This is a genomic window from Streptomyces sp. APSN-46.1 (genome assembly GCF_022815725.1).
Classification (GTDB): Bacteria; Actinomycetota; Actinomycetes; order Streptomycetales; family Streptomycetaceae; genus Streptomyces.
Genome location: NZ_JALGRF010000001.1, coordinates 113,100 through 226,178, shown reverse-complemented (window position 1 = coordinate 226,178; position 113,079 = coordinate 113,100). Strand labels below are relative to the sequence as shown.

The window sequence follows — 113,079 nt, the reverse complement described above, 5'->3', positions numbered from 1 at the left end:
GGACCTGGCGGCCACCCGGATGCTCGCGGAGCGGGTACCGGAGATGCTCATCGCCATCAGCTGCTCGAAGAACTTCGGCCTCTACAGCGACCGCACCGGATGCGCCGTCGTCCTCGGCGCGTCCCGCCAGTCGCTGCGGCACGTCGAGACGGCGCTGCAGAACGCCGCGCGGACCCTGTACTCCATGCCTCCGGAGCACGGAGCCGCCGTCGTGACGGCCATCCTGGAGGACGACGGGCTGCGGGCCGCCTGGCGGGCCGAACTGGACGCCATGCGCGGCCGGATCGAGACCAACCGGACCGAGCTGACGGCGCGCCTGGGCGCACTGGGCTGGGACACCCAGGCGGAGTCGCTAGCGCGGCAGAAGGGGATGTTCTCGATGCTGCCGCTCGCGCCGGAGCAGATGATCCGGCTGCGCGGCGAGTTCGCCATCTACGGCACGACTGCGGGCCGGATCAACATCGCGGGAATCCCGGTGGAGCGGATCCCCTGCCTCGCCCGGGGCATCGCGGGGGTCCTGGCCGGGGGCGCGGCCTGACCGGCGGCGGCTCCGGCCGCCGCCGCTCCCGCCACCGCTCCGGCTTCAGTACACGTCGCGGACGTACCGCTTGTCGGCGGCGAGCTGTTTGACGTACACGGCGGCCTCGCCCTCGGACAGGCCGCCGTGGACGCGCACGATGTCGCGCAGGGCGCTGTCGACGTCCTTGGCCATGCGGGAGGCGTCTCCGCAGACGTAGAAGTGCGCGCCGTCCTGGAGCCAGGACCACAGCTCGGGTCCGTGCGCGCGCATCCGGTCCTGGACGTAGACCTTGGCGCGCTGGTCGCGGGAGAAGGCGGTGTCGAGACGGGTGAGGGTGCCGTCGGCGCGCAGGGCGGCCAGTTCGTCCTCGTAGTAGAAGTCGGTGGCGCGGTGCTGTTCCCCGAAGAACAGCCAGTTGGAGGCGCGGTGGCCGCGGGCGCGGCGCTCTTCGAGGAAGCCCAGGAACGGGGCCACTCCGGTGCCGGGGCCGACCATGATCATGGGGGTGGCCGGGTCGGCCGGCGGCCGGAAGTACGAGGTTCGCCGGACGTGGACGGGGATGAGCGCACCGTCCTCGGAGTCGGCGAGGAACGGTGAGCAGACGCCTTGGCGGGGGCGGCCGCGCAGGTTCTCGTACCGGACGACGGAGACGGTCAGGGACACCCGGTACGGGTCGATGAGCGGGCTGGAGGATATGGAGTACAGGCGCGGCTGGAGGCGCCCCAGCACCTGCGCCCACTCCGCCGCGCTCGCGCGCACGGGGTGTTCGGCGACCGCGTCCGCTGCCTGGCGGCCCCAGCACCACTGGGCGAGGCAGTCCTTGTTGTCCGGGCGCAGCAGTCTGCGCAGTCTCTGGTCGCCGCTGCGCTCGGCGAGGAAGCGGAGCAGGCCGGGGGTGATCTTCGTGATGTCCAGGTGGTGGCGCAGCGCCTCGGCCCAGGGGACGGGTCCGGGGCCGCCCGGGCCGCCGGGATCCACCTCGGCGGCCGGATCGGTGCCGGTGACGGCCAGCCATTCGGCGACGAGTTCCGGGGAGTTGGCGGGGTGTATGCCGAGCGCGTCGCCCGCCTCGTAGCGGAGCGGCGTCCGGCTGTCACGGGTGTCGAAGGTGAACCGGCGGACCTCCTTGCCGGAGCCGGGCAGGCTGAGCAGCCGGTTGCCGACGAGGCGGGCGGTGACCGGTGCGGGCGTGCGCGAACCTCCGCCACCACCGGCGGCGGGCGCGGGCGGAGGCGCCGGTGCGTGGGGACGGGGCCTGAGGGACGTGAGGGACGTGAGGGACGTGAGGGAGGCGAGGACCTGGTCCAGCCAGGCGGCAGCCGATGCCTCGTAGTCGGGCTCGCAGTCGGTACGGGGAGCCAGGCGGACGCCGCCCAGCTCGCCGAGGCGTTCGTCCAGGCGGCGGCCGTGCCCGCAGAAGTCGCTGTACGAGGAGTCCCCGAAGGCGAGGACGGAGTAGCGGCGGCCGTCCAGGCGCGGGGAGTCGGCGGCGGCCAGCGCGTCCCAGAAGGCGGCGCCGTTGTCGGGGGCGTCGCCGTCCCCGAAGGTGCTGGTGATGACCAGGAGGTCGGCGGCGGCGGGGAGGGCGCCCGGGTGGGTGGCGGCCATGTCGAGGAGCGCGGCGCGGTGGCCGGCGGCGTTGAGCTCCCTGGCCGCGGCGGCGGCGAATTCCTCGGCGTTGCCGGTCTGCGAGGCCCACAGGACCGCCACCTCGCGGCCGGAGGCGGCTTCGGCGCCGGGGTGTTCCTCCGATTGCGGCCGGGCGGCAGCCCGCGAGTACAGGCCGGCGAGGACGCCGTTGACCCAGCGGGCGTGCTCCTCGCTGAACGGCGCGCCCGGCGGCAGTACGGGGACCCCCGGCACGCCCGCGCGTTCCGGTTCGGCAGCCAGTCCGGTGAGGAACCCGGCGAGGTACTGGCGCTCGTGCTCGGTGAGGACCGGCGGCGGCACGGTCTCGACACCGAAGGCGGCAGCGGCACCGGGTGCGCCGGCCGTCGGAACGGCCGCGACCTTCGTCAAGGTCACCGCGCAGACCTTGAACTCGGGCTGGAAGGAGAGCGGATCCACGGCGTCGCTGGTCACCGCGTTGATGCTGAGGTACTCGCCGAACAGGTCGTTCCAATGGAACGGAGCGAAACAACACCCCGGCCGCACCCGGTCGGTGACCACCGCCGGGAGCACGGCACGGCCGCGCCGCGAGGCGACCTCCACCGCGTCGCCGTCGGCTATGCCCAGGGCCCGCGCGTCCTGCGGGTGCAGCTCCACGAAGGGGCCGGGATTGAGCCGGTTGAGCTTGCCGACCTTCCCGGTCTTCGTGAGGGTGTGCCACTGGTGCGGGACCCGGCCGGTGTTGAGGAGGTACGGGAACTCCTCGTCCGGCATCTCGGCCGGCGGGACGTGGGGGCGGGCGAAGAACACGGCGCGGCCGCTCGGCGTCGGGAACACCGGCCCGGCGTCGCCGTCCACGTAGCGGATCGGGTTGCGGTCCGGGCCGTCGGCCGTCGGCGCGGGCCACTGGACGGGGGCGGCGCGCAGCCGCTCGTAGGACACGCCTCGCAGGTCGTAGCCGGTCTTCGGGTTCGCGGCGCCCTTGAGCTCCTCGAAGACCTCCTCCGCGCCGGCGTAGCCGAAGGCGTCCGCGTACCCCATCTCGCAGGCGACGCGCGCGATGATCTGCCAGTCGGCGAGGGCCTCGCCCGGCGGGTCGGCGGCGGGCGCGGCGAGGGTCAGGTTCCGCTCGCTGTTGACCATGACACCCTCGGCCTCGGTCCACAGCGCGGCCGGCAGGACGACATCGGCGTAGGCGTTGGTCTCGGTGTCGGCGAAGGCGTCCTGCGTGATGACGAACTCGGCGGCCTCCAGGCCCTCGATGACCGTCTTGCGGTTGGCGACCGAGGCGACGGGGTTGGTGCAGATGATCCAGCAGGCCTTGATGTCGCCGTCCGCGAGCCGCCGGAACATGTCGATGGTGCCCTGCCCGGAGCCGTCCGCGCGGAGGGCGCCGGGCTCCAGTCCCCACAGTTCCTCGGTGAACGCGCGGTCCGCGTCGGCCAGTACCGAGCGTTGCCCCGGCAGGCCGGGTCCCATGTAGCCCATCTCGCGCCCGCCCATGGCATTGGGCTGTCCGGTGAGGGAGAAGGGGCCGCTGCCCGGCCGGCAGATCGCGCCGGTCGCCAGGTGCAGGTTGATCAGGGCGTTGGTGTTCCAGGTGCCGTGGGTGGACTGGTTGAGCCCCATCGTCCAGCAGCTCATCCACTCCCCCGCCCGCCCGATCCACTCGGCCGCGGTGCGCAGGTCGGCCTCGGGTATCCCGGTGATCTCGGCGACGGTGGCGGGCGGGTAGTCGGCGAGGAATTCCGGCATCGCCTCCCAGCCCTCGGTGTGGTCCGCTATGAACCCGGGGTCGGTGTGCCCGTTCTCGACGAGCAGGTGGAGCAGGCCGTTCAGCAGCGCGAGATCGGTTCCGGGGCGGACCGGCAGGAAGAGGTCGGCCTTGTCGGCGGTGGCGGTGCGGCGCGGGTCGACGACGATCAGCTTCGCGCCCGCCCTGACCCGCTCCATCATGCGCAGGAAGAGGATGGGGTGGCAGTCGGCCATGTTGGAGCCGATGACCAGGAAGACGTCCGCGCGGTCGAAGTCCTCGTAGGAGCCCGGAGGACCGTCGGCGCCCAGGGACAGCTTGTAGCCGGTGCCCGCGCCGGCCATGCACAGCCGTGAGTTGGACTCGATCTGGTTCGTCCGGACGAACCCCTTGGCCAGCTTGTTGGCGAGGTACTGCGCCTCCAGGCTCATCTGCCCGGACACGTAGAAGGCGAAGGCGTCCGGCCCGTGCTCGTCCACGATGGCCCGCAGCCGCCGCGCCGTTTCGCTGATCGCCGCGTCGACGGGGGCGGGCCGCGGCTCGGCGTCGCGTGCGGTGCGCAGGAGCGCGGTGGCCAGCCGTCCGGGTGCCGCGAGCATCTCCGCGGTCGTCGCGCCCTTGGTGCACAGCCGGCCTCGGTTGGCGGGGTGCGCCTTGTCCCCGGTCGCCTTGAGGACCGTACGCCTGCCGTCCGGGCCCACCCCGATGTCGAGGAGCATGCCGCATCCGACGCCGCAGTAGGAGCAGACCGTCCGCACCTCTCCGGTGCCGGCCCGCGGGTCCGCTGATGCCACGGGACGGGTTCCTTTCATGATCGAATCACGCCACCGAACCGTACCAAGCGTACGGTTTCACAGATATAACTTCCGGCGAACACCGGGCCTCCAGGTCATCTGTCCCGGACTATTGACTCTGCATCCAACAGTCGAGATCCTCCTCGACCATGACCCCTCACCCTCACGGCAGCCGCAGGCCCCTCGCGCTTGTGGCGTTACTCCTCAGCGTGGTGGCCATGGCACTCGGCCCCACATCCGGCGCCTCGGCCGACGACAGCTGGTGGAACCCGGTCGCACGGCCCGCGCCCGACTCCCAGATCAATGTCACGGGCGAGCCCTTCAAGGGAACGGATGCCCAGGGACAGGTACGGGGCTTCGTGGACGCCCACGACCACCTGATGTCCAACGAGGCCTTCGGCGGCCGGCTCATCTGCGGCAAGACGTTCTCCGAACTCGGGGTGGCGGACGCCCTCAAGGACTGCCCGGAGCACTACCCCGACGGATCCCTCGCGGTCTTCGACTTCATCACCAAGGGCGGGGACGGCAAGCACGACCCCGACGGCTGGCCCACCTTCAAGGACTGGCCCGCCCACGACTCGCTGACCCACCAGCAGAACTACTACGCCTGGGTCGAACGGGCCTGGCGCGGCGGCCAGCGGGTCCTCGTCAACGACCTCGTCACCAACGGGGTGATCTGCTCGGTCTACTTCTTCAAGGACCGTTCCTGCGACGAGATGACCTCCATCCGCCTCCAGGCCCGGAAGACGTACGAGATGCAGGCGTACATCGACACGATGTACGGCGGTCCCGGCAAGGGCTGGTTCAGGGTCGTCACCGACTCCGCGCAGGCCCGCGAGGTCATCGGGCAGGGCAAGATGGCCGTCATCCTCGGCGTCGAGACCTCCGAGCCGTTCGGCTGCAAGCAGATCCTGGACATCGCGCAGTGCGGCAAGGACGACATCGACCGGGGCCTCGACGAGCTGCACAAGCTCGGCGTCCGGAGCATGTTCCTGTGCCACAAGTTCGACAACGCGCTGTGCGGGGTCCGCTTCGACCAGGGCGCCCTCGGCACGGCGATCAACGTGGGCCAGTTCCTGTCGACCGGCACGTTCTGGAAGACGGAGCAGTGCGCCGGCCCGCAGCACGACAACCCCATCGGCCTCGCGGCGGCTCCCGCGGCGGAGAAGGAGCTTCCGCAGGGCGTGGCGGTGCCCTCGTACGCGGCGGGAGCCCAGTGCAACACCCGCGGTCTGACCGACCTCGGCGAGTACGCGGTGCGCGGCATGATGAAACGCAAGATGATGCTGGAAGTCGACCACATGAGCGTCAAGGCCGCGGGCCGGGCCTTCGACATCCTCGAATCCGAGTCGTACCCGGGTGTGATCTCCTCGCACAGCTGGATGGACATGGACTGGACCGAGCGCCTGTACAAGCTCGGCGGGTTCGTCGCCCAGTACATGAGCGGGTCCGAGGCGTTCAGCGCGGAGGCGAAGCGCACGGACGCCCTGCGCGACAAGTACGGCGTCGGGTACGGCTACGGCACCGACATGAACGGCGTCGGAGGCTGGCCCGGCCCGCGCGGCGCGGACACCGCCAACCCGGTGAAGTACCCCTTCCGCAGCGTCGACGGCGGTTCCGTCATCGACAAGCAGACCACCGGCCAGCGCACTTGGGACCTCAACACGGACGGCGCCTCGCACTACGGCCTGGTCCCGGACTGGATCGAGGACATCCGGCTCGTCGGCGGGCAGGACGTCGTGGACGACCTCTTCCGGGGCGCCGAGTCCTACCTGCGCACCTGGGGGGCCTCGGAGAAGCACAAGGCCGGGGTGAACCTCGCGGCGGGCGCGGCCGCCTCCGCCAGTTCGTCGGAGTGGAACCCCTTCACGAGCTACGCGCCCGGGCGGGCGGTGGACGGCAGCACCGGCACCCGCTGGGCCAGCGACTGGAGCGACGACCAGCGGCTCCAGATCGACCTCGGGTCGGCCGCCCTGGTCAAGCGCGTCACTCTGGACTGGGAGCGCGCGTACGGGAAGGCGTACCGTATCGAGGTCTCGACCGATGGCGAGAACTGGCAGACGGCGTGGTCCACGACCACCGGTGACGGCGGCCTGGACACGGCGCGGTTCGCCGGCGTGACGGCCCGCCACGTACGGATCCACGGGGTGCGGCGCGGCACCAAGTGGGGCTACTCCCTGCACGAGGTCGGCGTCTACAGCAGCTGACGGCGCCGGGGCGGGCGGCCGGGGACGGCCGCCCGCCCCGCGCGGCAGCGGACCGGAAGGAACACACACATGGCACGGATGCCGTCGGCCGAGCGGCGCCGGCAGCTGACCGAGGCGGCGATCCGGGCGATGACCCGCGACGGGGTCCCGAGGACGACGACCCGTTCGATCGCCGCCGAGGCGGGTGTGTCGCTGAGCGTCTTCCACTACTGCTTCGACTCCAAGCAGGCGCTGCTGGAGTCCGTCATCACGACGATCGCCGACCACTCGGTATCGGTGGCGAAGGAGGCGATTCGGCCGAGGGCCACCCTCCGGGAGACCATCCGGGCCGGCTTCCAGGCGTACTGGGACCATGTGGCGGCCCACCCCGGCGAGCACATGCTCAGCTACGAGCTCACCCAGTACGCGCTGCGCCAGCCCGGGTTCGGGCATCTGGCCCGGCGCCAGTACGAGCTGTACTCGACGACCTACGGCGAACTGATCGAGCAGCTCCGCCGCGGCATGGACTTCGAACTCCGCGTCCCCGTCCCGGTGCTGGCCCGCTATCTGGCCGCCATGACGGACGGGCTGACCCTGAACTTCCTCGTACTCGGCGACGAGAGCGCCGCCGCTGCCATCCTCGACATGGTCACCGACCACGTCGTGGGCCTCATCATCGATGTACCAGATCAACTGGACTCCCTCGACGCCGAATTGAGCCAGTACTAGCCTGCGCAGCGTGTCCCAGGAATGTGTACGCACCTGTCCCGCACTGCTCAAGGCCCTCCACGAATCCGCCTATGCCCTGGACGTCGGCCTGAAGACCAAGGTCGCGAACCTCTATCCTCCGATGTGGCCGGTCGGCCTGATCGGAGTGGACCGGCTCAACCGCGCGATGAACAGCACCGAGCGGGCACTCTTCCCCACCTCCCCCGGCATCGCGCCCATGAACCCCAAGGCAGCCGCCGCCCTGCTCGGCGCCTACGACAGGCTCGGCACCTGCACCGGACCGCAGCCGGGCCTGCGGACCGTGCCCCGGTGCTTCTCCCGGACCCGCCGCGCTTTCGGGGCGACGGACACCAGGGAGATCCCGGAACTGTCCTGCCCCGCGGGCGCCGCTCCGACCGCCGGGGCCGTGCCCAGCCAATGCGGTGAAGTGCAGAAGCATGCGGCGATCCTGACGGAAAGGCTGATCAAGGCGGCCGAGACCGACGGATTGATTCCGTCCGTCCGCAAGGCGATCATGAGCAAGATCGACGCGAAGGCGCTGGACTACGCCAAGGACTCCGCGGAGGCACTGCGGAAGGAACTCCCCCAGCTCGCGGGTGACACCCGCAAGCTGGGCGAGAAGGCCGTCCTGGCGGCGGACGTGATGCGCTACGCGGGCATCGCGGTCAAGACAGTCAACATCGTCGGAAACAGCGTGGGAGGCTTCCTCTACCTCAGGGCCGCCCACAGCCTGGATCTGCTGTGCCGGCACATCACGGATGCCGACTACACGTGCCCGGACGCGACCGGCACCTGCACCAGGCCGCCCGCGCCCACCGCGTAGCGCCCGTCAGTCGAGGGGGCATGCCTGATCTACTCTGACGGGCATGTCTCCAAAGCAACAGCGGGGCGAGGCCACGGTCGACCTGGTCCTGAGCACCGCCCTGCGGGTGTACGCCTCGCGGGGCCAGCAGGGCTTCACCGTCAACAGCGTCACCGCGGCCAGCGGAGTCAGCCTCGGCAGTCTGTACCACCACTTCGGCAGCTTCGACGGCCTCGCCGCCGCGCTCTACACCCGGTGCATGGGCGAGCTGTTCGACGCGATGACCACCGCCGTGACCCGGACCCGCACCGCCCGCACCGGCGTCCACGCGCTCGTACGGTCGTACCTGAGCTTCACCCGGGAACACCGGGACGCCGCGCTCTTCCTCCACGCCTCGGCCTACTCCGGCTATCTGGCCGCGCACGCCGAGCAGATCAGCGCGGCCAAGGAGGCCAAACTGGCGCCCATCGGCGCGTGGATGGGACGCCAGATACAGAAGGGGGAGATCATCCCCCTCCCCGGCCCCCTGATCGAGGTCCTGGTCATGGGCCCGGTGAGCGAGGCCGCCCGGCGCTGGCTGTCCAGTACCTACGCGTTCGATCTCGACGAGGCCGAGCGACTCCTGCCCGACACCATCTGGCGCTCCCTGCGACCCGAGTAGGCCCCGGCCTGGCGGCCGCCTCCCCCGGGACTCTCCCGGGGCGGGCCGGATCCCCCGGGCCGCGGTACGCGGCCCGGGGGATCCGGGACGAGGCTCAGGCCCGGCCCAGCAGCGTGCTCAGGACCTCGAACAGGACGCCCTCGGGATCGGACTCCCCCTTCGGGGAGCGCCAGGCGACGAACCCGTCCGGGCGGACGAGGATCGCACCCTCCGCGGTCGTGCCGTGCACCTCGGTCCAGTCCCCGCCCTCCTCCGGTACCAGACCGGCGTCCGGCCCGGTACCGATCTCGTACACCTCCAGGCGCATGGTGAGCCGTTCGGCGGCGCGCCGGGCCGCCGCGCCCCAGCGGGTCCCCTCGGAGCTGAGCAGGACGAACGTCCGCTCGTAGAGGTCCAGGGTGGAGATCCGCTCCCCGAACCGGTTGAACCACATGTGCGGTGCGCGCGAACCCGGATCGCCCGAGAGCCGCATCTGCTCGGGCACGATGGGCTGCTCCACGTCGGCACCCACCACGGCGCCCGCGTTGTAGCGGTACCCCATGGCCACGGAGAGGACCCCGCCCTGGCGGCCGCCGGCGGCGCCGGGGGCCGGGGCGTACCCGGGGTGGCTGTGCTCGGCCGAGCGGGCCGAGGCGCGCTCGCTCGTCGCCCGGGCCACCGGCAGGCGTTCGGCCTCGTAGCTCTGGAGCAGCCGCGGGTGCGCCGCGCCGTCCAGCACCGCGGCCAGCTTCCAGGCGAGGTTGTGCGCGTCCTGGATTCCGGTGTTGGAGCCGAACGCCCCGGTCGGGGACATTTCGTGGGCGGCGTCCCCGACGAGGAAGACCCGTCCGTCCGCGTAGTGCCGCGCGACGCGTTCGGCGGCGTGCCACTGCGCCTTGCCGGTGATCTCCACGTCCAGGTCGGGGGCGCCGACGGCCCGGCGGATGTGGTCCGCGCAGCGCTCGTCGGTGAACTCCTCCAGCGTCTCCCCCTGGTCGGGGTACCAGGGGGCGTGGAACACCCACCGCTCCTCGTTGTCCACCGGCAGCAGCGCCCCGTCCGCGCCGGGCTTGGTCAGGTAGCAGACGATGAAGCGCCGGTCGCCGACGACCTCCGCGAGCCCGCGCGACCGGAAGGTGATGCTCACGTTGTGGAACAGGTCTCCGTGGCCGGTCTGGCCGATGCGCAGCTGTTCCCGGACGGGGCTGCGCGGCCCGTCCGCCGCGACGAGGTAGTCCGCGCGCACCGTGCTGTGCTCGCCCGTGTCGCGGTTCTTCACCAACGCGGTCACACCGGTGTCGTCCTGGTCGAACGACAGCAGTTCGGTGGAGAACCGCAGGTCGGCGCCGAGGGTGGGGGCCACGGACATCAGTACCGGCTCGATGTCGTTCTGGCTGCACAGGCACCAGGTCGCCGGGCTGAAGCGCGCCAGCGCGCCCCCCGGGTCGATCTCCTTGAACAGCCATTCCTGGTCGTCGCCGGTGAGGGAGCCGCCCTGCAGGATCCCGTGGTTGTCCGCCAGGACCGCGGCGGCCTCCCGGATCTGCGCCTCGACGCCGGCGACCCGGAACACCTCCATCGTCCGTACGTTCATGCCGCGCCCGCGTGGATGCTTCGAGGTGCCCGCGTGCTTTTCGACCAGCATGTGCCTGATGCCGTGACGGCCCAGGAACAGCGAGGTGCACAGGCCCACCAGCGAGCCGCCCACGATGAGGACCGGTACGCGGTGGTCGACGTCTTCTTCCATCAGTTGCTCCAGCTCTGCCGCCCGAGAGGGAATGCTCTTTTCATGCCCTTATCCGGGACATTCCCCCCGCTCCTTCACCCGCATGGATCTCCCGTCTCGCGCCGGTGGCCGTACCGGACAACGATCGGTTTCGGTAGTGCCACCCGTGACCGGGTGCTGACAGACATGGCGACCGGGTCTCGAAGGAGTGTGAAAGATGACAACCGTGTCGGAACGGATATCGCAGTCCGCCTTCGACGGCTCGAGACTTCGGGTCGTGCTGCTGCTGGACCTGTACGACGGTGCTCAGAAGCAGTTCCTGGAGGTCTACGAGCATCTGCGCAACCAGGTGTCGTCCGTCCCCGGACACATCAGTGACGAGCTGTGCCAGTCGATCGAGAACCCCTCGCAGTGGCTCATCACCAGCGAATGGGAGAGCGCGGGCCCCTTCCTCGCCTGGGTGGGCAGCGAGGACCATGTGAAGACCGTCCAGCCGCTGCACGGCTGTGTACGGGACACGCGCTCGCTCCGCTTCAGCGTTCTGCAGGAGACGGCCGGCAAGAACGGCAGCCTCGCGCAGAGCCTCGCGGGCGTCCCGGACACGATCGGCGCCGGCCTGCGGGCCGTCCCCCGGCGAGGAGACGGCGTGGTCCGCCACGCCCTCACCTTCACCGTCAAGCCGGGCAGCGAGCCCGTCGTCGCGGAGCTGCTGGCCGGGTACACCTCCCCGCGGGCCCGGGTCGACGAGAACACCCTCCTGCGGCGCAGCTCGGTCTTCATGCACGGAAACCGTGTCGTGCGGGCGATGGAAGTGGAGGGCGACCTCGTGGCGGCGCTGCGCCATGTGGCGCAACAGCCCGAGGTCATGGCTCTCGAAGCGGCCATCAACCCGTATCTGGAGCAGGACCGGGATCTGGGCGACCCTGATTCGGCACGGGTGTTCTTCACCCGGGCGGCCCTGCCCGTGGTGCACCGTGTGGCGGCCGGCGGCGAGGAGCCGGCGGACGTGGAGCGGCACGCGCTGTTCTACCCCGCCAAGAAGGGGTGCGGCACCGCGCTCGCCCGGCTGCTCGCCAGTCAGGACGACGCGGCCGCCGACGACCCGACGAGTCCCATCGCGGGCAGCACGATCTTCCAGCGCGATGACGTCGTCGTCCGGCTTCTCGACATGAGAGGCGCCCTCGACGCCCGGCCCGCCCTGGCGCTCGGGTTCGAGGGAGGTCAGAAGGCGGCCGTGCTCGCCCGGCTACTGGACGAGGCCAAGGACGGGGTCCTGGCCACGGACGAGGATGTCGCCCGATGCCTCGACCGGTCCACGATGAAGATGATCACCGACCGGCGGACGCCGGAGGAATCCTGACCCACGCGGGCCGGCCGGCCGCAAGGCCCGGTCGGTCCGCGTAGGACCGCCCCGAGTCCGGCTCTGCGCCGGACTCGGGGCGATGTCGTGGGCCCGCGGGACGTCACGGGGCCCGCGGGAGGTCAGCCGGACAGGGGCACGGTGCACTCGAACGCGTGCAGGTACGGGTTGACCGGCCGGATCTCACCGAGCACCAGACCGGCGGCGGTCATCCGGTTGACCAGGCTTTCCTTGGTGTGCTTGGCGCCGCCGACGTTGAGCAGCAGCATCAGGTCCATGGCCGTGGTGAACTTCATCGACGGGGTGTCGTCGACGAGGTTCTCGATGATCACGACCCTGGCTCCCGGGCGGGCCGCCTCGATGACGTTCCGCAGGGTTCTGCGAGTGCTGTCGTCGTCCCACTCCAGGATGTTCTTGATGATGTACAGGTCGGCCTCGACCGGGATGGCCTCGCGGCAGTCCCCCGCGACGATCTCGGCGCGGGCGGCGAGCGAGCCGCCGTGGCGGAGGCGCGGGTCCGCCCGCTCCACCACACCGGGCAGGTCGAGCAGGGTTCCCCGTACGTCGGGGTACTTCTCCAGCAGGCTGGCGAGCACGTGGCCCTGGCCGCCGCCGATGTCCGCCACCACCGAGACGCCGGTGAGGTCGAGAAGTTCGGCGACGTCCAGCGCGGACTGGGCGCTGGAGGTGGTCATGGCCTTGTTGAAGACGTGGGCCGAGTCGTGCGCGTCCTGGTGCAGGTAGTCGAAGAACCCCTTGCCGAAGAGCTCCTGGAAGACGTTGCCGCCGGAGCGCACCGCGTCGTCGAGGCGGGGCCAGGCGTGCCAGGTCCAGGGCTCGGTGCACCAGAGGGAGATGTAGCGCAGGCTGTGGGGATCGTCCTCGCGCAGCAGCCGCGACATCTCGGTGTGGGCGAACTTCCCGTCCTGCGTCTCCACGAAGATGCCGTAGCAGGTCAGGGCGCGGAGCAGGCGTCTCAGGGGCTGCGGCTCGGCGTGCACGGCCTCGGCCAGTTCCGCCACGGTGGCGGGTGACTGGCCGAGCGCGTCGGCGACGCCGAGGCGGGCGGCCGCCCGTACGGCCGCGGCGCACGCCGCCCCGAAGACGAGTTCCCGCAGCCGCATGGCCGGCTGCGGGGAGGTCGCGGGCGTGATGGTGGTGGGGATGGTGGTGGAGGTGGAGATGGTGGTGGGGGTGGTGGTGGGGGTGGAACTTACCGTGGTCATACGGCCTCGTTTCTCCTGCGGGTGACGGGGGACACCGGTCAGCACATCCCGGCCGGTTCGGAGACCGCGCACCTGTTGTTCTGGAACGTGTTGCCCGTTCCGGTGCCTCGGTTGGCCAGGTCCGCGGACTTGTTGCCGGTCACCACGTTGTCCCTGATGACGTTGTTGGTGTTCGTGGCGCCCACGAAGCTCTGGAACAGCACGATTCCGCCCGACAGCGGCGAGGCGCCGACGTTGTTGGTGATGGAGTTCGAGCGCACGAGGGTCTCCTCGGCGCCCGTGAGGACGATCCCGGTGCCCTGGAGGGCCGGGAGGCGGGTGGTGGCGGGGCAGAACTTGTTGTTGTCGCTGACCCGGTTGCCCTGGACGGTCATGGCGCCGGCCCTGGGCAGGCTCTCGTCGCCGACGACGAACAGGCCGGCGCAGTTGCCGGTCAAGGTGTTGTCGCTGACGGTGAGGTTCCTGACCCTCCTGATCGTGGCTCCGATCCGGTTCCCCGTCAGCGTGTTGTTCCGGACCACGGCGCCCAGGGTGTCGGTGGCCCCGCCCTCCTGGTCGATCATGTTGGCGATGAAGACTCCGGCGTCTCCGTTGTTCCGCGCGGTGTTGTCACTGAACACCCCGCGGGTGGACCGCTGTTGGGCGATTCCCCAGATCTTGTTGTTCTCGGACGTCACCCGCTCGACACGCAGCCGGTCGGTGTCGCTGGCCCAGACGCCGCTCTTGCCGAAGCCCGACACGCGGAGCGATTTCACGGTGACCCCGTCGATTCTCTTCTCCGCGGACCCCATGACGCAGATTCCGTTGCCCGCCTTTGCGCAGGCGTTGGCGGCGCCGGTGCCCGCCGCGGGCGGCGTGATCACGGTCCGCGCCCCCATTCCCCGCAGGGTCAGCCGCTTCGTGATGAGCACGCTCTCCTGGTAGGTGCCGGGGAGCACGAGGATGGTGTCGCCCGGCCGCGCGGCGTCCACCGCCGCCTGGATCGATTCGCCCGCACGCACCGGGTGGATGGCCGCACCGGCGGAGGGCGCGGCGGCGCCGACACCGGTGGCCATGACGACCGAGATGGATGCGAGGCATGTGAGCTGCCGATTCGTCATGAACCAGAAGTTATGGGCGATCTGCGCGATTCGCCACACAGGGTAAGCGGAAGGATACATCCGGCGCGCAAATGGCTTCATTCCGTGCCGAGAGGGTGAGGAGCGCGACAGCTGACGGCGTATCCGTCGGCCGCGCGTGTCCCGGTGCGGCACTGCGCGGAACATCCGGTGCGGCACTGCGCGGGAGCACCCGGTGCGGTGTATTCAGGAGTCATGGACGACCGGCCTCCGCACCCACGATCCCGCCGGCACCCGGAACCGCGGCTCGCGCTCCTGTCGGTTCCCTTCGCTCTGATCGCGATCGTCACGGTGGTCGACATCCTGGCGCCGCCGGAGGTGCACCTGGGGCCGTTCCTGGTCGCCGCGCCGGCCGTCACCGCGTCGTTCGCCGGGCCGCGGACGACGGCGGCGGTCGGCGCGGTGGCGGTCCTGGCCCAGGCGGTGGTGGCGGTCTGGCGGACCACCCTCACCGATCTGAACCACACCTTCCAGATCATCGCGCTGATCCTGATCTCGGCGTTCGTGACCTTCTTCGCACACCTGCGCGAGGTTCACGAGGCGCAGCTCACCCAGCTCCGCTCGGTGGCCGAGGCGGCGCAAGAGGTGGTGCTACGACCGCTGCGCGACCGGATGGGCCCGCTGCGGGTGGCCTCCGTATACCTGGCGGCCGAGGCCGAGGCGCAGATCGGCGGCGATCTGTACGCCGCCGCGCGGACCGCGCACGGCACCCGGCTGCTCATCGGGGATGTGCGCGGCAAGGGGCTGGAGGCGATCGGCGAGGCGGCCATCGTCCTCGGCGCCTTCCGGGCCGCCGCCCACAAGGAGGTCGATCTGCCTGAACTGGTCGCCCACCTCGAGGCGGCTGTCGCCGCGGACCCGGACGGCGGCGACGACGAGCCGGCGGCGCCCGGCGAGGGCTTCACCACCGCGGCCGTGCTCGACATCCCCGACGGGGAGATGATCTTGCGGCTGGTCAGCTGCGGGCACCCGCCGCCGCTGCTGCTGCGCGGCGGGCGGGTCGTCCCGCTGGAGGTGGACCAGCCGGCGCCGCCGCTCGGCCTCACGGAGTTCGTCGACACCGGCTTCGCCGCCCAGACGTTCTCCTTCGAGCCGGGTGACATCGTCCTCCTCTACACGGACGGTGTCATCGAGGCCCGCGACGAGGCCGGGAGCTTCTACCCGCTGCCGGACCGCACCGCCGACTGGCCCGGCGACGGACCGGACGCGCTGCTGCGCCACCTGTGCGCGGACCTGCTCGCCCACTCACCGGGCGGGCTGCTGGGCGACGACGCGGCGATGGTGGCCATCGAACGCGTCGATGGAACCCGGTGACGGGGTCCGGGCGACGCCGGAGATTCAGCCCGCGTCGCGGACCGCGACGATGCCGTTGAAGACGCCGACGTAGGCGGTGCCGTCGGGGCCCAGCGTGATCGGGGCCCAGTTGTTGTCGTACAGCGGGCCGGTGCCGGTCAGCTGCCGCCAGCGGCGTTCACCGGTGCGGAAGTCCACCGCGGTGAGGTACCAGGCGTCGATGCCCCAGGCGTTGGGCTCCTTCTCGTAGAAGTAGAGCAGCCCGTTCGCGGTGGAGAGCTTGGGCACGGTGGAGGGTGAGCGGATGCCGCTCTGCCACACCGTGTCGCAGCCGCTGCCGTCGGCGCGGACGTCGATGCGGCTGACGCCGCCCACGACGGAGGTGCCGAGGAGAAGCGTGGTGGGGTTCTCGTAGCCGTAGTTGTTCTCGACGACGATGCTGTTGCCCCAGGTGATCAGGGAGTTGTCGGTGGTCGAGGCTCCGGAGCCGAACACCGGGACCGCGCAGACGAGCCGCCGTTCGGCGGGGATGTCCGCGCCCCGTCTGAAGACCAGGACGTTCATCCGGTCGTCCGCGTTGTCGGTGATGGCGACGTAGCCGTCGCCGAAGAGGTCCGGGGTGGTGCCCGAACCCTGGTTCACGGATCCGGGTTTGGTTCCCGTACCGCGGTCGTACGTCTGGCGCCACTGCGCCTCGGGGGTGCCGTCGGCGGCGGCGCGGAAGCTGTAGAGCGCGTGGTCGGTGACGATGGACACGCCGTCCTCGGCTACCGAGAAGGAGTTCTGGATCTCCTCGCCGTCGAGCCGGATGGAGCGGATCCGCGAGGTCTCCGGGTCCACGGTGCCCACGCGCCCCTGGCGGGTGACCCACCAGATACGGCCGTTCCAGTCGGGCATCACGGAGGTGACGGGGTCGCAGCTGCCGCTGGGCCGCAGGTTGGTCCAGCTGACGCAGTCGTGCGGGACGTGGCCGGTGAGATCCCAGTCGTCGTCCACCGTGAACGTCCAGCTGCCGTCCGGTGTCCGCGAGTGGGCCAGGCGCAGGATGTGCTGGCGGGAGTCGGCGAGCACGGCCCGGTCCTGGTTGTCCAGGTAGAAGTAGGCGCCGCCGGAGGTGTCCTTGAAGATCTTCGCGAAGTCGAGGGAGGTGATCGCCTCGATCGTCGAAGAGCGCTGCGGGAGTGGGTGTTCCGCGAGCGTGGCGAGGGTACGGGGATCGAGGAGTTTGACCTTGAACCCGGAGAAGGTGCCGCACACCGTGACCAGTCGGCCGCCCGAGTCGAAGGTGGTGGTGGCGCATTCGCCGCCGAGCGCCGCGATCTTCGCGCTGGTCACCCGCGGGTCCTTGCCGAGCGGCCCCGACCAGGGGGAGGTGGCACTGCCGGCCGCGTCCGAGTGCATGCCGCTACGGCCGTTGGGCGCGAGGTACGGGTGCTGCGGCGGGTTCTCGCCGGGCAGCGGGACGGCGGCCGCGGGGGCGCCGTCGTAGTGGCTGACCAGGCGGTGGCCAGGGGCCTTGGGTATCTCCTCGGCCTGGGCGGGGCCGATCCCGTACATCGCCGTGAAGGCGATGAGGGCCGGGACGACAGCACAGTTCAGCGCTCTTCGGAACATCCGGAACTCCTCCCATCCTCTTCGGTTATTGACATCGCGTCTGACATCGCGCCGCCGCCAGACGCTAGATCGCACCGCCCGAGGAGTCCATGGAAGGGCCGGATCATTCATGAAGAAGCAACACGCTACGGCCTGAGGCTGGAGACCACGTTCGCGGTGGCCGTGAGGCCGTCGTGGATGGTCGTGGCCATGCTGCTGCTCGCCAGGTAGAAGCCGAGCAGGACGCAGACGATGGCGTGGGAGATCTTGAGGCCGCCACCGCGCAGGAAGATCCACGCGAGGACGAGGAGCAGGACGACCACGGAGAGGGAAATCACCATCGAAACCTCCTTACGCGGCGCCATGGTGGCGCAGGAAGGGGCACTTTCGGGCGAAAGTCGTGTCCGCCGAACGGGTGTTGACCGTCCGTGACGGGCGTTCAGTCCTTGACGATCTCCCCGGCGATCTTGCCCCCGGTGGACAAGGCACCCCGGCCGCAGAGGTCTTGCCCGGCCGGCGCACCCCGTGCCATAAATGTCTAGACCTTTACCAGGAAGCCGAGGAAGGCTCCCCGTGCGACGCAACGCCCCCACGTTCGCTCTCCGCCTGGCCGTGACCGCCGCGCTGGTCACGGGCGCCCTTTCCGCCTGCACCCCGGCCGACACCGCGGCCCCGCCTCCCACGGCCGGCCTCACCGCCCAGGCCGGCAGCGCCGGTTCGGTACACGTCATGTGGCAGGCGGCCGCGGAGGCCGACGGGGTGACCGGCTACCAGGTGTTCCAGGCCGGCCGGCTCGTGCGCGAACTCCCCGCCGAGAAGACGATGGTGGACGTCACCGGCCTCGCCCCGCGGACGGCCTACGCCTTTTCCGTCCGGGCCAGGGACGCCGCCGGGAACCTCTCCGGACCCAGCGCCACGGCCGAGGTCACCACCCCGGCCGCCCATGCCGACGACCGCCGGGCGCCCTCCGCCCCGGCCACCACCACGGGCCGCGCGAACGGGCCCCGCGCCGCCCGGCTGTCCTGGGCCGCGGCCACCGACGACACGGCCGTGACCGCGTACGACGTCTACCAGGGCGGCGTCCGGATCCACACCGCCGGCCCCACCGAGACCGGCACCACCGTCACCGGTCTCCAGCCGGACACCGTCTACACCTTCACCGTCCGGGCCCGCGACGGCGCCGACAACTCCTCCCCCGACGGACCGGCGGTGGATGTGACCACCCCACCCGCCGACGGCGACGGACCGGGCACCGCGCCCGCGGAGCTGGCGGCGGTCGCCTCCCCGGGCGAGGTCACCCTGTCCTGGACCGCCCCGGACACCGGCCGTCCGACCGGCGAGTACCAGCTCTACGTCAACGGAGAGCCCACCACCGTCATCCAGTTCGGTGCCGGCGCCGCGGTCCCGTCCCCGGGCGCCCGGGTGGAACACCGGCTCACGGTGACCGAGCCGGCCGGCACCGCGTGGGCCGTGAAACTGCGCGCCCGGCTGCCCGACGGCAACTGGGGGGCCTTCTCCGCGGAGCGGCGGATCACGCTCGCGGGATGAGCACCGGATCGGGCTGGCCGAAAAACCTGAGGGGTAATGGCCTGAACGCCGGTACTCGGAAGGGAGATCACGCACAATGAAACCGTGTTCGGTGAGTACTCGGTCAACAACAATCAGTCGGATTCCGCGGCTCGCGGCCCTCGGCCGGACTCCGGCTCCGCGCTGGGGAACCTGCCTCCGGAATCGGCGAGCTTCGTGGGACGGGAGCCAGAACTCGGCCATTTGAACCACCTGTTGCGGGAGCGAAGACTGATCACCCTGACCGGGGTGGGCGGCGTCGGCAAGTCGCGGCTCGCCCTGCGCGCCGTCACCGGCGGCCGCCAGACGCGGCGCGACGGGGTCTGGTGGGTGGAGCTCTCACCCCTGCGCGATCCCGCCCTGCTCTCCGCGACCGTCGCCCACGCCGTCGGCCTCGCCGACCACTCCGCGCGCTCCCTCGACGAGGAGCTGTGCGCGTGGATGGCCGACAAGGAGCTCCTCCTCGTCCTCGACACCTGCGAGCACCTGGTCACGGAATGCCGCCACCTGGTCGGCGAACTCCTCCAGTCCGCCCCCGGGTTGACCGTGCTGGTCACCTCGCGGGAACCGCTCGGATCACCCGGCGAGCAGGTGGTCGAGGTCCGGCCGCTGCCCTGCGAGGGCCCCGACAGCGACGCCCTCGCCCTCTTCCGCGAGCGCGCCGTCGCCGCGACCCCGCAGCTCGCGGCCGTCTTCGACGAACCCGGACGGGCCGCGGTCGCCACCGAGGTCTGCCGCTGGCTGGACGGGATCCCGCTCGCCCTGGAGCTGGCGGGGGCCCGGCTGCGGCTGTGGACCCTGGAGCAGACGGCGCGGCGGCTGGGCGCCCGCTTCGACATGCTCGCCGACACCCGGACCGCGCTGGTGCCGCGGCACCAGACGATGCGGACCGCGGTCGGCTGGAGCCACGAGCTGTGCGAGCCGCTGGAGCGGCTGCTGTGGGCCCGGCTGTCGGTGTTCACCGGGGACTTCGACGTGGGCGCGGCCCGCGCGGTCTGCTCCGGCGGCCCGCTGCCCGCGTCCCGGGTGGAGCGGGTACTGGCGGGCCTGGTGGCCAAGTCGGTCGTCCGCCGCAGCGAGGCGCGGGGCGCGGGAACCCGCTACACGATGCTGGACACGATCCGCGAGTTCGGCCTCGACTGGCTGACGGAACTCGGCGAGGTACGGACCGTCGCCGACCGGCACGCCCACTGGTACGCCGCGCTCTCCCGGGCGGCCGACCGGGGCTGGCTGGGCCCGGGCCAGGTGGACTGGTACCGCAGGATGACCGCCGAGCACGCCCAGCTGCGCACGGCCCTGGAGCACCTGCTCGGCTCCGACCCGACGGCGGCGCTGGAGATGGCCGGGGCTCTCTGGTTCTTCTGGTTCTCGTGCGGGCACGTCCACGAGGGCCGGGCCTTCCTGGAGCGGGCGATGCGGGCGGCCCCGTGCACGGGCACCGCGTACACCCAGGCGCTGTGGGCCCTCGGCCTGACGGCGCTGCTCCAGGGCGACATGGAAGCGGCCCAGCGGCTCGGCGAGGAGTGCACCCGCGAGGCGGCCCGGCTGGCGGACCCGGAGCCGGAGCTGCGCGCGGCCTATCTGCACGCGGTGGCGGTGATGATGCCGGGTGACGCGGCCCGGGCCCTCGCCCTGGCGGGCCCCCGGGCGCGGGCGGGACACGGCGGCCGGACCAGCGGCCCGGGCTGGTTGCTGTGCCGGCTGGCCACCAGTTACGCCCTCTGCGACCTCGGGCGCTTCGAGGAGGCGGCCGAAGAGGCGCGGGGCCTGCACGAGGCGTGCGCGGAGCTCGGCGAGCGCTGGCTGAGGGCGTACGCGGACTACGTCCTGGCGGTGGCCGCGCTGGGGCTCGGCGAGCACGGGGAGGCGGCCCGGCACGTGCGGGCCATGCTGTCCGGCAAGCGGCTGCTCGGCGACCGCTTCGGCATCGCGCTGGGCCTGGACCTGCTCGCGGCGGCCGTGGCGGCACTGGGCGACGGGGAACTGGCGGCGCGCCTGCTCGGCACCGGGCACGCCTGGTGGCGCACGGTGGGACGGCCCCAGATGGGCGGCTCCCCCTCGCTGACGGCCCTGCGGGACCAGGGCGAGCGGCAGGCCCGCGCGGCGATCGGCGACGCGGCGTACGAGAGCGCCTTCCGGGGCGGCGCGGCGGCAACCACCGGCTGAGACGCCACGACCTGCGCAGCGGCGTCCACCGGCTGAGCGCCGGCTGGTGGACGGCGTGTGTACGTGCGCAACCGCGCCAGGGCTCCCGTCAGTACGGGAGGGGTCTGCCCGACGGTGTGCGCAGGTCCAGGTCTCGGGGTGCCGGCTTGGGGACGGGCTTGCGGATCAGCTGCTGACGCATGCTGCCTCCTCGCTCAGACCAGGGCCGGGCGGCGGGGTTGCACCGCGCGGCCGTCGGGGAGCAGCTCACCGGTGTCGTCGAAGATCACCAGGCCGTTGCAGAGCAGGCTCCAGCCCTGTTCGGGGTGGAAGGCCACGGTGCGGGCGGCGTCGTGATCGGGGTCATCGGCGGCCGGGCAGGGGGGCTGGTGGGAGCACATGGTGCACCTCCTCGCAGTGTGGTGCGGGAGGGCCGGTGGTCACCCGGTCGAATCCGCGATCCACGGTGGCGGTGAGTATTACTGATCGCCGCCCCCGGACGGAACCCATATTCGAGGTCCAGTTCAGGGTGTGTATGCCCGCTCACCATGCGCTCATGCCCACCATCCGGATCGTTCGCGCCTCCCACGGAGGCGTGGCTGGGGCGCACACACCGGGAACGCCACGGCGCGCGGGTTCCGCTCACCCGGACGATCATCGGGACGGCGCCGCCCCCGCACCTCGGAACGCGCGTCACGGCCCGCACCGGCGTGGGGAGAATCACGTTCGCCGACCCGATGGAGGTCGTGGTCCGGCGGCCCCGCTCCGGCCGTGCGGTCGCCCGGCCGCCGCGCCCGTGAGGGCCCGGGCTAGGGTTCCGTGATCACCTTCCGTGATCACCGTGCCCGTGATCCCGCGAGACCCGAGGAGACATCCGTGGCCACTCCGCCACCGCAGTACGGCGCCGGCCCCCATCCCCCGCACGCTCCCCAGCAGGGCTGGCCCCAGGGCCCGTACTCCGTGCCGCCGCAGCAGGCACCGTACGGATGGCAGGCACCGCCGCCCGTCCCGTACGGCCCCGCCTATCCGCCGCCCCAGGGCATGGCCGGCTGCCGCTTCTGCGGGGCCTATCCGGCCGCGCACGCGACCGTACGCGGCCACCAGGGCTTCATCGTGATCATGCGGTTCCTGAGCCTGCCGGGGCCGTTCTGCCGCGACTGCGGGCTCTCCACCTACCGACGCATGTCCGGGGACACCCTGTGGCAGGGCTGGTGGGGGCCGCTGTCGTTCTTCATCACGCCCGTCACGCTGCTGATGAACCTCGGCCCGCGCGCCGCCTTCCGCAGGCTCCCGGCCCCGGCGGGCGGCTTCCGGCCCGCGCTTGACCCGGGCAAGCCGCTGTGGCGGCGCGGCCCGGCGCTGCTGTTCCTCGTACCGGCGCTGCTGATCGTCCTGGGGATCCCGGCGCTGATCGTGCTCGGCCTGCTGGTGGGTGACGACAAGCCGCCGACGCTGTCCCCGGGGCAGTGCGTACAGAACGTGGGCACCCTGAAGGACCAGGAGCTGGTGGTCACCGACTGCGGCTCGCCCCGCGCCGAGTACCGTGTCGGCAAGCTGCTGGACGGCGACAGGCCCTGCGCGGCCGGCGGCTACCTCGCCGACCCCAAGTACGGCCCCGGCGGGTACGGGCTGTCCTGCCTGACGCCGCTGCGCGAGGACTGAGGCGGACGTCGGCGCCCCCCGGACACCGCGACGGTGTCCGGGGGGCGCCACCACAGACCCGCGGCTAGCGGATCGGCATGTCCGAGATCGTGCGGGCGATCACCAGCCGCTGGATCTCGCTGGTCCCCTCGAAGATCGTGTAGATCGCGCTGTCACGGTGCATCCGCTCCACCGGGTACTCGCGGGTGAAGCCGTTGCCGCCGAGGATCTGCACCGCCTGCGCGGTGACCTTCTTGGCCACCTCGCTGGCGAAGAGCTTCGACATCGAGCCCTCCGCCGAGGTGAACGGCTTGCCCGCGACCGCCATCCAGGAGGCCCGCCACACCAGCAGCCGGGCCGCGTCGATCTGGGTGCGCATATCGGCGAGTTGGAAGGCCACGCCCTGGTTGTCGATGATCGGCCGGCCGAACTGGGTCCGGGTCCTGGCGTAGTCGAGGGCCACCTCGTACGCGGCGCGCGCGGTGCCGACGGCCATGGCACCGACGGCCGGGCGAGAGGCCTCGAAGGTGGCCATGGCGGCGTTCTTCACCCTCTCGCCGCCGCCCGCCCTGGCCCGCTCGCGGGCCCGCGCGAGGCGCTCGTCCAGCTTGTCCTTGCCGCCGAGCAGGCAGGAGCCGGGGATCCGGCAGTCCTCCAGCACCACCTCGGCGGTGTGCGAGGCGCGGATGCCGTGCTTCTTGAACTTCTGCCCCTGGGACAGGCCGGGGGTGTTCGGCGGCACGATGAAGGAGGCGTGCCCCTTCGTCCCGAGCTCCGGGTCCACCACGGCGACGACGATGTGGACGTTGGCGATGCCGCCGTTGGTCGCCCAGGTCTTGGTGCCGTTGAGGACCCACTCGTCCTTCGCCTCGTCGTAGACGGCACGCGTGCGCATGGCGCCGACGTCGGAGCCCGCGTCGGGCTCGGAGGAGCAGAAGGCGGCGACCTTCACGTCGTCGGGAGTCCCGTACATCTGCGGGATCCAGGTGCCGATCTGCTCCTCGGTGCCGTTGGCCACGACTCCGATGGCGGCCAGCCCGGTGCCGACGATCGACAGGGCGATGCCGGCGTCACCCCAGAAGAGCTCCTCCATCGCCATCGGGATGCCGAGGCCCGTCGGGTCGAAGAACTGCTGCGCGTAGAAGTCGAGCGAGTAGATGCCGACCTTCGCGGCTTCCTGGATGACGGGCCATGGAGTCTCCTCACGCTCGTCCCATTCCGCGGCGGCGGGCCGGATGACGTCGGCGGCGAAGCCGTGGATCCAGTCCCGCACCTGCTTCTGGTCGTCGTTGAGCTCCATGGTGAACTCCGCCATGTCCCCTCCAGCTGTCTCACATGTGTTGTCGCGGTAGTCGGCAGGCGTTGTTACTACCGGTAACCCGAACGGTGGCCACAGTCTGTTACCGGCGAGTAAGCACTGTCAAGCGCGGTCGGTCCGCCCCGGGGGAGGACGCCGAGTCGATCGCCAGGGTGTGCGGGGTGTTACGTTGCGTGGGCGTCACGCACATCGCAAGGGCGGGGAGAGAAACACGTCATGGAGACCACGCAGCAGGCCGGCGAGCCGGGAGCGGCCGATCGCCGCCGGCGGGAACTGCTCGAGGCGGCCGACCGGGTCGTCCTCAGGGACGGCCCCAAGGCGTCCATGAACGCCATCGCGGCGGAGGCCGGCATCACGAAGCCGATCCTCTACCGGCACTTCGGCGACAAGGCGGGCCTCTACCAGGCGCTCGCCGTCCGTCACACCGACGCCCTGCTCGGCTCGCTGCGGGCCGCGCTGGACGCCCCGGCCGAGCGCCGGCGCCGGGTGGAGGCCACCCTCGACACCTACCTCGCCGCCATCGAGGCCCGCCCGCAGGTGTACCGCTTCCTGATGCACCCGGCCGAGGACTCCCAGGCGACCGAGCGCGGTTTCGACGTGGGCCTGCATTCGGCCCCGCTGCTGCGCCGGCTCGGCGAGGAGCTGGCCCAGGTGATCGGCGAGCGGGTGGACCTCGGCCCCGGCGGCGAACGCCTCGCCCGCGTCTGGGGCCACGGCATCGTCGGCATGATGCACGCCGCCGGCGACTGGTGGCTCGGCGAACGCCCCTGCGAACGCGCGGAGCTGGTCACCGGCCTCACCGACCTCCTCTGGGGCCGCCTGGCCACAGCCGGCAACCGCCTCGACGGCCCGGGCTTCTGACCCCCTCCAGCCTCGCCGGCCACATCCAGCCTCGCCTCAAACGCCGGCGAGGCTGGACTTGCCCCACGGCGTCCTGCGGATCGCCCGCCGCAGGCGACGGCCGCGCAGCCCCGTCACCCGGTCCGCGTACACGGTCCCCGCAAGGTGATCGCACTCGTGCTGAAGGCAGCGCGCGAAGAACCCGGTGCCCTCGACGCGGACGGGCGTGCCGTCGGAGGTGACCCCCTCGACGACGGCGCGGTCGAAGCGGACCGTTCCCGCCTCCAGGCCGGGCAGCGACAGGCAGCCCTCGGGGCCGCGGAACTCGTCGCCGTCAGCGGAAACCAGCCGCGGGTTGACGATGTGCCCGACATGGCGGACATCGTCGTCGTCGGGGCAGTCGTAGACGAACACCCGCTGTCCGACGCCGATCTGGTTCGCGGCGAGGCCGACGCCCTCGGCGGCGTACATCGTGGCGAACATGTCCTCGATGAGCCGGTCGAGGGCCGGGCCGAATTCGGTGACCTCCGCGCAGCCCGAGTGGAGCACCGGATCGCCCAGCAGGCTCATGGTGCGGACGAGGCCGGTGGTACCGGGAATGGGGCGCTGTCGCATGGCCGTAAGGGTACGACGGGCGAATATATGAGGAGATCCGCGACGTCCCTGGGGCGCCGCGGTCAAGGCTCCGGCCGGTACTGGATAGGCTGGGGCCGACCGACGCAAGGAGGACAAGGGACGATGGCAGGCAACACAGAGCCGCTTTCGCCGCGGGCCAAGCTGGCCGTGACGGCGGGCAAGGCCGCGGCGGCGGTGTCGCGGGCCGCGGGACGCGGAAGCGGATCGGTGATCGGTGGCAAGGTCGCACTCAAGCTCGACCCCGATCTGCTCGGAGCGCTGGCGCAGCATCTCGATGTCGTCCTCGTCTCCGCGACGAACGGCAAGACCACGACGACCCGGCTGATCGCGGAGGCCCTGCGGGCCAGCGGTCCGGTCGTGTCCAACGCGCTCGGCGCGAACATGCCGGCCGGTATCACCTCGGCGCTGGCGGGCGGCTCCGACGCCAAGTACGGCGTCATCGAGGTCGATGAGAAGTACCTGGCGGGCGTGGCCCGGGACGTCACCCCCAAGGTGATCGCCCTGCTGAACCTCTCCCGGGACCAGCTGGACCGGGCCGCCGAGACCCGCATGCTCGCCGAGAAGTGGCGCGAGGGCCTCCAGGGCTCCAAGGCGGTCATCGTCGCGAACTGCGACGACCCCCTGATCGTGTGGTCGGCCTCCTCCTCGCAGAACGTGGTGTGGGTCGCGGCCGGTCAGGAGTGGAAGGACGACGCCTGGTCGTGCCCCTCCTGCGGTGGCGTCATGCAGCGCCCCGGCGACGACTGGTTCTGCGGCGAGTGCGGCTTCCGCCGCCCCGTCCCCAGCTGGGTGCTGTCCGGAGACCACGTCCTGGACCCGCACGGCTCGGCCTGGCCGATCCACCTCCAGCTGCCCGGCCGCGCCAACAAGGCGAACGCCGCGACCTCGGCCGCCGTGGCCGCGGTCTTCGGTGTGCCGCCGCAGGTCGCGCTGGAGCGGATGTACCAGGTGCAGGCCGTCGCCGGCCGCTACGACGTCGTCAGCTTCCAGGGCCGTGAGCTGCGGCTGCTGCTCGCCAAGAACCCGGCGGGCTGGCTCGAAACGTTTTCCCTGATCGACCCGCCGCCGACCCCGGTGATCCTCTCGGTGAACGCGCGGGGCGCCGACGGCACCGACACCTCCTGGCTCTGGGACGTGGACTACCCCCGCCTGGCCGGCCACCCCATCTTCGTGATCGGTGACCGCAAGCTGGACCTCGCGGTCCGCCTTGAGGTCGCGGGCCTGGACTTCCGGGTGTGCGAGACCCTCGACGAGGCCGTGCAGCTGGCGCCGCCCGGACAGATCGAGCTGATCGCCAACTACACCGCCTTCCAGGACGTGCGCCGCCGGGTCGGCAACTAGAACTCTCACCTGAAACCGCAGAGGACAACAGCATGAGCGACAACAGCCTGCGTCTGGTGTGGGTCTACCCGGACCTGCTGAGCACGTACGGTGACCAGGGCAACGCCCTCGTCGTGGAGCGCCGGGCCCGCCAGCGGGGCCTGGACGTCCACCGCGTGGACGTCCGCAGTGACCAGCCCATCCCCACCTCGGGCGACATCTACCTGATCGGCGGCGGCGAGGACCGGCCGCAGCGGCTGGCCGCCGAGCGGCTGCTGCGTGACGGCGGTCTGGAGCGCGCCGTCTCGAACGGGGCGATCGTCTTCTCCGTCTGCGCCGGTTACCAGATCCTCGGCAAGGCGTTCGTCAACGACGTCGGCCAGCGCCAGGAGGGCCTGGGCCTGCTGGACGTCGAGACCGTGCGCGGCGAGGGCGAGCGGTGCGTCGGCGACGTCCTCGCCGACATCGACCCGCGGCTCGGCCTGCCCCAGCTGACGGGCTTCGAGAACCACCAGGGCGTCACCCACCTCGGCCCGACGGCGCGGCCGTTCGCCCGCACCCGGCTCGGCCGCGGCAACGGCACCGGCGACGGCACGGAGGGCGCGTACAACGAGACGGTCTTCGGCACGTACATGCACGGCCCCGTGATGGCCCGCAACCCGCAGATCGCGGACCTGCTGCTGAAGCTGGCCCTCGACGTGAACGCGCTGCCGCCCGCCGACGACCGGTGGTACGACGCGCTGCGCGCCGAGCGCATCGCGGCCGCCACGCAGCCGGCGTAACGCCCGTACAACGCCTGCGCCACCGCGCGTTCGGCGCTGCTTCGGCCCGGATTTCCCTTGGGGAAGTCCGGGCCGACGTGCGTTCGCACGACGGATCTGACCAGCATGTGGAGGATGGTTCAGTCCGGTGCGGATCCGCTTGTAGGGTGACGGGTAGTTCCAACCGGACGACGTGGTCCGGTCGTCGGCCCACGTTGCAAAGGTTTTCCCTGCCATGCGCATTGGTGTGCTCACTTCCGGCGGCGACTGCCCCGGCCTCAATGCCGTCATCCGTTCCGTCGTGCACCGCGCCGTCGTCGACCACGGCGACGAGGTCATCGGATTCCACGACGGCTGGCGAGGCCTCCTGGAGTGCGACTACCGCAAGCTCGACCTGGACGCCGTGAACGGCATCCTGGCCCGTGGCGGCACGATCCTGGGCTCCTCGCGGGTCCAGCCCGCGCATCTGCGCGACGGCGTGGAGCGGGCCCGCGGGCACGTCACGGACCTCGGCCTGGACGCCATCATCCCGATCGGCGGCGAGGGCACCCTGAAGGCCGCGAACCTCCTCTCGCAGGCCGGTCTGCCGATCGTGGGCGTCCCGAAGACCATCGACAACGACATCGCCTCCACCGACGTCACCTTCGGCTTCGACACGGCCGTCGGTGTCGCCACCGAGGCCCTCGACCGGCTGAAGACCACCGCCGAGTCGCACCAGCGGGTGATGGTCGTCGAGGTCATGGGCCGCCACACCGGATGGATCGCCCTGCACTCGGGCATGGCGGCCGGCGCGCACGCGATCGTCGTACCGGAGCGGCCCTTCGACATCGAGGAGCTCACGGCGATCGTCGGCGAGCGCTTCTCCGCGGGCAAGCGGTTCGCGATCGTCGTCGTCTCCGAGGGCGCCAAGCCCGCCCAGGGCAGCTCGATGGCCGTCGAGGAGCGCGGCACGGACATGTACGGGCACGAGCGGTTCGCCGGCATCGGCAACCGGCTCGCCGTCGAGCTGGAGGACCGGCTCGGCAAGGAGGCCCGCCCCGTGATCCTGGGCCACGTCCAGCGCGGCGGCACGCCCACCGCGTACGACCGGGTGCTCGCCACCCGCTTCGGCTGGCACGCGGTGGAGGCAGCGCACCGGGGCGAGTTCGGGATGCTGACCGCCCTGCGCGGCACCGACATCGTGATGGTGCCGCTGGCCGAGGCCGTCGAGACCCTCAAGACCGTCCCGTCGGAGCGCTACGACGAGGCAGAGACCGTTCTGTGATCTTTCCCCCCTTCTGTCACCGCCCCCGGACGCGATAGCGCCCGGGGGCGGCACTACTGTGGTGGGGCACCACAGGTCAAGGGAGTGAACAGATGGATCACAGCGGGCACGGCATGGACATGCACATGGACATGGACCTGCCGCCGTTCACTCTCGGGCGTGGGCTGGAGTTCTCCTTCGACGCCTTCTTCCTGATCGGCTCCCTGGTGGGCCTCGGCCTCTACGGCTGGGGCGTGCTGCGGCTGCGCCGGCGCGGGGACTCCTGGCCGCTGGGCCGGACCGTCGCCTTCGCCCTCGGCGTGCTGAGCGTGATCCTGATGATGTGCACCAAACTGAACGATTACGGCATGGTCATGTTCAGCGTGCACATGGTCCAGCACATGGTGATCAGCATGGTCACCCCGATCCTGCTGCTTCTCGGGGCCCCGATGACGCTGGCGCTGCGCGCGCTCCCGCCGGCCGCCCGCGGCCGCAAGGGTCCGCGCGAGCTGCTCCTGATGCTGCTGCACAGCCGGTACATGAAGGTGATCACCCACCCGGCCTTCACGATCCCGATGTTCATCGCGAGCCTCTACGCGCTGTACTTCACCCCGCTGTTCGACTTCCTGATGGAGAGCCGCACCGGGCACGTAGCGATGATGGTGCACTTCCTCGCCGTCGGCGTCATCTTCTTCTGGCCGATCATGGGCGTGGACCCGGGCCCGCAGCGCCCCGGCTACGTGATGCGGATGCTGGAACTCTTCGCGGGCATGCCCTTCCACGCCTTCTTCGGCATCGCGCTGATGATGGCGAGCGAGCCGATGATCAAGACGTACGCGAACCCGCCGGCCTCCCTCGGCATCGACCCCCTGCTGGACCAGCAGTGGGGCGGCGGGATCGCCTGGGCCTTCAGCGAGATCCCCTCGGTGCTGGTGCTGATCGCGCTCGTCTACCAGTGGTACCACTCCGAGCAGCGGGCGGCGAAGCGCTCCGACCGGGCCGCGGACCGCGACGGAGACCAGGAGCTTGCGGCGTACAACGCGTATCTCGCCTCGCTCCAAGCGCGTGGCCAGTAGCGGAGGACCGGCTTCGCGCGGCACCATGGGGCATGACCGGATCCGTTAAGGCGATGGCCGTCACGACCTTCGCCGCTCTGGTGGCCGTCGCCACGTACTCCGTGGCCCTCGGCAGCAACGGCTGGCTGTGGTTCGGCTGGGTGGTACTGGGGCTGCTGACCATCGGGATGGCCGCCTCGGGCAACATCTGAATCCCGCCGTGCCGGGCCCGACCCGCGCGTATGCCCCGGCCTGACCCGCCCCGCCCGCGCGCGCCCGGCCCCGACGGCGGTCGTTCCGATGCCGCCGCACCCTCCTGACGCGTGCCTGACTGTCCGTAGGATGGCGGTGACAACGGGGCATCGACGGGAGCGGCCTGGTGTTCTACCACTTGCTCAAGCACGTACTGCTCGGTCCGCTGCTGCGTCTGCTGTTCCGGCCGCGGATCGAGGGCCTGGAGAACATCCCGGCGGAGGGCGCCGCGATCGTCGCGGGCAATCACCTGTCGTTCTCGGACCACTTCCTCATGCCCGCGATCCTCACGCGCCGCATCACCTTCCTCGCGAAGGCCGAGTACTTCACCGGCCCCGGGCTGAAGGGGCGGCTCACTGCCGCCTTCTTCCGCAGCGCCGGGCAGATCCCGGTGGACCGCTCCGGGAAGGACGCCGGGCAGGCCGCGCTCCGCGAGGGGCTGGGCGTGCTGGCCAAGGGCGAACTGCTGGGCATCTACCCCGAGGGCACCCGCTCGCACGACGGCCGGCTCTACAAGGGGAAGGTGGGCGTGGCCGCGATGGCGCTGGGCGCCGGGGTGCCGGTCATCCCCTGCGCGATGCTCGGCACCTTCGAGATCCAGCCGCCCGGGCAGCGGATCCCGAAGATCCGGCGGGTGACGATCCGCTTCGGGGAGCCGCTGGACTTCTCCCGGTACGCCGGACTGGAGGGCGAGCGGGCCGTCCTGCGGGCCGTCACCGACGAGATCATGTACGCGATCCTCGGACTGTCCGGACAGGAGTACGTCGACCGGTACGCCACCGAGGTCAAGGCCGAGGAAGAGGAGGCACGGAAGAAGGCCCGGCGCAAGACGCGCTGAGCCTTCTCCCGTGTTACGTGGCGCCGGCCACCGCCCGGCCCTAACGGACGGCCGGGAGCTCCTCACGGGTGGCGAGGTCGGCGGCGGAGGCCTGCGCGAACGACTTCGCGGCGGCCGGGGCCGCGGCCGGCGGCACCGGGGTGGCGTGCGACTCGCACGTCACGTCCTCGGCGTCGACCTTGCCGGTCAGCAGGTAGGTGTCCACCCGGGTGTTGATGCAGGGGTTCACCAGGCTGGTCACACCGTGCGAGCCCGCGTTCTTCTCGGTGATCAGGCGCGAGCCGACGAGACGGTTGTGCATCGAGACGGCACCCACGTACGGCGTGGCCGCGTCCCGCTCGGACTGGACGATCAGCACCGGCGGCAGACCGCGCTTGGCGCCGACCTCGATCGGGGTGCTCTGCTTGGACTTCCAGGTCGCGCAGGGCAGGTTCAGCCACGCGTTGGACCAGGTCAGGAACGGGTACTGCTCGTGCAGCTTGGTGTTGTCCCGGTCCCACTTGGCCCAGCTGGTGGGCCACTTGGCGTCGGCGCACTCGACCGCGGTGTAGACGGCGTTGCCGTTCTCCGTCGCCGCGTTGCCCTTGAGGTCGGACATGTCCGGGGCGATCGCGTCGACCAGCGCCTGGGTGTCACCGGCGAGGTACTTGCTCCAGGTCTGGGCGACGGGCACCCAGGAGGAGTCGTAGTACGGGGCGCCCTGGAAGAAGCCGATGAGCTCGGCCGGGCCGACGACCCCGCCGATCGGGTCGGCCTTCGCCGTGGCGCGCAGTTCCTGGTACTTGGCCTCGACCTTGGCGCGGGTGTCGCCGATGTGGAAGACCGCGTCGTTCTTGGCGACCCAGTCCTGCCAGTCGTTCCAGCGCATCTGGAAGGCGGCGTCCTGGCCGAGGTTGGCCTCGTACCAGATGTTGTCGCGGTCCGGGTCGACCACGCTGTCGACGATCATGCGGCGCACGTGGGTCGGGAAGAGGGTCGCGTAGACCCCGCCGAGGTAGGTGCCGTACGAGACGCCGAGGAAGTTCAGCTTCCGCTCGCCGAGGGCGGCCCGGATGACGTCGAGGTCGCGCGCGGTGTTCGGCGTGGTCATGTGCGGCAGCATCTCGCCGCTGCGCTCCTTGCAGCCGTCCGCGTACTCGGCGGCGAGCTTGCGCTGGGCGAGCTTGTCGGCCTCGTTGGACGGGACCGGGTCGGCCTTGGGGGCCTTGACGAACTCCTGCGGGTCGATGCAGGAGATCGGGGCGGAGTGTCCGACACCGCGGGGGTCGAAGCCCACGAAGTCGTACGCCTTGGAGGTGTTGACCCACAGCGGGGCCTTGGTGGTGATCCGGCGCGGGAAGCGCATGCCGGAGCCGCCGGGGCCGCCCGGGTTGTAGATGAGCGCGCCCTGGCGCTCCTCCTCGGTACCGGTGCTGACGGCGCGGTCGACCGCGAGGTCGATCGTCTTGCCGAAGGGCTTGCGGTAGTCCAGCGGGACCTTCACCCAGCCGCACTGGATCGGCTTCGCGAAGCCCCAGTCGGCAGGACAGTCCTTCCAGTCGATCCCCGTGCGGGCGGCGCGGGCGGCGGCGATCTGGACGCCGATCGCCTCCGCCGCTCCGTTGTCACGGCCGGCCGGCGCCGCCGAGGCGGACGGGGCCAGCAGCAGACTCGCCGCCAGCGTGCCGGTGATCAGTGTGGCGGCGCTCCCCAGCGCCGCGTTGCGTATCACGTGGTTGTTCCCCCTGCTCATGTGCCGCCGTGGGCGGCGGTGTTCAGTCGGTTGGTCCGTTGGTCGATTCGGTCGTCGGGCGTGCAGGGGGATCCTTGCGCCTGACCGATCCCGGGCGACAGAGCGGCGCCCTCTTCTTTGCCCAACCGATAACCGGAAAGGCGTGTACCGCTGAGCGGTGTCCGATTCATCCGGAGTGTGAGGGCGCGTCACCAGCCATATGTGCGACGGGCCGCGTCCAGCAGCTCCCGCAACCGGAGCGCGTCCGGGGCCAGGGCCGTGACCAGGACGGCTGGGCCGGCCAGCGGGGTGACCGCGGCGAACTCCCCCAGCACCCCGGCGGCGGGCGGGGTCTGCTCGAAAGCCGGGTCCACGACGAGGAGTTGGCCGACCGAGCGGTGGCCGGCGAGCCCCGCCGGGCCGTCCCAGCCGCCGGGCGCGCCCGGGCCGCAGGCGAGTTCCTGGTCCAGCAGCGGGCGGCCGCCGCGGGTGACGGTGAGCCGGCTGCGCAGCAGGCCCCCCGGCTCCCCGGCGCGGCCGAGCACCTGCTCCTCGCGCAGCAGCAGCCGGGCGCCGGGGGCGAGGTCGGCCCGGGTGCGGACCCGCAGGTCGCTGCCCCGTACGGAGACCAGCGGCTCCGGCAGCCACCGTACGGCCGCGTCCTCCGCCAGCGTCAGCCGTACGTCGTACCGCGCGGGCTCACCGCCCCGGCCGGGCAGCGCCAGGGTGGCCGCCGCCGAAGCGAGGGCCAGCCGGGCCCCCGGGCCGACGACGGCCTCGACGGTGAGGTGGTCCCCGCCGAGCGGGGCGCTCATCGCGCCGACCAGCATGACCGCGGCCTCGGCGCCCTCGCCCCGGGTGCGGCGCAGCGCGAGCGGCCCCTCCCCGGCGAGGAGCGGCAGAGCCGTGCCGCCCCGGCCGTCGGCGGTGGCGCGGATCCGGGCGGTGGCCCGCAGGCCCGCCGGGGCGGGGGCGGCGGGGGGTCCGGTGGTGACGGCGGGCGCGCTGGTGACGGGGGCGGTGGTGACGGGGGGCGTGCTGGTCACCGTACGGCCCAGGCGGCGAACCGCTCGCGCACCCACGCGGCCACCGGGGCCACGCCTTCCGGGCCGCGCAGCGACTGGAAGGCGACGGGCAGCTCGCCGCGCTGCTCGGCGGCGTCGCGGGCCATCCGCCCGAGGTCGGAGCCGACGTAGGGGGCCAGGTCGGTCTTGTTGACGACGAGCAGGTCGGCGGTGGTGACGCCGGGGCCGCCCTTGCGCGGGATGTCGTCGCCGCCCGCCACGTCGATGACGAAGATCTGGGCGTCGACCAGGCCGCGGGAGAAGGTGGCGGTGAGGTTGTCCCCGCCGGACTCTACGAGGATCAGGTCGAGCGGGGCGTGCTCCCGGAAGGTCTCCTCCAGCTCCTCGACGGCCTCCAGATTTGCGGAGATGTCATCGCGGATGGCGGTGTGCGGGCAGGCCCCGGTCTCGACGGCGGTGATCCGCTCGGGCGGCAGGACGGCCTCGCGGAGCAGGAACTCGGCGTCCTCGCGGGTGTAGATGTCGTTGGTGACGACGGCCAGGGACAGTTCGGCGCGCAGGGCCCGGCAGAGGGCGGCGACGGTCGCGGTCTTGCCGGAACCGACCGGTCCGCCGAGTCCGATGCGCAGGGCGCGGCGGGTGCCGTCGGCCCGGACGGGGTCCGCGCCGTGGGTGTGGCGCTGCGGGTAGGTCACGCCGTGGTCGAGGTGCATGGGGGGTCTCCTTCGGGGGGTGGTTCAGGAGGCGAACAGGCGTACCGGCCAGTCGGCATGGATCTCCGCCGCGATCTCCAGCAGGGGTGAGGAGGCGGCGGGCAGGGCGCCCGGTCCCTCCGTCCGGGCGCGCAGCGCGGCCGCCTCCGCCTGGGCGGCGACGGCGTCGAGTTCGGGGGCGAGCCGGGCCAGTACCCCGCTCGCCTCGAAGGGGTCGAGGCCCAGCAGCCGCACGGTCGCGGTCGCGGGCCCGCTGACGCTCTCGTACGCGGCCACGTGCGCGGCGTCGAGCGGCCCGAGCCCGGCGGCGCGGGCCGTGAGGCCGAGTACCACGGGCTGGTGCGCCCCGCGCGGGAAGGCGGCGGCCAGCGCGTCGAGTTCGGCGGCGGGCCAGGTGGCCCGGGCGGCCCGCAGCAGCTGCCGGCCCAGCCTGCGCCCCGCCGTGCGCAGGGCGGGCGACGGGGTGCGGGCGTCGGCGGCGGCGTCGAGCTCCGCCGGGTCGAGCCCGAGTGCGGCGGCCGCCGCGAGTCCGGCGGCGGTGAGCCCGGCGGTGTGCAGGCGGCCTCGGCAGAACTCCGCCAGGGTGGCGGCGTCGTGGATGCGGCCCGCCTTGCAGGCGGCCTCGGCCCCGCCGGAGTGGGCGTGCCCTCCGGCGGGGAAGCGGCCGTCGGCGAGGACGAGCAGAGCGGCGAGGCTCATCGCGAGAGACCCCTTCTCAAAACAGGAAGTATCTCTGTGCCATGGGCAGTTCCGCGGCGGGCGCGGGCTCCACGGCCTCGCCGTCGATGGAGACGGTGAAGGTGTCGGCGTCGACCTCGACCCTCGGCATGGCATCGTTGTTGCGCATGTCCGCCTTGCCCACCTTGCGGGTGCTCTCGATGGCCACGAACTCCTTGCCGAGTCCGAGCCGCTCGGGGAGCCCGTCGTCGAGCGCGGCCTGCGCCGTGAAGTTGACCGAGTTCAGCCCGGGTGCCCGCCCGTGCCCGCCGAACATCGGCCGGGGCAGCACGGGCTGCGGGGTCGGGATGGAGGCGTTGGCGTCGCCCATCTGCGCGTAGGCGATCTGGCCGCCCTTGATGATCAGCTCGGGCTTGACCCCGAAGAAGGCGGGGTTCCACAGCACCAGGTCGGCGAGCTTGCCGGTCTCGACCGAGCCGATCTCGCGGGCGAGCCCCTGAGCCACGGCGGGGTTGATCGTGTACTTGGCGACGTACCTCCGGGCCCGCTGGTTGTCGGCGGGGCCGTCGCCGGGCAGGAAGCCGCGCCGCTTCTTCATCACGTGGGCGGTCTGCCAGGTGCGCAGGATCACCTCGCCGACGCGGCCCATGGCCTGGGAGTCGGAGGAGATGATGGAGATGGCGCCGAGGTCGTGCAGGACGTCCTCGGCGGCGATGGTCGAAGGCCGGATCCGGGACTCGGCGAAGGCGAGGTCCTCGGGGACTGCCGGGTTGAGGTGGTGGCAGACCATCAGCATGTCGAGGTGTTCCTCGACGGTGTTGACGGTGTGCGGCCGCGTCGGGTTGGTGGAGCTGGGCAGGATGTTGGGCTCGGACACCACGGTGATGATGTCGGGCGCGTGCCCGCCCCCCGCTCCCTCGGTGTGGTACGAGTGGATGGTCCGCCCGGCGATGGCCGCGAGGGTGTCGGCGACGAAGCCGGCCTCGTTGAGCGTGTCGGTGTGGATGGCGACCTGGGCGCCGGTCTCCTCGCAGACGCTCAGGCAGGCGTCGATGACGGCGGGGGTGGAGCCCCAGTCCTCGTGGATCTTGAATCCGAGGGCGCCGCCGCGCAGTTGGGAGTGCATGCCCTCGCGGGACATGGTGTTGCCCTTGCCGAGCAGGCCGATGTTGACGGGGTAGGCCTCCAGCGCGGCGAACATCCTGGCCAGGTGCCAGGGCCCGGGCGTGACGGTGGTGGCCTTGGTGCCCTCGGCGGGACCGGTGCCGCCGCCGACGAGGGTGGTGATGCCGGAGGCGAGGGCCTCCTCGATGACGGTCGGGGAGATGAAGTGCACGTGGGCGTCGATGGCGCCGGCGGTGACGATCTTCCCGTTGCCCGCGATGATCTCGGTCTCGGGGCCGATGACCAGGGCCGGGTCCACCCCGTCCATGGTGTCGGGGTTGCCGGCCTTGCCGATGCCGCAGATCCGGCCGTCGCGGATGCCGAGGTCGGCCTTGACGATGCCCCAGTGGTCGAGGATCACGACCCCGGTGATCACGGTGTCGGGGGCGCCCTCGGCGCGGGTGGTACGGGCCTGGCCCATGGACTCGCGGATGACCTTGCCGCCGCCGAAGACGGCCTCGTCGCCGGCCCGTCCGGGTCCGCCGCTGAGGTCCCGCTCGATCTCGACGAAGAGGTCGGTGTCGGCCAGCCGGATCCGGTCGCCGGCCGTCGGCCCGAAGAGGTCGGCGTACACCTGGCGGGAGATCTCAGTCATCGAGCGGCCCTCCGGTCTCGCCGCGCAGCCCGGGCACGGAGCGCAGCCCGCCCAGGGGTACGAGCTCCACCGCGACCGGAATGCCCGGCTCGAAGCGGACCGCGGTTCCGGCGGCGATGTTGAGCCGGAGCCCGCGGGCGGCCCGGCGGTCGAAGTCGAGGCCGGGGTTGGCCTCGGCGAAGTGGTAGTGGGATCCGACCTGGACGGGCCGGTCGGCGGCGTTGAGCACGGTGATCCGGGTGACGGGACGGCCCTCGTTGAGGCGCACCGGGCCGTCCCCGTAGCGGATTTCGCCGGGGATCATGAGGGTGCTCCTCTTCAGACGATCGGGTCGTGGACGGTGACGAGCTTCGTGCCGTCCGGGAAGGTCGCCTCGACCTGGACGTCGTGGATCATCTCGGGGATTCCCTCCATGACCTCCTCGCGGCCGAGCACGGTACGGCCGGAGGCCATCAGCTCGGCCACGGTCCGGCCGTCGCGGGCGCCTTCGAGGATGTGCGAGGTGATCAGGGCGATCGACTCGGGGTGGTTGAGGCGGACCCCGCGCGCCCTTCGCCTCTCGGCCACGTCGGCGGCCACGTGGATGAGCAGTCTCTCCTGCTCGTGCGGTGTCAGTTGCACTCGAATCACCAAGTTTCCCGGGACCACCGCCGCTTTGCGGCTCGTGGGTGATCATTTGCGAAGAACCGTGGCCGTCACATTAAGGGCCGCGCTTTTCCACTGAGTTAACCCACGTTTCCGGGAGGTTCCCGGTTCAGCTCCGGTGACCCCGGGACCCGGTTCCGTATACGGACTCCGGGGCAGACGGGGCGGCCGGGACAGACGGGGCGCCGACGGGCCAGGGGAGGGCGATCCACACCGTCTTGCCGCCGTCCTCCGTGGGACAGACGGAGAGCCGCCCGCCCGCCTCGGCCGCGAGCCAGCGGATGATGACCATCCCGCGGCCGTTGTCCTGCTGGACGGCGGCCGGCAGCCGCCGGGGCCAGCGGGGGTGACTGTCGGTCACCCCGACGCGGAGCCATTCCTCGCGCTCCAGCCGCACTTCGACGGTAAAGGTGGGTGACTGGCCGAACGTGTGCTGCACGGAATTGGTCGCGAGTTCCGAGACGATCAGCCGAACGGTGTCGGCGGTCTCGGCGTCCTCGGGCAGTCCCCATTCGCTCAGCACCCCCGCGACGTGGCGGCGGGCAACAGCGACCGAGGCGGGATCGCTCGGCAGAGTGAGGGTGGCTTCCAGCTGATCTGCCATGGCGACGTCCCTTTCCCACCGGGGCGCAGTCGCCCCGGATCTGTGCTGAGCGCCAGAGTGCCACCCATCGTCCCGCTGTTGTTGCCGTTACTCCAAGATATGCATATATCTGTCGCCCAATGCGGTGAACTCTGCTACGGAAGAGCGTATTTGGACGGCAAACTGGTGCGAGCTGTGCCGGTGGAAGGAGAGCGGGTATGCAGCACGGTCCCGCGGTACGTCGGCGCAAGCTCGGCGAGGAATTGCGCGCGCTGCGCGACCGGTCCGGACTCACCAGCGGTGAGGCGGCCCGGATCGTCGGATGGCACCAGTCGAAAATCAGCCGTATCGAGACCGGGCGCAGCGGGGTCAAACCGGAGGACATCCGGTCGCTCCTCGACGCCTACGGGGATGTGGTGAGCGCCCAGCAGCGTGCCCTGCTGGAGGCCCTGTCAGCCTCCGCGGCCGGCCCCGGGCCGGGCGACGACACCGGTCGGGGCCGCGAGTGGTGGCACGACTACCGGGGGCTGCTGCCGCAGGAGTACCGGGACTTCATCAGCCTGGAGGCGGGCGCCCGGTCGGCCCGCACGGTGGAACTGTCGGTGGTGCCCGGCCTGTTGCAGACTCCCGACTACGCGCGGGCCGTGACCCGGGCCGCGCTGGGCGGGCTACCGGAGCCGAAGGTGGACGCGCTGGTCGAGGTACGGCTGGCCCGCCAGTCCGTCCTGCGGGCGGATCCGCCGCTGAACCTGAGCGCCGTACTGGACGAGGCGGTGCTGCGCCGGCAGATCGGCGGCCCCGGGGTGATGGCCGAGCAGTTGCGGCACCTGGCGGCGGTGGCGCAGCTGCCCCAAGTGTGCTTGCAGGTACTGCCGTTCAGCGTGGGAGGCCATCTCGGCCTGACAGGACCGTTCGTTATTTTTTCATTTCCGGACATCGCCGATCTGGATGTGGTGGTACTCGACCATTTGACGAGTAGCCTCTATCTGGAGCGGAAGGAAGATCTCGAGGCATACGGTGCCGCGTTCCGCGCCATCCAGGCCCACGCCCTCCCGCCCCGTGACTCGTCGGATCTCATCAGCTCACTCGCTGACGACACGTAAGGAGGCACCCCCGTGTCCGCAACCCCCTTATCCACCGGCGGACTTCTGATCAGCGCGCGGTGGCGGCGCAGCAGCCGCAGCACCGGAATGAACAACTGCGTGGAAGCGGCCGCCCTCCGCGGCGGCCTGCTGGCCGTCCGCGACTCCAAGCGGACGGACGGCCCGGCCGTGCTCTTCACGGGGCCGGCCTGGGACGGCTTCCTCGCCTGTGTCCGGGCGGACCGCCGGCTCCCGTAACTCCGCCGGTCCCCCGCTAGTCCGTGGCTCCGGCCGGAGCGGTCCGCAGGATCGTCTCCACGGCCCGGTTGATCTCGTCCCCCGTGAGATCGGCCCGAGCGGTCAGTCGCAGCCGGGAAATACCGTCCGGCACCGACGGCGGCCGGAAGCACCCCACGGACAGACCTGCCTCGCGGCAGTCGGCGGCCCAGCGCAGTGCCGCCGAAGCCGACGGGGCCCGTACCGACACCACGGCCGCGTCCGGCCGGGCCGCGGTCAGGCCGGACGCGGTGAGCCGTCCGTACAGCTGGGCGGCCACCTCGCGGGCCAGTCCGGCCCGTTCCGGTTCCCGCCGGAGCAGGCGCAGGCTCGCCAGCGCCGCGCCGGCGGCGGCCGGGGCGAGCCCGGTGTCGAAGATGAAGGTCCGGGCCGTGTTGACCAGGTGCCGGATCACCTTGGCCGGCCCAAGCACGGCGCCGCCCTGGCTGCCCAGTGACTTCGAGAGCGTCAGCGTGGCGACCACGCCGGGTCCGCCCGCGAGCCCGGCCGCGTGCAGCGCGCCGCGTCCGCCCTCGCCCAGTACGCCCAGCCCGTGCGCGTCGTCCACGAGCAGGGCCGCGCCCTCGTCCCGGGCGGCGGCGGCATAGCCGGCGAGCGGCGCGGCGTCCCCGTCCACGGAAAACACCGAGTCGCTGACGAGCAGGGCCCGGCCGTCGTGCGCCGCGAGCGTCTTGCGCGCTCCGTCCGGGTCGGCGTGCGGGATGACGGCGGTCTCGGCGCGCGAGAGCCGGCAGCCGTCGACGATCGAGGCGTGGTTCCCGGCGTCGGAGACGACCAGGGTGCCCCGGTCGCTGAGCGCGGTGACGGCGGCGAGGTTGGCGGCGTAACCCGAGGACAGCACCAACGCGGCCTCGAAACCGCAGAAGTCGGCGAGCTCCCGCTCCAGCTCGGCGTGGAGCTCGGTCGTACCGGTGACGAGGCGCGATCCGGTGGCGCCCGCGCCCCAGAGCTCGGCGGCCTCCCGTGCCCCCGTGACGGTCTCGGGATGGCGGGACAGGCCGAGGTAGTCGTTGCTCGCGAGGTCCAGCAGCGGTGAGGAAGCCGCCCGGGGGCGCAGTGTCCGGACGAGTCCCGCCCGCTCGCGGGCCCGCTCGGCCTCGTCGATCCAGGCGAAGACGTCCACGGCGTCGGGAGTGTGCTGGGGCATCGGCGGGGTCCTCGCGTTTTGTCGGCTGTCCACAGACCTGCGAACGACCCTAATGGTCGTGACCTCTGTGTCAGGTGTGGTGATACACACACTCCATTCCGGCCATGTTGTCCGATCCCTCCTTGGCCGGGAGTGGTCGTGTGGTCCAGGATCGGCACCATGGACCTGCTGAACACCCTGGTGGACAAGGGGCTGCGGCGTGAGCTGCCGACCCGCGAAGAGGCGCTCGCCGTACTGGCGACCTCTGACGACGAACTGCTCGATGTTGTGGCCGCTGCCGGCAAGGTGCGCCGCCAGTGGTTCGGACGTCGGGTCAAGCTGAACTACCTGGTCAACCTGAAGTCGGGGCTCTGCCCGGAGGACTGCTCCTACTGTTCCCAGCGTCTGGGGTCGAAGGCGGAGATCCTCAAGTACACGTGGCTGAAACCGGAGGATGCCTCGAAGGCCGCCGCGGCCGGGGTCGCGGGCGGCGCCAAGCGGGTCTGCCTGGTGGCGAGCGGGCGCGGACCGACGGACCGGGACGTGGACCGGGTCGGCAAGACCATCGAGGCCATCAAGGAGGGGAACGAGGGCATCGAGGTCTGCGCGTGCCTCGGCCTGCTCTCGGACGGCCAGGCGGAGCGGCTGCGCGACGCGGGCGCGGACGCGTACAACCACAACCTCAACACCTCCGAGGCGACGTACGGGGAGATCACCAAGACCCACACGTACGCCGACCGTGTCGACACCGTGCAGAAGGCGCACGCCGCGGGCCTGTCGGCCTGCTCGGGCCTGATCGCGGGCATGGGCGAGAGCGACGAGGACCTGGTCGACGTCGTCTACGCGCTGCGCGAGCTCGACGCCGACTCGGTGCCGGTCAACTTCCTGATCCCCTTCGAGGGCACCCCGCTCGCGAAGGAGTGGAACCTCACCCCGCAGCGCGCGCTGCGGATCCTGGCGATGGTCCGCTTCGTCTGCCCCGACGTGGAGGTCCGGATCGCGGGCGGCCGCGAGGTGCACCTGCGCACGATGCAGCCGCTGGCGCTGCACCTGGCCAACTCGATCTTCCTGGGCGACTACCTCACCAGTGAGGGCCAGGCCGGGCAGGCCGACCTCGACATGATCGCGGACGCCGGTTTCGAGGTGGAGGGTGCCGGTACGTCCACCCTTCCCGCGCACCGGTCCGAGGCGACGGCCGCGGCGCACGCGGGCGGGGTCTGCGGTTCCGCCTCGGCCTCGGCCTGTGCCTCCGACAGCGCCTCGGCCTCCGCCGGGGCGGGCTGCGGCTCGGCCTGCGGCGGCTGCTCCGGGCACGAGCCCGTACCCGCCCAGGCGGACGCGGGCGAGGTCCGCTCGGACCTGGTGGCGGTGCGCCGACGGGGCGCGGGGACGGACATCGCCCCCAATGCGTGATCCGTTCCCCCTGCACGACCCGCTCGACCGGATGTCGGACACCGCCGAACTCCTCGACCTGGACCGGCAGCACGTCTGGCACCCGTACGGCCCGATGCCCGGGCGGCAGGAAACCCTCGTCGTCTCCTCCGCCTCGGGGGTCCGGCTGCGGCTCGCCGCCCCCGCCCAGGGGCAGGACGAGCTGGTGGACGGCATGTCCTCCTGGTGGTCGGCGATCCACGGCTACAACCACCCGGTGCTCAACGAGGCCGCCACCTCACAGCTCGGCCGTATGTCGCACGTGATGTTCGGCGGTCTCACGCACGAGCCCGCCGTCCGGCTCGCCGCGAAACTCGTCGAGATCACCCCGCCGGGGCTGGAGCACGTCTTCCTCTCCGACTCGGGCTCGGTGTCCGTCGAGGTCGCGGTCAAGATGTGCCTGCAGTACTGGCGTTCGCTGGGGCGATCGGGCAAGACCCGGCTGCTGACCTGGCGCGGCGGCTACCACGGGGACACCTGGCAGCCGATGGCCGTCTGCGATCCCGAAGGCGGCATGCACGAGCTGTGGCAGGGTCATCTGCCGCGGCAGGTCTTCGCGGACGCCCCGCCCGGCGGCTTCGACACGCCCGTGGACCCGGCGTACGCCGACCACCTGCGCTCCCTGATCGCCGCGCACGCGGACGAGCTGGCCGCGGTCATCGTGGAGCCGGTGGTGCAGGGCGCGGGCGGCATGCGCTTCCACAACCCCGGCTACCTGCGGGTGCTGCGCGAGCTGTGCGACGAGTACGGGGTCCTGCTGATCCTGGACGAGATCGCGACCGGCTTCGGCCGCACCGGTGCGCTCTTCGCGGCGGACCACGCGGGGATCACCCCGGATGTCATGTGCCTGGGCAAGTCGCTGACCGGCGGCTACCTCACCCTCGCGGCGACGTTGTGCACCGAGCGGGTCGCCGACGGGATCTCGCGGGGCGAGGTCCCCGTACTCGCGCACGGGCCGACCTTCATGGGCAACCCGCTGGCCACGGCGGTGGCGCTGGCCTCCATCGACCTGCTGCTCGGCCAGGATTGGGCGGGCGAGGTCAAGCGGATCGAGGCCGGCCTGCGCGAGGGCCTCGCGGCGGCCTCCGCGGTCCCCGGGGTCCGGGACGTACGCGTGCTGGGCGCGATCGGCGTCGTCCAGCTGGACCACCCGGTCGACGTGTGGGCCGCGACCCGGGCCGCGGTCCGGGAGGGCGTCTGGCTGCGCCCGTTCCGCGACCTGATCTACACGATGCCGCCCTTCGTCAGCGGCGACGCCGATGTGGCCCGGATCTGCCGCGCGGTGGTCGCCGCGGCCCGGGAGGGCTGAGATGCCGGTGCTCTTCGTGTCCGGTACGGGCACGGAAATCGGCAAGACGGTGGCCACGTCGGCGATCGCGGCCTCCGCCGTGGCCGCCGGCCGCTCGGTCGCGGTCCTCAAGCCCGCCCAGACGGGCGTGGGGCCGACGGAACCCGGGGACGCGGCGGAAGCGGTGCGGCTGGCCGGGGCCGGGGTGACGGCGCTGGAACTGGCCCGCTACCCGGAGCCCTTGGCCCCGGACACGGCGGCCCGTCGCTCGGGTCTGCCCGCCCTCTCCCCCGCGCGGATCGCGGAGGCGGCGCGGCGGCTCTCGCTGGACCACGATCTGGTCCTGGTGGAGGGAGCCGGCGGTCTCCTCGTCCGCTTCGACGAGGCGGGCCACACGCTGGCCGACGCCGCCAGGCTCCTCGCGGCCCCGGTCCTGGTCGTCGCCCCGGCGGCGCTCGGCACCCTGAACTCCACGACCCTCACGGCCGAGGCCCTGCGGGCGCGGCGGCTGGAGGCGCTGGGCGTGGTGATCGGCAGCTGGCCGGCCGCTCCGGACCTGGCCTGCCGGTGCAACCTGGCCGACCTCCCCGGGGCTTCGGGACTGCCCCTCCTCGGCGCGGTTCCGGCGGGCTCGGGCGCGCTGGAGCCCTCCGCGTTCCGCGCGTCGGCTCCGACCTGGCTGGCCCCGGCCCTGCACGGCACCTGGGCGCCGGAGGCGTTCCTGGCCGCCTGGCCCCCTGGCCGGCCTGAGCGGGTCCGCGCCGGCTGACGCGGGTTCACCTGGCGGCGGTAGCGCTCCCCGGGGCGGGAGTTGACTGAGTGACACCGCGGCCGGACGCGGGCCGGCGGACACGGAGCCGACGGACGCGGGCCTGCGGACACGGAGATGACGGACACGGGCGGTGGACACGGGGCCTCGCCCCGGGATGACCGCCCGTTCCCGGGGGACAATGAGGGTATGCGTCCACCCGCATGAGGAGGCCCCCCATGCCCCGCCGCACCAGCGCGCCCAAGGACCTGGTCCACCACCCCCTCTTCGCCCGCTTCTACGCCCGCGTGAGCGTGCAGGCCGATACACGCGCCGGGATCGCGAGAATCCGCGACGAGCTCCTGACCGGCCTCACCGGCCGCGTCATCGAGATCGGCGCGGGCAACGGCCTCAACTTCTCCCACTACCCGGGCGCGGTGTCCGAGGTCGTCGCGGTCGAACCGGAGCGCATCCTGCGCCGTCACGCCGTGGAGGCGGGGTCCCGCGTCGAGGTGCCCGTCGATGTGGTGCCGGGCGTCGCCGAGGCCCTGCCGGTCAAGAGCGAGTCCTTCGACGGGGCAGTGGCCTCCCTCGTGCTGTGTTCGGTACGCGACCTGCCGCGCTCCCTGGCCGAGGTGCACCGCGTCCTGCGCCCGGGCGGGGAGCTGCGCTTCTTCGAGCACGGCCTCGCCCCCGGCCGCGGCATGGCCGCCTTCCAGCGCCTCCTAGACCGCACCGTGTGGCCGCGCGCGTGCGGTGGCTGTCACACCGCGCGCGAGCCGCTGGCCGCGATCGAGGCGGCCGGGTTCGAGATCACGGCCGTGCGCGGCATCCGGCTCCCGGAGAGCGGACCCGCCCTGCCCTCCTCCTACTGCGTACTCGGCACGGCCCGGCGCCCGCCCGCCGAGGGGGCTCCGCAGGGACGCTCCGGGTAATCGCCGGGCCATCACCGGTGAGCGGCTTGAAGGTCGAGCACCATCGCGTCCGCGCGCCGTCCGCCCAGCGCCACGAAGCGCTCCTCGCCGGCCTCCAGCAGGGCCGACCCGATGCCCCGCCGGCGATGGCCCGGGGGCACGGCGAGCCGGTACAGGTGGCAGCGCCAGCCGTCGAACCCGGCACGCCACCTTTGCCCCTCCTTTACCATGTGAGACACCTGTACGAACCGTTTCCATGAAGGAAAGGTGTGAGCGTCCGTCCATGGGCGAGCCTCCCAGTAGCCGACACCGCCGTACCGGACATCGCGCGAGACCCCTCCGCCTGACTGATCATGGGACGGAGGTGAACAACCGATGACCGAAGTGCTCCTGCTCGTCGTGGCGCTCCTGCTCTGCATTGCCTGCGGAGTCTTCGTCGCGGCCGAGTTCTCGCTGACCACCGTCGAGCGCAGCGGGCTCGAACGGGCCGTGGAGCGGGGCGAGCGCGGCGCGGACAGCGCCCTCGAAGCCGTCCGCGGCCTGACCTTCCAGCTCTCCGGCGCCCAGCTCGGCATCACGGTGACGGGCCTGGTCATCGGCATGATCTCCAAGCCCTCGATCGCCGCCCTGCTCCAGGGGCCGTTCAAGGCCATGGGGCTGTCGTCGGCTGCCGCCTCCTCCACCGCCCTGGTCCTGAGCACCGTGCTCTCGACCGTGGTCCTGATGGTCGTGGGCGAGCTGGTGCCGAAGAACTGGGCGATCTCCTCCCCGCTGGCCGTCGCCAAGCGCGTGGCGACCATGCAGCGGGTCTTCAGCCGGGCCTTCAGGCCGTTCATCGGGCATCTGAACAGCACGGCGAACCGCACGGTGCGCCGGTTCGGGCTGGAGCCGGCCGAGGAGCTGGCCTCCGCGCGCAGCCCCAAGGAGCTGGTGGCGCTGGCGCGGCACTCCGCCAAGGCCGGCGCGCTGGAGAAGGACACGGCCGAGTTGTTCGTGCGGACCCTGAACCTGGCCGACCTGACCGCGGAGAACGTGATGACCCCGCGCGTCCAGGTCACCGCCCTCGATGTGCAGGCCACCGCCGAGGACGTGGCGAACGCGACCCTGGCCACCGGCCTGTCGCGCTTCCCCGTCTACCGGGGCAGTCTCGACATCGTCGTGGGCACGGTCCACATCAAGGACGTACTGGCGCTGCCCGCCGAGGAACGCCACCGGATCCCGGTCTCCCAGCTGCTGCGCGAGCCGCTCCTCGTACCCGAGTCGCTGACCGTGGACCGGCTGCTGGACCGGCTGTCGGGCAAGCGGACGATGGCCGTGGTGATCGACGAGTACGGCGGTACGGCCGGTGTGGCCACGCTGGAGGACATCGTCGAGGAGGTCGTGGGCGAGGTCCGCGACGAACACGACCCGCACGAGACACCGGACCTGGCCCCCGCCGGTACGGACGCCTCCGGCCGCGCCCTCTACTCCGCGGACGGGGCGGCGCGCACCGATCAGCTCCGGCGGATCGGACTGCGGGTGCCGGACGGTCCGTACGAGACCCTGGCCGGTCTGATGGCGACGGCGCTGGGCCGGATCCCGGCGGTCGGCGACAGCCTGGAGCTGGACGGCTGGCGGCTGGACGTGGTGGACGCGAGCGGCCGCAGGGCCGCGCGGGTGCTGTTGCACGTTCCCGTCGGGCGCGGTGCCGGCGATGGCAACGGCAACGGCAACGGCGACCGCACGGAGGGGACCCGATGACCGCGATCCAGTTGCTCATCGGCCTGGCGACCCTGGTCGTCAACGCCTTCTTCGTCGGGGCGGAGTTCGCCCTGATCTCGGTACGGCGCAGTCAGATCGAGCCGTACGCGGAGCAGGGCGACCGTCGGGCCCACTCCGTGCTGTGGGGCCTGGAACACGTGTCGGCGCTGATGGCGGCGGCGCAGCTGGGCATCACGTTGTGCACCCTGGTGCTGGGTGTGGTGGCCGAGCCGGCCATCGCGCACCTCCTGACCCCGCTTCTCGACGCCGTCGGGGTGCCGTCCGGGGTGACGCACGCGATCTCCTTCGTGGTGGCACTGACGCTGGCCACCTACCTGCACATGCTCTTCGGCGAGATGGTGCCGAAGAACGTGGCGCTGGCGGAGCCGGTGCGCACCGCGCTGCTGCTGGGGCCGCCGCTGGTGACCGCGACCCGTGCGCTGAAGCCGGTGATCTTCGCGGTCAACGCGTTCGCCAACGCCCTGTTGCGGCTGCTGCGGGTGGAGGTGAAGAGCGAGGTCACGGCGACCTTCTCGGACGACGAGCTGGCCCGGATCGTCAGGGACTCCTCCGAGGCGGGGCTCATCGACGACCGGGCGAGCGAGCGGCTCTACGACGCGCTGGAGCTGGGGCGGCGGCCGGTCGCCGATGTGGTGCTGCCCGCCGACCAGGTGGTCTCGGCCCGGGTGGGCATCACCCCGGCCGAACTGGAGCGGCTGTCCGCCGAGTCGGGGTACTCCCGGTTCCCGGTGATCGACGCGGAGCACAGGATCCTCGGCTATCTGCACGTCAAGGACGCCCTGGACGCGGACGCGACGGAGCGGGACCAGCCGTTCCCGGTGTCGGCGCTGCGGCAGATCGCCCAGGTACGGGCGGAGACCCCGCTGGACGACGTGCTGACCGCCATGCGGCGCAGCCGTACGCACCTGGCGGCGGTGCTCGGGCCGGATGGCGCCTTGGCGGGTCTGGTGACGATGGAGGACGTACTGCGCGAGCTGTTCGGCAGGCCCGCCTCCGCGTGATCGCGAGGACCTGGAGGACCTGGAGGACCTGATGGCCATGTCGGTCCCCGCCGGTACCCCGCCCTTTTGCGCAGGGCGGGGTACCGCGCGGTAACATCACCCCGCCATGGAGATGAATGCGCCTTACACCAGTTTCGTCGCGGTCGGCGACTCCTTCACCGAGGGCATGTCCGACGCCCTTCCCGACGGCTCCTACCGGGGCTGGGCGGATCTCCTCGCGGCCCGGCTGGCGACGCGAGAGCCGGGCTTCCGCTACGCGAACCTCGCGGTCCGGGGGAAGCTGATCGGGCAGATCGCCGAGGACCAGGCTCCGGTGGCGGCGGCGATGGGCGCCGACGTGGTGACCCTGGTGGGCGGCCTGAACGACGCGCTGCGGCCCAAGGTGGACATGGGCCGGGTGCGCGCTCACCTGGAGGAGTCCGTTGCGCTCCTCGCTCCCTCCTGCCGGCGACTGGTCCTGATGCGCTCCCCCGGGCGCAACGGTCCGGTGATGGAGCGGTTCCGGCCGCGCATGGAGGAGCTCTTCGGCATCATCGAGGAGCTCGCCGGGCGCCACGGCGCCCTGGTCGTGGACCTGTACGGGGCGCCCGCGCTCGCCGATCCCCGCATGTGGGACGTGGACCGGCTGCACCTGACCGCCGAGGGCCACCGCCGCGTGGCGGAGGCCGTCTGGCAGACCCTGGGCCTGCCCCCCGAGGAGGACTGGCGCGCCGAACTGCCGCCCGCCGTACCGCCGGGCTGGGCCGTACGCCGCACCCAGGACCTGAGCTTCGCGCGCCGGCACCTGCTGCCCTGGATCGGCCGGCGGCTGACCGGCCGCTCCAGCGGGGACGGCCGACCGCCCAAGCGGCCGGGGCTGCTGCCGTACGAGGCTTCCGCCGCCGATCGGCTCTCGTAGCAAGGCACAATCGGAGGCGGGGTCCCTACCTGCGTAAATACACAGCGGCGGCCCAAGTAGAATCCCTCCACGTGACAGCCAAGCCCCGCATCCCCAATGTCCTGGCCGGCCGCTACGCCTCCGCGGAGCTCGCCGTCCTGTGGTCCCCCGAGTACAAGGTGACGCTGGAGCGGCGGCTGTGGCTCGCCGTCCTGCGCGCCCAGAAGGACCTCGGTATCGAGGTTCCGGACGCCGCCCTCGCCGATTACGAGCGCGTCCTCGATACGGTCGACCTCGCCTCCATCGCCGAGCGGGAGAAGGTCACCCGGCACGACGTGAAGGCCCGGATCGAGGAGTTCAACGCCCTCGCCGGACACGAGCACGTCCACAAGGGCATGACCTCCCGCGACCTCACCGAGAACGTCGAGCAGCTCCAGATCCGGCTTTCGCTGGAACTGGCCCGGGACCGCACGGTCGCCGTCCTCGCCCGCCTGGGCAAGCTGGCCGGCGAGCACGCCGAGCTGGTCATGGCCGGCCGCTCCCACAACGTCGCCGCGCAGGCGACCACCCTGGGCAAGCGCTTCGCCACCGCCGCGGACGAGCTGCTGGTCGCCTACCACCGCCTGGAGGACCTGCTCGGCCGCTACCCGCTGCGCGGGATCAAGGGTCCGGTCGGCACCGCCCAGGACATGCTCGACCTGCTGGGCGGCGACACCGCCAAGCTGGCCGACCTGGAGCAGCGGATCGCCACCCACCTCGGCTTCGCCCAGGCCTTCACCTCCGTCGGCCAGGTCTACCCGCGCTCGCTGGACTACGACGTCGTCACCGCCCTGGTGCAGCTGGCCGCCGCCCCGTCCTCGATCGCCAAGACGATCCGCCTGATGGCCGGCCACGAGCTGGTCACCGAGGGCTTCAAGCCCGGCCAGGTCGGCTCCTCGGCAATGCCGCACAAGATGAACACCCGCTCCTGCGAGCGTGTGAACGGCCTGATGGTCATCCTGCGCGGCTACGCCTCGATGACCGGCGAGCTCGCCGGCGACCAGTGGAACGAGGGCGACGTCTCCTGCTCCGTGGTCCGCCGCGTGGCCCTGCCCGACGCCTTCTTCGCCTTCGACGGCCTGCTGGAGACCTTCCTGACGGTCCTCGACGAGTTCGGCGCCTTCCCGGCCGTCGTGGCCCGCGAGCTGGACCGCTACCTGCCGTTCCTCGCCACCACCAAGGTGCTGATGGGCGCGGTGCGGGCCGGCGTGGGCCGCGAGGCCGCCCACGAGGTCATCAAGGAGCACGCGGTGGCCTCCGCGCTCGCCATGCGCGAGCAGGGCGCCGAGCGCAACGAGCTGCTGGACAAGCTGGCCGCCGACGAGCGGATGCCGCTGGACCGGGCGCAGCTCGACGCGCTGATGGCCGACAAGCTGTCCTTCACGGGCGCCGCGGGCGACCAGGTCGCGGCGGTGGTCTCCCGTATCGAGGCAATCGCCAAGCAGCACCCGGAGGCCGCCGGCTACGCGCCGGGCTCGATCCTCTAACCCCCGACGAGCCGCATGCCGCCCGTGCCCGCGTCCTCCCGGACGCGGTCACGGGCGGTCTCTGCGTGTGCTCTCCGGCGGCATCAATCCGCCTCTCCTCTCCGCCGCGACGACCCACCACATCGCCCGCCCCGGCAGCTAGGGCGGGTCAACCACCGTCACCGCCGCCATCAGCTGCGGCGAGTGGTCGGCGCCCCATCGGGCTTCGTAGAGCGCGATCCAGCGGTCGCCGGCCCGCCAGAGGTTCAGGTGGGCGGAGGTGTCGCCGATCTCCCGCCAGGGCTGCGGCACCTCCCCCTGCTCCGGTCGCAGCCTCAGGCTGCCCAGGCTGAACGTGTCGGGCTCTCCCCAGCGCTCCCCCAGCCGGTGGGTCAGCGCCTCGAATTCGGCCGCGACCTGCTCCTCCCCCGCTATCCGGTCGGCCGCGTCCTCGTCGCCGTACCAGCGGCTGCCGCCCAACTCCGCGAGGTGGTATCCCGGGCCGCTGGTGCCCACGTCGGACCGGCCCGGAACCTCGGGGAAATCGCGCGTCCTGAGCCGGTCGATCGTGTCGAGATGCTCTGCCGTGGTCATACCGTCAGTATCCCGAGGGCCACTGACAACTGGCCCGGCGTCACGCGCTGCGCCGACGCACCGCCAGCCACCCGCCGACGACCGCGGCCGCCGCCCACAGCGCCATCACACCGAGCCCCGCCCAGTGTCCGACGGTCTCGCCGGGCTCAAGCCGCATCATCATCTGGCCGGCCCGGTCCGGCAGGAACTCGGCGACGCCCCCGGCCTTCGCGCCGACGATGAAGGACACCATCAGAACGAAGGGTATGAGCAGGCTCAGCACGGCCGTTCCGCTGCGCAGCACGGCCGTCAGGCCCGCCGCGAACAGTGCCATGAGCGCCAGGTACATCCCGCAGCCGAAGACGGCCCGCAGGCTGCCCGGGTCTCCCAGCTCCAGGGTGTACGGGCCCATGAACGACTGGCCGGCCACGAACGTGACGAATCCGGTGATCTGGCCCATCACGAAAGCGAGTCCGCCGATCATGGTCATCTTCGACAGGTAGAAGCGGGTGCGGTTCGGCACCGCGGCCAGCGAGGTGCGCAGGGCGCCGTTGTGAAACTCGGCGGACAGCGCGGTCGCACCGAAGGCCATGGCCGCGATCTGGCCGAAGTTGAGCCCGTAGAAGGCCGCGAGGAGCGGATCGTCCCCCATGCTTCCCTCCTCGGCCTGGCCGAGCGCCGCAGCCGTCAGCGCCTGGATCCCGGCGGTGGCGACCAGGATGGCTATCAATGCCCCGAGAGTGCCGCGCAGGGACCGTATCTTGATCCATTCCGAGTGCAGGACGGGCATGGTGGGCAGAGCGGCGCGCATGGCGAAGCCTCCTGGGTGAGGAAGGAAAGGGAAGAGGGAAAAGTCAGCGGGTGGCGGCGAACTGGGCGTGGTCGGCGGTGAGGTCCAGGTAGGCCTGCTCCAGCGAGGTGCGCTCATCGGAGAGTTCCAGCATGGGGATGCCTTCACGGGCGGCCAGGGTGCCGATGTCATGGGCCTGTATGCCCTCGACGGTCCAGCGCCCGTCCTCGGCGGTGGCCATCTCGAAGCCGTCCCGCGCCAGGGCGGCCCTCAGCCGGATCGGATCCGAGGTCCGCAGCCGTACCCTCGGGGTGCTGCGGGCGTCGATGAACTCCTCCATCGAGGTGTCGGCCAGCAGTCTCCCTTCGCCGAGCACCACCAGGTGGCCGGCGAACGCGGCGGTCTCGGACATCAGGTGGCTGGAGACCAGGACGGTGCGTCCCTCGGCGGCGAGGCCGCGCAACAGCTCGCGGATCCAGATGATGCCCTCGGGGTCGAGGCCGTTCGTCGGCTCGTCCAACAGCAGCACCCCGGGGTCGCCCAGCAGCGCGGCGGCTATGCCGAGGCGCTGGCGCATGCCGAGTGAGAAGGTCTTGATCCGCCGCTTGGCCGCCGAGGCGATCCCGGACTGCTCCAGGACCTCGTCCACCCGCCGCATGGGGACGCGGTTCGCGGCGGCGAGGAAGCGGAGGTGGTCCCGAGCGGTGCGTCCGCCGTGGGCGGCCTGCGCGTCCAGCAGCGCGCCGACCCGGTGCAGCGGGTACGGGAAGTCGGAGAACCGCTGTCCGCCGATCGTGGCCGTACCCGAAGTGGGCCGGTCCAGGCCCAGCAGCAGGCGCATCGTGGTGGACTTGCCGGCGCCGTTGGGGCCCAGGAAGCCGGTGACCCGCCCGGGCAGAACGTCGAAGGTGAGGTCGTCCACGGCCCGGGTACGGCCGTAGTCCCTGGTGAGTTCTCGGATCTCGATGCTGTTCATGGCTCAAGACTCGCCGTCGGCCCCACCCCTCTTCCTCCCCCATGCGAGGGTGCCGTCTCCCCCACGTGGGGGAGACGGCCGTGACCTGCCGGCTGTCACGATGAGTACATGTACCGACTGCTCCGCGCCCCGCTTCAACCCGTGACCTACTCACGCTGGTTGCACCTCTGCGTGCCCATCCTCATGTTGGCCGTCTGGATGTTCATAGGGCCCGAGGCCCCGTGGGTGCCGCTGCTCGTCGTCATCCCGCTGGGGCTGGTCCCGTGGGTGCGGCTGGCCGAGGGGCTGCAGGCGCGGTTCCTGCTCACCCCGCACGACGGGGATGGCGCCGAGAGCACCATCAGTACGGTCGCCTCGGCTCGGTGGAGCGACCGGTGGCGGACCCTGCTGTGGCTCGAACTGCGGCTCGTCGTCTCGCTCGGCGCCATGGCTCCGACGGTGTGGCTCCCCTTCATGACGGTCGAACTGGTGGCGACCGCGTTCGGGCACCCACTGGAAGCGGATCCCCTGCTGCCCTTCGTCCCGCCGCGCTGGGCCGCCGCGCTGCTCGCGCCGGTGCCGCTGGTCCTGCTCATCGCCATAGTGGTCCTTCTCGGGGAGCTGATCACCGCGATCGCCCAGCGGTTGCTGGGTCCTTCGGCGGCGGAGCGGCTCACCGCACTGGAGGCTCGTACCGAGCAGCTCCTGGAGCGGACCCGGATCGCGCGCGAACTGCACGACTCCATCGGGCACGCGCTGACAGTGGCGGTGGTGCAGGCGGGGGCCGCCCGGGCCACCGGCGATCCGGAGTTCACCGACCGGGCGCTGAGCGCGATCGAGGAGACCGGCCGGGCCGCACTGGAGGACCTGGAGCGGGTGCTGCTGGTGCTCCGGGAGTCCTCGCAGCCGCCGTCCCAGCGGCCGACGCTGGCGGAGGCGGACCGGCTGCTGGAGTCGGCCCGGGCCGCCGGGGCGGCGGTGGACGCCCAACTGAAGGGTCCGCTCGAGAAGTTGCCCGGCCCGGTCACCCGCGAGGGGTACCGGATCCTTCAGGAGGCGCTCACGAACGTGCTGCGGCACTGCGGTCCCGTACCCGTCAGGGTGAGGATCGAGATGGCCAAGGACCGGCTGGACCTGGAGGTGTCGAACCCGCTGCCCGAGGGCCCGGCCTTCAGCTCGGGCGGCGGGAGCGGGCTGCGCGGGATGCGGGAGCGCGCCGCGCTGCTCGGCGGGAAGGCCGAGACCGGTCCGTACGAGGGCAGTTGGAGGGTGTGCGCCCGGCTTCCGCTGGACCGAATACGCTGACCGGATGCCGGTTACCGTACTGCTCGTCGATGACGAACCCCTCGTGCGCGCGGGTCTGCGCGCCATCCTGGACGCCCAGCCCGACATCGAGGTGGTGGGCGAGGCGGCGGACGGCGCCTCGGTGGTCCCGCTCGTCCGCCGGCTCAGGCCGGACGTGGTGGCGATGGACGTGCGGATGCCGCTGCTCGACGGGATCGAGGCGACCCGGGCGGTCCTGAAGGCCGTGGATTCCCCACCGAAGATCCTCGTGGTGACGACCTTCGAGAACGACGAGTACGTCTACCAGGCGCTGCGGGCAGGCGCGGACGGCTTCCTGCTGAAGCGGTCCCGGCCCTCGGAGATCGTGCACGCGGTACGGCTGGTGGCCGAGGGCGAGACACTGCTGTTCCCCGCCGCGGTACGGGCCCTGGCCGCGGAATACGGGAACCGGGCGGCGCGGGCGGTACTGGAGCGGGCCGCGCTGACCGAGCGGGAGGAGGCCGTGCTGCGGCTGATGGCGCGGGGGCTGACCAATGTGGAGATCGCCGCCGAGCTGATCGTCGGTACGGAGACGGTGAAGTCCCACGTCAGCGCCATTTTGGCGAAGCTGGGGGCGCGGGACCGGACCCAGGCGGTCATCACGGCGTACGAGTCCGGATTCGTCTCCCCCGCGTGAGGGGAGGGTTGCTTCCGGCCGATGGGGGGCCGCTTCTCGCCGCGGCACCGGGGGCGCAGTACGATCCGGCTGACAAGCTCGCTAGCTGGGAGGACACACGTTGGGGCAGCTGACCGGCGGGGACCCCTCTCTGCTCCGGCGGATCAATTCCGCCGTGGTGCTGCGGGCGCTGCGCGCGGCCGAATCGCCGACACTCACGGACCTGACGCGGGCGACCGGGCTCTCCCGGCCGACGGTCGAGGGGGTCGTCGAGGGGCTGATCGGTGCCGGGCTCGTCGTCGAGGCCGACGCGGAGGAAGGCGCCCGGCGCCAGGGGCGACCGGCCAGGAGGTTCCGGTTCCGGACCGAGGCGGGTCATCTGCTCGGCATCGAGATCGGTTCGCACCGGATCGCGGTGCTGCTGTCCGGGCTGGACGGACGGGTGATCGGGGCCGGCACCAAGGAGGTCGCCGAGAGCGCGTCGGCCGATGAAAGGCTGGAGCGGGTGCGGGCGGCGGTGGCCGATCTGCTGCGCCGGGCCGGGATTCCCCGGGACTCGCTGCGGGCGGTCGGGGTCGGCAGCCCCGGGATCGTGGAGGCGGACGGCACCGTCCGGCTCGGCACCGCGCTGCCCGGCTGGACCGGACTGCCGCTCGGGGAGCGGCTGCGGCGTTCGTTCCGCTGCCCGGTGCAGGTGGAGAACGACGCCAACGCGGCGGCGGTCGCCGAACACTGGAAGGGCGCCGCACGGGACACCGGCGACATGGTCTTCGTCATGGCGGGCCTCAGCCCGGGGGCCGGCTCGCTGATCGGCGGGCGGCTGCACCGGGGCTTCGGCGGGGCCGCCGGTGAGATCGGCGCGCTGCATCTGCTGGGCCGCGAGGTCACGCCCGAGCGGCTGTTGTCGACGACCGGCGAACCGCTGCACCCGCTGGACGAACAGGCCGTCGCCGACGTCTTCGCCATGGCCAAGCGGGGCGACGAAGGCGCGGTGGCCGCCGTGGAACGGTTCATTCAGCGGCTGGTGCACGACGTGGCGGCGCTGGTGCTGGCGATGGACCCGGAGCTGGTAGTCGTCGGAGGCTGGGCGGCCGGGCTGGACGGAGTCCTGGACCCACTGCGCCGCGAGCTGGAGCGGTACTGCCTGCGCCCGCCCCGCGTGACCCAGTCGCTGCTCGGCGAGGCCGCGGTGGCCACGGGCGCGCTGCGGCTGGCGCTGGACCACGTGGAGGAAGAACTGTTCGCGGTGGAGAAGACGGTCACCGCCCGGCGGTGACCGTCCCCGCGAGCCCATCGGCCGGCGCTCGCACCACGCGCAGAAGCCCCCTCGAATTCGCCGAGGCGCGAGGGCTTCACGTGCGAGGGCTTCAGGTGACGCATGCGAGCCGGTAGGAGCCGGACGGCGCATTGCGCGGCGCTGACGGCGTGACAGGGAACCCGGAGCCGGCCCGCACCGGCCCCCGCGATGCGGCGCGGAGTCACCGGTACGGCGGGCCGGCCGGGTCCCCGGCCATGCCCCGGAGTTGTCGCCGACCTCGGCATGGCCGAGCGCAGGAGTTCCCGCCGTGATCGGATTCCGTCACGTCAGACGGGGCGACCGAGGCCCACGCGGACGACGCGCCGGGGAGCGTCAGGAGGCGACGCGGGTTTCCGTTATCTCCACATCACCGGAGTCGCCGAAGGTGAGCCGGCACGTGTCGGCGCGGTACGTGGCCACCGAGACGGCCGCCGTACCCGACAGGGTGAAGTAACGGGTGGTGACGAGCAGCACCGGGGCACCCGGCAGCCGGTCGAGCTCCTTGGCGTCGTCCGCGCGGGCCGAGCCGAGTTCCACCGAGCGGTCCTGCCCGTCGAGGGTGAGCCGCTGGAGCTCCCGTAGAACGGCGCGGGCGCGCGGCGGGCCTGCCGGGGCGTCGATGGCGGAGAGACCGGGCACCGAGGCGGCCGGTACGTACAGCAGCTCGGCGGCGACGACCTGACCCTGCGTGACCCGGGTCCTGCGCACGATGTGCACGGGCTGGTCGGCGGCGAAGGCGGCAGCGCCGGTTCCGGTGGCGAGGAGCTTCAGCACGGCGGCCGTGGGCAGGGACTCGGTGGCGTCCACGGCCTCCCAGCCGTCCGCGTTGTCGCCGGGCCAGTCCTGCTGGGCGCTGCCGACCACGACACCCACGCGCGGCGGGGCGACCGTGGTGCCGACACCGCGCCTGCGCTGCAGGCGGCCTTCGAGTTCCAACTGCTCCAGGGCCTGCCTCAGGGTCGCGCGGGCCACTCCGAAGCGCGCCGCGAGCTCACGCTCGTTCGGCAGGATCTCCCCCACGGCGAAATCCTGGTCCAGCGCCTCGCTAAGCACGGTCTTGAGGTGCCAGTACTTCGGCTCCGGTACCGATTCGAGCTGCGTGGTCCCCACCCTGACTCCTCCTGCCATCGCTGCAATCGCCGTGTTCCAGCGGCAGTTCCGCGCCCTTGTTTATTAAAGGTTCCTGCACTATCCCTGCGACGATAGGACGGCGCAATCCCTTGGTCAAGACCAATCCTCGTCCCTTTGCCGGGCAGATCGGGCATACGTATCAAGCCGTTCACGGGATGTTCTCGCTGGCCTTGAAGGCTTGTAGTCAAGGGCTACCGGGCGGTAATCATGGCTGTAGTCGTTACTGACGGCCTGTCTCACACACGTCCACCCGACGAGGAGCAGCATGACCGCCACGGTCTCGTTCACGATCGATTCGCCGCTGGGCCCCCGCACCGCCACCGTCGCCTACGAGCGCAAGGGCGCGGGCGAACCGCTCCTCCTGCTGCACGGCATCGGCCACCATCTGCAGGCCTGGCAGCCGGTGACCGACATCCTGGCCGCCGAGCACGATGTCATCGCCGTCGACCTGCCCGGCTTCGGCGTCTCGGAGCCGCTGCCGGAGGGGGTTCCGTACGACCTCGCGACCGTCGCCCCGGCCCTCGGCGCGCTCTGCGCGGCGCTCGGCGTCGAGCGCCCGCACGTCGCGGGGAACTCCCTCGGCGGCCTGCTCGCGCTGGAGATGGGCCGCGGCCACCTGGTCCGCTCGGTCACCGCCCTGTCCCCCGCCGGGTTCTGGACGGAGGGCGAGCGCCGGTACGCCTTCGCCGCCCTGCGCGCCATGCGGGTCGGCGCCAAGGCACTGCCCCGGCCCGCCCTGGAGCGGCTCTCGCGCAGTGCCGCCGGGCGGGCCGCGCTCACCAGCACCATCTACGCCACCCCGACCCGCCGCGCGCCCGAGGCCGTGGTCGCCGAGACCCTCGCCCTGCGCGAGGCCACCGGGTTCGAACAGACGCTTGCGGCGGGCGGCTCCGTACGGTTCACCGAGGACGTTCCAGGCCTGCCGGTCACCATCGCCTGGGGCACGCGCGACCGGCTGCTGCTGCGCCGCCAGGGCGTGCGCGCCAAGCACACCGTCCCCGGCGCCCGGCTGATCCGGCTGCCGGGCTGTGGCCATGTCCCCATGCACGACGACCCGGCACTGGTCGCCCGAGTGATCCTGGACACGGCGAGCGCGGCGAAGGCCGCGGGCACGGCAGGCACGACGAAGGCGGCGGTCACGGCGGGCGCGGCGATCACAACAAACAACGCGAACAGCGGCCCGCGGCACAACACGCCGGGTGATCTGAGCAGCTGACGGCTGTTCATCCACGGTTCGCGTGGGCGACGCGGCCGGGGCGGTGTGCGGCGGCACACTGGTCCGACCCGTCCCCGCCGGCCCCTGGAGGCGCACCGATGGCACCGATGCGGCACACCCGACGCTCCCTGCTCGGCGGTTCCCTCGCCGTTCCGGTGGGCCTGACCCTGTCCGGCGCGCTCGCCGCACCCGTGTTCGCGGCGACACGACCGACCCGAGCGACCCCAGCGACCCGAGCAGTCCCCGCGTTCACCCGCTCCGGCCGCCCGAGCGCGCTCTGGGGCACCCAGTCCGGCGAGATCACCGCGCACTCCGCCACCGTCTGGACCCGCTCCGACCGGCCCGCGCGGATGTACGTGGACACCTCCCCGAGCGAGTCGTTCCGCTACGGCGTGCGCCGCCACGGCGGCCCGTTCCTCGGCCCCGCCACCGACTACACCGGCACCGCCACCCTGCGCGATCTGCCGCCCGGCCGGCAGATCCACTACCGGGTGGTCCTCGCCGACCCCGACGACCCGCGCCGTACCGGCGAGCCGGTCCGGGGCACCTTCCGCACCACCCCCGTCTCGCGCCGTCACGACGTGCGCTTCCTGTGGTCCGGGGACCTGGCCGGGCAGGGCTGGGGCATCAACCCGGAGCTCGGCGGATATCGCGTCTTCGAGGAAATGCGGCTGCGGGACCCCGACTTCTTCCTCTTCAGCGGGGACACGATCTACGCCGACGGGCCGATCCAAGCCGCCGTGCCGCTCCGCGACGGCACCGTCTGGCACAACGTCACCACCGAGGAGAAGGCGAAGGTCGCCGAGACCCTCACCGAGTTCCGGGGGAACTTCCGCTACAACCTGCTCGATCGCAACCTGCGGGACTTCAACGCCCAGGTCCCGGTCCTCGCCCAGTGGGACGACCACGAGGTGCGCAACAACTGGTACCCGGGCCAGCTGATCGAGGACCCCCGCTACACCGTGAAGGACGCCGACACCCTCGCCGCCCGCGCCCGGCAGGCCTTCGGCGAGTACTTCCCGGTCACCGACCTCCGGGGCGGCCGCGCCGAGGGCCGGATGTACCGCGTGATGCGGTACGGGCCGCTGCTCGACGTGTTCGTCCTCGACATGCGCACACACCGCGACGCCAACTCCCCCGGCCGCCGGACCGAGGACCCGATCGGCATCCTCGGTCCGGAGCAACTGGCGTGGCTCAAGCGCGAGCTCTCCCGTTCCCGCGCCACGTGGAAGGTCATCGCCTCCGACATGCCGCTCGGGATCGTGGTCCCCGACGGGGCCGCGAACTTCGAGGCCGTCGCCCAGGGCGACCCGGGCGCCCCGCTCGGCCGGGAGCTCCAGATCGCCGAACTCCTGCGCCACATCAAGCACCAGCGCATCACCGGCACCGTCTGGCTCACCGCGGACGTCCACTACACGGCCGCCAACCACTACGCGCCCGAGCGCGCCGCGTTCACCGACTTCGCGCCGTTCTGGGAGTTCGTCTCCGGCCCGATCGGCGCGGGCGGATTCCCCGCCGGGCGGCTCGATGCCACCTTCGGCCCGGAGGCGGCGTACGTCCAGTCGGCGCCGCTCGCCAACATGTCGCCGTCGGAGAACCCTCCGTACTACGGTGAGGTGGAGATCGACGGGGCCGGCGGGGACCTCACCGTGCGGTTGCGCCGCCAAGGAGGCGGCGTACTCTTCGCCAAGACGCTCCGGCCCGGGCGTGTGGGCCAGTAGATCGCGTAGGCCAGTCGATTCTGGATCCGGAAACCCGACATCAGCCGGAAAGCCGGGCGAAATCGACCAGAAGGACACTTAACCCGCCGGTCACAGATCGTTCGTGATCACGCAACACCCCTGCGTCACAGTGATGTGCATGACTGAACGTAATCGCGCTCACGCCTCCGCCCCCCGCCCCCACCGCCACCACTGGCGCCGCGACGTCGTGGAACTCGCCGCCCTGTTCTGCGCCGTCGCCGTGGCAGACGCCATCGCGAACCTCGTCGTGCACGGCCCGAGGGGCCCGATCCTGCTGGTCGTCTCGGCCGTGGCACTCCTGGTCACGGCCGCGTTCCACACCTGGTGGGCACGCCGCCACAGCCATGCGCCGCCCCCGGAGAACACAGCGCCCTCGGATCCGGCTGCCCCGGCCGGGGCACCGGAGCACGCCCTCGCGTCTCCAGCAGACACGAAGAGCAGCGCCGCCCTGTGGCGGATGCGGACGACCGTACAAGACGAGCCGGGCAGCCTGGCCGCGCTCTGCACCGCGCTCGCCCGCAGCGGCGTCGACATCCTGACGCTGCAGACCCACCCGCTACCCGAGGGCGGCACGGTGGACGAGTTCCTGCTGCGCGCCCCGCAGGCGCTGCCCTCCTGCGACCTGACCCGGGCCGTCGCCCGGGCCGGCGGCCACAGCACCTGGATCGAGCGCGCCGACGCGCACGACCTGGTCGACACCCCCACCCGCGTTCTCGGCCTGGCCACCCGCACCGCGCTGGACGCCGCCGAGCTCCCCCTGGCGCTGCGCCAGCTGCTCGGCCGCTGCACCATCCACTCCATCCCGGCGACCACCCTCTCCGGCCGCCCCAACGCGGGCGCCGACGCCCCGGTCGAAGGGGTCCTGGAGGCCACGGTGATGCGGCTGCGCGACCCCTCCGGCGGTGCCATCACCGTGGAGCGCCCCTATCTCCCCTTCACTCCGACCGAGTTCGCCCGCGCCCGCGCGCTGGTCGAGCTCGACGCCCGCCTCGGCCCGCGCGTCCCGCGCAGCCAGGACGTGCTGACACTGCCCGAGGGCAACGAGATCACCGTGCGCCGCGCCGACGGCTCCGACCGGGCGGCCGCCCGCGCCATGCACGACCGCTGCTCCGATCGCACGCTCGGCCTGCGCTACCACGGCCCCGTCGCCGACGCCGACCGCTACCTCAGCCACCTCCTGAGCCCGCGGTTCGGCCGTACGCTCGCCGCCACCACCGCCTCCGGCAAGCTGGTCGCCCTCGGCCACCTGCTGTGGGACGGGGACGAGACCGAGGTGGCCCTGCTCATCGAGGACGACTGGCAGCGCCGGGGCATCGGCTCCGAACTGCTGCGCCGCCTGATCGCGATGGCCGTCGAGGCCGGGTGCGACAGCGTGTACGCCGTCACCCAGTCGTCCAACACCGGCATGGTCGCGGCGATGCGCGGCCTCGGCCTGCCCCTCGACTACCAGATCGAGGAGGGCACCTTGGTGATCACGGCCCGGCTGGACGCGACCCCGGTCAGCTCGCGGGTGCCGTACGAGCTTCCGCGCGAGTCACCGCGCGGGCACCAGCACCGACCGTAGGACCGCCGCTGCCCGGCCACCCCGGTGGCCGGGCACCCCGGTGGCCGGGCACCCCGGTGGCCGGGCACCCCGGTGGCCGGGCAGCGCCACCGGGCCGTTCGTTCCCGGCCAAGTCAGCAGGCCGAGAGCAAACACTGATGACGCGGACCCGTCTCACATACGAAGATGTCCGCATGTCAGAGACCCTCCACACCGACAGCGGCGCCCGGCTGCCCCGCCAGGTCGCCGACGCCTACGTCGACGACCTCATCGCCATCGACCCGATCGCGGGCACCTACCTCGGTGTCCCCGCGTGTTCCAGCGAACTCCCCGATTTCTCACCCGCCGGCCGCGCGGCCTCCGCCGAGCTCGCGCGCACCACCCTCGCCCGCCTCGACGCCGCCGAGCGGCTGCCCGGGGCGGACAGCGACGCCGAGCGCCGCTGCGCCCGGCTGCTGCGCGAGCGTCTCACCGCCGAACTCGCGGTCCACGAGGCCGACGAGGACCTGCGCGCGGTCAGCAACATCCACTCGCCCGCGCACTCCGTCCGCGAGGTCTTCCCCCTGACGCCGGCCGACACCGACGAGGACTGGGCGGCGATCGCCCAGCGGCTGCGCGCCGTGCCGGCCGCGTTCGCGGGCTACCGCGAGAGCCTCGCGCTCGGCCTGGACCGCGGCCTGCTGGGCGGCCCGCGCGCCACCGCCACCTTCATCGACCAGCTCACCACCTGGGCCGGCCAGGACGGCGACGGTGACGGCGAGCGCGACTTCTTCGGCGAGTTCGCCGCCGCCGGCCCACCGGTGCTGCGCGCCGATCTGGACGAGGCCGCCGCCGGTGCGACCGCGGCCGTCGTCGAACTCCGCGACTGGATGCGCGACGTGTACGCCCCGGCCGTCGTCGGTGCGCCGGACCCCGTGGGGCGCGAGCGCTACGCCCGGTGGTCCCGGTACTTCAACGGCACGGACCTGGACCTGGACGAGGCGTACGCCTACGGCTGGTCGGAGTACCACCGGCTGCTGGCCGAGATGAAGACCGAGGCGGCGAAGATCCTGCCCGGCGCCGGTCCCTGGGAGGCGCTGAAGCACCTGGACGAGCACGGCACCCACATCGAGGGCGTCGACGAGGTCCAGGCCTGGCTGCAGGGCCTCATGGACGAGGCCATCGAGAACCTCGACGGCACGCACTTCGAACTCGCCGAGCGGGTCAAGAAGGTGGAGTCGAAGATCGCCCCGCCGGGCGGCGCGGCGGCCCCGTACTACACCAACCCCTCGGAGGACTTCTCCCGTCCTGGGCGCACCTGGCTGCCGACGATGGGCCAGACCCGCTTCCCCGTGTACGACCTGGTCTCCACCTGGTACCACGAGGGCGTTCCGGGCCACCACCTCCAGCTCGCGCAGTGGGCGCACGTGGCGGACCGGCTCTCCCGCTACCAGGCCAGCGTCGGTCTCGTCAGCGCGAACGTCGAGGGCTGGGCGCTGTACGCGGAGCGCCTGATGGACGAGCTCGGCTACCTCAAGGACGCCGAGCAGCGACTCGGCTACCTGGACTGCCAGATGATGCGTGCTGCGCGGGTCATCGTGGACATCGGCATGCACCTGGGTCTGGAGATCCCGGCGGACTCGCCGTTCCACCCGGGCGAGCGCTGGACCGTGGACCTGGCGCAGGAGTTCTTCGGGCTGCACAGCGGCCGGCCGGCGGAGTTCGTGGAGAGCGAGCTGACCCGCTACCTGTCGATGCCGGGACAGGCGATCGGCTACAAGCTGGGCGAACGCGCCTGGCTGCTGGGCCGGGACAACGCGCGCGCCGCGCACGGTGAGTCCTTCGATCTGAAGGCCTGGCACATGGCGGCGCTGTCGCAGGGTTCGCTGGGACTGGACGACCTGGTGGACGAGCTCTCGAAGCTCTGACCGTCACCGGGTCACCCGCATGCGAACGGGCCGCTCGCCTCCCCCGAGGAGCGAGCGGCCCGTTCCGTCCCCACGGCGCGCGGTGTCAGCAGCCGCAGTCGTCGGAGTCCGTGGGCGCGGTCAGCGGGTCGGCCTCGGCGCGCTGCCGGCCGCCCTGCCAGGTCTCGACCTCGAAACCCTCGCGGATCCAGTACTCGATGCCGCCGAGCATCTCCTTGACCTGGAAGCCGAGCTCGGCGAGGGCGAGGGCGGAGCGGGCGCCGCCGTTGCAGCCGGGGCCCCAGCAGTACGTCACGACCGGGATGCTCTTGTCCAGGAGCCGCTCGGCCTGCTCGGGAATCTGGGCGGTGGGCAGGTGGATCGCGCCGGGCACGTGTGCCTGGTCCCAGGACGGGGTGGAGCGGGAGTCGATGAGCTGGAAGCCGAGTGCGGCGCCCTGCTCGCGGTGTGCCTTGAAGGCGGCGGCGACGTCCGACACGTCCGCGTGGAAGGCGAGGCTCGCCGCGAAGTAGGCGGCCGCGGCGGCCGGAGCGGCCGGGGGAACCCGCAGGACGGGGTTGGCTGTGGTGGCGGCTGCTGCGGTGGTGGTGGTGTGTGTCGTCGTCATGGCTCCGAATCTACGAGCGCTTGATCATCTCGGGAAGTGGACTTCCCCGGCCTTCCGCTTGTTCCGCCGGGGATTCCCCTGCTAGATCTGCGGCATGACCGGCTATTTCCCCGACGCCACCGACTGGCGCATCCTGACCGCCCTCCAAGAGGACGGCCGGGCCAGCTTCGCCGAACTCGCACGCACCGTGTCGATGTCCCCGAGCGCCGTCACCGAGCGGGTGCGCCGCCTGGAGGAGACCGGGGTGATCAGCGGATACACGGCGGTAGTGGACCCGGAGAAGCTCGGAAAGTCGATCCTGGCGCTGGTGCGGCTGCGCTATCCGCACGGCAACTACAAGCCGTTCCACGATCTGCTGGAGGCCACCCCGGAGATCCTGGAGGCCCATCACGTCACGGGCGACGACTGTTTCGTACTCAAGGTCGCCGCCCGCTCGATGGCGCACCTGGAGGAGGTCACCGGCCGGATCTCGGGCCTCGGCGCGGTCACCACCAGCATCGTGTACTCCTCGCCGCTCGCGCGCAGGCCACTCAGTCCATGAGCGCGGCGTCCATGAGCGCGGCGTCCGTGAGTGCGGCGTCCGTGAGTGCGGCGGCGGCAGTGCGGTGGCGCACCACCGAACCGCCGCGCTGCTTGACGATCTCCAGCTGCGCCTGCACCCGGGTCCGCAGATCAGCGACGTGGCTCACGATGCCGACGCTGCGGTCCCGCTCACGCAGCGAGTCCAGCACGTCGAGCACCTCGTCCAGCGCCTGGTCGTCGAGGCTGCCGAAGCCCTCGTCGATGAACAGCGTGTCCAGCCGCATGCCGCCCGCCTCGTCGGTGACCACATCGGCAAGCCCCAGGGCCAGGGCGAGGGAGGCGAAGAAAGTCTCGCCGCCCGAGAGGGTGGCGGTGTCCCGCTCGCTGCCGGTCCAGGCGTCCACCACGTGCAGGCCGAGACCGGAGCGCCCGCGTCCGCTCGCCTTCGCGTCCGAGTGGACCAGGGTGTAGCGGCCGCCGGACATCCGCAGCAGGCGTGCGGTCGCCGCGGCGGCGACCTGCTCCAGCCGGGCGGCCAGGACGTACGCCTCCAGCCGCATCTTGCGCTCGTTGTCGGCGGAGGTGCCCGCGGTGAGTCCGGCGAGCCGGGCCACCCGGTCGTACTCCTCGCGCAGCGGGCCCATCGCGCGCAGCTCCTGCTCGGCCTGCCGGGAGAGCCGGTCGAGCTCGGCGCTGCGCACCCGGGCGGCGTCGTAGGCCGAGCCGGCCGTACGCAGCCTCGCCGCGGCCCGCTCCGCGTAGGCCTCGGCGGCCTCCGGGTCGGCCGGGGCCAGGGCGGCGGCCGCCGCGGTGTCGCCCTCGGCGTGCCGGTCGGCCAGCATGGCCTCCTCGGCCTGCCAGGCGTCCATCCGGCGCTGGAGCGCGGTGCGTTCGTACTCGGGGAGCACGGCGTCGGCCGCGGCCTCGGTGGTGTCGAAGCCCGCCTTGAACGCGGCGTCGGCCAGTTGGTCGTCGGCCTCCTTCAGGCGCGCGGCGGTGGTCTCGGCCCGGCGCAGCGAGGCGGCGGCTCCGGTGACCATCCGGATCCGGTCCTCCAGGGTCCGGGCGCGGGCCGCGACCGTGGGCGCATCGCCCCGAACGAGGGTCAGCTCGGCCTCCAGAGCGGCCTGTTCCCGGTCCAGCGCCTCACGCCGGGAGGTCCGGGCGGCGGTCCGGCGTTCGGCGTCGAGCCGGTCGGAGCTGCGCGCGGCGTGCTCACGCTCGGCGCGGGCGAGCTGCTCCCGGGCGGCGTGCAGTCCTGCGGCCGCGGCGTGGGCGGCGGCGTGCCGGGAGCTCAGGTCGGCGGTGAGTTCCAGCAGTTCGGCGGTGGTGGCGTCGCCGGCGGCGGCCCCGGCCTCGGCGCGGGCCTCCTGGAGGGCGGCGAGTTTCCGCTCGGCGGCGGCCCTGCGCTCCTCGGCCTCCTCGAAGCGGGCGTGCGCGGCGTCCTCGGCGGCACGGTCCACGTGCCCGGGCGCGGGCCGGGCCGGATCCGGGTGCTGCGCGGAGCCGCACACGGCGCACGGCCGGCCCGCCTCCAGCGCCTCGGCCAGCTCGGCGGCGATCCCGCGCAGCCGGGCCTCCTTCAGCTCCAGCCAGCGCTCCCGGGCGGCAGAGGACTCCTCGCGTACGGAGAGCAGCTCGCCGGAGGCCCGTTCCGCCTCGCCGTCCAGCTCGTCCCGCCGCCGGGCCGCCTTCAGATGCATCCGGGCGGGCTCCAGCTTCCCGGCGAGCTGCTCGGCCAGTGTCGCCGCCTGCTGGGCGGTCTCCACGCGCTCGGCCAGGGCGGCCCGGGTCTCCTCCCAGCGGGCGAGCCACTCGGCGGACTCCTGGTGCTGTTCCTCGGCGGCCCGGGCCTCCCGCTCGATGGTGGCCCGCTCGCGGCCGATCTCGGCGCTGCGCTGCTCGGCTCGGTGCGCGGCGCCGACCGCGCCCAGTTCCTCCCGCAGCCGCTGCTCGACGGAGCCGAGCTGCTCGGCGCCGGCCTCGGCGAGGGCCGGCGGGAGCTCCGCCCGGGCGGCCGTCTCCGCGTGGGCGGCGGTGAGGTGCGCGGCGTACGCGGCTCCGCGCAGTTCCAGGGCGGGGGCCACCAGGGCGCCCCGGCGGGCCCGGTCCAGCAGGTTCCGCACCCGTTCCCGTTCGGGCGCGGCCTCGGCGAGGAGGGCGGCCCGGCGGGCCGTCTCCGCGTGCCGGCGCTGCAACCGGTCGAGCTCCCGGGCGTCCTCGGCGGCCCGCCGGGCGGCGGCGTGTCGGCCCTCGACGGCGGCCAGTGCCCACTCGGCGACGGTCTGCCGCTCCCGCGCGGAGCAGCGGGCCACGGCCGCCCAGGCCCGGACCGCCTCGGCCAGGCCGGGATCTCCCGGCTGGTGCGCCGGCATCGGCCAGTCCCGCAGGTCGGCGCTGTGCCCGGCAGCCTGGGCGAGCCGCTGCGCGGTGCCGAGCACCTTCTCGTCGCCGGCCCGCACCCGGGCCTCGGCGGTCCGGCGCCGCTCGGCGAGCAGGGCCTCGACGGCGGCGAAGCGGCGGGTGTCGAAGAGCCGCCCGAGCAGCCGGCCGCGCGCTTCGGCGTCGGCGCGCAGGAACCTGGCGAACTCGCCCTGCGGCAACAGCACCACCTGGCAGAACTGCTCGCGGCTCATGCCGAGCAGCTGCTCGATCTCCTCGCCGATCTCCTGGTGGGACTTGCTGAGCGGCTCCCAGCCCTCGCCCGTGTGCTCCCGCAGCCGGCTCTGCGCCTTGTCCTTGGTCGTGCCCGTGCCGCGCTTCTTCGGCCGGTCCTGCTCGGGGAGCCGGGTGATCTCCAGGCGGCGGCCGCCCGCGGTGAGTTCGAGGGTGACCTCGGTCGGGGTGCCGGGGGCCGCGTGATCGCTGCGCAGGCTGGTGCCGGGGGCCTGGCGGGAGCCGGGCACGGACCCGTACAGGGCGTAGCAGACCGCGTCGAGGACGGAGGTCTTGCCCGCGCCGGTGGGGCCGTGCAGCAGGAAGATCCCGGCGCCGGACAGGGCGTCGAAGTCGATCTCCTGGGGCTCGGCGAAGGGCCCGAAGGCGGTCACCTTGAGCCGGTGCAACCTCATCGCGCGGTCTCCTGACGCGTGGCGTCGGTGCGTACGTCGTCGAACGCGCCCTGGAGCACGGCCCGTTCGGCCTCGCTCGCCGTGCCCCCGCCGCGTACGTGGGCGACGAAGTCCTCGGCGATCTCCTGGTCGCTGCGGCCCTTGAGGCGCTGGGCGTACGAGGCGCCGCTGTCCTCTTCGCGGCCCTCGGGGTCGAAGGCGAGGCTCAGGACGTGCGGGAAGCGGGAGGCGAGGCGGGCCATGGGGTCTTCGGGCCGCACGGCGTCGGTGAGGGTGGCCTCGATCCAGCGGTCCTCGAACCGGGCGAGCGCGGGATCCTCCAGGAGCTCCTCCAGAGGCCCCCGCAGCCGTGCGAGCTCCCGCGGGACGGGCGTGTCGATCCGCTCGGCGACGGCGATCTCCCCCTCGGCTCCCAGCTCGACCAGCCACATCGTCTTGCGGTGGTCGGCCTCGGAGAAGGAGTAGGCGAGCGGGGAACCGGAGTAGCGGACCCGCTCGTTGATCGTCTGGCAGCCGTGGAGGTGGCCGAGGGCGGCGTAGTCCACCCCGTCGAAGACGGAGGCGGGCACGGCCTCGACCCCGCCGACGGTGATGTCGCGCTCGCTGTCGCTGGCCTGCCCGCCGGTGACGAAGGCGTGGGCGAGGACGATGGAGCGGGTGCCGGGCGGGCGGGTGGCGAGGTCGGCCCGGATCCGGTCCATGGCCGCGCCCAGCACGGCCTCGTGGCTGACCTGCCCGGCGCCGAACTGGTCCTTGACCAGGGCCGGTTCCAGGTACGGCAGCCCGTACAGCGCCACCTCGCCGTGTACGTCGGCCAGCACCACGGGGTCGCCGCACCCGGCCGGGTCGGTCCTGAGGTGGATCCCGGCCCGGTCGATCAGCCCGGCGCCGACCCCGAGCCGGCGGGCGGAGTCGTGGTTCCCCGAGATCATCACGGTGGGCACGCCGAGGTCGGCGAGCCGGTGCAGGGCCTGGTCGTAGAGCTCGACGGCGGACAGCGGGGGCACGGCGCGGTCGTAGATGTCACCGGCGACGAGGACGGCCTCGACCTCGTGCCGGCGGACGGTCTCCACGAGGTGGTCGATGAAGGCGGCCTGGGCGCCGAGCAGGTTCACGCGGTGGAAGGCCCGGCCGAGGTGCCAGTCCGAGGTGTGCAGGAACTTCACTCGCCGGCACCGCCGCGCATGGTGTCTCCCCCTGGTCGAATCGTGGCACTGTGCCCCCTCTACGCTAACCCGTCACCGGGGCGCTCAGGGCCGGTCCGGAGGATCGCCCGCCGGGGACCCGGGGGGTGCGACACGGGTACGGGCACGGCACGTACAGGCACCGCCGGCACGCAAAGGCACCGGCACGGCTCAGGGTGCGTACGTCTCGCCGCCGAGGGTGAGGGTGGCGCTGCCCGCCGTACTGTCGGCGAGCCAGGCCTCGAAGGCGGGCAGGTCGGCCTCGGGGAGGGCCACCTCGATCTCGACCGCCGCGCCGTAGCGCAGGTCCACCACCGTCCGGCCCGTGGAGCGCAGGTCGTTCTGGGTCCTGCCGGCCCGCTGGTGGTCGACGGTGACGGTGGCCAGCCGGTAGCGGCGCCGCGTGACGGTGCCGAGTACGTCGAGCGCCTCGCCCACAACTCCCCCGTAGGCCCGGATCAGGCCGCCGGCGCCGAGTTTCACGCCGCCGTAGTAGCGGGTGACCACGGCGACCGCGTACCGGATGTCCCGGCGGGTGAGCATCTGCAGCATGGGAACTCCGGCGGTGCCCCCCGGCTCGCCGTCGTCGCTGGCCTTCTGGACGGAGGCGTCGGCGCCGATCACGTAGGCGAAGCAGTTGTGCGTGGCGGCGGGGTACTCCTTGCGGACGCGTGCGATGAACGCCTGCGCCTCCGCCTCGGTCGCGGCGGGCGCGAGCGAGCACAGGAACCGCGAGCGGTTGATCTCGGACTCGTGGACGCCCTCGCGGGCCACCGTCACGTACTGGTCTGCCTTCACCGCTCCACCCTAAGCCGTGGGCCGGAGCCGCCCGGCCCGGCCGCCCGCCGGCCGGGTCCCGCGGGAATCGGACACGTGCCTCTCCGGTTGATCCGGGGTGCGGGCCGGCGTTCGGCCGGGCCCCGCGGGCGACAGCGCGAGCAGCAGGAGGCGGCACACGTGTACGGCGACTACGGCGACCCGGCGACCATCCGCAAGATCCTTACCGAACTCGGCGACACCTGGGCGGTGGTGGGGCTGTCCACGAACGAGGACCGCGCGGCGTACGGCGTGGCGCGCGTGCTCCAGCGGTTCGGCAAGCGCGTGATCCCCGTGCACCCGAAGGCCGAGACGGTGCACGGCGAGCCGGGGTACCCCTCGCTGGCGGCGATCCCGTTCAAGGTGGACGTGGTGGACGTCTTCGTGAACAGCGCGCTGGCGGGCGCGGTCGCCTACGAGGCCGTGGCCGCCGGCGCGGACGCCGTCTGGTTCCAGCTGAACGTGGTCGACGAGGAGGCCTTCGCCCGCACCCGCGGGGCCGGGCTGGAGATGGTGATGGACCGCTGCCCGGCGATCGAGATTCCAGCCCTCCAATAGACCCCATAGATCCGGTAGACCCGCTAGACCTGGAAGGCGGGGCTCCGGTCAGTGCCGCGCCGGCATCTCGTTCCCGCTGACCGGCGGGATCGAGATCGCCATGGTCATCTCCATCGGCTCCGCCGTGTCATTGCGGTACTCGTGCGGGAGGTTCGCCTCGAAGGACACGGCCCCGCCGGCCGGCACCTCGTACGGTTCCCCGTCGACGACCAGGGTGAGCCGCCCCGTCGTGACGTGCAGCATCTCCAGGGTCCCGGCCGGGTGCGGGTCCGAGGCCGTACCCTCGCCCGGCTCCAGGCGGTACGTCCACACTTCCAGCGGCCCGCGCCGGTCGTCGCCGAGCAGCATGGTCGCGCCACTGCCCGCCTCGGTGGACCACATCCGCACCCCCTGCCCCGGCAGCACCAGGTGCACCTGACGGCTCCGGCCGCGGTCCAGCAGGGTCGTGATGCTGACGCCGAGGGCGTCGGCCAGTTTGACGGTGGTGCCGACGCTGGGATTCGTCCGGGCCTGCTCGATCTGGATGATCATCCCCCGGCTGACCCCCGACCGGACGGCCAGCGCGTCCAGGGTGAATCCGCGCTCACCACGCCAGCGCTTGAGGTTCCGGGCGAGTGCCTGGGTGAGGTCTTCGAGGTCCGACACCATTCCGTCCAATATTTTGGTTGGCAGAGTCCAACAGACTGAACTACGGTGCATTGCACTGCATCGTTCACTGCACTGTACTGCGAGGCTCCCCTTCCATGACCGCCCTCTTCGCTCTGGCCACAGCCCTGCTGTGGGGTCTCGCCGACTTCGGCGGCGGACTGCTGACCCGCCGGGTCCCGGCGCTCACGGTGGTCATGGTCTCGCAGGTCGTCGCCGTGGTCGTACTCGGCGCGGTGGTCCTCGCCACGGGCGCATGGCGGGAGGCCGGACCGCAGCTGTGGTTCGCGGTCGCCGCGGGCCTGGTCGGGCCGGTAGCGATGCTCAGCTTCTACAAGGCGCTGGCCCTGGGCCCGATGGGCGTGGTCTCGCCGCTCGGCTCGCTCGGGGTAGTCGTACCGGTCGCGGCGGGGCTGGCGCTGGGCGAGCGGCCCGGCCCCGGGCAGTTCGCGGGGATCGCGGTGGCCGTCGTCGGCATCGTCCTCGCCGGAGGCCCCGAGCTGCGCGGCGCACCCGTACAGCGGCAGGCGGTCGTCCTCACCCTGGTCGCGGCCTTCGGCTTCGGTGCCGTGATGTCCTTGATCGCGCACGCCTCCAGCACCGTCACCGGGCTGATGCTCGCCCTGTTCGTGCAGCGCGTGACCAATGTGGCGGCGGGCGGTACGGCCCTGTGGGTCCAGGCCCGGCGCGGCATCCCGGCCCTGCCGGAGGGGACGGGCCCGCGGATCCTGTGGGGACTGCTGCCGGCGCTGGCCTTCGTCGGCCTCGCGGACGTCGCGGCCAACGGGACGTACTCCATCGCCGCGCAGAACGGCCCCGTCACCGTGGCGGCCGTGCTCGCCTCGCTCTACCCGGTGATCACCGCGCTGGCCGCCTTCGCCGTCCTGAAGGAACGCCTGCGCACCGTCCAGGCGGCGGGCGCCGGCCTGGCCCTGGCGGGCACCGTACTGCTCGCGGCCGGCTAGGTCCGGAGCCGGAACGGATCTGGAGCCGGACGGGGATCTGGAGCCGGACCGGGATCTAGAGCGCGTCGGCGGCGGTCTCGGCCGTGCGCTGTTCCGCCTCCGCGAGCTCCGCCAGCGCGCGCAGCTGGTCCGGCGTGACCCCGTCGGGGATCGGCACCGGCGCCGGGGTGCGCAGCGGCGGCTGCCAGCCCGTCTCCGGCTCCCAGCGCCGTACGATCCGCGCCGGCGCCCCCGCCACCACGGCGTGGTCGGGCACTTCACCCCGTACGACGGCCCCCGCGGCCACCACGACATTGCGGCCCAGGCGCGCCCCGGGCAGTATCACCGCTCCCGTGCCCAGCCAGCAGCCCGGGCCGATCTCCACCGGGGCGCTGCGCGGCCACTGCCTGCCGACGGGCTCGTGGGGGTCGTCGTAGCTGTGGTTGGTGGAGGTGATGTAGACCCCCGGCCCGCAGAAGGTGTCGTCCCCGATGGTGATCCGGGTGTCGGCGATGACGTGGCTGTCCCGGCCGATCACCACACCGTTGCCGAGCACCAGCACCGGCTCCGGGCCGAGGTCGAGGTCCGGCATCATCCCGGCGGTCAGGGTGACCTGCTCGGCGATGATGCAGTGGTCACCCAGGCGGATCCACGGCTCGCCGAAGATGGTGCCCTGGGGGAAGGCGAGCCGGGTGTGCGGCCCGATCGCGCCGAAGCGCAGCCGCCCGGGGGTCTGGGCGGTGACCGCGCCGGCCCGCCGCATCCAGCGCCACCCGGCGTGGGCGGCGCGGCTCGCGAGTCGGCGGCGCAGGGCCTTCAGGGATGAGAACGTGTTCTGGTTCTTCGGCACCGGGTCACCGTAACGCGCCGGGCACCAGGACCGCGCCGTGATCTTCACCCCATCGCGGGGGCGGCGGGACGCGTGGCCTACCGTGCCGATAGCGCGGCAGACACCCGGAAGACGCGAAACACGCGGATACGCGAATCGCGGATACGAGCACTGAGGAAGAGAAGATGACGCATCAGGCGGAGCAGGGCCGGGCACTCGTCGCGGGCGTGAACGGCAAGAGCCCTCGGATCGACCCCACGGCCTTCGCGGCGCCCACCTCCGTCGTGGTCGGCGATGTCAGCGTGGCCTCCGGCGCGAGCGTCTGGTACTCGGCGGTGCTGCGCGCCGACTGCGGCCCGATCGAGCTCGGTGCCGACAGCAATGTGCAGGACAACTGCACGATCCACGTGGACCCCGGATTCCCGGTCTCGATCGGCGAGCGCGTCTCCATCGGCCACAACGCGGTGGTGCACGGCTGCACGGTGGAGGACGACTGCCTCATCGGGATGGGTGCCACGGTCCTGAACGGCGCGGTGATCGGCGCCGGTTCGCTCGTGGCCGCGCAGGCGCTGGTCCCGCAGGGCATGGTGGTCCCGCCCGGCTCGCTGGTGGCGGGCGTCCCGGCGAAGGTGCGGCGCGAGCTGACCGACGAGGAGCGCGAGGGCATCAAGGTCAACGCCCTCATGTACGTGGACCTGGCGAAGCAGCACCGCGCGTCGGTCACCCCGGGCGCGTAACGCCCGGCCGGCGGGGTCGCGGGGCCGCGTCCGCCCGCCGCACGGGCAGCGCGTGGCGGGAGGCCCCGCGCACCTCACCGTCGGGCCGACCCGACCCCGCCGCCTCGACGACCGCGACCCGCCCGGCGAAGGCCCGGCCGGGCGCCGCCGGGCCGTGTGGGCAGCACGTTCAGCGGGGAGCGGGGGCGTCGATCCGGGGGGGACACCGGCCGGCACCGGAGCGGCAACCGGCACGTCTGCCCCGGCGAAGGCCCGGCAGGCACGGGCGGGCGTCAGTCGGAGACGGCCGCCCGGGTCGCCGGCTCGTCCTCGGCCGGGGTGGCCGGGCCGGGGAGGGACACGTCCTTCGCCGCCTTCTTGATGCGGCTCCGCACGACCAGCGTCACCGCCAGTCCGAACAGCACCGCCGCCGCCAGCGCCGCCCAGGAGAACCGCTTCAGCCACGGCTCCGCGACGACCCCGACCGAGTAGATGACGGCGGTCGTGCCGCCCGCCCACAGGATTCCGCCGAAGACGTTCGCGATCAGGAAGCGCCAGTACGGCATGTGCAGCACACCGGCCAGCGGCCCCGCGAAGATCCGCAGCAGCGCCACGAACCGCCCGAAGAAGACGGCCCACATGCCCCACCGGTCGAAGGAGCGTTCCGCCAGTGCCACGTGCTCCGGCCCGAAGTGCTTGGGAAAGCGCCGCCCCAGCTTCTCCAGCAGCGGCTTGCCGCCCCTGCGCCCGATGGCGTAGCCGATCGAGTCGCCCACGATCGCCCCGGTGCTCGCGCAGATGCCCAGCACCACCGGGTCGATCTCGCCGTGCTGCGAGGCCAGCAGCGCCGAGCTGACCAGGACGATCTCGCCCGGCAGCGGGATCCCGAGGCTCTCCAGGCCGATGACCAGACCCACCAGGAGATAGACGCTGACCGCCGGAATCGTCTCCAGCCATTCCTGGATGTGCACCGGTACGTCCTCCCGTATCGTCTCCGGCGCGTCCCCTGTGACACGCCGAACGGGCAGCCTATCTGCTCCTCACCACAGCCTTTGCCTTCAGCGGCAGGTCACGGGAGGAACGACCGGCGAACACTTCCCTGCGGCCGGAACCCAGCACCCAGGCGTGCTCCGCCGGATCCCAGGACGACAGCGTCCGGGCATCGATGTCGAGGACGACCCGCTGCGCCTCCCCCGGCGCCAGGGTGAGCCGGCGATAGCCGGCCAGCACGCGCACCGGCTGGTCCAGCTTCAGCTCCGGCGACGGGCCGACGTAGACCTGCGCCACCTCGGTGCCCTTGCGGCGGCCGGTGTTGCGGACGGTGAACTCCACGCGCAGACCCCTGTGTTCGGGCCGGACGGATAGCTTCTCGTACTCCCAGGTGGTGTACGAGAGCCCGTGCCCGAACGGGAACAGGGGGGCCACCCGCTGCGCGTCGTACCAGCGGTGGCCGACGTGCACGCCCTCGGCGTACTCCTGCCGGCCGCCCACTCCCGGGTAGCGCTGCGGGTCCCCGCCGACCGGGGTGGCCCGCTCGTCGGCCGGGAAGGTCTGGGTGAGCCGGCCGCCGGGGTCCACGTCCCCGAAGAGGATGTCGGCGGTGGCGCCCGCGCCCTCCTGGCCCGGGTAGTACATCTGGAGGACCGCTCCGGTACGGGAGAGCCACGGCATGACCGTACTGGAGGAGGTGTTCAGCACGACCGCGGTGCGCGGGTTCGCGGCGGCGACCTCCTCGATCAGCCGGGACTGTCCGCCCGGTAGCTCCAGAGAGGTACGGTCCCGGCCCTCGGTGGCGTCCTCGTAGGCGAACAGCACCACGCTGCGGGCCGCCTTGGCGATCTTCACGGCCTCGGCGAGATCGGCGGCCCGGGACGCCTTCGTGGCGTGCCGCAGCCGGAACCGCTGGCCCTCCTCCCCGCCCTCGGCGGTCACGGCGAGCCGGTGGGGGCCCGCCGCGAGCGCGAGGGTGCGGCGGCGGACGGCGCGGCCGTCGGGCGCCGTGCCGAGGAGCCCGCCCGCGAAGTACTCGGCGACGCCCTGCCGGACGGGGAACAGTTCCTCGCCGTCGAGGCGTACCTCCGGCCGCTTGCCGGTGTAGTGGACGACCAGGGTCCACTCGTCGTCGGCGGGGAGGCTGAACGCGCCCTCGTGGCTCCAGCGGCGGCCGGGTCCGATGACTCGGTCGTCCAGGTCGGCCGCGGGCGCCAGCAGGTTCACGGGGAGCGGGCGGCCGTACACGTCCTCGCCGAGTGCGTAGCGGACGGTGGCGCCGTTCCCGGCCCGCTGCCTGATGGCGGTGAGCGGTGCGGGCGCCCGGTCGGGGACCACGTGCGCGCTGCCGCCGCCGCTGACGAAGGGCACCTGGCCGGTGGGCCCGATCACCGCGATGGAGCGGGCCGCCGCCCCGGTCAGCGGCAGGGTGGCGTTCTCGTTGCGCAGCAGCACCGCCCCGGCGGTGGCGACCCGGCGGGCGACGCGGGCCCCGGCGGAGGCATCGCGGGCGGGCCGGGCGGTGGGGCGGCCGGTCAGCAGCCCGAACCGGTCCATGGTGGTCAGGACCCGGCGCGCCGCGAGGTCCACGGCCTCCTCGGGTACGGAGCCGGCCCGTACCGCCTCGCGGAGCGGGGCGCCGAAGTGGGTGCCGTCCGGCATCTCCACGTCGAGGCCGGCGTTGATGGCCGCGACGGTGCTGTGGGTGGCGTCCCAGTCGGACACCACCCAGCCGTCGAACCCCCAGCCGCCCCGCAGCAGTTCGTCGAGCAGCTGCTTGCTCTCGCAGGCGTAGGTGCCGTTGACCTTGTTGTACGAGCCCATCACCGCTCCGGCGCCCGCCGTGATGGCGGCCTCGAAGCCCCGCAGTTCGGTCTCGCGCAGGGTCTGCTCGTCGGCCACGACGTCGATGGTGTCGCGGCCCTGCTCCTGGTTGCTGAGGACGAAGTGCTTGACGGTCGCGATGAGCCCCTCGTCCTGGATCCCGCGCACGAGTTCGGCGGCCAGATCCGCCGTCAGTCCCGGGTCCTCGGAGAAGGTCTCGAAGTTCCGCCCGGCATAGGGGGTGCGGATGAGGTTGACCATGGGCGCGAGCAGCACGTCCTGGCCGAGTGCCCGGCCCTCGCGGCCCAGGACCCGGCCGTACTCGCGGGCGAGCCCGGGGTCGAAGGCGGAGGCGAGCAGGACGGGCGCGGGCAGCGCGGTGGCGGGCTTGGCGACGCGTACTCCGGCGGGCCCGTCGGCGAAGCGCAGCGCCGGGATGCCGAGGCGGGGTACGCCGGGCAGGTAGCCGGCCTGGCCGAGCGCGGCCGGGTCCCGGGCGCCGTGCAGCAGGGCGGTCTTCTCGTCGAGGGTGAGCTGGTCCAGCAGGGCGTCGATCCGGGCCGCGCTCCCGGGCCGGGCGGCGACCACCGACGCGGCGGCGGGCGAGGGCCCGCGGACCCCCGAGCCGGGTGGGACCGTGGCGGCGCAGCCGCCCGCCGCCAGCGCGACGCCCACCGTCCCGAACAGCCGCATCGCGGAACGTCTGGACAAGCCCTCACTCATGGGCGCTCCCTGGGGAGTCGGCATTCGGAGTCGACCGGCGTCAGTCGGCGGGAGCGGCCCGCGCCGGACCGCTCCCGCCGACCACTGTGCTCCGCCCGCGCCCGGAGCCCGCTCTGACGCGCCACCGCGCCGCCGAGGTTCAGCCCTGCGGCGGCTGCGACAGGCTGTCGGCGTCCCGCGTCGGCTCGTCCTGCCGCTGTACGCGCGCCTCGGTGCGGTGCCCGCGCGGTGAAGTAGCGCCGTCGTCCGATGGACTCTAGCGCCGGGGACGGCGTCCGCCGGGTCGGCAGCCGGGACGAGTGCGGGGCCGCGCCCCTTCGGACGCGGCCCCGCACTCCTCCGCCGTCGAGCCCGCTACGCGTTCGGGCGGAGGGTCCAGACGACCGTCATCTCGCCCGTCACGGCCTCGTCCTCGCGCTGGATCGCGATGGTGACCGGGAACTCGGGGCGGCCGCCGGCGTCGAGTTCGGCGACGACCTCGGCGGCCGGGCGGCCCAGGGTGGCGGTGGCCGTCACGACGCCCTTGGCGAGCTTCTTGTAGCCGATCTCGGCGCGCACGGCCAGCGGCACGGCGCGCGTGAGCTGGTCGCCGAAGGCGGCCAGCACGATGGCGCCGCTCGCGGACTCGGCCAGCGTGAACATGGCTCCGGCGTGCGGACCGCCGACGTGGTTGTGGAAGTCGGGCTGGTCCGGAAGACGGACGACCGCGCGCTCCGGGGTGGTCTCCAGGAACTGGAGGTTCAGGGTCCGGGCCATCGGCACCGTCGCGGCGAGCAGTTCGCCCACGTTCATCTGATCTGCGCTCATGGAACGCGATGTTACCCGCGAGTAGGCGTCCTTGACCAGACCTGTTACGGGGGTGGCCGTGGCCCCCCGCCCCCCGTCCCACTATCGTTACCGGCCATGTGGCCAGGACAGCAGCAGCCGCCCGGGGGCGAACAGAACCCCCAGGACGCGCATCAGAACCCGTATCAGCAGCAGCAGCAGCAGCCGGGGCAGCCGAACCCGTACAACCAGCAGCAGCCGGGGTTCGGCGAGCAGCAGCCCGGCTACGGATACCCGCAGGCGGGCTACCAGACGCCGCCTCCCGTACAGCCGTGGGGCCAGGCCCCGCAGCAGCCCCCCGCCCCCCAGCGCGGCGGCGGCACGAGCCCGTACTCCACCAAGACGGTGGCCATCGTCGCCGTCTCCGCGGTCGTCGTGGCGGCGGCCGCCACCGGCGCGTTCGTCCTGACCCGGGACGGCAAGAAGACCGATGAGGCGGGCGGCGACAAGCCCGCCGCGGCCTCCTCGGCGCCCGCCACCAGTTCGGCGGCGCCGCCGGCCGCCCCGAGCTCGAACCCCCGCGCGGGCGGTGAGGCCAAGCCGGTGATCCCGGGCTGGAAGGTGGTCATCAACCCGAAGTACGGGACCGCCTTCGACGTCCCGCCGGAGTGGAACGTCGCGAGCTCCGGCATGTCCACGGGCTTCGAGGACGAGAAGAAGAACGACGGCTCGCCGTTCGTCATGATGTCCGCGCCGGCCTTCCTCAAGGAGGACTGGTGCAAGGTGGACTCCGACAAGAACGGCAGCGAGGAGACGACCTCGCTGGCGGGCACCGGCACCAAGGGCGCCCAGGGTGCCAAGGACACCGCCGAGGCCTCGACCAACGCGGCCGAGACCTGGGTGTACGCCGCGTACGCCCAGTCGGTGAAGAACCCGCGGGAGACCGTCAAGACCACCCCGGCCAAGGAGTACACCACCGCCTCCGGCCTCAAGGGGCACGTCGCCACCGCGACGGCGAGCCCGGTGCCGAAGGCGAACAAGTGCTCCTCCGACGGCAAGAGCATCGCCTTCAGCTTCAGGAACACCAAGGGCGACTTCGCCACCTGGGTCCTCTACGGGGCCGCGGGCGTCGAGGGCGAGGTCAAGCAGGAGGCCTACGAGAAGATCCTCAGCTCCGTCCGCCTGAGCGACTGAGCAACTGAGGGACTGAGCGACTGAGCGACTGAGCGACCGACCTTCCTACCTGAGGCCGCTCCCGCTTTCTGACCTTCCGATCCCCGCTCCGCGCCGAAAAACAGTTTGGATTCTCGGCCCGGGGCGGGGATAGTCCGTGGGTGAGCTCTCCCCCCGCCGCCTCCCCTCACTCCTCCCCCCGCCCGTCCGCGGCGCGCCGCCGCAGACCCGAGTGGGCCGGCCGCAACTACACCCTGCTGACGGGTGCCGCGGTCGTGACGAACCTCGGCAGCCACGGAGCGCTCATCGCGGCCTCCTTCGCGGTCATGGACGCCGGCGGCTCCAGTGGCGACATCGGCCTCGTCGCGGCCGCCCGTACGCTGCCGCTCGTCCTCTTCCTCCTCATCGGCGGCGCCCTCGCCGACCGGCTGCCGCGCCACCGCGTGATGGTCGCGGCCAACGCCCTGAACTGCGTCTCCCAGGCCGCCTTCGCCGTCCTCGTGCTCGCCGGGGAGCCCCGGCTGTGGCAGATGATGCTGCTCACCGCGCTGTGCGGCACCGGTACCGCGTTCTTCAACCCGGCCGCCGAGGGGATGCTGCTCTCCACCGTCTCCGGCGAGCATGCGAACCGCGCCTTCGCCCTCTTCCGGATGGCGATGAACGGCGCCGCCATCGGCGGTGCCGCCCTCGGCGGGGCCATGATCGCCGCGATCGGCCCGGGCTGGGTCCTGGCCGTGGACGCGGCCGCGTTCGCCGTCGCGGGAGCCCTGCGGGCCTTCCTGAACGTCAGCGGCGCCGTCGAACGGGCCCCCGGCGGCGGCCTGCTGGCCGACTTGCGCGAGGGCTGGGTCGAGTTCAAGACCCGCCCGTGGCTATGGAGCATCGTGCTCCAGTTCTCCGTCGTCGTCGCCGTCGTGGGCGCCGCGGAGGCGGTCTACGGTCCGCTGGTCGCCCGGGACCACCTGGGCGGGCCCGCGCCCTGGGGCGTGGCCCTGGCCTTCTTCGGCGTCGGCACGATCGCCGGCGCCGTCCTGATGATGGTGTGGAGGCCGCGCCGGCTGCTGCTGGTCGGCACCCTGTGCGTGTTCCCGCTGGCACTGCCGTCGGCCGGGCTGGCGGTCCCGCTGCCGGTGTGGGGCCTGTGCGCGGTGATGCTGGTCAGCGGCCTGGCCATCGAGGTGTTCGGGGTGAACTGGATGACCACGATGCACCAGGAGATCCCGGAGGAGAAGTTCTCGCGCGTCTCCGCCTACGACTGGTTCGGCTCGGTGTCGATGCTCCCCCTGGCCACCGCCCTGGCCGGTCCGGCCGAATCCGCCTTCGGGCGCACCTCGGCCCTCTGGGGCTGCGCCGCCCTGGTGATCCTGGCCACGGCCCTGGTCCTCCTGATCGCGGACGTCCGCCACATGACCCGGCGTGAGCCGAAGGATTCCTGGGGCTCCGCCCCAGACCCCGCGCCTCAAACGCCGGCGGGGCTGGATTTTGGCTGATGCCGCCCGCCACAACCCAGCCCCGCCGGCGTTTGAGGCGTGGGGGTCTGGGGCGGAGCCCCAGGACGCGGCGCGGCAGCCCTCCCCCTCACCCCAGGCTGAACGCACCCTCCGGCGGAGCCGGGGACGGAGCCGCGTCCGCGTCAGCGACCGGCCGCGCGCCCCTCATGAACCGGGCCAGCGCCTCCCCCACCTCCACCCGGGCGGGGAACGCGTCCGCCGCGCACCTGCGCGAGAGAGCCGCCACCGGCAACTCCCCGTCCGACGCCACCAGGACCGCGTTCCCGAACCGCCTCCCCCGCAGCACGGCCGGTTCCGCGATCAGCGCGAGCTCCCCGAAGACGGCTCCAAAATTCGCCAGCTGTGCCTTCAGGAAGGCGAACGGGGCCCCGTCCGCCAGATTCGCCGCGTACAGCCCGCCCGGTCGCAGCACCCGTGCCGCCTCCCGCGCGTACTCCACGGACGTGAGCTGCGCCGGCACCCTCGACCCGCCGAACACATCGGCCACGATCACGTCCGCGCTGCCCGCGGCCGCGCCCTCCAGCCAGACCCGGGCATCGGCGGCATGCACCTCCACGCCCGCGCCCGCCCCCAGCGGGAGGTGCTCCGCGACCAGCTCCACGAGCCCCGCGTCGAACTCCACCACCGTCTGCCGGGATCCCGGCCGGGTCGCCGCGGCGTAGCGCGGCAGCGTCAGCGCGCCCCCGCCCAGGTGCAGCAGGTCCAGCCCGGCCCCGGGCACCGCCGCGCAGTCGAGCACGTGCGCGAGACGGCGTACGTACTCGAACTCCAGGTGCTCGGGCTCGTCCAGGTCCACGTACGACTGCGGTGCCCCGTCCACGGTCAGCAGCCAGGCCCGCTCCCGGTCCACGTCCGGCATCAGTTTGGCGGTGCCCTGGCCCACTTCCCGGATGACCGGGATCTGCTCGTCGTTCACCCCACCATTGTCAGGCCGCGGGACCAGTCCATGTCCCGGCCGCCTCGGCGGCGTGCTCCGCCGCCTGCGCGAGGCCCGCCCGCGCCGCCGGCGCCCGCCGGGCGGGGTCCAGTACGTTGCGCCCGAAGGCCTTGCGGGCCGCCGCGGACGGCGTGATCAGCAGCACCCGCGCCCCCGCCTCCCGCAGCCGCGCGGCCTGGGCGGCGGGCGAGGGGATCAGCCCGGCACCGCTCGCCATGGGGGCGATGATCACCACCCGCGCGTAGCCGGCGGCCAGGTCCGCGTTGGTCGCGGACCGGATCCCGCCGTCGATGAACCGCCGCCCGCCCACGGTCACGGGCGGCCACACCCCCGGCACCGCGCAGCTCGCCGAGACGGCGTCCACCAGCCCGGCCCCGCTCTCGCGGTCGAAGGCGGCCAGCTCGCCGCTCAGCGCGTCGACGGCCGTGACGACGAGCCGCCGATCGGGCCACTCGTGCGAGACGAGCCGCGCCGCCAGCACCTCGCGGCGCTCCGCCTCGTCGGCGGTGGCGGCGGCCAGTGCCATGGCGCCGACCCTCCGCCGGTAGGCCTTGCCGTCGCGCGAGCGCGCCATGGCCACGGCGTACTTCGCGACGAGCCCGACCCCGAACCTCGCCGCAGATTCCCCCGAGGCGTCGCCGAGCTGGCGCTCGTAGAGCTCCCGCGGCGTGAGCACTCCGGAGGCGAGCTGGGCGCCGACCACCGAGCCCGCCGAGGTGCCGACGACGAGGTCCGCGCCGCCCAGGTCCACGCCCGCCCGGGCGAGCCCGTAAAGGATCCCGGACTCCCAGCCCACGCCGGTGAGTCCCCCGCCGCCGAGCACCAGTGCCGTCTCGCCGCCGCCCATGTCCGTCCGCCCCTCTTCACACGCCGGTGGTGACGGCAGTCTGGCGCAACCGGTCCGCCGTCACCACACAGGGGTGGGGGTCAGCCGTGCACGGTGATCACCGAGCCCGCGCCGACCGTCCGTCCGCCCTCACGGATGGCGAAGCCGAGCCCCGCCTCCAGCGGGACGTCCCGCCCCAGCTCGACGGTCATCGTGACCGTCTCCCCGGGCCGGGCCACCGCGGCCTCGCCCAGGTCCACGTCCCCGACCACATCAGCGGTGCGGATGTAGAACTGCGGCCGGTACCCGGTGGCGACCGGTGTCGTACGCCCGCCCTCCCGCGCGGAGAGCACGTACACCTGGGCGGTGAAACGCCGGCGCGGCTCCACGCTTCCGGGGGCGGCGACCACGTGTCCGCGGCGCACCCCGTCGCGCGGCACCCCGCGCAGCAGCAGCGCCACGTTGTCCCCGGCCTCGGCGGACTCCATCGGCTTACCGAAGGTCTCCAGACCGGTCACGACGGTCTCCACCGCCTCGCCGTCCCCGCCGAGCACGCTCACCCGGTCACCCGTCCGTACGCTCCCGCGCTCGACGGCACCGGTCACCACCGTCCCGCGCCCGGTGATGGTCAGCACGTTCTCCACCGGCATCAGGAACGGCGCGTCCGTGTACCGCACCGGCATCGGAACGTACGTGTCCACCGCGTCCAGCAGCGCCTCGATCGCCCCGGTCCACCGCGGGTCGCCCTCCAGCGCCCCCAGCCCGGAGACCCGTACGACGGGAGCGGCGTCCCCGCCGTAGCCGTGCGCGGTGAGCAGGTCGCGGACCTCCAGCTCGACCAGGTCGGTGAGCTCGGGGTCCCCGGCGTCAGCCTTGTTGAGCGCCACCACGATGTGGTCGACGCCGACTTGGCGGGCGAGGAGGACGTGCTCGGCGGTCTGCGGCATGACTCCGTCGAGCGCGGAGACGACGAGGATCGCCCCGTCGAGCTGGGCGGCGCCCGTGACCATGTTCTTGATGTAGTCGGCGTGGCCGGGCATGTCCACGTGGGCGTAGTGCCGGGTGTCGGTCTCGTACTCGACGTGCGTGAGGTTGATGGTGATGCCGCGCCGGGACTCCTCCGCGGTCCGGTCGATGCGGTCGAACGGCACGAAGTCGGCGCCGCCGCGCGCGGCGAGGACCTTGGTGATGGCGGCGGTGAGGGTGGTCTTGCCGTGGTCGACGTGACCCATGGTGCCGATGTTGAGGTGCGGCTTGGTGCGTACGAAGGCCGTCTTGGCCATGATGTCTTCCCGTGTGATCCGAAGCTGGAGACGGGACCCCTGGAGCGAACCGACCCTCCCCCTGTGGGGTCCGCCGGACGATCCGGGAAGGGTCAGCTTCGTGCGCCGTCGAATGCGGCGAGGACGGATGCCTCCGCGGGGAGGGCAGCCTTCGGCGCGTCCGCGACTGCGGACTGCGCTGCGAGGAAGGCGTGCCTGGACATGCCGCTGATCCTGCCGGAGCGCCGGGCCGGCGTCGAATGAATTTCCGTTCGCACAGAGGTTCTTGGGCGCGCCCCGCTCGATGTGCCGGCGCGGATCACGGCACTCGGGGGTTGCCGGCCGTTCGGCCGCATGAGACCCGGATTACGGCGCGACGCCGCATACGTCGGTTAGTCTCCCGGGATGTCCCTCCTCCTCGCGCCCTGGACCCGGCTGTCGCTGCTCGTCCTGTTGCTCGTGGCGGCCGGGGTGGGCGTGCTGCTGTACGAGCCCCAGCGCATCCTCTCGGAGGGCTGGCCGCCGGGGCTGCCCGCCGGCACGGCGGTGCTGGTGTTCGCGGCCGTGTACGGGCTCTGCACGGCCGCCTTCGTACCGCGCCCGCTGCTCAACCTGGCGGCGGGAGCCGTCTTCGGAACCCAGTTCGGCCTGTTGGCGGCGGTCGGCGGCACGGTACTCGGCGCCGGGATCGCCTTCGGACTCGGCCGGATCATGGGCCAGGAGGCGCTGCGCCCGTTCCTGCGCGGCCGCTGGCTGAAGGCGGCCGACGGCCAGCTCAGCCGGCACGGCTTCCGTTCGATGCTCGCGGTGCGGATCTTCCCCGGGCTTCCCTTCGCGGCCGCCAACTACTGCGCGGCGGTCTCGCGCTGCGGCTGGCTCCCCTTCCTCCTCGCCACCGCGATCGGCACCGTGCCGAACACGGCCGCGTACGTGATCGCGGGGGCCAGCGCCTCCTCCCCGGGCTCCCCCGCGTTCCTCGCCGCGTTCGGTTTCATCGCCGTCTCCGCGGCGGTCGCCGCGGCCGTCGCCTGGCGCAAGCGGCACGCGCTGGCTCCGGCCGCTCCGCGCGAGGTGGCGGCCGAGAACCCCCAGCACCCCCCTGTGGTCACGGCCGCTTCCCACGGGCCCTAGCATCGGACGCGAACTGCCCGACGATCACAAGGACGAGCGCACCCCGACATGAGCTGGTTCGAATCCCTAATCCTCGGTCTCGTCCAGGGGCTTACGGAGTTCCTCCCGATCTCCTCCAGCGCCCACCTGCGGCTGACCGCGGCGTTCGCCGGCTGGCACGATCCAGGAGCGGCCTTCACCGCCATCACCCAGATCGGCACCGAGGCCGCCGTGCTGATCTATTTCCGCAAGGACATCGCGCGGATCATCTCCACCTGGTTCCGGTCGCTGTACACCAAGGCGCTGCGCTCCGAGCAGGACGCGAAGATGGGCTGGCTGGTGATCGTCGGCTCCATCCCGATCGGTGTCCTCGGCCTCGTCTTCAAGGACGCGATCGTGGGCCCGGCCCGCGACCTGCGGCTGACGGCCACCACCCTCGTGGTGATGGGCATCGTGCTGGGCGTCGCCGACCGGCTGGCCGCGCGCGACGAGGAGGGCGGCCGGCACCGGGCGATCCGCGAGCGCAAGACGCTCAAGGAGCTGGGCGTCAAGGACGGTCTGATCTTCGGTGTCTGCCAGGCGATGGCCCTGATCCCGGGCGTCTCCCGCTCCGGCGCGACGATCTCCGGCGGTCTGCTGCTGGGCTTCACCCGAGAGGCCGCGGCGCGTTACTCCTTCCTCCTCGCCATCCCGGCCGTGCTGGCCTCGGGCGCGTTCGAGATCAAGGACGTGGTCGAGACCCCGGGCCACATCTCCTGGGGTCCGACGATCTTCGCCACGGTCATCGCCTTCTTCGTGGGGTATGTCGTGATCGCGTGGTTCATGAAGTTCATCTCGACGAAGAGCTTCATGCCGTTCGTGATCTACCGGATCCTCCTGGGCATCCTCCTGTTCGTGCTGATCGGCACGGACGTGCTGAGCCCGCACGCGGGTGATTCCGGCTCGTAGCAGGACCCCGCCCCACGTCTTCAGGTGAACCGCGGGCCGCTCGGGAACGTTCCCGGGCGGCCTGCGCGTCGTTGTGCCTGGAGAGACCTGAAGGCGAGCATCAGGGGGTGTCCCATGGGTCGAGTGGTGTTGGAGCGTTTTCCGGCCGGTAGTCCGAGGGGAAGCTGGCCGGCCGAGGAGTACGCCGCGGAGCGCATGCGGGAGGGCGTACCGGCCGAGGTGGTGATGGATCTCGCCACCGACGCGTTCCTGGTCGTGGTCCGGCAGCGGGAGGCGCATTCCGGTCACTGAGCGCGGCCGCGGAGATCCATCACGCGCACGCCCCTTGGCCTGGGCGCCCCGCACCCCCACACTGACCCGATGACGCAGCGTGTGGACCTCGCGACGGTAATGGACCGACTGGCCATCGACGAGGTGGTCACGGGGTACGCGATGGCCGTGGACGACGGGGACTGGGCCGCGTACCGAGCCCTGTTCACCCCGGCCGGCCGGGCCGACTACAGCTCGGCGGGCGGAGTCGAGGGGCCCGCCGGGGAGGTCGCCGACTGGCTCGCGGAGACGATGCGGCTGTTCCCCGTACGCCAGCACCTGATCGTCAACCGGCTGATCCGGCTGGAGGATCTGGGCGGTTCGCCCGGGGACTCGGCCGAGGTCCGGGCGGATTTCGTGAATCCGATGCGGCTGGCCGGCCCGGGATCCGGGGCTGGGGCCGGGGCCGAGTCCGACGGCCTTTCCGACGGCGCCGTCACCGCCCCCGACTTCGTCGCCGCCGGGCGCTACACCTTCGCGCTCGCCCGCACCCGCGACTGCTGGCGGCTCACCCGCGTCACCGTCCACGAGAAATGGCGGCACATGTCCGGCTGATCCGGCCCGGCCGTCCCACACTGGAAGCGGAGGCGCCTCATGGTCTCGAAACCGGCCGGGTGGTGGCGTGCGGCGGCAGCCGTGGCCGCGGGAGCACTGCCCTGTCTCGCCTTCCCCGCGCCCGCGCTGTGGTGGTTCGCCTACGTGGCCCTCGTGCCCTGGATGCTGCTGCTGAGGTCGGCTGCCACCGGGCGGCGCGCGGCCCTGGAGGGCTGGCTCGGCGGCGCCGGGTTCATCCTGGCCGTCCACCACTGGCTGCTGCCCAACCTGCACGTGTTCCTGCTCCCGCTGGCCGCGCTGCTGGGGCTGCTCTGGATCCCGTGGGCCCTGCTGGTCCAGGAGTTGCTCGGCGGGGTCCCCGCCGCGGGGCGGGCGGGGGCCGCGCTGGTCCTCGTACCGGCGGGCTGGCTGCTGGCGGAGCTGGCCCGGTCGTGGCAGGGGCTGGGCGGGCCGTGGGGGCTGCTGGGGGCCAGCCAGTGGCAGGTGCCGCCGGCGCTGCGGCTGGCCTCGGTGGGCGGGGTGTGGCTGGTGAGCCTGCTGGTGGTGGCGGTGAACTGCGCGCTGGTGCTGTTGATCGCGGCGCCCGGGGCACGGGTCCCGGCGGTGGCCGGGGTGACGGGGTGCGCGGTGCTGACGGGCGTGGTGTGGCTGTGGGCGCCCCGGCCCGAGGTGTCGGGCGGGCTGCGCGTGGCCGTCGTACAGCCGGGGCTGATGAGGGAGCCGACCGAGGGCACGGCGGACACGCTGGGCACCGAGGGCACGGGCAGCGCGGAGCGGCGGTTCGCGGTCGGGGAGCGGCTGACGCGGGCCCTCGCGGGGCAGCACCCGGACCTGGTGGTGTGGGGCGAGAGCAGCGTCGGCACGGATCTGGCGGCCCGCCCCGACCTGGCCCGGCGGCTGGCCTCGCTATCGGCGGAGGTCGGGGCTCCGCTTCTGGTCAACGTGGACGCCCGCCGGTCGCCGGCCGAGGCCGCCGCCCCCGGCATCTACAAATCCGCGGTGCTGATCGGCCCCCAGGGCCCCACCGGCGCCCGGTACGACAAGATGCGCCTAGTGCCCTTCGGTGAGTACATACCGGCCCGCTCCGTGCTCGGCTGGGTCACCTCGGTCGGGAGGGCCGCCGGCGAGGACCGCGTGCGCGGCGGCTCTCCGGTGGTCATGGACCTGCCGGGGCGGCCGGACGTACGCCTGGGCCCGCTGGTCTGCTTCGAATCCGCCTTCCCCGACATGAGCCGGCACCTCACCCGTGACGGTACCGGTCTGCTCGTCGTCCAGTCGGCGACCTCCACCTTCCAGGACAGCTGGGCACCGGCCCAGCACGCCTCGCTCGCCGCGCTGCGCGCCGCCGAGAGCGGCCGTCCCGTCGTGCACGCCACCCTCACCGGTGTGAGCACGGTGCACGGACCGTCCGGGGAGCGGATCGGCGCCGACCTGCCCACCTCGGCGAGCACGGCGGCCGTCTACGAGGTCCCGCTCTCCCGAAGCACGACGCCGTACGTCCGCTTCGGGGACTGGCCGGTGGGCGCGGCCCTCGCCGCGCTGGCGGCCTACTGCGCGGCGGAGGGTGTCCGTTCGCTCAGGACGGGGAGGCCTGCTCCAGAGCCGACAGCACCACGCGCTCGCACAACTCGTGGGTGAGCAGCGCGTCCCGGGCGCTGACTGTCCTGCCCGCGCCGACCGACTCCAGGAAGGCGTCCACGACCTGTTCGATGCCGCGCTGGCGGGCGACCGGCACCCAGTCCCCGCGCCGCCGAACGGTCGGCTGGCCCTTGTGGTCGATGATCTCGGCCAGGTTGACGACCTGCCGTTTGGTGTCCTGTCCGGAGACCTCCAAGATCTCCTCGGTGGAGCCGGACAGCCGGTTCATGATGCCGAGCGCGGTGAACCCCCCTCCGGCCCGGCCGGACATCAGGAGCACCACCTGATGCATGAGTCCCTCGCGCACCACGGCCCGTACGTCGATGTGGTCGGCCTCGCCGGGCAGCAGGAAGCGCAGGGTGTCGACGACGTGGATGAAGTCGTCCAGGACGAGGGTGCGCGGGTCCTCGGGCAGGCCGACCCGGTTCTTCTGCATCACGATCAGCTCGCGCGGGTGGTCGGCGCACTGCGCGTAGCCGGGCGCGTAACGGCGGTTGAAGCCGACGAAGAGGGAGACCCCGCGCTCCTCGGCCAGTTCCACCAGCCGCCGCGAGTCGGCGAGCTCGTAGGCGAGCGGCTTGTCCACGTACGTCGGTACGCCGGCCTCCAACAGCCGTTCCACGATCGCGGGGTGGGCGTCGGTGGGGGCGTGCACGAAGGCCGCGTCGAGGCCCGCGGCGAGGAGTCCGTCCAGATCGGTGTGCAGCCGTCCGGCCGGGACGCGGTGGATCCCGCCGATCCGTTCCAGCGTGGCGGGGGTGCGGGTCTGCAGGTGCAGCTCGATCCCCGGGCGGGTGGTGAGGACGGGCAGGTACGCCTTCTGGGCGATGTCGCCGAGTCCGATGACGCCGACCTTCACCGGGAGCCTCCAGGGTTGTTCCATAGGGGACTTCAGGAGCTTAATCCCTGGTGGCGGGGGGCCGGGTCGCCGAGGATGGGGGTCATGATGACCACGTCTTCCGGATCACACCGCACCGAACCCTCCACCACCGCCGACGAGCGGGACATGCTGGACGGATGGCTCGACTACCACCGCAGCACCCTGGCCTGGAAATGTGAGGGGCTCGGCGACGAGCAGCTGCGCCGTGCCGTCCTCGCCCCTTCCGAACTCAGCCTGTTGGGGCTCATACGGCACATGGCGGAGGTGGAGCGGTACTGGTTCCGGGAGATCATGCTGGGCGAGGAGCTGCCCGAGCTGTACTGCACGAGGGAAGACCCGGACGGCGACTTCCACTTCAGCGACAAGGACACCTGGGCGGACGCCGAGCGGGTCTGGCAGACCGAGGTGGAACTGGCCCGGCAGGCCGCGGCCGGCCGCTCCCTGGATCTGGAGTCGCGGGCCGAGAGCCACCACCGCGGCGAGGTGTTCAGCCTTCGCTGGGTCTACACGCACATGATCGAGGAGTACGCGCGCCACAACGGCCACGCGGATCTGCTGCGCGAGCAGCTCGACGGTTCCACCGGCGACTGACACAGGTCCACCTGCGGGCGGCCGTCACCCGTGCGGGGGCAATATCGGCCGCGGGTTTTCGCAACGGGGTCCTTCCACAGCAGAGTTGCGCGAGTGCATCCAACCCGAACCACGACAACGCTGCTGCTCGGAGTCGCCTGTGCCGTCTCGGCCGTCTCCGGTTGTGTGAACGTACCCCCTGCTCCGATGCCGCCCGCGGGGGCCCCGTCCTCGGGGGCGCCGCCGCACCACGAGCCGCGCGGCGGGCCGGGGGCCGCGCCGGTGATCGTCCAGGCGCCCGCCCTGGAGGCGCTGAAGGCCGTGGACGCGGCGCCGGAGCGGCCCGGGCACCCTGAGGCGTCCGCGGCCGCCTCAGGCGCCGGGACGGGCGCCGCCGCGGCGGCGGCGTCCACCGGGGCGGAGGGGGCCGTACCGCCGGCCCCCGGCACGGAGCGCGCGGCGGGGCGCGCACGCGGGCACGACGGGCGCGACGGCTACGAGGGACGCGGTGGTCCCGACGGGCGCGGTGGTCCCGAGGCGTCCGAAGGGCGCGGCGGCGCCGGGGGCGAGGGCCACCGAGACCGCGCGCACCAAGGGAAGAAGCCGGCTCCGGAGGTGCCGCGCCGACTGATGCGGGAGCTGCCGGTGCAGCCGGCCGACGTCTGCGCCCTGGGGCGGCGGCACGGCCGCTGGCACCCGGACAGCCCGGAAGCCCGGATCTGCTCGGGCGTGCACGAGGACTGACCGCCCGCCGCCAAGCGGCTTCCGCGAGACCGCCTACGGCCATCCGTGCCCCGGCCCCCTACGGGTGCTGCTCCGGGAACGGGTGGGGCCCCTCGCCCGGTTCCGCCGCGAGCCGTCGCTCCAGCCGGGCGATGGCGGCCCGCACCCCGCTCCCGTACCCGTACCCGTCGTCGGCGAGCACGCCGGTGGCCTCGCGGGCCCGCGCGAGGTGGACCCGGGCGGCCTCGGGCCGGCGGAGCTTCACGTAGTCGGCGGCGAGGTTGAGGTGCAGCGAGGGGTAGAACACGCGGACGGCCCGATGCGGTGCGGGGTGCGCGGGTGGCCCCTCCCCCGGGCCCGGGGTGGGCGGGATGGCGGCGGCGGGGCCCAGCCCGTCGGCGGCGGTGAGGGCCCGCAGATCCCAGGCCAGTTCCTCGGCGGGGTCGTCCTGGGCATCGGCCATGTAGTGCGCGAGCGTGCACCGGTGGAGGGAGTCGCCCTCCTCGCCGATCTCGGACCAGATCTCACCGAGCCGGTTGCGGGCTTCTTCGCGGTCCCCGGCGTGCAGCAGGATGACCGCCTGGCCGATCCTGGTCATGACGGCGTCCTCCGACGCCTCCTGCTGCTCCGTCACCGCGGCCTCCGGCTTGCTCCGCCAGACCTGCTCCGGTCTGATCATCAACACGCTAGCCGGAGGCACCGGCAATGGCGCCGAGGCGCGGTGGGGCGTCAGCCCAGGTCCGGGATCCGCCAGTCGATCGGCTCATGGCCCTGGGCGGCGACGGCCTCGTTGATCTGCGTGAAGGGCCGGGAGCCGAAGAACTTCTTGGCCGACAGGGGCGAGGGGTGGGCGCCCTTGACGACCACGTGCCGCTCCTCGTCGATCAGCGGGAGCTTCTTCTGGGCGTAGGCGCCCCACAGCACGAAGACGGCCGGGTCGGGGCGCCCGGACACCGCGCGGATCACCGCGTCGGTGAACTTCTCCCAGCCCTTGCCCTTGTGCGAGTTGGGCTCGGCCTCCCGGACGGTGAGGACCGCGTTGAGCAGCAGGACGCCCTGCTCGGCCCACGGCATCAGGTACCCGTTGTCCGGGATGGGGAGGCCGAGCTCCTCCTTCATCTCCTTGTAGATGTTGCGCAGCGAGGGCGGGGTCTTGACCCCGGGCCGCACGGAGAAGCACAGGCCGTGGCCCTGGCCCGCGCCGTGGTACGGGTCCTGGCCGAGGACCAGGACCTTCACCTTGTCGAACGGCGTGGCCTCCAGGGCGGCGAAGACCTGCTCTCGGGGCGGGTAGACCGGCCCGTTCGCCCGCTCCTTCTCTACGAACTCGATGAGCTCTTTGAAGTAGGGCTGCTCCAGCTCCCCGCCGAGAGCGGGGAGCCAGGACTCGGGCAGCATCTGGGTCACGTCTACAACCTCCGGTACAGGTTCTTTCCAACTACTTGGCGCGACCGTGTCGCGCCAACTGCTCAGAACCTACCGGGGGCCACTGACAACGCCCCATCCGCCCACCGCGGCCGTCACGGCTACCAGCTGGTCTTGCGGTACAGCTCCCACATCTGGAAGACGGTCTGCGGGTCGAGCGCACGCTCGGCGCCGGCGATGTCCTCGCGTGCGGCGACGTAGAGCTTGCCCTGCCACAGCGGCAGCAGCCGGACGTCCTGGGCGAAGATCGCCTGCGCCTGCTCGAACTCCTTGCCGCCGGCCGCCCGGTCGCTCTCGCGGCGGGACTTGGGCAGCAGCTCGGTCAGGATCTCGGTGGGCTCGTACGGGGTGCCGACCGCGTTCTCCTTGCCGACGAACGGCGCGATGAAGTTGTCCGGGTCCGGGAAGTCGGGGAACCAGCCTCGGCCGAAGACCGGGTACTCGCCGTTCTTGTAGCCCTCCTGGAAGACCTTCCACGGCTGGCCGCGCAGGGTGATCTTGAAGAGGAGGCTCTCGTCGAGCTGGCGCTTGAGCTCGGTGAACTCGTCGGCGGTGGAGGCACCGTAGCGGTCGGTGGTGTACCAGAAGGTCAGCTCCACCGGCTGGGTGATCCCGGCGTCCTTCAGGATCTTCTTGGCCTTGGCGACGTCCGCGTGGCCGTAGGCGTCGAAGAAGGGCGTCTTGTGACCCACGACGCCCTTGGGGACCATGGAGTACAGCGGCTCGGCCGTGCCCTGGTAGACCTTGGAGACCAGGGCCCCCCGGTCGACGACCTGGGCGATGGCGCGGCGCACCGCCAGCTTGTTGACCTGCGGGTCCTGGGGGTTGAAGACCAGGTACCGGATCTCGGCGCCGACGTTCTCGACGACCTGGACGCCCGCGTTGTGCGAGTCGGGGCTCTGCAGGTCCTTGATCTCCGAGGCGGACAGGCCTCGGTAGGTCGCGTCGATCTCCTTGGCCTTGAGGGCCGCGACCATCTTCTTCGACTCCGCGAAGTAGCGGATGGTCACCGCGTCGTTCTTCCGGTTCGCGAAGCCGGCGTAGCTCTCGTTCTTCGTGAGGACCGCCTCGCTGCCCTCCTTGTACGACTGGAGGACGTACGGGCCGGAGCCGACGACCTTGCCGTCCTCCCGCACCTTGTCGGCCGGGTACTCCTTGGGCGCGACCAGGGAGGCGGCCGGCGAGCCGAGGACGAACGGGAACGTGGCGTCCGGCGTCTTCAGGTGGAAGACGACCGTCAGCGCGTCCGGGGTCTCGATCTTGTCCAGGCTGCCGAAGAGGTCCTTGGGGCCGAGCTTGTGCCCGATGGTCCGGATCCGGTCGAGGGAGTGCTTGACGGCCTTGGCGTCGAGCGGCTCGCCGTCGGAGAACTTGAGGCCCTTCTTCAGGGTGCAGCGGTACGACTCGTTCGCCGTGTCCGTGAACTCGCAGCTCTGAGCGGCGTCCGGCTGGGGCTTGGTGCTGCCCGTGGGGAACGCCAGCAGGGTCTGGTAGACGTTCCGGTACAGCTCCCAGGAGCCGTCCCAGGCGGCCGCGGGATCGAGGGTGCTCGGGGCGCTGGTGGTGCCCACAACGACCTTTTGGGCGGCTTCACCCTTGTCGTCCGAAAGCAGGCCGCATCCGGCGAGCAGGGATATGGACGCAAGGGCCGCAGTGATCTGCAGGCATCTGGTCCGGATGAACACGTGCACGCTCCTCGATCAGCCAGGGGTGCGGCAGACCCTACCGCAGTGCACGACAAATCCAATGGGCAGGTTTGGTGAGGCACTTGACCGATTACGTGCGCATTAGGTACGCATTTGCCTCCCCTCGGGAGGCAAATGCGTCCGATTATCGGTCAGTGGACTCCGGCATTGAGGAACATTCCGCCGTCAACGACCAGAGTTTGCCCGGTGATCCATTCCGCTTGCGCGGATGTAAGAAATGCCGCAGCCCCGCCGATGTCCTCCGGGGTCCCGAGCCGGCCGAGCGGATAGGCCGCCGCGGCCTCCTGCTCGCGGCCTTCGTAGAGCGCCTGCGCGAATTTGGTCTTCACCACCGCCGGGGCGATCGCGTTGACCCGGACGCCCGGCGCCATCTCGTGGGCGAGCTGGAGGGTGAGGTTGACCATGGCGGCCTTGCTCATCCCGTACGCGCCGATGAAGGGCGAGGCGGAGACGCCGGCGATGGAGGCGATGTTCACGATCGCACCGCCGTTGTCCTTCTGCCAGGCGTGCCAGGTGCGCTGGGCGAACCCGAGCGCCGAGATCACGTTCGTCTCGAAGACCTTCCGGGCGACACCGAGGTCCAGGTCCGCGATCGGGCCGAAGACCGGATTGGTGCCCGCGTTGTTGATCAGGAAGTCTACGCGGCCGAAGGCCTCCATCGTCCGCTCGACGGCGACGGCCTGGTGCTCCTCGTCGTGCGCCTTGCCGGCGACCCCGATCACCCGGTCCGCGCCGAGCCGCTCCACGGCCTCCTTGAGGGCCTCCTCGTTGCGTCCGGTGATGCAGAGCCGGTCGCCGCGCGCGACCAGCGCCTCGGCGATGCCGTAGCCGATGCCCCGGCTCGCCCCGGTGATCAGCGCGACCTTGCCGCTGTCGATGCCGCTGTCGATGCCGTTTTCCTTGCTGTCCGTCATGACGTACGCCCTGCCTCTCGTGAACTCGTCAGTTGAGCGGGCCGCCGGCCACGTACATGACCTGGCCGGAGACGAAGCCGGCGGCCTCGCCCGTGAAGAAGGCGATGGCGTTGGCGATGTCGTCCGGGGCGCCGACGCGCTGGACCGGGATCTGGGTGGCGGCGGCGGCCTTGAAGTCCTCGAAGCCCATCCCGACGCGGGCGGCCGTCTGGGCGGTCATCTCGGTGGCGATGAAGCCGGGGGCGACGGCGTTGGCGGTGACGCCGAACTTGCCGAGCTCGATGGCCAGGGTCTTGGTGAAGCCCTGGAGCCCCGCCTTGGCGGCGGAGTAGTTCAGCTGGCCGCGGTTGCCCAGCGCCGAGCTGCTGGAGAGGTTGACGATGCGGCCGAACTTGGCCTCCACCATGTACTTCTGACACGCCCTCGACATCAGGAACGCGCCGCGCAGGTGCACGTTCATGACGGTGTCCCAGTCACTCTCGCTCATCTTGAAGAGGAGGTTGTCGCGCAGCACACCCGCGTTGTTGACCAGGATGGTCGGGGCGCCGAGCGTGCTCGCGACGCGCTCGACGGCCGCCTCGACCTGGGCGGCGTCGGAGACGTCGCAGCCGACCGCCAGGGCCGTGCCGCCGGCCGCCGTGATCGCCTCCACGGTGTCCTTGCAGGCCGCCTCGTCGAGGTCGAGTACGGCGACGGCGCGGCCTTCGGCGGCCAGGCGTACGGCGGTGGCCGCGCCGATGCCCCGGGCCGCCCCGGTCACGATCGCGACGCGCTGCTCGGTGGTGGACATGCTGGATCTCCTCGCCCTTGGAATCCTGAACAGCGGCGCCCGATAGGTGAGCAACCGCTTAGTAGCTTCAGCTGAGGAGACGCTAGGAGCCCTGGCACCCGGTGTCAACGGCACCGGGTCCCAGGGCTCCGCGCAGTACGGCGATCAGCGCACCAGCAGGTCGAGCAGCCGCTCCACCTCGGCCTCGGGGTCGGCCGTCAGCCCGGTGTGCACGGGGCCCGGCTGCACCACGGTGCTGCGCGGGGCGATCAGCCAGCGGAACCGGCGGCCCGGGTCGTCGCCGGCCGCCTGGCCGGCGCTCTCGCCGCCCGCGCACAGCCCCTCGACCGCGCGCAGGGCCGCCCGTACCCCGGCCACGTCGGCCTCGGGGTCCAGGGCGAGGAGCTTGGCCTCGTCGAGGTGGGTGCGCGCGGCCACGTAGGACCGGGCCCGGCAGTAGACGATCACGCCGGCATTGAAACACTCGCCGCGCTCCATCCGGGGCACCACACGCACCAGCGCGTACTCGAACACGTCCCGCTTGGTCACTCGCTGTCGCTCTTCTTCAGGTGGGGCTTGGGGGCGAGGCGTTCGGCGAGCCAGCCCGGGGGCCCGGACCGGGCCTTCACCTCGGCCTCCATCGTGATCCTCTCGTGGATCGTGGCCGCGCGTGGCACCAGGGCCTCGACATAGGCGTGGCGCAGCGCGTCGGTGGAGTCGAACCCGGGCTCGTCGACCAGCCACTCGTCCGGGACTTCGGCGGTGACCTCGGTGAGCAGCTCCCTCGTCACGAGCGGGGCGAGCTCGGCGGCGGCCTTCGCGATGTCGGGGCCGACCGGGGCCAGCACGTGGTCGGAGGCGTTGTAGGGCTTGGCGGCCGCGGTTTCGGCGGTGGGCCAGTTGTGGTGCCAGATCATGGTGGCCCCGTGGTCGATGAGCCAGAGGTCCCCGTGCCAGACCAGCATGTTCGGATTGCGCCAGGACCGGTCCACGTTGTTGATCAGGGCGTCGAACCAGACCACGCGCCCCGCCTCGGCGGGGTCCACCTCATAGGCCAGCGGATCGAAGCCGATCGAGCCGGGCAGGTAGTCCATCCCGAGGTTCAGCCCGCCGCTGGCCTTGAGCAGCTCCTGGACCTCCTGGTCGGGCTCGCCGAGCCCGATGACGGGGTCGAGCTGCATCTGCACGAGCCGCGGCACCCGCAGCCCCAGCCGCTGGGCCAGGCGGCCGCAGATGACCTCCGCGACGAGGGTCTTGCGCCCCTGGCCGGCTCCGGTGAACTTCATGACGTATGTGCCGAGATCGTCGGCCTCGACGATCCCCGGCAGCGAGCCGCCCTCACGCAAGGGCGTGACGTAACGGGTCGCGATCACTTCTGTGAGCATTTCCCCAGGCTAACCGGCCGCCGCGCGCCATGATCCAAGGTTTTTTCAGCGTGGTGCGGACCACTCGTCGATCAGCGCTTCGGCGGTGGTGATGGACGCGACCAGCGCGAGGGAGTTGCGGATCACCTCGGCCGTGTACGAGGCCGGCACCCCGCTGATGGCGTCCGAGGGGACGACGACCCGGTAGCCGAGGTTCACGGCGTCGAAGACCGTGTTCGGGATCGCGATGTTCGAGGAGACCCCGGTGACGACGAGGGAGCGGATGCCGAGGTTCCGCAGCAGCGGGTCCAGATCGGTTCCGGCCATCGGGGACAGCCCGTGCAGCCGCCGTACGACCAGGTCCCGCTCGGCCACCTCGATGGGGGCCGCGACCTCGACCGCCCGGCTCCCGGAGAGCTGGCGCACCGGGAGTCTGCCGGCGGCCCGGAACAGCCGCGCGTTGGTGTTGGCTCCGAGTCCGTCCGGCCGCCGCTCGGCGACCGCGTGCAGCACCTGTACGCCGGCCGCGTGCGCGGCGTCGACCAGCGCGGCCACCCGTCCCAGCATCCCGGAGTCCCTGGCCTCCTCGGCCAGTTCGGGAAGGGCGCTCTCGTCGCCGACGACGCCGTTCTGGCACTCGACGGTGAGCAGCGCGGTGGTGGCGGGATCGAGTTCCGGCATGTCTCCCCCTGGCGTGGCGGCCGAAGAGCCCTCATGATTCCTGACACATAGTCAGATGTGAAGGGGAGGGAGCGGGCCGGATGGACAGTGCCGGACGGACGGACGGGACCCAGCGGCGGGGCCGCCGCATCATGATGACCGAGGAGGAGGTGGACGCGTTCCTGCGGGAACAGCGCACCTGCCGGGTGGCGACGGTCTCGCCGGACGGCCGCCCGCACGTGGGCGCGCTGTGGTTCGCCTGGGACGGCGGCTCGCTGTGGCTGTACTCGATCACACGCAGCCGCCGCTGGGCCGACCTGCGCGAGGACCCCCGTATCTCGGTGGTCGTGGACGCGGGTGAGTCCTACGACGAGCTGCGCGGGGTCGAGCTGTCCGGGAGCGCCGTGTTCGTGGGCGAGGCCCCCCGCACGGGCGAGCCGTGCCCGGAGCTGGCGGAGGCCGAGCGGATCTTCCCCGTCAAGAACTTCGGCATCGAGGAGATGCCCCACGACGGGCGGCACGCCTGGATCCGCCTCACCCCGGAGTCGGTCGTGTCGTGGGACTTCCGCAAGCTGTAGGCCGGGGGGCGCTCGGCCCGCGGGCCTGTCAGCGGGCCGGCCGCAGCTCCTCCGCCGCGACCTCCGCGATCACCGCGGCCACCTGCGACAGCGCCGGGGAATCCAGCTTCCACTGCTGCCAGTACAGCGGCACGTCCAACGGCCGCCGCGGCTCCAGCAGCACCAGCTCCCCCGACCGCACCAGCGGCCCGGCCTGCGTCTCCGGCACCAGCCCCCACCCCAGTCCGGCGGCCACCGCGTCGCGGAAGCCCTCCGAGGTGGGCACGTGGTGGCGCGCCGGCGACGCCGCCGCGTCCGGCCCCGCCAGCGACCGGACGAACGCGTCCTGGAGGTCGTCCCGGCGGTCGAACACGATCACCGGCGCCTCCCGGAGGTCCCGCGCCGGCGCGCCCGTCAGGTGGCGGGCGGCGAAGCCGGGGCTCGCGACCGGCAGGTAACGAGCCAGTCCCAGCCCCCGTACGGTGCACCCCGCCACCGGGTCCGGCGAGGAGGTGACCGCCGCCATCACCTGCCCCTCCCGCAGCAGCGCCGTCGTATGGGACTCGTCCTCGCGGTGCAGTTCGAAGCAGACCGGCGGATCCTGCGGCACCCGGGTCAGCGCCGGAAGGAACCAGGTGGCCAGGGAGTCCGCGTTCACCGCGATCGGCAGCCGCACCGGCCCCATGCCCTCGGCCGCCCCCATCCCCAGCTCGGCCCGCGCGTCGCGCTCCAGCCGGGCCAGCTGGCGCGCGAACCGGATCACCACCTCGCCGGATTCGGTCGCCCGCACCGGCTTGCTCCGCATCAGCAGCACCCGTCCGGTGCGCTGCTCCAGCGCCTTGACCCGCTGGCTGATGGCGGACGGCGTGACGTGCAGGGCGGCGGCGGCCGCGTCGAACGTGCCCTCGTCCACCACAGCGAGCAGGGTCCGTACCTGGTCCAGAGGGAGCTCATTCATCACGAGTGCTAATGCTACGTAAAAATCTTTAGCTGTACTGTCGGTGCGCCGGTACCTACGGTCGGACGTATGACACACGGCATCACCACGGCCGCCCTGGCCGGCTTCGGCACCGGGCTCTCCCTCATCGTCGCCATCGGCGCGCAGAACGCCTTCGTCCTCCGGCAGGGCGCGCGCCGCCACGCCGTTCTCGCCGTGGTCGCCATCTGCGCCCTGTCGGACGCGGCTCTCATCGTGCTCGGCGTCGCCGGCGTCGGCGCCGTCGTCACCGCCTGGCCGGCCGCCCTGACCGCCGTCGGCATCGCCGGGGGCGCCTTCCTGATCGGCTACGGAGTGCTCGCGGCGCGGCGGGTGCTGCGCCCCACCCCCGGCGCGGCCCTCACCGCGGAGGGCGCCTCCCCCGGCTCCGGGCGCCGGGCGGTGCTGACCTGCCTGGCCATGACCTGGCTGAACCCGCACGTCTACCTGGACACCGTGCTGCTGCTCGGCTCCCTGGCCGCCGACCGCGGCGACCTGCGCTGGGCCTTCGGCGCGGGCGCCGCCCTGGCCAGCCTGACCTGGTTCGGCTCCCTGGGCTACGGCGCCCGCCTGCTCAGCGGCCTCCTCGCCCGCCCCTCGGCCTGGCGGGTGCTGGACGGCCTCGTCGCCGCGACGATGGTCACGATGGGCGGCATGCTCCTCGTCCGCGCCTGACCGAAGACGATCAGACGAAGATCAGACAAAGACCGGACAAATCATGGCAAAAGTTTCTCCATCCCCTCCCTTGACTAGGCCGAAATAGGGAGGAAACTCTTCAATACACCGGACAACCAGAGAGAGCCGCACTCACTTCTGGAGACGTCCAGAAGTCCGCGTGACCCCCATCTCGGCTCTGGCCAGGCCCCCGGCACAACCTGTCGGTTGAAGGAGCCCATCGGCGACGGCTGAGGCTCACGGAAACCGAGTGGGATTGTGCCGGGGACTGTCATGTCCGCCCCACGGGACCCTCCTTCGGGGGACCCGCCTTCGGAGGAGCCTCCGAGGGGCCCGCGACCGCCACCGGAGGCAGCTGCATCAACGGCCGCCCCGTGCAGATCAGCCAGGCCGGCAGCACCGCCAGGCACAGCAGCGGAAGCAGGCCGATGGAGGCCGGGGCCAGCATCGCCGCCGCGAACAGGCTCAGCCAGCCGTTCCGGGTCGCGGCCACGACGACGCCGAGGACCGCGCAGGTCACCCCCACCGTCGGCGACACCGCCGGGACCAGCGCGTGGGCCGCAAGCCCCAGCGCCACCCCCACGAACACCGACGGGAAGATGCGCCCGCCCCGGAACCCCGACGTCGAGGCCACCGTCAGCGCGACCATCTTCACCACCGCCATGCCCAGCAGCGCGCCCCAGCCGTACGAGGACGCGGACTCCACCAGCTCGCCGGTCTCCTCCAGCCCCTTGAACAGCGTCAGCTGCCCGCCCAGCGCGCCCAGCAGCCCCAGCACCACTCCGCCCGCCGTCACGATCAGCACCGGGTGCCGCAGCCGGTAGAAGATCCGGTGGGTGTACGGGAACGCGTACACCGCCGCCATCCCCAGTACCGCGCCCACCGAAGCGACCACCAGCGCTGCCAGCAGATCGCCCCAGCCGGGCCGCCCCAGGTCCGGCAGCGGCAGCGCGAACGTCGGCTGCTCCAGCAGCAGCGTGGTCAGCCCGCCCGCCCCGGCCGCCACCAGCGGCGCGAACAGCCGGTCCCAGAGCGTCAGCCCGTCGGCGGGCCGGTCGGCATCCGCGACGAACTCCGACAGCACCAGGGCCGCCGCCACCGGCGTGCCGAACAGCGCTCCGATCGTCGCGGCCGCGGCCAGCATGACCCACAGCACCGGCGGCGACCCCCGCTTCAGCCGGTTGCCCAGCCAGTACGCGAGCGCGATGTTCGCGGCGGTGATCGGGTTCTCCGGGCCCAGGCTGACCCCGCCCGCCAGCGCCAGCACGGCCGCCAGCAACAGGCCCGGAAGCACCCCGAGGGGCAGCGGCGCATCGACCAGGCCGGTGGTCGCCGGGTCCGGCCCGGCATGGCCGTGCACCTTCCACACCACCAGGCCCACCGCGACGCCGGTCGCCGTGAGCACGATCAGGATCCAGGGCACGGAGTACGGGCCGAGCCCGACCGCGTCCGGCAAGGTCTCCCACAGCACGCCCTTCAGCAGATCGGCGAGCTTGGACACCCCGAACAGCAGCAGGCTCGCGCCGACCCCGATGACCAGCGCGGGCGCCACGAGGGGAAGCAGGCTCCACGCCCGCGCACGAGGGGTCACGCGCATAACGTAAGCGGACGAATAGGGCACCGCATCCGGGCTTGCCCCTCACTCGGTGCGCCGGCACGGCGTGCGCCGCCCAGGTCGATGTCCGTGGTCGCGACCCGCCAGGTGAACTGGTTCGACGCGTTGTAGCGGACACTTCGTGCGCCTGCCACCCCGCAACGGCGGCGCCGACACCGGCCGGCACCGGTCCGCACGCCACCCCCCGTTCGGCCGATCCCACCGGCCCGCCTCTGGGAGCGGGGGTGAAAATGGCAGTGTGCCGATGAGGATCCTGATCGAGGGCCGCCCTGGCGCGGGCAAGACGACCGCCCTCCGCCGGCTGGCCGCGCTGCTGCCCGCCCACGCGGCCACCGGCTTCACCACGGAGGAGATCCGACAATCCGGCAGCCGGGTCGGTTTCGCCCTGGAGACCCTGGCAGGCCAGCGGGAGGTGCTCGCCCACGTCGACCTCCCTGGTCCGCCGCACGTAGGGAAATACGGCGTAGACCTGGGCGTCATGGAACGACTGGCGCTGCCGTCGCTACGGCCGGCAGCAGGCGGGGAGGCGACAGGGCGGCTGGTGCTCATCGACGAACTGGGTCGGATGGAACTGACGTGCACGGCGTTCCGGGACGCGGTCATCACGCTGTTCGCCGCAGACGTCGACGTCGTCGCCACGGTACACGCGCACCGCGATCCGTTCACCGACGCCCTCAAGCGGCGCGCCGACATCGAGGTCGTTCACCTCACCCCGGCCAACCGGGACGGCATGCCCGAGGAGCTCGCGGCCCGGGTGACGCGAGGACGCGGCGGGGGCGAGTAGAGAGCGGGTCCTGCCTCCAGTGGCCCGCCACTCGGGCTTCGAGCCGCCATGCGGGGGAAGTTGGTGCCACCGGACCGTGTTGCCGCGCATCGCCGTACGTAAAACATGAAATCTGTCCGGCGTGACTCTTCGAGCGATGTGCGTCTCCGTTGTCCTGCTGTCCGCTCTGGGCGCCGCGCCGTCGGCTGCCGCTGCCGCCGCTCCGGTGACGCCGGCGCCCCGGGCACAGGTGCCGTCGGCCGGTGTCGCCGCCCCCCGGCCCGCGCCGGCGCACCAGGTGGTGCTGGACGGCGACTCCTTGTCGATGGAGGACATGCTGCGCATCGTGCGGGGCGAGCCGGTGACGCTGCGGTTGGACCCGGGAGCGGCCCGGCGCATGCAGGGCGCCCGGGACGGTGCCCTGCGGACCCTGGCGTCCGGCCAGCGCGTCTACGGCTGGAACCAGGCCCTGGGCCCGTTGAAGGACAAGCCGCTGGAGCCCGCCCAGCAGGAGGAGTTCCAGCGCCGGATCCTGCGCTCCCACGCCGCCGGCATCGGCCCCGCGGTCTCCGACGGTGAGGCCCGCCTCGCGCTGGTGCTGCGGGCGAACGCCATGGCCCGCGCCACCATGGGCGTACGGCCGGCCCTGGTCGAGCGCATGCTGTCGCTGGTGAACGCCGGTGTCACACCGGTCATCCCGCAGGTCGGCTCCCTGGGCACCGGTGACCTGCAGCCGATGGCCGCCGCGGGTCTGGTCATCACCGGCGAGCAGGCCCCGGCCCGCTACCAGGGCCGCACCGCACCGGCGTACGCCACCTTGGCGCGGGCCGGCCTGGAGCCGTCCTTCCCGCTGCAGGCCGGCGAGGCGCTGCCCATCATCAGCGGCAGCGGCCTGCTGACCGCCCGCTACGTCCACGCCATCGACCGGGCGACCTACCTGGAGACGCAGTTCGAAGGGGCCTTCGCCCTGTTCATGGAGGCCACCAGGGCGGAGCAGGGCTCCCTCGACGCCCGCACCCATGACGAGCGGCGCATCCCCGACCAGCAGGCCCTCGCCGCGCGGCTGCGGGCCCTGCTGGCAGGCAGCCAGTGGATGACCGACGAGGGACGCAAGCGGCTGGGCGAGGACCACCCGCGCGTGCAGGACGCCGTGTCCGTGCGGGCCGCCCCCCACATCGCCGCCACCCTCGTCCAGACCCTGCGCGAAGCACGCGTGATCGTCGAGCGCGAGGCCAACGCCTCCACGTCCAATCCACTGGTCTTCCCCAAGAAGGACGGCGGTTACGAGTTCGTCATGGGCGGCAACTGGGACGGTGCCCAGATCGGCCACGCCGTGGACACCCTCAACGCCCAGGCCACCGACGTCGCCGTCCTCGCCCACGAACTCTCCGCCCGGCTGCTGTCGAACAAGTGGAGCTACGGCCTTCCCGCCAACCTCGCCCACCCGCCGGTCGGCCTGAACTCCGGCATGGTCCAGGCACAGACGACAGCCGCCGCGCTCATCCCCGAGATGCAGACCAGAGCCGCCCCCGCGGGAGTGCTGTCCCGGCCCGAGAAGGACGGCCAGGAAGACCACAACACCATGGCCATGGCCTCCGTACGCAACCTGCACGACAACCTCGACCGCTTCGAGACCGTCCTCGCCGTACTCCTCATGATGGACGCCCAGGGCATCGACCTGATCGGCAAGGACATGCACGGCCTCTCCCTGGGTACCGGCACCGCCGCGCTGCACCACCGCATCCGCCAGACCGTCACCCCCCTCAAGGACGACCGGTGGATGTCACCCGACGTGGAGAAGATGACGGAACTCGTACGCAGCCGCGCCCTGCAGACGGTCGTGAACCGCATCGCCGGCCCGCGTACATGACGTTTACGAGATGGCCCGGAGTCCGCCGTGGTGCCGGTGGCGGAGTCGGTCGACGGCCCGGGCCGTGGCCTCGTCCGCGGGGAGGAAGACGGCCAGCTCCTGTGCGTCCGAGGAGAGGTCGAGCCTCTCCCGGTTCAGCCGCAGTTCGCACCCGGAGGGGTGGTTGAGCCGGAGGACTCCCCGTTGTGGGACCACGTGACGGTTCATGCGCCGCGTGAAATCGGGGCCCGCGACCGGCGCCAGTTCGGCGCTGAGCCACTCGGAGTTCTCGATGGCCGACGCATGCCACAGGTCGAACACCCGCTCGTCCGCGATGTCGTCCCAGTCGGCGAAGAAGGTCCTGGCGCGGGTGTCGGTGAAGACATAGCGGGTGAGGTTCGGGGCGTCGGCGTCGAGCAGGCCCGTTCCGCTCGTCACCCACTCGTACGCGGGGGTGTGGGCGAGGACGTCGCCCAGCCGGTTCGTCACCATGGCGATCCCCGGTTCCAGGAGGCGGAGCGTCTCCAGGACGGACGGCCGCACGGTGCGCGGCGGTGGCGTGGGCCGGGTGTGGCCGGAACACGCACCGCCGGTGATCTTCGCGAGGTATCGCAGGTGATTGCGCTCGGAGGCGTCGAGGCTGAGGGCGTCGGCGAGCGCGTTCACCACCGCCCCCGAGGGATTGCGGTCCCGGCCCTGTTCGATGCGGGTCAGGTACTCGACGCTGATACCGGCCCGCGCGGCCAGATCCAGGCGGCGCAGGCCCGGTGACCGGCGGCGGCCGCGCTCGGGCAGTCCCAGCGATTCCGGCTGGACGCTGTCCCGCTTGCCCCGGACGAAGTCTCCCAACGGCGTACCCATGGCCTGAGGATATGACAGGGCCCGGTGCCCGGGCAGTGCCTCAGGGTGGCCCTGCGGGGGCCAGCCTGAGCACGGTCTGGTTACGGCCACGGCGCTGCCCGATCGTGGTGGGCATGGACAACAACAAGCACAAGCTGGTGGTCATCGTCGGAAGCGTCCGCGAGGGGCGGTTCGGCCCCGTGGTGGGCTCGTGGGTCGCCGAACAGGCCGAAACCCACGGCGCGTTCGAGGTGGAGGTCGTCGACCTGGCCGAGATCGACATCCCGCTGGCACTGCCCGCGGCATCCCCGAAGTTCGCGGGCGAGGACTACCCCCGCCCGGCGGGAATGGCGGCGCTGACCTCGGCACTGGAGAGCGCGGACGCGTTCATCGTGGTCACCCCGGAGTACAACCACAGCTACCCGGCCTCGCTGAAGGCGGCCATCGACTGGCACTTCAGCCAGTGGACGGCCAAGCCCGTCGCGTTCGTCAGCTACGGCGGCGCCGCAGGTGGCCGGCACGCCGTGCTGCACCTGGAGAACGTGCTGACCGAACTGCACGCGGTGACCATCCGAGACGGCCTCGCCTTCCCGAACTACTTCACCGCCTGGCAGGACGGCCGCCCGCTCGATTCCCAAGCACCCGTATACGCCAAGACCCTGCTGGAACAGTTGGCCTGGTGGGCCGGCGCCCTCCGCACGGCACGCGCCACCGCGCCCTACCCGGCATGAGGACGGCGGACATGGAATACGCAACGCTCGGTACGACCGACCTCCAGGTCAGCCGGATCGCGCTCGGGTGCATGGGATACGCGGACCCGGCGCACGGCGTCAACCCCTGGGCCCTGGACGAGCGGGCCGCGGCGCCCCTGTTCCGGCGGGCCGTCGAGCTGGGCATCACCCTGTGGGACACTGCGAACGTCTACGGCGGCGGCACGTCGGAGGAGATCGTCGGCCGTGCCGTGAGGAAGTACACCCGGCGGGAGGACGTCGTCATCGCCACCAAGGTGGGACTCCCGACGCACCAAGGGCCCGGGGGCTCCGGACTGTCGCGCAAGGCGATCACCACTCAGGTCGACGCGTCCCTCGCGCGCCTCGGCACCGACTACATCGACCTCTACCAGATCCACCGTTTCGACCCGGGGACTCCGATCGAGGAAACGATGGAGGCTCTCCACGACGTGGTGGCGGCCGGCAAGGTCCGCTACATCGGCGCCTCCTCGATGTGGGCCTGGCAGTTCGCCACGATGCAGCACACCGCGGAGCGCCAGGACCTCACGAGGTTCGTATCGATGCAGAACCAGTACAGCCTCGTACAGCGCGAGGACGAGCGGGAGATGTTCCCCCTCCTCGCCGACCAGGGCGTCTCCAGTCTGCCGTGGTGCCCCCTCGCCAAGGGGCGCCTGGCACGTCCCTACGGAGAGGTGACCGGCCGCTCGGCGAGCGATCCCATCGGAGAGCGGTTCTTCGCCGACGTCGATCGCCCCATCGTCGATGCCGTCCGGCACATCGCGGTACGACGTGCCGTCCCGATGGCACGTGTGGCTCTCGCCTGGGTGCTCGCGAACCCCTCTGTCGCCGCACCCGTCATCGGAGCGACCAGCCCCGCCCACCTGGACGACGCGGTGGCCGCCCTCGGCGTGCGGCTCGACCGCGGCGAGATGGACGAGCTGGAAAGCGGATACACGCCCCGGCAGCCCACCGGATTCTGAGCAACCGGCCGTCCATCACGGCTGTCGGCTTCTCATCTCAGCCGGCGTGGACGTGGGGGCGGCGGGTGCGGTCGGGTTCGGCCTCGCGGAGGACTTCGCGGGTGACCGGGGCGACCTCGCCCTGGCCGAAGAGGAAGAAGCGGAGGAAGTTGGCCATCGGGTTGCCCTCGGTCCACTCGAAGTAGATGTGGGGGCGCTGCCCCGTCTCGTCCCGTACGTAAAGCAGGAGCGCGGCGAGGGCGTTGGGGATGCTGGAGCTCTCCAGGGTCAGGACGCGGTAGCGGTCGTGCAGCACCTCGCCGCGTACGCGCAGCCCGGACTCGAACTCGGACGCGTCCAGGACGGTGACCTCGACGAACATGACGTCGTCCTCGGACGGGATGTCGTTGTCCGCGCGGATCTGCGCCTTCTTGTGCCGGTACTCGTCGAAGTCCCGGTTGTCGGGCTCATTCGCGATGAACCGGATGGTGCGGTTGGCGGTGTCGCGGATGAACCGCTGCGCCATGTCATCCAGCTCCACGTCCGTGACGCGCAGCTCGAAGACGCGGGCGAGGCGGGAGAGGAGGGAGAGGGCCATGATGCCGGCGATGAAGCAGGCGCCGATCTTCACGCCGTCGGGGCGTTCGACGACGTTCACGGCGGTCGTGTACACGAGGACCGCGGAAATGACGCCGAAGCCGATCGTCCAGCCGCGTTCGCCGGCCTTGCGGGCGGCGATGGTCACGGCGACGGCGGCCGAGGTGATCAGGACGAGGACACCGGTGGCGTACGCGCCGCCCTGCGCGTCCACGTCGGCGTTGAACAGCCAGGTCACCAGGAACGCGACCAGGGTGAAGACGATGACCATCGGGCGCAGCGCTCGGGCCCAGTGCGGTGCCATGCCGTAGCGGGGCAGGTAGCGCGGCATCAGGTTCAGCAGGCCGGCCATGGCCGAGGAGCCCGCGAACCACAGGATCAGGATCGTGGATATGTCATAGACCGTGCCGAAGGCGGAGCCCAGGTGTTCGTGGGCGAGGTAGGCGAGCGCGCGCCCGTTGGCCTCGCCGCCCGACTTGAACTCCTCGGCCGGGATGAGGAGGGTGGTGATGAAGCTGGAGCAGATCAGGAAGACGCTCATGATCACGGCGGCCGTGGTCAGCAGCTTCTTGGTCCCGCGGATACGCCCGGCCGGGTTGTCGGGGGTGTCGCTGGGGTCTCCCTGAACGTGCGGCATGACGGCGACGCCGGTCTCGAACCCGGACATGCCGAGGGCGAGCTTGGGGAAGATCATCAGGGCCACGGCGACCATGAGGAACGGGTTTCCGTGCTCGGCCGTGAGGGCGTCGGACCAGTCCGCCACCACGTGGGGTTCGGTGATGACCTGCCACAGCCCGACCGCGACCACGATCGCGTTGAGGGCGAGGTACGAGACGACCAGGACCACGGCGACGCCGATGGCCTCGCTGAAGCCCTTGAGGAAGACAGCTCCGAGCAGGGCGACGAGGATGAGGGTGATCAGCACCTCGTGGCCGTGCAGGCTGCTGGTGAGGTGCGGGTTCTCCACCAGGTGCGCGGTCGCGTCGGCCGCGGAGAGAGTGATGGTGATCAGGAAGTCCGTCGCCGCGAACCCGAGCAGCGTCAGGACGAACAGCTTCCCCTTCCAGAACGACAGCAGCCGCTCCAGCATGGCGATGGAACCCTCACCGTGCGGACTCTCCTCGGCCACCCGCCGGTAGACGGGCAGCGCACCGAACAGGGTCAGCAGCACCAGCACGATCGTCGCGACCGGCGACAGCAGCCCCGCCGCCAGAGCCGCGATGCCGGGCTGGTAGCCGAGGGTGGAGAAGTAGTCCAGGCCGGTCAGGCACATGACGCGCCACCACGGGGCGCCCTCGTGCGCGGTTTCGGCGTGCGACTGCTGCTTGGGGCGGTCGGTCAAGCCTTCCAGCAGCCACGGCCGCAGGCGTGACGTGCGGGTAGGGGTGGCCATCGTGGGGGGCTCCTGTCGTACGGCAAAGAATCAGCCGTCGACGTCGACGGCTGAGCCAGCGTACGCAGCCCGATCATTCCTGCACGCGAGGGGTTCAATCCTGACGCGTTCTTAACGCCTTGACGCGGATACGACCGCCCGTGGCGCAGTGGACACACTCACCGGGCAGTGAACGGGACCGGGGATCTCAGCCGCCGAGTCCGGGGAGGGTGGAGACCAGCAGGTCGATGAGCTTGATGCCGACGAAGGGCAGGATCAGGCCGCCGAGGCCGTAGACGCCGAGATTGCGGCGCAGCAGGTCGTGCGCGGAGGCGGGCCGGTAGCGGACGCCGTGCAGGGCGAGCGGGATGAGGGCGACGATGATCAGGGCGTTGAAGATGATCGCCGAGGTGATCGCGGACATGGGACTGTGCAGGCCCATGATGTTGAGCGCCTCCAGGCCCGGGTAGGCGGCCGTGAACATGGCCGGGATGATCGCGAAGTACTTCGCGACGTCGTTGGTGATGGAGAAGGTCGTCAGGGCCCCGCGCGTGATGAGGAGTTGCTTGCCGATCTCGACGATGTCGATGAGCTTGGTGGGATTGGAGTCCAGGTCCACCATGTTCCCGGCCTCCTTCGCCGCCGCGGTGCCGGTGTTCATCGCCACGCCCACATCCGCCTGGGCCAGGGCGGGGGCGTCGTTCGTACCGTCGCCCGTCATGGCGACCAGCTTGCCGCCGGCCTGCTCCCGCTTGATGAGTGCGAGTTTGTCCTCCGGGGTGGCCTCGGCGAGGTATTCGTCGACGCCCGCTTCGGCCGCGATGGCGCGGGCCGTCAGTTCGTTGTCGCCGGTCACCATGACCGTACGGATGCCCATGGCGCGCAGTTCGGCGAAGCGCTCGCGGATGCCCTCCTTGACGACGTCCTTGAGGTGGACGATGCCGAGGACCCGCGGCCCGTCCCAGTCGTGGACCGCTACGAGCAGCGGCGTGCCCCCGGACTCGGACACGGTGGCGGACCACGCGGCGGCCTCCGGCGGTACGGTCCCGCCGCGCATCGTCACCCAGTCGCAGACCTGCGCCACCGCCCCCTTGCGGATCGCGCAGCCGGCTCCGTTGTCCCAGCTCAGATTGACGCCGCTCATCCGGGTGCGGGCGCTGAACTCCGCGAAGCGCGGGTTGCTCAGCTCGGCCACGGCCGGCGCCTCAAGTCCGTACCGCTGGGCGAGAGCGACGACGGACCGGCCCTCCGGGGTCTCGTCCGCGAGGGAGGACAACTGTGCGGCGTCCGCGAGCTTGATGTGATCGACGCCGGGGAGCGGGATGAAGGCGGCGGCCTCGCGGTTGCCGAGGGTGATCGTGCCGGTCTTGTCGAGCAGCAGCGTGTTCACATCACCCGCCGCCTCGACCGCGCGGCCGCTCATCGCGAGGACGTTGCGCTGAACGAGTCGGTCCATGCCCGCGATGCCGATCGCGGAGAGCAGAGCCCCGATGGTGGTGGGGATGAGCGTGACGAGGAGGGCGACCAGGACGGTGGTCGACTGGGCGGCGCCCGCGTACGCGGCCATCGGCTGGAGACTGATCACAACGAGGATGAACACCACGGTCAGTGCGGCCAGCAGGATGTTCAGCGCGATCTCGTTCGGCGTCTTCTGCCGGGACGCGCCCTCGACCAGGGCGATCATCCGGTCCAGAAAGCTGTCGCCGGGGCGCGAGGTGACCCGTACGACGATGGAGTCGGACAGGACCGTCGTTCCGCCGGTGACTCCGCTGCGGTCGCCGCCCGACTCGCGGAGCACGGGGGCCGATTCGCCGGTGACGGCCGACTCGTCCACCATGGCGGCGCCGTCGACCACATCGCCGTCGGCCGGGACCAGCTCACCCGCTTCGACGAGCACGAAGTCGAAGGGCTGGAGCTCGGCCGGGGTGACCACCTCGGTCTCGGCGCGGCGCAGGTTCGCCCCGTACGTCCAGTGCTTCAGGCGCAGCGCGACCGTGTCCGTACGCGCCTTGCGGAGGGACGCCGCCTGGGCCCGGCCGCGGCCCTCGGCGACCGCCTCCGCAAGGTTGGCGAACAGGACCGTCAGCCAGAGCCAGACGCTGATCACCCAGGTGAAGACGGACGGGTGGATGAGCGCGGAGAGCGTGGTCAGGACGGATCCGACCGCGACGACGAACAGCACCGGCTTCCTGACCAGTTCGCGCGGATGGAGCTTGTGCACCGCCTGTCCGATCGAGGCCGCCAGCCGTTCGGGTTCCAGCATGTTCGCCTGCCCGGGACGTTTCCGGGAGGGTCGGGTGACCGGAGTCCGCGGAGGGGTCCCAAGACCCGGAGGAACGTGCTGCGCGGCGGCGGGAGGCATGAAACGACCTTCTGAGTGGAGTCGGTTGGGCACCCCGCCTCCAGGGCGGGCAACGGGTACGGGAGAGGGGGCGCCGCCGGGGACTCACCATGGACCCCCTCGGCCGTCATGTGAGTGTTCGAGACCCCGGCGGCGCAACAGGTAGGAAGCTACTGCGCATTCCAGGGGTAACACCCCTCAGTGAAGGGGGAATTGGCATCTTCTTGATGCCGGCGCGCAGGACTCGTCAAATCGCCGTCAAGCGCGCGTCAACGCACGTCGGTGGTGATGCGGAAGCGCAGCCGGCAGATCACCGCGTCGGTGTCCCGGCGTACGGCGTGGGCGACGACGGAGCCGCGCTGGTTCTGCAGCAGCCGCTGCCACAGGCGGGCGGGTTCGGTCTCCGGGATGAGTACGGTCACCTGGGCGCCCGGGTTCCTCCGCGCCAGCCCACGGACGTAGCCGGACACCGGGCGGCCGAGTGAGCGGGTCTGCGGGCGCAGCTCGATCAGCTCGACGCCGGGGCTCCACAACTCCCAGTCCCGGCACAGGGCTTCGGCGGCCCGACGGTCTTCGGGGCCCGGGTGCGTGACGGTGACGGCGAGGACCTCGTCACCGAGCGAGCGGGCGGCGGTCAGAGCCTGGCAGGTCAGGAGGGACAGGCCGGAAACGGGAACCACGACCAGGGAACGGGAGCGCTGGGGGCTCTGCGGAATGCGGCCCAGTTCCAGGCGTGCACCGATCTGTCCGTACGCGCGGTGGACGCGCCCGAAGGCGAGGACGAGCAGCGGCAGGGCGACGACGATCAGCCAGGATCCCTCGGTGAGCTTGGTGGCGGTCACGACGATCGCGGAGACGCCGGTGAGCAGCGCGCCGAGGCCGTTGAGTGCGGCTTTCGCCTGCCAGCCCCGGGGCCGCCCGCCGTACCAGTGGCGGACCATCCCGATCTGGCAGATGGTGAAGCCCACGAAGACGCCGATCGCGAACAGCGGCACCAGGGTGTTGGTGTCGCCGCCGGAGAAGACGAGCAGGGCGGCGGATACGGCGGCCAGGGCCAGCACGCCGTGGCGGTGGACCTGGCGGTCGGCCTTCAACGCGAAGAGGTGCGGCAGGTAGTTGTCGCGTGCGAGCAGGCTCATCAGGACGGGCAGCCCGCCGAAGGAGGTGTTCGCGGCGAGCGCCAGCAGGACCATGGTGGCGAACTGGACGACGTAGAAGGCGAGGTTGTGCCCGAAGGAGGCGTCCGCGAGCTGCGCGAGTACGGTCACGCCCTCGACCGGCTGGAGATGGAAGCGGCCGATGAGGAGGGACAGGCCGATCAGCATCACGCCGAGCAGGGCGCCGAGAGCGACCTCCGTGCGCTGGGCGCGGCGGGCGGCCGGTGCCCGGAAGGACGGCACGGCGTTGGCCACCGCCTCGACGCCCGTCAGCGCCGAACAGCCCGCGGCGAAGGCTTTGAGCAGCAGCAGTGCGCCGACGGTGGTGGCTGCGCCGTCACCGCCGTCACCGAGCGCGGAGGCGTGCCCGGTCGCGGAGGCGGTGCTGGCAGGCCCGTCGCGGAACAGGCCCACGGCGATCATCGCGAGGACGGAGCCCACGAACACGGCGGTCGGCACGAGGAACGCCTTGGCCGATTCGACGACTCCGCGCAGATTCACAGCGGTGACGAGCACCAGGATGGCCAGGCAGAGCCAGAGGCGCCGGCCGTGGAGAGAGGGGAAGGCCGAAGTCAGGGCGGCGACACCGGCGGTGACGGAGACCGCGACGTTCAGGACGTAGTCGAGGATCAGCGACGCGGCGGCGACGAGGCCGGTCCGTCGGCCGAGATGCTTCTTGGCCACGGCGTACGAGCCGCCGCCGTCCGGGAACGCGGCGATGACCTGCCGGTACGAGGCGACCAGGACCGCGAGCAGGGCGGCGATCGCGAGGGTGACGGGGAGCGTGAAGCCCAGCCCGTACGCACCGGCCGCGGCCAGGACCAGCACGATCGACTCGGGCCCGTACGCCACGGACGCCATCGCATCCAGCGACAGCGCCGCGAGGCCTTGGAGCGCGGTGAGTTTGTGCCGCTCGCCCGTCTCCGCCGCGCCCGTATCAGGGGGTTCCTCCGTGCCAGGGCCCTGTGCGGTCGTGGTCGGCTTTCGTGTGGGTATGGCCATGTCGCCGATTCCTCCGAGTGAGCAAAGTGAGGACAGCGTCGGAGCGCCGTGGGCAGGCCGCCAGCACTCTTGGCGAGATCCATACGCCCGCCGCCCCAGTCTTCACGCGCTCATGACGTGGGAGCCGGCCGTCACTCAGTTGTCCGCCCACGTGGGATGAAAGCCGCACTTCGCGGCCGGTCGCGGCTTCCGGCGTCAGCGTCGCGTTAAGGGTTCCGCTGCGCCCGTATGGACCGCGTCAAGGTGTCTTAACGCCCGGGTGAGGACGCGGTTAGCTCATCCCGGCCACCCGGCCGATTCCTTTTCTCTCACTTCATTCAGGAGCTCACGATGGCCGATGTGGCCTTCGTCTTCGCCACGGTCGCGGTGTTCGCGCTGGTGGCTCTTATCGCCCGGGGGGTGACCAAGCTGTGACCGCCGAAAACGTCGTCGGCCTCGTCGTGGCCGTCTCCCTGCTGGGTTACCTCGTCCTCGCCCTTGTGTACCCGGAGAGGTTCTGAGCACCGATATGAGCCCCGAAACCGCTGGTGTGCTCCAGCTGCTCGCGCTGATCGCCGCGCTCGCGCTCGCATACCGTCCCCTCGGCGACTACATGGCCCGCGTCTACTCCTCCGAGAAGCACTACAAGCCGGAGAAGTGGATCTACAAGGCCATCGGCGCCAACCCCACCACCGAGATGCGCTGGCCGGCCTACCTGCGAGGCGTCCTCGCCTTCTCGGCGGTGAGCGTCCTCTTCCTCTACGCCCTCCAGCGCCTCCAGGGCAGCCTGCCCGGCTCGCTCGGCTTCGTCTCGATCGACCCGGACCAGGCCTTCAACACCGCCGCCTCCTTCGTGTCCAACACGAACTGGCAGTCGTACTACGGCGAGCAGGCCATGGGCCACGTCGTACAGACCGGCGGCCTCGCGGTCCAGAACTTCGTTTCCGCTGCCGTGGGCATGGCCGTCGCGGTGGCCCTCGTACGGGGCTTCG

Annotated in this window: 103 protein-coding genes and 1 pseudogene (2 of these 104 running past the window's edge); 54 read left to right on the top strand and 50 right to left on the bottom strand. The window is 72.1% G+C overall.

Annotated elements, in window-relative coordinates; all coding sequences use genetic code 11:
- Nucleotides 1-538: the final stretch of an aromatic amino acid transaminase gene (locus tag MTF65_RS01040; RefSeq protein WP_243626242.1), read on the top strand. It extends 656 nt beyond the left edge of the window; only the last 538 of its 1,194 coding nucleotides appear in the window; its start codon lies off the left edge, out of view; it ends in the stop codon at nt 536-538.
- Between the two features lie 45 nt (nt 539-583).
- Here MTF65_RS01040 and MTF65_RS01035 read toward each other — a convergent pair whose 3' ends face one another.
- On the bottom strand, nt 584-4,600 hold the full coding sequence (locus MTF65_RS01035) for a bifunctional nitrate reductase/sulfite reductase flavoprotein subunit alpha (protein WP_243627251.1): 4,017 nt from the start codon (nt 4,598-4,600) through the stop codon (nt 584-586).
- A gap of 293 nt (nt 4,601-4,893) precedes the next feature.
- Here MTF65_RS01035 and MTF65_RS01030 point away from each other — a divergent pair, with 293 nt between their 5' ends.
- The 4 genes from MTF65_RS01030 to MTF65_RS01015 all read left to right on the top strand — a co-directional run bounded on the left by MTF65_RS01030 (nt 4,894) and on the right by MTF65_RS01015 (nt 9,053).
- Nucleotides 4,894-6,882 carry a discoidin domain-containing protein gene (locus tag MTF65_RS01030; protein WP_374207129.1) on the top strand — a complete coding sequence of 663 codons (1,989 nt, stop codon included), beginning with the start codon at nt 4,894-4,896 and terminating at the stop codon, nt 6,880-6,882.
- A 69-nt stretch (nt 6,883-6,951) separates the two neighbouring features.
- Nucleotides 6,952-7,590 carry a TetR/AcrR family transcriptional regulator gene (locus MTF65_RS01025; RefSeq protein ID WP_243626240.1) on the top strand — a complete coding sequence of 213 codons (639 nt, stop codon included), beginning with the start codon at nt 6,952-6,954 and terminating at the stop codon, nt 7,588-7,590.
- 10 nt (nt 7,591-7,600) lie between these two features.
- Nucleotides 7,601-8,413, top strand: coding sequence for a hypothetical protein (locus MTF65_RS01020; RefSeq protein WP_243626239.1), 813 nt, complete (start codon nt 7,601-7,603; stop codon nt 8,411-8,413).
- Between the two features lie 43 nt (nt 8,414-8,456).
- Nucleotides 8,457-9,053, top strand: a complete 597-nt coding sequence (locus MTF65_RS01015) for a TetR/AcrR family transcriptional regulator (RefSeq protein ID WP_243626238.1) — start codon at nt 8,457-8,459, stop codon at nt 9,051-9,053.
- A 94-nt stretch (nt 9,054-9,147) separates the two neighbouring features.
- Here the strand turns inward: MTF65_RS01015 and MTF65_RS01010 are convergent, their stop codons facing one another.
- On the bottom strand, nt 9,148-10,779 hold the full coding sequence (locus MTF65_RS01010) for an FAD-dependent monooxygenase (RefSeq protein ID WP_243626237.1): 1,632 nt from the start codon (nt 10,777-10,779) through the stop codon (nt 9,148-9,150).
- A 196-nt stretch (nt 10,780-10,975) separates the two neighbouring features.
- Between MTF65_RS01010 and MTF65_RS01005 the strand changes: the two genes are divergently transcribed.
- On the top strand, nt 10,976-12,118 hold the full coding sequence (locus tag MTF65_RS01005; RefSeq protein WP_243626236.1) for a SchA/CurD-like domain-containing protein: 1,143 nt from the start codon (nt 10,976-10,978) through the stop codon (nt 12,116-12,118).
- 122 nt (nt 12,119-12,240) lie between these two features.
- On the opposite strand, the gene MTF65_RS01000 is transcribed toward MTF65_RS01005, so the two are convergent.
- Both MTF65_RS01000 and MTF65_RS00995 read right to left on the bottom strand, forming a co-directional pair.
- Entirely contained in the window at nt 12,241-13,344 is a 1,104-nt protein-coding gene (locus tag MTF65_RS01000; protein WP_243626235.1) for an acetylserotonin O-methyltransferase, read from the bottom strand.
- Between the two features lie 38 nt (nt 13,345-13,382).
- On the bottom strand, nt 13,383-14,444 hold the full coding sequence (locus tag MTF65_RS00995) for a nitrous oxide reductase family maturation protein NosD (protein WP_243626234.1): 1,062 nt from the start codon (nt 14,442-14,444) through the stop codon (nt 13,383-13,385).
- 213 nt (nt 14,445-14,657) lie between these two features.
- Here MTF65_RS00995 and MTF65_RS00990 point away from each other — a divergent pair, with 213 nt between their 5' ends.
- Complete coding sequence (locus MTF65_RS00990) at nt 14,658-15,776, top strand: PP2C family protein-serine/threonine phosphatase (protein ID WP_243626233.1); 1,119 nt, start codon at nt 14,658-14,660, stop codon at nt 15,774-15,776.
- A 24-nt stretch (nt 15,777-15,800) separates the two neighbouring features.
- Here MTF65_RS00990 and MTF65_RS00985 read toward each other — a convergent pair whose 3' ends face one another.
- Both MTF65_RS00985 and MTF65_RS00980 read right to left on the bottom strand, forming a co-directional pair.
- Nucleotides 15,801-17,369 (bottom strand): hypothetical protein, encoded by a 1,569-nt coding sequence (locus MTF65_RS00985; RefSeq protein ID WP_243626232.1) that lies wholly within the window; start codon nt 17,367-17,369, stop codon nt 15,801-15,803.
- Between the two features lie 125 nt (nt 17,370-17,494).
- Nucleotides 17,495-17,689, bottom strand: coding sequence for a hypothetical protein (locus MTF65_RS00980; protein WP_243626231.1), 195 nt, complete (start codon nt 17,687-17,689; stop codon nt 17,495-17,497).
- Nucleotides 17,690-17,921: 232 nt separating this feature from the next.
- Here MTF65_RS00980 and MTF65_RS00975 point away from each other — a divergent pair, with 232 nt between their 5' ends.
- Nucleotides 17,922-18,896, top strand: a complete 975-nt coding sequence (locus MTF65_RS00975) for a fibronectin type III domain-containing protein (protein ID WP_243626230.1) — start codon at nt 17,922-17,924, stop codon at nt 18,894-18,896.
- A gap of 84 nt (nt 18,897-18,980) precedes the next feature.
- Complete coding sequence (locus tag MTF65_RS00970; RefSeq protein WP_243626229.1) at nt 18,981-21,080, top strand: NB-ARC domain-containing protein; 2,100 nt, start codon at nt 18,981-18,983, stop codon at nt 21,078-21,080.
- Nucleotides 21,081-21,274: 194 nt separating this feature from the next.
- On the opposite strand, the gene MTF65_RS00965 is transcribed toward MTF65_RS00970, so the two are convergent.
- The gene (locus tag MTF65_RS00965; protein WP_243626228.1) at nt 21,275-21,460 is read right to left on the bottom strand and encodes a DUF5999 family protein; all 186 of its coding nucleotides are present in this window, start codon (nt 21,458-21,460) and stop codon (nt 21,275-21,277) included.
- Between the two features lie 475 nt (nt 21,461-21,935).
- On the opposite strand from MTF65_RS00965, the gene MTF65_RS00960 reads away from it, so the two are divergent.
- Complete coding sequence (locus MTF65_RS00960) at nt 21,936-22,721, top strand: hypothetical protein (RefSeq protein WP_243626227.1); 786 nt, start codon at nt 21,936-21,938, stop codon at nt 22,719-22,721.
- 64 nt (nt 22,722-22,785) lie between these two features.
- On the opposite strand, the gene MTF65_RS00955 is transcribed toward MTF65_RS00960, so the two are convergent.
- On the bottom strand, nt 22,786-24,015 hold the full coding sequence (locus MTF65_RS00955; RefSeq protein ID WP_243626226.1) for an acyl-CoA dehydrogenase family protein: 1,230 nt from the start codon (nt 24,013-24,015) through the stop codon (nt 22,786-22,788).
- Between the two features lie 219 nt (nt 24,016-24,234).
- On the opposite strand from MTF65_RS00955, the gene MTF65_RS00950 reads away from it, so the two are divergent.
- Entirely contained in the window at nt 24,235-24,879 is a 645-nt protein-coding gene (locus MTF65_RS00950; protein WP_243626225.1) for a TetR family transcriptional regulator, read from the top strand.
- A gap of 36 nt (nt 24,880-24,915) precedes the next feature.
- Here MTF65_RS00950 and def read toward each other — a convergent pair whose 3' ends face one another.
- Entirely contained in the window at nt 24,916-25,473 is a 558-nt protein-coding gene (gene def / locus MTF65_RS00945) for a peptide deformylase (protein ID WP_243626224.1), read from the bottom strand.
- Between the two features lie 123 nt (nt 25,474-25,596).
- Between def and MTF65_RS00940 the strand changes: the two genes are divergently transcribed.
- From MTF65_RS00940 to MTF65_RS00915, 6 genes are all read left to right on the top strand, one after another.
- On the top strand, nt 25,597-26,835 hold the full coding sequence (locus MTF65_RS00940) for a MurT ligase domain-containing protein (protein WP_243626223.1): 1,239 nt from the start codon (nt 25,597-25,599) through the stop codon (nt 26,833-26,835).
- Nucleotides 26,836-26,867: 32 nt separating this feature from the next.
- A complete protein-coding gene (locus MTF65_RS00935) occupies nt 26,868-27,596 on the top strand; it encodes a type 1 glutamine amidotransferase (protein WP_243626222.1) in 729 nt (242 codons plus the stop codon).
- A 214-nt stretch (nt 27,597-27,810) separates the two neighbouring features.
- A complete protein-coding gene (locus MTF65_RS00930) occupies nt 27,811-28,839 on the top strand; it encodes a 6-phosphofructokinase (RefSeq protein ID WP_243626221.1) in 1,029 nt (342 codons plus the stop codon).
- Nucleotides 28,840-28,931: 92 nt separating this feature from the next.
- Nucleotides 28,932-29,894 (top strand): cytochrome c oxidase assembly protein, encoded by a 963-nt coding sequence (locus tag MTF65_RS00925; RefSeq protein ID WP_243626220.1) that lies wholly within the window; start codon nt 28,932-28,934, stop codon nt 29,892-29,894.
- 32 nt (nt 29,895-29,926) lie between these two features.
- A complete protein-coding gene (locus MTF65_RS00920) occupies nt 29,927-30,085 on the top strand; it encodes a hypothetical protein (RefSeq protein WP_243626219.1) in 159 nt (52 codons plus the stop codon).
- A gap of 167 nt (nt 30,086-30,252) precedes the next feature.
- Entirely contained in the window at nt 30,253-30,963 is a 711-nt protein-coding gene (locus MTF65_RS00915) for a 1-acyl-sn-glycerol-3-phosphate acyltransferase (RefSeq protein WP_243626218.1), read from the top strand.
- Between the two features lie 40 nt (nt 30,964-31,003).
- Here the strand turns inward: MTF65_RS00915 and MTF65_RS00910 are convergent, their stop codons facing one another.
- The 8 genes from MTF65_RS00910 to MTF65_RS00875 all read right to left on the bottom strand — a co-directional run bounded on the left by MTF65_RS00910 (nt 31,004) and on the right by MTF65_RS00875 (nt 38,098).
- A complete protein-coding gene (locus MTF65_RS00910; protein WP_243626217.1) occupies nt 31,004-32,674 on the bottom strand; it encodes an alpha/beta hydrolase in 1,671 nt (556 codons plus the stop codon).
- A gap of 209 nt (nt 32,675-32,883) precedes the next feature.
- A complete protein-coding gene (locus tag MTF65_RS00905) occupies nt 32,884-33,630 on the bottom strand; it encodes an urease accessory protein UreD (protein ID WP_243627250.1) in 747 nt (248 codons plus the stop codon).
- 86 nt (nt 33,631-33,716) lie between these two features.
- Nucleotides 33,717-34,412 carry an urease accessory protein UreG gene (ureG, locus tag MTF65_RS00900; protein ID WP_243626216.1) on the bottom strand — a complete coding sequence of 232 codons (696 nt, stop codon included), beginning with the start codon at nt 34,410-34,412 and terminating at the stop codon, nt 33,717-33,719.
- Nucleotides 34,413-34,436: 24 nt separating this feature from the next.
- Nucleotides 34,437-35,111 (bottom strand): urease accessory protein UreF, encoded by a 675-nt coding sequence (locus MTF65_RS00895; protein ID WP_243626215.1) that lies wholly within the window; start codon nt 35,109-35,111, stop codon nt 34,437-34,439.
- Between the two features lie 16 nt (nt 35,112-35,127).
- Nucleotides 35,128-36,849, bottom strand: coding sequence for an urease subunit alpha (locus MTF65_RS00890; protein WP_243626214.1), 1,722 nt, complete (start codon nt 36,847-36,849; stop codon nt 35,128-35,130).
- On the bottom strand, nt 36,842-37,153 hold the full coding sequence (locus tag MTF65_RS00885) for an urease subunit beta (RefSeq protein ID WP_243626213.1): 312 nt from the start codon (nt 37,151-37,153) through the stop codon (nt 36,842-36,844). The genes MTF65_RS00890 and MTF65_RS00885 overlap by 8 nt, the downstream gene beginning before the upstream one ends.
- A gap of 14 nt (nt 37,154-37,167) precedes the next feature.
- Nucleotides 37,168-37,470, bottom strand: coding sequence for an urease subunit gamma (locus MTF65_RS00880; protein WP_243626212.1), 303 nt, complete (start codon nt 37,468-37,470; stop codon nt 37,168-37,170).
- Nucleotides 37,471-37,603: 133 nt separating this feature from the next.
- Entirely contained in the window at nt 37,604-38,098 is a 495-nt protein-coding gene (locus tag MTF65_RS00875; protein WP_243626211.1) for an ATP-binding protein, read from the bottom strand.
- A 197-nt stretch (nt 38,099-38,295) separates the two neighbouring features.
- On the opposite strand from MTF65_RS00875, the gene MTF65_RS00870 reads away from it, so the two are divergent.
- Both MTF65_RS00870 and MTF65_RS00865 read left to right on the top strand, forming a co-directional pair.
- Nucleotides 38,296-39,180 carry a helix-turn-helix transcriptional regulator gene (locus MTF65_RS00870; RefSeq protein ID WP_243626210.1) on the top strand — a complete coding sequence of 295 codons (885 nt, stop codon included), beginning with the start codon at nt 38,296-38,298 and terminating at the stop codon, nt 39,178-39,180.
- A 12-nt stretch (nt 39,181-39,192) separates the two neighbouring features.
- On the top strand, nt 39,193-39,417 hold the full coding sequence (locus MTF65_RS00865) for a DUF397 domain-containing protein (RefSeq protein ID WP_243626209.1): 225 nt from the start codon (nt 39,193-39,195) through the stop codon (nt 39,415-39,417).
- A gap of 16 nt (nt 39,418-39,433) precedes the next feature.
- Here MTF65_RS00865 and MTF65_RS00860 read toward each other — a convergent pair whose 3' ends face one another.
- Entirely contained in the window at nt 39,434-40,603 is a 1,170-nt protein-coding gene (locus tag MTF65_RS00860; protein ID WP_243626208.1) for an 8-amino-7-oxononanoate synthase, read from the bottom strand.
- A 159-nt stretch (nt 40,604-40,762) separates the two neighbouring features.
- On the opposite strand from MTF65_RS00860, the gene bioB reads away from it, so the two are divergent.
- The 4 genes from bioB (at nt 40,763) to MTF65_RS00840 (ending at nt 44,984) form a co-directional block, all read left to right on the top strand.
- Nucleotides 40,763-41,995 (top strand): biotin synthase BioB, encoded by a 1,233-nt coding sequence (gene bioB, locus MTF65_RS00855; RefSeq protein ID WP_243626206.1) that lies wholly within the window; start codon nt 40,763-40,765, stop codon nt 41,993-41,995.
- Nucleotides 41,988-43,322: an adenosylmethionine--8-amino-7-oxononanoate transaminase gene (locus MTF65_RS00850; protein WP_374207128.1), complete on the top strand. Its 1,335-nt coding sequence runs from the start codon at nt 41,988-41,990 to the stop codon at nt 43,320-43,322. The genes bioB and MTF65_RS00850 overlap by 8 nt, the downstream gene beginning before the upstream one ends.
- Nucleotide 43,323: 1 nt before the next feature.
- Nucleotides 43,324-44,070, top strand: a complete 747-nt coding sequence (gene bioD, locus MTF65_RS00845) for a dethiobiotin synthase (RefSeq protein WP_243626202.1) — start codon at nt 43,324-43,326, stop codon at nt 44,068-44,070.
- 218 nt (nt 44,071-44,288) lie between these two features.
- Nucleotides 44,289-44,984 carry a class I SAM-dependent methyltransferase gene (locus MTF65_RS00840; protein WP_243626201.1) on the top strand — a complete coding sequence of 232 codons (696 nt, stop codon included), beginning with the start codon at nt 44,289-44,291 and terminating at the stop codon, nt 44,982-44,984.
- A 32-nt stretch (nt 44,985-45,016) separates the two neighbouring features.
- Here the strand turns inward: MTF65_RS00840 and MTF65_RS00835 are convergent.
- Nucleotides 45,017-45,166 (bottom strand): annotated as a pseudogene (locus MTF65_RS00835) (GNAT family N-acetyltransferase); the annotation flags it as partial.
- A 172-nt stretch (nt 45,167-45,338) separates the two neighbouring features.
- Here MTF65_RS00835 and MTF65_RS00830 point away from each other — a divergent pair.
- From MTF65_RS00830 to purB, 4 genes are all read left to right on the top strand, one after another.
- Entirely contained in the window at nt 45,339-46,703 is a 1,365-nt protein-coding gene (locus tag MTF65_RS00830; RefSeq protein ID WP_243626198.1) for a hemolysin family protein, read from the top strand.
- On the top strand, nt 46,700-47,725 hold the full coding sequence (locus MTF65_RS00825; RefSeq protein ID WP_243626197.1) for a hemolysin family protein: 1,026 nt from the start codon (nt 46,700-46,702) through the stop codon (nt 47,723-47,725). The genes MTF65_RS00830 and MTF65_RS00825 overlap by 4 nt, the downstream gene beginning before the upstream one ends.
- 106 nt (nt 47,726-47,831) lie before the next feature.
- Nucleotides 47,832-48,623, top strand: a complete 792-nt coding sequence (locus MTF65_RS00820) for an SGNH/GDSL hydrolase family protein (protein WP_243626196.1) — start codon at nt 47,832-47,834, stop codon at nt 48,621-48,623.
- Between the two features lie 71 nt (nt 48,624-48,694).
- Complete coding sequence (gene purB, locus MTF65_RS00815; RefSeq protein WP_243626195.1) at nt 48,695-50,128, top strand: adenylosuccinate lyase; 1,434 nt, start codon at nt 48,695-48,697, stop codon at nt 50,126-50,128.
- 138 nt (nt 50,129-50,266) lie between these two features.
- Here purB and MTF65_RS00805 read toward each other — a convergent pair whose 3' ends face one another.
- From MTF65_RS00805 to MTF65_RS00795, 3 genes are read right to left on the bottom strand one after another with little or no spacing between them, the layout of a single operon-like run.
- On the bottom strand, nt 50,267-50,701 hold the full coding sequence (locus MTF65_RS00805) for a hypothetical protein (RefSeq protein WP_243626194.1): 435 nt from the start codon (nt 50,699-50,701) through the stop codon (nt 50,267-50,269).
- A gap of 40 nt (nt 50,702-50,741) precedes the next feature.
- Nucleotides 50,742-51,491, bottom strand: a complete 750-nt coding sequence (locus MTF65_RS00800) for an ABC transporter permease (protein ID WP_243626193.1) — start codon at nt 51,489-51,491, stop codon at nt 50,742-50,744.
- A 43-nt stretch (nt 51,492-51,534) separates the two neighbouring features.
- Complete coding sequence (locus MTF65_RS00795; RefSeq protein ID WP_243626192.1) at nt 51,535-52,446, bottom strand: ABC transporter ATP-binding protein; 912 nt, start codon at nt 52,444-52,446, stop codon at nt 51,535-51,537.
- A gap of 108 nt (nt 52,447-52,554) precedes the next feature.
- On the opposite strand from MTF65_RS00795, the gene MTF65_RS00790 reads away from it, so the two are divergent.
- From MTF65_RS00790 to MTF65_RS00780, 3 genes are all read left to right on the top strand, one after another.
- Nucleotides 52,555-53,730 (top strand): sensor histidine kinase, encoded by a 1,176-nt coding sequence (locus tag MTF65_RS00790; protein ID WP_243626191.1) that lies wholly within the window; start codon nt 52,555-52,557, stop codon nt 53,728-53,730.
- A 4-nt stretch (nt 53,731-53,734) separates the two neighbouring features.
- Entirely contained in the window at nt 53,735-54,385 is a 651-nt protein-coding gene (locus tag MTF65_RS00785) for a response regulator transcription factor (protein ID WP_243626190.1), read from the top strand.
- 100 nt (nt 54,386-54,485) lie between these two features.
- The gene (locus MTF65_RS00780) at nt 54,486-55,640 is read left to right on the top strand and encodes an ROK family transcriptional regulator (RefSeq protein ID WP_243626189.1); all 1,155 of its coding nucleotides are present in this window, start codon (nt 54,486-54,488) and stop codon (nt 55,638-55,640) included.
- Nucleotides 55,641-55,994: 354 nt separating this feature from the next.
- Here MTF65_RS00780 and MTF65_RS00775 read toward each other — a convergent pair whose 3' ends face one another.
- Nucleotides 55,995-56,771 carry a GntR family transcriptional regulator gene (locus MTF65_RS00775; protein WP_243626188.1) on the bottom strand — a complete coding sequence of 259 codons (777 nt, stop codon included), beginning with the start codon at nt 56,769-56,771 and terminating at the stop codon, nt 55,995-55,997.
- A gap of 286 nt (nt 56,772-57,057) precedes the next feature.
- On the opposite strand from MTF65_RS00775, the gene MTF65_RS00770 reads away from it, so the two are divergent.
- The 4 genes from MTF65_RS00770 to MTF65_RS00755 all read left to right on the top strand — a co-directional run bounded on the left by MTF65_RS00770 (nt 57,058) and on the right by MTF65_RS00755 (nt 63,200).
- A complete protein-coding gene (locus MTF65_RS00770) occupies nt 57,058-58,008 on the top strand; it encodes an alpha/beta fold hydrolase (RefSeq protein WP_243626187.1) in 951 nt (316 codons plus the stop codon).
- A gap of 107 nt (nt 58,009-58,115) precedes the next feature.
- On the top strand, nt 58,116-59,729 hold the full coding sequence (locus MTF65_RS00765; RefSeq protein WP_374207169.1) for an alkaline phosphatase: 1,614 nt from the start codon (nt 58,116-58,118) through the stop codon (nt 59,727-59,729).
- Nucleotides 59,730-59,868: 139 nt separating this feature from the next.
- Nucleotides 59,869-61,314, top strand: coding sequence for a GNAT family N-acetyltransferase (locus MTF65_RS00760; RefSeq protein ID WP_243626185.1), 1,446 nt, complete (start codon nt 59,869-59,871; stop codon nt 61,312-61,314).
- A gap of 173 nt (nt 61,315-61,487) precedes the next feature.
- Nucleotides 61,488-63,200, top strand: coding sequence for a DUF885 domain-containing protein (locus MTF65_RS00755; RefSeq protein WP_243626184.1), 1,713 nt, complete (start codon nt 61,488-61,490; stop codon nt 63,198-63,200).
- A gap of 85 nt (nt 63,201-63,285) precedes the next feature.
- Here the strand turns inward: MTF65_RS00755 and MTF65_RS00750 are convergent, their stop codons facing one another.
- Entirely contained in the window at nt 63,286-63,807 is a 522-nt protein-coding gene (locus MTF65_RS00750; protein ID WP_243626183.1) for a rhodanese-like domain-containing protein, read from the bottom strand.
- A 94-nt stretch (nt 63,808-63,901) separates the two neighbouring features.
- Between MTF65_RS00750 and MTF65_RS00745 the strand changes: the two genes are divergently transcribed.
- On the top strand, nt 63,902-64,348 hold the full coding sequence (locus MTF65_RS00745) for an Lrp/AsnC family transcriptional regulator (protein ID WP_243626182.1): 447 nt from the start codon (nt 63,902-63,904) through the stop codon (nt 64,346-64,348).
- On the opposite strand, the gene MTF65_RS00740 is transcribed toward MTF65_RS00745, so the two are convergent.
- From MTF65_RS00740 to MTF65_RS00730, 3 genes are all read right to left on the bottom strand, one after another.
- On the bottom strand, nt 64,338-67,400 hold the full coding sequence (locus MTF65_RS00740) for an AAA family ATPase (RefSeq protein ID WP_243626181.1): 3,063 nt from the start codon (nt 67,398-67,400) through the stop codon (nt 64,338-64,340). The two genes, MTF65_RS00745 and MTF65_RS00740, sit on opposite strands and share 11 nt — an antisense overlap.
- Nucleotides 67,397-68,566 (bottom strand): exonuclease SbcCD subunit D, encoded by a 1,170-nt coding sequence (locus MTF65_RS00735; RefSeq protein ID WP_243626180.1) that lies wholly within the window; start codon nt 68,564-68,566, stop codon nt 67,397-67,399. The genes MTF65_RS00740 and MTF65_RS00735 overlap by 4 nt, the downstream gene beginning before the upstream one ends.
- Before the next feature lie 189 nt (nt 68,567-68,755).
- The gene (locus MTF65_RS00730; RefSeq protein WP_243626179.1) at nt 68,756-69,382 is read right to left on the bottom strand and encodes a YigZ family protein; all 627 of its coding nucleotides are present in this window, start codon (nt 69,380-69,382) and stop codon (nt 68,756-68,758) included.
- Between the two features lie 159 nt (nt 69,383-69,541).
- On the opposite strand from MTF65_RS00730, the gene MTF65_RS00725 reads away from it, so the two are divergent.
- A complete protein-coding gene (locus tag MTF65_RS00725; RefSeq protein ID WP_243626178.1) occupies nt 69,542-69,958 on the top strand; it encodes a CoA-binding protein in 417 nt (138 codons plus the stop codon).
- Between the two features lie 48 nt (nt 69,959-70,006).
- Here MTF65_RS00725 and MTF65_RS00720 read toward each other — a convergent pair whose 3' ends face one another.
- Complete coding sequence (locus tag MTF65_RS00720) at nt 70,007-70,603, bottom strand: XRE family transcriptional regulator (protein ID WP_243627248.1); 597 nt, start codon at nt 70,601-70,603, stop codon at nt 70,007-70,009.
- A 98-nt stretch (nt 70,604-70,701) separates the two neighbouring features.
- Between MTF65_RS00720 and MTF65_RS00715 the strand changes: the two genes are divergently transcribed.
- Nucleotides 70,702-71,568 carry a DMT family transporter gene (locus tag MTF65_RS00715; protein WP_243626177.1) on the top strand — a complete coding sequence of 289 codons (867 nt, stop codon included), beginning with the start codon at nt 70,702-70,704 and terminating at the stop codon, nt 71,566-71,568.
- Nucleotides 71,569-71,623: 55 nt separating this feature from the next.
- Here MTF65_RS00715 and MTF65_RS00710 read toward each other — a convergent pair whose 3' ends face one another.
- Complete coding sequence (locus tag MTF65_RS00710) at nt 71,624-72,397, bottom strand: DapH/DapD/GlmU-related protein (RefSeq protein WP_243626176.1); 774 nt, start codon at nt 72,395-72,397, stop codon at nt 71,624-71,626.
- A 164-nt stretch (nt 72,398-72,561) separates the two neighbouring features.
- Between MTF65_RS00710 and MTF65_RS00705 the strand changes: the two genes are divergently transcribed.
- Entirely contained in the window at nt 72,562-73,113 is a 552-nt protein-coding gene (locus MTF65_RS00705; protein WP_243626175.1) for a gamma carbonic anhydrase family protein, read from the top strand.
- A 272-nt stretch (nt 73,114-73,385) separates the two neighbouring features.
- On the opposite strand, the gene MTF65_RS00700 is transcribed toward MTF65_RS00705, so the two are convergent.
- The 3 genes from MTF65_RS00700 to MTF65_RS00690 all read right to left on the bottom strand — a co-directional run bounded on the left by MTF65_RS00700 (nt 73,386) and on the right by MTF65_RS00690 (nt 77,436).
- Nucleotides 73,386-74,063 (bottom strand): DedA family protein, encoded by a 678-nt coding sequence (locus MTF65_RS00700; protein ID WP_243626174.1) that lies wholly within the window; start codon nt 74,061-74,063, stop codon nt 73,386-73,388.
- Nucleotides 74,064-74,121: 58 nt separating this feature from the next.
- On the bottom strand, nt 74,122-76,629 hold the full coding sequence (locus MTF65_RS00695) for a glycoside hydrolase family 3 C-terminal domain-containing protein (RefSeq protein WP_243626173.1): 2,508 nt from the start codon (nt 76,627-76,629) through the stop codon (nt 74,122-74,124).
- A gap of 354 nt (nt 76,630-76,983) precedes the next feature.
- Nucleotides 76,984-77,436, bottom strand: a complete 453-nt coding sequence (locus tag MTF65_RS00690) for a DUF4442 domain-containing protein (RefSeq protein WP_243626172.1) — start codon at nt 77,434-77,436, stop codon at nt 76,984-76,986.
- Between the two features lie 96 nt (nt 77,437-77,532).
- Between MTF65_RS00690 and MTF65_RS00685 the strand changes: the two genes are divergently transcribed.
- Complete coding sequence (locus MTF65_RS00685; protein ID WP_243626171.1) at nt 77,533-78,588, top strand: hypothetical protein; 1,056 nt, start codon at nt 77,533-77,535, stop codon at nt 78,586-78,588.
- Nucleotides 78,589-78,728: 140 nt separating this feature from the next.
- Complete coding sequence (locus tag MTF65_RS00680; protein ID WP_243626170.1) at nt 78,729-80,057, top strand: MFS transporter; 1,329 nt, start codon at nt 78,729-78,731, stop codon at nt 80,055-80,057.
- An 88-nt stretch (nt 80,058-80,145) separates the two neighbouring features.
- Here the strand turns inward: MTF65_RS00680 and MTF65_RS00675 are convergent, their stop codons facing one another.
- The 3 genes from MTF65_RS00675 to tuf form a co-directional block, all read right to left on the bottom strand.
- Nucleotides 80,146-80,937, bottom strand: a complete 792-nt coding sequence (locus MTF65_RS00675) for a spermidine synthase (protein ID WP_243627247.1) — start codon at nt 80,935-80,937, stop codon at nt 80,146-80,148.
- Between the two features lie 67 nt (nt 80,938-81,004).
- Nucleotides 81,005-81,862, bottom strand: a complete 858-nt coding sequence (locus MTF65_RS00670) for a patatin-like phospholipase family protein (RefSeq protein WP_243626169.1) — start codon at nt 81,860-81,862, stop codon at nt 81,005-81,007.
- A gap of 80 nt (nt 81,863-81,942) precedes the next feature.
- Nucleotides 81,943-83,124, bottom strand: coding sequence for an elongation factor Tu (gene tuf / locus MTF65_RS00665; RefSeq protein ID WP_243626168.1), 1,182 nt, complete (start codon nt 83,122-83,124; stop codon nt 81,943-81,945).
- A 384-nt stretch (nt 83,125-83,508) separates the two neighbouring features.
- Here tuf and MTF65_RS00660 point away from each other — a divergent pair, with 384 nt between their 5' ends.
- The 4 genes from MTF65_RS00660 to lnt all read left to right on the top strand — a co-directional run bounded on the left by MTF65_RS00660 (nt 83,509) and on the right by lnt (nt 87,663).
- Nucleotides 83,509-84,234: a TVP38/TMEM64 family protein gene (locus MTF65_RS00660; protein ID WP_243626167.1), complete on the top strand. Its 726-nt coding sequence runs from the start codon at nt 83,509-83,511 to the stop codon at nt 84,232-84,234.
- A 48-nt stretch (nt 84,235-84,282) separates the two neighbouring features.
- Nucleotides 84,283-85,161, top strand: coding sequence for an undecaprenyl-diphosphate phosphatase (locus tag MTF65_RS00655; RefSeq protein WP_243626166.1), 879 nt, complete (start codon nt 84,283-84,285; stop codon nt 85,159-85,161).
- Nucleotides 85,162-85,521: 360 nt separating this feature from the next.
- The gene (locus tag MTF65_RS00650) at nt 85,522-86,025 is read left to right on the top strand and encodes a nuclear transport factor 2 family protein (RefSeq protein ID WP_243626165.1); all 504 of its coding nucleotides are present in this window, start codon (nt 85,522-85,524) and stop codon (nt 86,023-86,025) included.
- Between the two features lie 39 nt (nt 86,026-86,064).
- Nucleotides 86,065-87,663 carry an apolipoprotein N-acyltransferase gene (lnt, locus tag MTF65_RS00645; protein ID WP_243626163.1) on the top strand — a complete coding sequence of 533 codons (1,599 nt, stop codon included), beginning with the start codon at nt 86,065-86,067 and terminating at the stop codon, nt 87,661-87,663.
- Here the strand turns inward: lnt and MTF65_RS00640 are convergent.
- The gene (locus MTF65_RS00640; RefSeq protein ID WP_243627246.1) at nt 87,602-88,522 is read right to left on the bottom strand and encodes a Gfo/Idh/MocA family protein; all 921 of its coding nucleotides are present in this window, start codon (nt 88,520-88,522) and stop codon (nt 87,602-87,604) included. The genes lnt and MTF65_RS00640 overlap by 62 nt on opposite strands.
- Nucleotides 88,523-88,609: 87 nt before the next feature.
- Between MTF65_RS00640 and MTF65_RS00635 the strand changes: the two genes are divergently transcribed.
- Nucleotides 88,610-89,134, top strand: a complete 525-nt coding sequence (locus MTF65_RS00635; protein WP_243627245.1) for a DinB family protein — start codon at nt 88,610-88,612, stop codon at nt 89,132-89,134.
- A gap of 186 nt (nt 89,135-89,320) precedes the next feature.
- Nucleotides 89,321-89,857: a hypothetical protein gene (locus MTF65_RS00630; protein WP_243626160.1), complete on the top strand. Its 537-nt coding sequence runs from the start codon at nt 89,321-89,323 to the stop codon at nt 89,855-89,857.
- A gap of 58 nt (nt 89,858-89,915) precedes the next feature.
- Here the strand turns inward: MTF65_RS00630 and MTF65_RS00625 are convergent, their stop codons facing one another.
- The 8 genes from MTF65_RS00625 to MTF65_RS00590 form a co-directional block, all read right to left on the bottom strand.
- The gene (locus tag MTF65_RS00625) at nt 89,916-90,470 is read right to left on the bottom strand and encodes a hypothetical protein (protein ID WP_243627244.1); all 555 of its coding nucleotides are present in this window, start codon (nt 90,468-90,470) and stop codon (nt 89,916-89,918) included.
- Between the two features lie 95 nt (nt 90,471-90,565).
- The gene (locus MTF65_RS00620) at nt 90,566-91,234 is read right to left on the bottom strand and encodes a uracil-DNA glycosylase (protein WP_243627243.1); all 669 of its coding nucleotides are present in this window, start codon (nt 91,232-91,234) and stop codon (nt 90,566-90,568) included.
- A gap of 128 nt (nt 91,235-91,362) precedes the next feature.
- Nucleotides 91,363-92,946: an ABC transporter substrate-binding protein gene (locus MTF65_RS00615; protein ID WP_243626158.1), complete on the bottom strand. Its 1,584-nt coding sequence runs from the start codon at nt 92,944-92,946 to the stop codon at nt 91,363-91,365.
- A 152-nt stretch (nt 92,947-93,098) separates the two neighbouring features.
- Nucleotides 93,099-93,881: an SDR family oxidoreductase gene (locus MTF65_RS00610; RefSeq protein WP_243626156.1), complete on the bottom strand. Its 783-nt coding sequence runs from the start codon at nt 93,879-93,881 to the stop codon at nt 93,099-93,101.
- Between the two features lie 28 nt (nt 93,882-93,909).
- On the bottom strand, nt 93,910-94,671 hold the full coding sequence (gene fabG / locus MTF65_RS00605; RefSeq protein WP_243626155.1) for a 3-oxoacyl-ACP reductase FabG: 762 nt from the start codon (nt 94,669-94,671) through the stop codon (nt 93,910-93,912).
- Nucleotides 94,672-94,815: 144 nt separating this feature from the next.
- Nucleotides 94,816-95,199, bottom strand: a complete 384-nt coding sequence (locus MTF65_RS00600) for a DUF3037 domain-containing protein (RefSeq protein ID WP_243626154.1) — start codon at nt 95,197-95,199, stop codon at nt 94,816-94,818.
- Nucleotides 95,196-96,035 (bottom strand): HipA family kinase, encoded by an 840-nt coding sequence (locus MTF65_RS00595; RefSeq protein ID WP_243626152.1) that lies wholly within the window; start codon nt 96,033-96,035, stop codon nt 95,196-95,198. The genes MTF65_RS00600 and MTF65_RS00595 overlap by 4 nt, the downstream gene beginning before the upstream one ends.
- 45 nt (nt 96,036-96,080) lie before the next feature.
- Nucleotides 96,081-96,695 carry a cysteine hydrolase gene (locus MTF65_RS00590; protein WP_243626151.1) on the bottom strand — a complete coding sequence of 205 codons (615 nt, stop codon included), beginning with the start codon at nt 96,693-96,695 and terminating at the stop codon, nt 96,081-96,083.
- A gap of 80 nt (nt 96,696-96,775) precedes the next feature.
- On the opposite strand from MTF65_RS00590, the gene MTF65_RS00585 reads away from it, so the two are divergent.
- Nucleotides 96,776-97,252, top strand: a complete 477-nt coding sequence (locus MTF65_RS00585) for a pyridoxamine 5'-phosphate oxidase family protein (RefSeq protein WP_243626150.1) — start codon at nt 96,776-96,778, stop codon at nt 97,250-97,252.
- A gap of 28 nt (nt 97,253-97,280) precedes the next feature.
- On the opposite strand, the gene MTF65_RS00580 is transcribed toward MTF65_RS00585, so the two are convergent.
- Nucleotides 97,281-98,189: a LysR family transcriptional regulator ArgP gene (locus MTF65_RS00580; RefSeq protein WP_243626148.1), complete on the bottom strand. Its 909-nt coding sequence runs from the start codon at nt 98,187-98,189 to the stop codon at nt 97,281-97,283.
- A 69-nt stretch (nt 98,190-98,258) separates the two neighbouring features.
- Here MTF65_RS00580 and MTF65_RS00575 point away from each other — a divergent pair, with 69 nt between their 5' ends.
- Entirely contained in the window at nt 98,259-98,882 is a 624-nt protein-coding gene (locus tag MTF65_RS00575) for a LysE/ArgO family amino acid transporter (RefSeq protein WP_243626146.1), read from the top strand.
- Nucleotides 98,883-99,153: 271 nt separating this feature from the next.
- Here MTF65_RS00575 and MTF65_RS00570 read toward each other — a convergent pair whose 3' ends face one another.
- Nucleotides 99,154-100,479 (bottom strand): ion channel protein, encoded by a 1,326-nt coding sequence (locus MTF65_RS00570; protein WP_374207127.1) that lies wholly within the window; start codon nt 100,477-100,479, stop codon nt 99,154-99,156.
- A 262-nt stretch (nt 100,480-100,741) separates the two neighbouring features.
- On the opposite strand from MTF65_RS00570, the gene MTF65_RS00565 reads away from it, so the two are divergent.
- A complete protein-coding gene (locus MTF65_RS00565; protein WP_243627242.1) occupies nt 100,742-101,281 on the top strand; it encodes a nucleoside-triphosphatase in 540 nt (179 codons plus the stop codon).
- A gap of 121 nt (nt 101,282-101,402) precedes the next feature.
- Complete coding sequence (gene hutH / locus MTF65_RS00560) at nt 101,403-103,130, top strand: histidine ammonia-lyase (protein WP_243626143.1); 1,728 nt, start codon at nt 101,403-101,405, stop codon at nt 103,128-103,130.
- A 3-nt stretch (nt 103,131-103,133) separates the two neighbouring features.
- On the opposite strand, the gene MTF65_RS00555 is transcribed toward hutH, so the two are convergent.
- Nucleotides 103,134-103,970: a helix-turn-helix domain-containing protein gene (locus tag MTF65_RS00555; RefSeq protein ID WP_243626141.1), complete on the bottom strand. Its 837-nt coding sequence runs from the start codon at nt 103,968-103,970 to the stop codon at nt 103,134-103,136.
- A gap of 113 nt (nt 103,971-104,083) precedes the next feature.
- Here MTF65_RS00555 and MTF65_RS00550 point away from each other — a divergent pair, with 113 nt between their 5' ends.
- A complete protein-coding gene (locus tag MTF65_RS00550) occupies nt 104,084-104,680 on the top strand; it encodes an NADPH-dependent FMN reductase (protein ID WP_243626139.1) in 597 nt (198 codons plus the stop codon).
- Nucleotides 104,681-104,691: 11 nt separating this feature from the next.
- Nucleotides 104,692-105,660 (top strand): aldo/keto reductase, encoded by a 969-nt coding sequence (locus MTF65_RS00545; protein ID WP_243626138.1) that lies wholly within the window; start codon nt 104,692-104,694, stop codon nt 105,658-105,660.
- A 37-nt stretch (nt 105,661-105,697) separates the two neighbouring features.
- Here the strand turns inward: MTF65_RS00545 and MTF65_RS00540 are convergent, their stop codons facing one another.
- The 3 genes from MTF65_RS00540 to MTF65_RS00530 form a co-directional block, all read right to left on the bottom strand.
- Nucleotides 105,698-107,629 (bottom strand): APC family permease, encoded by a 1,932-nt coding sequence (locus tag MTF65_RS00540; RefSeq protein WP_243626136.1) that lies wholly within the window; start codon nt 107,627-107,629, stop codon nt 105,698-105,700.
- Between the two features lie 187 nt (nt 107,630-107,816).
- Nucleotides 107,817-109,970: a potassium-transporting ATPase subunit KdpB gene (kdpB, locus tag MTF65_RS00535; protein ID WP_243626135.1), complete on the bottom strand. Its 2,154-nt coding sequence runs from the start codon at nt 109,968-109,970 to the stop codon at nt 107,817-107,819.
- Between the two features lie 248 nt (nt 109,971-110,218).
- Nucleotides 110,219-112,108 (bottom strand): APC family permease, encoded by a 1,890-nt coding sequence (locus tag MTF65_RS00530; RefSeq protein WP_243626133.1) that lies wholly within the window; start codon nt 112,106-112,108, stop codon nt 110,219-110,221.
- Nucleotides 112,109-112,518: 410 nt separating this feature from the next.
- Between MTF65_RS00530 and kdpF the strand changes: the two genes are divergently transcribed.
- Both kdpF and kdpA read left to right on the top strand, forming a co-directional pair.
- The gene (gene kdpF, locus MTF65_RS00525; protein ID WP_215149616.1) at nt 112,519-112,608 is read left to right on the top strand and encodes a K(+)-transporting ATPase subunit F; all 90 of its coding nucleotides are present in this window, start codon (nt 112,519-112,521) and stop codon (nt 112,606-112,608) included.
- Between the two features lie 8 nt (nt 112,609-112,616).
- Nucleotides 112,617-113,079, top strand: partial view of a potassium-transporting ATPase subunit KdpA gene (gene kdpA / locus MTF65_RS00520; RefSeq protein WP_243626131.1) — the beginning only. Its footprint extends 1,202 nt past the window's final position; the window shows 463 of its 1,665 coding nt (coding positions 1-463); its start codon is at nt 112,617-112,619; the stop codon falls past the right edge of the window.

Bases quoted from the DNA above. Each gene is read 5' to 3' on its own strand.
- MTF65_RS00980 (WP_243626231.1), bottom strand. From the start codon at position 17,689: ATGGTGATTTCCCTCTCCGTGGTCGTCCTGCTCCTCGTCCTCGCGTGG.
- MTF65_RS00965 (WP_243626228.1), bottom strand. From the start codon at position 21,460: ATGTGCTCCCACCAGCCCCCCTGCCCGGCCGCCGATGACCCCGATCAC.
- MTF65_RS00985 (WP_243626232.1), bottom strand. From the start codon at position 17,369: ATGTTCCGAAGAGCGCTGAACTGTGCTGTCGTCCCGGCCCTCATCGCC.
- MTF65_RS00575 (WP_243626146.1), top strand. From the start codon at position 98,259: ATGACACACGGCATCACCACGGCCGCCCTGGCCGGCTTCGGCACCGGG.
- MTF65_RS00795 (WP_243626192.1), bottom strand. From the start codon at position 52,446: ATGAACAGCATCGAGATCCGAGAACTCACCAGGGACTACGGCCGTACC.
- MTF65_RS00950 (WP_243626225.1), top strand. From the start codon at position 24,235: ATGGAGACCACGCAGCAGGCCGGCGAGCCGGGAGCGGCCGATCGCCGC.
- MTF65_RS00630 (WP_243626160.1), top strand. From the start codon at position 89,321: ATGCCGCCCGCGGGGGCCCCGTCCTCGGGGGCGCCGCCGCACCACGAG.
- MTF65_RS00740 (WP_243626181.1), bottom strand. From the start codon at position 67,400: ATGAGGTTGCACCGGCTCAAGGTGACCGCCTTCGGGCCCTTCGCCGAG.
- MTF65_RS00930 (WP_243626221.1), top strand. From the start codon at position 27,811: ATGCGCATTGGTGTGCTCACTTCCGGCGGCGACTGCCCCGGCCTCAAT.
- MTF65_RS00690 (WP_243626172.1), bottom strand. From the start codon at position 77,436: ATGAGCGCAGATCAGATGAACGTGGGCGAACTGCTCGCCGCGACGGTG.
- MTF65_RS00705 (WP_243626175.1), top strand. From the start codon at position 72,562: ATGACGCATCAGGCGGAGCAGGGCCGGGCACTCGTCGCGGGCGTGAAC.
- MTF65_RS00610 (WP_243626156.1), bottom strand. From the start codon at position 93,881: ATGACGGACAGCAAGGAAAACGGCATCGACAGCGGCATCGACAGCGGC.
- MTF65_RS00660 (WP_243626167.1), top strand. From the start codon at position 83,509: ATGTCCCTCCTCCTCGCGCCCTGGACCCGGCTGTCGCTGCTCGTCCTG.
- MTF65_RS00990 (WP_243626233.1), top strand. From the start codon at position 14,658: ATGGACGACCGGCCTCCGCACCCACGATCCCGCCGGCACCCGGAACCG.
- MTF65_RS01010 (WP_243626237.1), bottom strand. From the start codon at position 10,779: ATGGAAGAAGACGTCGACCACCGCGTACCGGTCCTCATCGTGGGCGGC.
- MTF65_RS00570 (WP_374207127.1), bottom strand. From the start codon at position 100,479: ATGCGCGTGACCCCTCGTGCGCGGGCGTGGAGCCTGCTTCCCCTCGTG.
- MTF65_RS00590 (WP_243626151.1), bottom strand. From the start codon at position 96,695: ATGCCGGAACTCGATCCCGCCACCACCGCGCTGCTCACCGTCGAGTGC.
- MTF65_RS00565 (WP_243627242.1), top strand. From the start codon at position 100,742: ATGAGGATCCTGATCGAGGGCCGCCCTGGCGCGGGCAAGACGACCGCC.
- MTF65_RS00825 (WP_243626197.1), top strand. From the start codon at position 46,700: ATGACCGCGATCCAGTTGCTCATCGGCCTGGCGACCCTGGTCGTCAAC.
- tuf (WP_243626168.1), bottom strand. From the start codon at position 83,124: ATGGCCAAGACGGCCTTCGTACGCACCAAGCCGCACCTCAACATCGGC.
- MTF65_RS00995 (WP_243626234.1), bottom strand. From the start codon at position 14,444: ATGACGAATCGGCAGCTCACATGCCTCGCATCCATCTCGGTCGTCATG.
- MTF65_RS01015 (WP_243626238.1), top strand. From the start codon at position 8,457: ATGTCTCCAAAGCAACAGCGGGGCGAGGCCACGGTCGACCTGGTCCTG.
- kdpB (WP_243626135.1), bottom strand. From the start codon at position 109,970: ATGCCTCCCGCCGCCGCGCAGCACGTTCCTCCGGGTCTTGGGACCCCT.
- MTF65_RS00920 (WP_243626219.1), top strand. From the start codon at position 29,927: ATGACCGGATCCGTTAAGGCGATGGCCGTCACGACCTTCGCCGCTCTG.
- MTF65_RS00790 (WP_243626191.1), top strand. From the start codon at position 52,555: ATGTACCGACTGCTCCGCGCCCCGCTTCAACCCGTGACCTACTCACGC.
- MTF65_RS00620 (WP_243627243.1), bottom strand. From the start codon at position 91,234: ATGCTGCCCGAGTCCTGGCTCCCCGCTCTCGGCGGGGAGCTGGAGCAG.
- MTF65_RS00925 (WP_243626220.1), top strand. From the start codon at position 28,932: ATGGATCACAGCGGGCACGGCATGGACATGCACATGGACATGGACCTG.
- lnt (WP_243626163.1), top strand. From the start codon at position 86,065: ATGGTCTCGAAACCGGCCGGGTGGTGGCGTGCGGCGGCAGCCGTGGCC.
- MTF65_RS00895 (WP_243626215.1), bottom strand. From the start codon at position 35,111: ATGAGCCTCGCCGCTCTGCTCGTCCTCGCCGACGGCCGCTTCCCCGCC.
- MTF65_RS00760 (WP_243626185.1), top strand. From the start codon at position 59,869: ATGACTGAACGTAATCGCGCTCACGCCTCCGCCCCCCGCCCCCACCGC.
- ureG (WP_243626216.1), bottom strand. From the start codon at position 34,412: ATGCACCTCGACCACGGCGTGACCTACCCGCAGCGCCACACCCACGGC.
- MTF65_RS00595 (WP_243626152.1), bottom strand. From the start codon at position 96,035: ATGCTCACAGAAGTGATCGCGACCCGTTACGTCACGCCCTTGCGTGAG.
- MTF65_RS00580 (WP_243626148.1), bottom strand. From the start codon at position 98,189: ATGAATGAGCTCCCTCTGGACCAGGTACGGACCCTGCTCGCTGTGGTG.
- MTF65_RS00800 (WP_243626193.1), bottom strand. From the start codon at position 51,491: ATGCGCGCCGCTCTGCCCACCATGCCCGTCCTGCACTCGGAATGGATC.
- MTF65_RS00840 (WP_243626201.1), top strand. From the start codon at position 44,289: ATGCCCCGCCGCACCAGCGCGCCCAAGGACCTGGTCCACCACCCCCTC.
- MTF65_RS00765 (WP_374207169.1), top strand. From the start codon at position 58,116: ATGCGGCACACCCGACGCTCCCTGCTCGGCGGTTCCCTCGCCGTTCCG.
- MTF65_RS00695 (WP_243626173.1), bottom strand. From the start codon at position 76,629: ATGAGTGAGGGCTTGTCCAGACGTTCCGCGATGCGGCTGTTCGGGACG.
- MTF65_RS00770 (WP_243626187.1), top strand. From the start codon at position 57,058: ATGACCGCCACGGTCTCGTTCACGATCGATTCGCCGCTGGGCCCCCGC.
- MTF65_RS00585 (WP_243626150.1), top strand. From the start codon at position 96,776: ATGGACAGTGCCGGACGGACGGACGGGACCCAGCGGCGGGGCCGCCGC.
- MTF65_RS00675 (WP_243627247.1), bottom strand. From the start codon at position 80,937: ATGCCGGACGTGGACCGGGAGCGGGCCTGGCTGCTGACCGTGGACGGG.
- MTF65_RS00805 (WP_243626194.1), bottom strand. From the start codon at position 50,701: ATGACCACGGCAGAGCATCTCGACACGATCGACCGGCTCAGGACGCGC.
- MTF65_RS00655 (WP_243626166.1), top strand. From the start codon at position 84,283: ATGAGCTGGTTCGAATCCCTAATCCTCGGTCTCGTCCAGGGGCTTACG.
- MTF65_RS00935 (WP_243626222.1), top strand. From the start codon at position 26,868: ATGAGCGACAACAGCCTGCGTCTGGTGTGGGTCTACCCGGACCTGCTG.
- MTF65_RS01000 (WP_243626235.1), bottom strand. From the start codon at position 13,344: ATGACCACGGTAAGTTCCACCCCCACCACCACCCCCACCACCATCTCC.
- MTF65_RS00850 (WP_374207128.1), top strand. From the start codon at position 41,988: ATGCGTGATCCGTTCCCCCTGCACGACCCGCTCGACCGGATGTCGGAC.
- bioD (WP_243626202.1), top strand. From the start codon at position 43,324: ATGCCGGTGCTCTTCGTGTCCGGTACGGGCACGGAAATCGGCAAGACG.
- MTF65_RS00785 (WP_243626190.1), top strand. From the start codon at position 53,735: ATGCCGGTTACCGTACTGCTCGTCGATGACGAACCCCTCGTGCGCGCG.
- MTF65_RS00755 (WP_243626184.1), top strand. From the start codon at position 61,488: ATGTCAGAGACCCTCCACACCGACAGCGGCGCCCGGCTGCCCCGCCAG.
- MTF65_RS00885 (WP_243626213.1), bottom strand. From the start codon at position 37,153: ATGATCCCCGGCGAAATCCGCTACGGGGACGGCCCGGTGCGCCTCAAC.
- MTF65_RS00830 (WP_243626198.1), top strand. From the start codon at position 45,339: ATGACCGAAGTGCTCCTGCTCGTCGTGGCGCTCCTGCTCTGCATTGCC.
- MTF65_RS01035 (WP_243627251.1), bottom strand. From the start codon at position 4,600: ATGCTCCTCGACATCGGGGTGGGCCCGGACGGCAGGCGTACGGTCCTC.
- MTF65_RS00955 (WP_243626226.1), bottom strand. From the start codon at position 24,015: ATGGCGGAGTTCACCATGGAGCTCAACGACGACCAGAAGCAGGTGCGG.
- MTF65_RS00820 (WP_243626196.1), top strand. From the start codon at position 47,832: ATGGAGATGAATGCGCCTTACACCAGTTTCGTCGCGGTCGGCGACTCC.
- MTF65_RS00715 (WP_243626177.1), top strand. From the start codon at position 70,702: ATGACCGCCCTCTTCGCTCTGGCCACAGCCCTGCTGTGGGGTCTCGCC.
- MTF65_RS00635 (WP_243627245.1), top strand. From the start codon at position 88,610: ATGACCACGTCTTCCGGATCACACCGCACCGAACCCTCCACCACCGCC.
- MTF65_RS00650 (WP_243626165.1), top strand. From the start codon at position 85,522: ATGACGCAGCGTGTGGACCTCGCGACGGTAATGGACCGACTGGCCATC.
- MTF65_RS00750 (WP_243626183.1), bottom strand. From the start codon at position 63,807: ATGACGACGACACACACCACCACCACCGCAGCAGCCGCCACCACAGCC.
- MTF65_RS00685 (WP_243626171.1), top strand. From the start codon at position 77,533: ATGTGGCCAGGACAGCAGCAGCCGCCCGGGGGCGAACAGAACCCCCAG.
- MTF65_RS00670 (WP_243626169.1), bottom strand. From the start codon at position 81,862: ATGGGCGGCGGCGAGACGGCACTGGTGCTCGGCGGCGGGGGACTCACC.
- MTF65_RS00550 (WP_243626139.1), top strand. From the start codon at position 104,084: ATGGACAACAACAAGCACAAGCTGGTGGTCATCGTCGGAAGCGTCCGC.
- fabG (WP_243626155.1), bottom strand. From the start codon at position 94,671: ATGTCCACCACCGAGCAGCGCGTCGCGATCGTGACCGGGGCGGCCCGG.
- MTF65_RS00545 (WP_243626138.1), top strand. From the start codon at position 104,692: ATGGAATACGCAACGCTCGGTACGACCGACCTCCAGGTCAGCCGGATC.
- MTF65_RS00860 (WP_243626208.1), bottom strand. From the start codon at position 40,603: ATGCCCCAGCACACTCCCGACGCCGTGGACGTCTTCGCCTGGATCGAC.
- def (WP_243626224.1), bottom strand. From the start codon at position 25,473: ATGCGACAGCGCCCCATTCCCGGTACCACCGGCCTCGTCCGCACCATG.
- MTF65_RS01030 (WP_374207129.1), top strand. From the start codon at position 4,894: ATGGCACTCGGCCCCACATCCGGCGCCTCGGCCGACGACAGCTGGTGG.
- MTF65_RS00890 (WP_243626214.1), bottom strand. From the start codon at position 36,849: ATGACTGAGATCTCCCGCCAGGTGTACGCCGACCTCTTCGGGCCGACG.
- MTF65_RS00555 (WP_243626141.1), bottom strand. From the start codon at position 103,970: ATGGGTACGCCGTTGGGAGACTTCGTCCGGGGCAAGCGGGACAGCGTC.
- MTF65_RS00870 (WP_243626210.1), top strand. From the start codon at position 38,296: ATGCAGCACGGTCCCGCGGTACGTCGGCGCAAGCTCGGCGAGGAATTG.
- MTF65_RS01025 (WP_243626240.1), top strand. From the start codon at position 6,952: ATGGCACGGATGCCGTCGGCCGAGCGGCGCCGGCAGCTGACCGAGGCG.
- MTF65_RS01005 (WP_243626236.1), top strand. From the start codon at position 10,976: ATGACAACCGTGTCGGAACGGATATCGCAGTCCGCCTTCGACGGCTCG.
- MTF65_RS00540 (WP_243626136.1), bottom strand. From the start codon at position 107,629: ATGGCCACCCCTACCCGCACGTCACGCCTGCGGCCGTGGCTGCTGGAA.
- MTF65_RS00745 (WP_243626182.1), top strand. From the start codon at position 63,902: ATGACCGGCTATTTCCCCGACGCCACCGACTGGCGCATCCTGACCGCC.
- MTF65_RS00875 (WP_243626211.1), bottom strand. From the start codon at position 38,098: ATGGCAGATCAGCTGGAAGCCACCCTCACTCTGCCGAGCGATCCCGCC.
- bioB (WP_243626206.1), top strand. From the start codon at position 40,763: ATGGACCTGCTGAACACCCTGGTGGACAAGGGGCTGCGGCGTGAGCTG.
- MTF65_RS00940 (WP_243626223.1), top strand. From the start codon at position 25,597: ATGGCAGGCAACACAGAGCCGCTTTCGCCGCGGGCCAAGCTGGCCGTG.
- MTF65_RS00530 (WP_243626133.1), bottom strand. From the start codon at position 112,108: ATGGCCATACCCACACGAAAGCCGACCACGACCGCACAGGGCCCTGGC.